Below are 103,527 nucleotides of genomic sequence, written 5' to 3'. Positions count from 1 at the left end.
CTGGCGATCCTGCCCCAGGTCCTGGTCACGCCCGAGTCGATCTCGGTCGAAGACCTGGTCTGGTTCGGCCGCCACCCCCACCGCACCTCCCTCAAGGTCCCCAGCCAGGCCGACAAAGACACCGTCGAATGGGCCATGGACGTCACCAGCACCACCGAACTGCGCCACCAACACGTCGACCAACTGTCCGGCGGACAGCGCCAACGCGTCTGGATCGCGCTCTGCCTCGCCCAAGGCACCGACCTCATCCTGCTCGACGAACCCACCACCTACCTCGACGTCGCCTACCAGCTCGAAGTACTCGACCTGCTGCACCAGCTCAACCAGGAACAAGGCAAAACCGTCGCGATGGTGCTGCACGACTTCAACATGGCCGCCGAATACGCCGACCACGTCTTCGTCATGAAATCCGGCACCCTCGTCACCCAAGGCACCCCCGAAGACGTCTTCACCTGCGACACCATCCGCGACGTGTTCGGAGTCGAATCCAAAGTCGTGCCGCACCCGGTCAGTGGTAAACCGATGTGTATCCCACTGCGCGCCGGCCTGCGAAACCAAGCCCAGGTAGCGGTTGCGAACTGCTGAGGCTCGAGAGCAGCCTTCAAGGTCGCCCGGGGCTCGGAGGACAGGTTCGTTACGGGTTCGCGTCTGTGACGGGATGGTCCGGCCACGCGACTGCATAGCCGCCGAAGCCGCCCTCGTTCAGTCGTGCGTAGCGCAGCAACTCACGAACGATGCCTGCGTTGCCCATGGCCCATCCGGGGCGCGGTTCAGGGTCTGGTGGGTCTGCGCGGTGCTCATGATTCGACCAGCGAACGCCGGCTTCATCGACGATTGCGTGAGTCACCAGGTCATCGACCAGGACGTCGGCGAACTCGAAGTCGTCACCACGTTCCACGATTCGGTCGCAGGCCAGGGCCAGCACGCCTGCGGTCCCGCAGCACCGCCCGTGGTTGTCCCAGAAACCCGGACGGATCCGATGCGGCAACCCGGACTGTGTGACCGTTTGCCAGCATCTGTCACCGAGTCGAATCCAGGCCGAGTCTCCAGTGACCTGCGCGAGCAGGCGAAAGACTTGTGCGTCGCCCGCCGGACCATTGCACCAACCAAGGCTGAACCGCTCGACCACATCAGGCCGGTGCGGTGGGTCGGAGTGCGGTACAAGGAAGCCGTCGGGACCAGCCTCATTGCGGCCCACGACGTCTGCCGCTCCGGTGAGAGCAAGGTCGACCAGATCCTCCCGGTCAGCGGCTCGACCGACGGCGGCCAGCGCATAGACGATGCCCAGGGTGCCGTGCGCAATGTGATGGGACCGAGGCGGAGAGGGCCGGACCGGCCAGTTCACGCCACATGCCGTCCGATCCGCCGTAGTGAGGTAGGGCGTCACCGCCGCAACGGCCAGGTCCACATCACCCGCAGACAGTGCACCAAGCCCTATGCCGGCGTTGCCGGCGAAGAGCTCGAACATCGGGCTCCAGCGCTGCCCATCGAAGCGATCCCGAATCCGGCCCAGCGCCCGGTCTGCCGCATCGGGACTGCCAAGTGCCCGCAGCCCAGCAGCGACGCCGGCCAAGCCGAAGTACAGCGACGAGTCCTCAAGACTGTCGACGCTCGCCGTCAGAGCATCCACGCCCGCTGCCACTGCATGGTGATAGCGATCGTCGCCGAAGTGCTGCGCCGCTTCCTGCAGCGCGAGCACGATCCCGGCCATGCCGTGGTAGAGCGACGGGTCCTTGCAGTCGGCAACTTTGCCGACCAACCAGTCAGCCGCCCCTCGCGCAAGCCACGTCACCTCTTCGGCCCTTGCCGCACGATCTGGCGTCCCCACGGCGGCCAGTTTACGTTGCGGACACTCGCCGACGTCGGCACCCGTTCGGGTTGATCCCGATCACGGGTCGGTAGCTGGCTTCGTGACGGTGAGTCGGCGATCCGTTCGAAGGCGACTACTAGTTCCTCATCGTGCACAACGTCTGCGAAATCGCGGACACGGCGGCGTACACGGCTGCTGTTGCACTTGATCCCGGCACCACCGGCCGACCGGTTCGGGTCGCCGGCGACGTACTGACCATGAAGGAGTTCCACGCGGCACTTGAGCGTGGATCCGGCCGAAGCCTCGAACTGCGGCGGCGAGGCACCGCCGACGAGCTGGCTGCGGAGATCGAGCGCCGCAGGGCCAGCGCGTCCGGCCCGGAGGACTTCGTTGCCTTGCAGTACCTCTGGGCGATGATCACGGGCAAAGCCAAGCTCGATCCACTCGACAACGAGCGCTACCCCGGTGTCCGGCCGACCACCATCGTCGAGTTCGCCCGACGCTTCGCCTTGTGACCAAGGAACGCCGAGCCGGCGACGTGTGACGTGTGAGCCAAGCACTGCGGGTCGCCGTGGAGCGGTCACCCTCGGGTTACCCCGGTCCCACATCAAGCTCCAGCAAGGAGCGTGTGTGAGCTGGCGGCCTCAAACCGCGCCGAGGACAGGATCTGGGGGCCGCGGACACGGAACAACCTGTTCACGGTCATCATAACGTGTGCACGGTCGCGTCTCGACCGTGCTGCCCCAGTCAAACAGACAGGGCTGCGGCGAAGTCGTGGATGTCTCGGGCGAGTGATTCCGGCTCCTCATGCGGTGCGAAGTGTCCGCCGTGGTCGAAGCGGGTGTAGCGCACGACGTGGTAGGTGCGCTCGGCGTATTCGCGCGGCGGCACCGAGATGTCGTACGGGAATGCCGCGACTGCGGTCGGAAGGTCGCCCATCACGGGCCGCGGCATCGGATGCGCCACGTAGTCGAAGTAGGGCCGGAACGACGTACCGATCGTGTTGGTGAACCAGTAGAGCGAGGCCTGCACCAGGATCTCGTCCTCGGTCCATCGAGTGCTGATGTCTCCGCCGCAGTCACTCCAGGCTCGGTACTTCTCAAGGATCCAGGCCAGCAGACCAGCCGGCGAGTCGCTCAGGCCGTATGCCAGCGTCAGGGGCCGAGTCTGCTGCTGATGTTGGTAGGCGCCGCCGTCGCTGGTCCAGGATTCGATCCCCGACAGGTAGGCCTCCTCTGCTGCCGTGAGGTCGCTGTGGTCGACGGCCGCCATCACAGCCATCAGATGGATGCCTGCGACTGCTTCCGAATGGGCGGCCCCGAGACGCGAGGTGATCCCGGCTCCGAGGTCACCCCCGTGCGCTAGGTAGCGGTCGTAGCCGAGACCCAACATGAGGCGATGCCAGAGCTCGTACGTCGGAACCGCGGCCGGAGCCTCGGCTGCCTGATCGGAGAAGGTGAACCCGGGCAGAGACGGTACGACGACGTCGTGTCCGAGGCCGGCGAGGCGGTGCGCCAGTGGGATCATCTCGGCGAAGGTGCTCGGCCACCCGTTGGTGAGGATCATCGGAAGGCCCGTCGGCTCGTCCGCGCGGACGTGGAGGAGGTGAACCCGTTGTCCGCTGACGGTTGCGATTCGCTGCGGCTCAGCGTTCAGGCGTCGTTCGTGACTGCGCCAGTCGAATCCGTCGGCCCAGTAGGCGACCAGGTGAGCGAGGACGTCGCGGTCGGTTCCCGCCAACCAGGCAGGCTCGGGCCAAGATCTGGGCCGGCGCGTCGACGACAGGCGACGGCGTAGGTCTGCGACGTCGTCGTCCGGCACCGCGATGGCAAAGTCAGCAACCTCGAACGTGCTCACGTTTCCTCCTCTGGATGCTCCAACGATGATCCCGCGCAAACGCAGCTAGCGACCGTCGCTCCTGGGATCGCCAGCACCAGGGGCCGAGTCACCCGGTGCCGTGGGCGGCGAAGAGCACGGCGTGGTCGGCGGCGAACTCGGTCATGTCGCGGGAGGGGCGCCCAGTCGTCGCCGGATCCGTGAGCATCCCCGGCTCAGGCAAGGTCCTGACCGGATGTCACATCTAGTCCGCCTCCGGTGACTCATGGGGTGACCGACCGATGGTCCAACCAACGCAACCAGGAGACGAGATGTCCGAGACCAGGATCCCCAAGACCGAGATCACCGGAGTTCTCGGCGCGGTAGCCAAGAGAGTCAGCCGGAAGATGTTGGGCGAGGTACCGGAGCAGCTGGAAGTGATGTGGCACAACAAGCCGGTTCTGATGACCATGATGGGCCTGTCGAAGAAGGCGAAGAAGTGGAACGAGTGCGACGAGAACCTCAAGGCCTTCGCCCATATGGCGACCATGGCTCTGATCGGCTGCAGGTTCTGCCTCGACCTCGGCTATTTCATGGCGAACCACGACGGCCTCGATGTGAAGAAGGCCCGCGAGGTGCCGGGCTGGCGCGAGTCCGACGTCTTCACCCCGCTCGAGCGTGACGTGATGGAGTACGCCGAAGCGATGAGCCAGACGCCGCCGACGGTGACAGATGAACTCTCGGCGAGGTTGTTGAACAGTCTCGGGGCACCGGCTCTGCTGGAGCTGACCGCCTACATCACGCTGGCGAACATGGCTGCCCGAATGAACATCGCGATCGGGCCCTTCGAGTCTCAGGGCTTCGCGGCGGCGTGCGGCCTCCGTCCACTGACCGAGCCCTCGAGGTCTGCGACCGGCGTAGCGTCGCAGTCATGAGCACACCGAATGGCACCGAGGAGTTCGAGGCTCATCGCAGCCTGCTCTTCACCGTCGCCTACGAGATGCTCTCCTCGGCGGCCGACGCCGAGGACGTCGTCCAGGAGAGCTGGCTGCAGTGGGCCGACGTCGACCAACGGGAGGTACACAGCCCCCGCGCGTTCCTGATCCGCATCGTCACCCGGCAGGCGCTCAACCGGATGCGGACGCTCTCGCGCCTTCGCGAGAAGTATGTCGGCCAGTGGCTGCCCGAGCCGCTGCTGACCACCCCTGACGTTGCCAATGATGTCGCGCTCGCGGACAGCGTCTCGATTGCCATGCTCACCGTGCTGGAGACGCTGGGCCCGACCGAGCGGGCCGTGTTCGTGCTGCGCGAGGTCTTCGCGGTGCCGTACGACGAGATCGCAGAGGCGCTCGACAAGACTCCGGCGACCGTCCGACAGATCGCCCACCGGGCGCGCCGTCACGTGGCGGCCCGACGCCCGCGGACCCGGGTCACCCGCGCGGAGCAGGAGGAGGTCGTCGAGCGGTTCCTCGTCGCGATCCGGACCGGGGACGTCGATGCACTCCTGACTGTGCTGGCCCCGGACGTGGTGGCAGTGGGCGACGGCGGTGGGCTAGCTCCTGCGGCCCGACGGCCGCTCGAGGGAGCCAAGCGCGTGGCGGATGCCTTGGCCGCGGTGGGCAGGTACGACGGCCTCGTCGTACACGCCACGTGGGTCAACGGCGCGCCGGCGGTCAGGATCGACCTCGACGGCCAACCCGTCGGTGTGGCCAGCGTGCAAGTCGCGGGCGGCCGCATCACAGGGATCTACGGGATCGCCAACCCGGAGAAGCTGACCCGTCTCGATCGGGAAACGCTGCTGGCCACATGACGAGGTCGCGGTGGGCTGGAAGGCTGCTGGTCAAGGTTGGGCGCTGACCAGGCCTGTTTGATAGGCGATGACAACGAGTTGCGCGCGGTCGCGGGCACGGAGTTTCACCATGGCGTGGCTGACGTGGGTGCGTGCGGTGGCTGGGCTGAGGAACAGCTCGGCGCCGATCTCCTGATTGCTCATGCCCTGACCAACCAGGGACAGAACTTCGCGTTCTCGTTCGGTGAGCACCGCGAGCCGTTCGTCGGCTGCCTGGCTGACTGTTCGTTGAGCGGTGAACTGTGAGATGAGGCGTCGGGTGATTCGCGGTGCGAGCAGCGAGTCTCCGGCGGCGACGACACGGATGCCGTGGAGGAGCTCGGCGGGACCGGCGTCTTTGAGCAGGAACCCGCTGGCACCGGCCTGGAGTCCCTCGAAGACGTACGCGTCGGTGTCGTAGGTGGTCAGGATGAGGACGCGAACGTGCTGGAGTCCGGGTGTCGCGGCGATCTGTTGAGTGGCCTGGATGCCGTCCATCTTCGGCATCCGGATGTCCATGAGTACGACGTGGGGCCGGGTGGCGCGGGCTTGTTCGACGGCCTGAACTCCGTTGGTGGCTTCACCTACCACTTCGATGCCGTCCTCGGCTTCGAGGAGCGCCCTGAAGCCGGAACGCACGAGACCCTCGTCGTCGACGACCAGCACCTTGATCGGCGTGTCGTCGAGGGACGTCTTCAACGGCATGTCGCTCCCGCCGGCGCAAAGGGCAGTCGTGCAACAACCGCGAACCCGCCATCGGCTATCGGCCCGGCGTCGAGATCGCCGCCCAGGAGTTGACACCGCTCGCGCATGCCAATGATCCCACGCCCTGGTACAGCGGATCTTGCGCCATTGCTCTGGGCGTGGCCACGTTCGTTGGTCACGCTCAACTCGAGGGAGTCGACTCCGTAGCCGAGCCCGACCGTCACCCGGGTCGGACCTACGTGGCGGATCACGTTCGTGATCGACTCTTGGAGGATTCGGAAAGCAGCGCTGTCCACCGCGGTCGGCAATGCCGGGGTGGACGGCGCACTCTCGAGCATCATCTCGAGTCCGGCGTGGCGCGCGTTGGCGAACAACTCGTCGATCTGTCCGAGGCCAGGGTGCAGCGCTCGCCCGTCGTCGGCATCTCGGAGTACGCCGAGGATGGACCGCATCTCGTGCAGTGCTTTGGAGCTGGTCTGCTCGATGGCCTCCAGCGCCTCGCGTGTCCGTTCGGGCCGTTTGTCGAGGAGGTGGGCGGTGACACCGGACTGGACATTGATGATGGCGATGGCATGAGCGACGGTGTCGTGCACCTCGCGAGCGATCCTGAGTCGTTCTTCGTCGACCCGGGCCCGTGCTTCCTCCTCGCGGGTTCGTTCGGCCAGCTCGGCCCGCTCCAGCGCGTCGGCAGCGATGACACGTCGAGTCCGGACCGACTCGCCGAGGGCGACGCTCATCACCGAGGCCCCGATCCGGAAGAACACCCACCCGATGGCGGCGGGCGGCTCGATATCTGTGGCGGCGACCAGCCAGCCGGCGGTCAGCACCGTGATCCCGACGGCGGCGATCGCCAGCGACCGGCGCCCGTCGCCACACGCAGCGAGGCTGTAGAGGGCGACGAAGAGCCCGAGCCAGCCAGGTCCGTCCGGGAAGTCCAGGGTGTAGTAGATCAGGCTGGCGACCGCGGTGATCGCGAAGACCGCCACCGGGAACTGGCGCCGCAGAGCGACGACGGCGCCACTGACGATGAGCAAGACGTATCCGAGGTAGCCGAGGTCCGAGAGGGGACGTAACACCGAATCGGGGTCGGCTGCCACTTTGGCCAGGCTGCCTTGGACCTGCATCACCGTGATGAAGAGGGCGAGACACAGGTCCAACGCAAGCGCAGGCAGGCGGTACGAGACGGCGCGGGCTTGCATGTCGCGATCATAGGTCTTCGGCCGCGGCAGGGACTCCCGTCCGGTGCGCGGGCCAGTACGACGAAGAGCGCGATCCGGCCCGTGACGTCTACGTCGAAAGGCGTAGACAGTGCCGTCCTCGAACGGACGTACCGGCGTCGTCACCGGCGAGACGATCAACTCCGTTACATCACTGACGGAGGCCTTCATGACCGACACGTACCTGCCCGACGACCGCCACTACGGTGCCGATCCCGTACGCCCGGGCCCGTTGGGACGGCTGGCACGCCTGTCCTTCCGCCGGCGCGGGATGGTGTTGCTGGCTTGGCTGCTGGCACTAGGGCTGGCCATCGGCCTGTCGGCCGCGTTCGGAGGAGAGAAGGTCAACGGCACGACCCTGCCGGGGTCGGACTCGGAGCAAGCACAGACGCTGCTGACAGAGCGATTCCCGGCTCAGGCGGGCGATCGCGTCGATTTGGTGGCCCGCGCCGACAACGTGGCCGGCAGCGAGGTCCAAGGCCGGGTCGAGGCACTCCTCGGGAAGCTGCGCGGCATGCCACATGTCGCGGACGTGGAGGATCCGTACGCCACCGGTACTGCTCCCTCACCGGATGGCCGGACCCTGGTCGCACGCGTCTATCTCGACGTCGCCAACCCCAACGACATGCCGGTCGAGGACACCGAGAGGTTGCTGGCTGCGACCGACCATGCCGAGGGCGAAGGCCTGGAGATCGCCCTCACTGGCCAGGCGGTTCAGCGGGCAGAAGCGCCGCAGGGCGGCACCACCGAGATGCTCGGGCTGATGGCGGCCGCCGTGATCCTGCTGATCACGTTCGGATCACTGGTGGCAGCCGGCCTGCCTCTAGCCTTGGCTGTCGGCGGGCTGCTGGTGAGCTCCAGCCTGGTCGGCCTGATGGCGGCGGTGGTGGACGTGCCCGACTTCGCGCCGCTCATCGGGGCGATGCTCGGCATCGCCGTGGGCATCGACTATGCGCTGCTGATGGTCACCCGGTTCCGGGAGTGGCGGGCCGTGGGGCTCGATCCTGAACTGGCAACGGTGGCGACACTCGACACCGCCGGCCGGGCCGTCCTCGTCGCCGGTGGAACGGTGATCGTGAGCATGGGCGGGCTCTTCGCGATGGGACTGTCCATCATGGACGGCACCGCCGTCGTCACGATGGTGGCGCTACTGATCGTGATGCTCGCCGCTCTGACGCTGTTCCCCGCGCTGTTGGGCTACCTGGGCAGGTGGATCGACCGGTTGCGACTGCCACTCGGACGCCGCCGTGTCGCGCGGGTCTCGGCTGACGGCCACGTGGTCCCAGCAGCCGGCTGGGTGCGGTGGAGCCGGCTGGTGCAGCGACACAGCGTGCTCGCCGCTGCCGGAGCCATCGCCGTACTGGTCTTGCTTGCCGTCCCCTTCCTCGGCGTCCGGTTCGCCATGCCCGACGCGGGCAACGATCCTGAAGACACCTCCAACCGGCAGGGCTACGACATGCTGGCCGAAGGCTTCGGTCCGGGCACCAGCGGTCCTCTGCTGGTGGTCGCGGATCTCGGCCAGGCCCAGGGCGACACGGTCATCAAGCAGCTGCACGCGGGACTCCAGGCGACAGCCGGTGTCGCCGCAGTGTCACCGCCACAGGTCAACTCGACCGGCGACACCGCGCTCATCACAGTCGTGCCCGCCACAGGACCGCAAGACAGCGCCACCGTGGACCTGGTGCGCTCGGTCCGGGACAACGTGATCCCGGCCGCCGTCAAGGGCACCGATACGCACGCACATGTCGGCGGGAGGACCGCCACGACGATCGACCTCAACTCATCAGTCGTCGACCGGCTCCCGTACCTCATCGGCGGAGTCGTCCTCGTGTCCATGCTCCTTCTGCTCGTGGCATTCCGCAGTATCGTCATCGCCGCCACCGCGGCAGTGATGAACCTCCTGTCCGTGGCGGCGGCGTACGGCGTACTGGCGTTCTTCCTCGAGGGAGGCTGGGCCGGCCGGCTGATCGGCATCGACTCGGCGGCACCGCTGGCGGGGTACGTTCCAGTGATCATGTTCGCCCTGCTGTTCGGGCTCTCGATGGACTACGAGGTCTTCCTGGTCAGCCGGATGAGCGAGACGTGGGTACGCACCCGCGACAACAGTCAGGCCATCCTCTCCGGGCTGGCCGGGACCGGCCGCGTGATCACCGCCGCCGCGTCCATCATGATCGTGGTCTTCGCGGCGATGATCGCGCTCGACGACGTGACCCTGAAGTCCTTCGGGGTGGGCATGGCGGCCGCGATTCTGGTGGACGCGACGATCGTCCGCATGTTGCTGGTCCCGGCGGTGATGCGGCTGCTCGGTCACCGCAACTGGTGGCTGCCCCGTCCGCTGGAGCGCTGGATGCCCCACCTGCACGTCGAAGGGCGGTCCGACGCGTACTTGTCTGCGCGCGACTCCGAGACCCCGACCGCGACCCCCGCGCCGACGCCGGTCGGATCGTGACGCCGCCAACCTCGAAGGAATCGAGGCCTCACACGTCCGAGCTACTGGCGGCACAGATCACCCAGCCTCATGACCACAACCCGCGGAACCGCTTCGCGGTGGCCGGGGCCACGGTGTCGGGATCTCGGACCGGCCTGCCCCGAACTTTATTTGACCTTCAGGTAAAGAATCAGCTAGCGTCTCCGCGTGGGCAGACCGAAGCAGTTCGAGCCGGACGCCGCGATCGACAAGGCTGTAGACGTGTTCTGGCGCAAGGGATATGCCTTGACGACGCCGCAAGACCTGGTCCACGAACTCGGCATAGGCAAAGGCAGTCTCTACAACACGTTCACCAGCAAGCACGCCTTGTTCGAACAGGCCCTGCGACGGTACGGCGAGAACCGCGTCGCGGGACTGGTTGAGGTGTTAGAAGGGCCGGGATCCGTGCGGGCGCGGCTTCGCACCGCGCTGGAGAGATTGGTGGACGCCTATCTCGCCGACCCGCGTCGCCGTGGATGCCTGGCCGTGAACACCGCGGCCGAACTTGCCGGCGTCGACGACATCGCCGCCAAGATCGTGAGAGGTGTCTTCGATCGCATGGAGAGCGCGTTTCAGGCGGCCATCGAGGAGGGCCAGCGTGGCGGGGAGATCGATGCCGATCGCGATTCCCGCGAGGTGGCGAGTTTGTTGCTCAACGCCAGCATCGGCATGAGTGTGGTTGCGAAGACCGCCGACAGCCCGGACCGGCTGCGCAGGGTCGTCGACGCAGTGCTCACCACCCTCTAAGTCCGATCTTTTCGGAAAACGTTACGGCTACCCAAATTCTGTACCTATAAGTCAAGAAAGGAACGGAATGAGCATTCAGCACACCGAGGCGAGTGACGCCGTCGTCACCCTGGGGTTCTTCATCCGGGTCGAGGCCAAGCCGGGGAGGGAAGCGGAGGTGGAAGCACGCCTCAAGGCAGCTGTCGAGGTGGTTCGGCAGGAGCCTGACACCATCGTCTGGCTTGCTCTCCGGCTCGGGCCGTCAACCTTCGCGATCGTCGACGCCTTCCCGCACGAGTCCGGCCGGCAGGCACATCTGGAAGCAGGCAGAGACAGGCTCATGGAGGGATCGGATGTGTTCGCCGAACCGCCCGCGCTCGTCCCCACCGACATCCTCGCGGCCAAGCTCCCTTAGCCGAGTAGGCCACTGGCGTGGGACTGCTCATCCGCATCGAGGCCAAGTCCGACAGGGTGCGGGAGGTCGAGGCCATGCTGAGGTCGGCGCTGGGCCACGTACGGGCGGAGACGGCGACGGTCGTCTGGTTCGCGCTGCGCCTCGGGCCTACGACGTTCGGAGTCTTCGACGCCTCCGTCGACGAGGCCAACCGTCAGGCTCACCTCGAGGCCGACGGCGAAACACTGCAGGGACCTGCAGCCGCGGAGCTGTTTGCTGGACAGCCCTCCATCGAGCGCGTCGACCTCATCGCCGCCCAGCTCCCCGGCGAGTGACCGGACGCGAGGATCGGCTGATCGCCGCCGCGGTTGCCGACTTCCTCCAGCAGCGCTCGCCGTCGCCTCGTACGTCGAGCGGCCCGACCTCGTGACCTCCTCCGCGGTACCAGTCCTGTCCGGTAGTGGCTCTCGGCACCAAACTCAGTGGGAGATGTACTCGATGATGTGTGCTCCAACTCCGACTGAGCGATTCCATCCGCCCGCAGAGGCGTGATCACCCGAGCCTGCCAGGCTGGCCTGGATCGGGTAGTTCCTGTGGCGTCAGTCGGATTGGATGAGCAGCGCGCCAGTGAGCTGCTGGAGATTCCCGCCGGGACCGTGCGGTCCCGGCTGTTCCGTGGCCGGCGAAGCTTTCGGAAGGCTTGGCTGGACGAGAGGAGTAGACCGTGAACTGGCCGATCAGCGAGCTCGACGACGTACGTCGGCTCCGCGCCCTGCACGCCGCCCTCCCTGGCACGCTGCTCAGCGAGACAGTGGTCCCCGCCGATTTCGACCGCATCTGGGCCGAGCTCAGCGACCTCGAACACAGCTTCCTGAACTACACACCGAGCATCACCTCGATCCAGATCACAGAGCGAAACGGCGAACGAATGCGCGCTCAGGTGCGCGACCGGATCGGTCTCCGCGCACTGTTCGAGGTGGTGCTGCGCTCTGGATGGTGTCTGATGCAGAGCCGGTACGTGGTCTTCGGAATGGCCGCGGCCCGCACCGGCGAAGGTACCCGCGTGGGATACCTGCTTGGACTACGGCTGCCCGGCATGCGACTGTACGGCCGCCTCCTGACACCGCTCCTCCAGCCCATCGGCGGCTCGATCATGCGCGGCTTCAGCCGCCGCTGGACAGAGCACCACGAATGACGACAATCCCGCACACAGCCACAGTGCTGCGCTAGATGCCCGGGGACTTATTCAATGGCGCACTCCTGTGGTGTGCTGCTCGCAATGATCGGTTCGTCAGCCTTGTCGAGTGGCCTGAAACTCCTCATCGGACGCGCACGTCCGGATGTCACTCTCGTCCTGGGTCCCGTCTCGAACACGTTCGCGTTCCCGTCCGGTCACGCACTGAACTCGACGGTCTTCCTCACGGTGGCCGCCTTGGTGATGGCCAGAATCAGATCACTCCGGAACCGGACCGCGATTCTCGCGGTCGCGGTCGTGATGAGCATCGGCATCGGGCTGAGCCGCGTCTACCTCGGCTACCACTGGGCTACCGACGTACTCGCCGGCTGGACGGTCGCGATCGTGTGGCTGGTGATCGTCTTGAACGTCGCCCGCTTCGTCCGGGACCGACGTACCCGCTCCCATGACGTTGCTGCAGGCAATGGCCAGTAGGACCATGCTGAAGGATCGTGTCTCAGGCGGCGGATGCGAGTACTCCGTAGATAGGGGATGTTCGCGATGTCGCTCGGGCGCTTGCGACACGTGCCGATCCAGCCGGGGGGCCAGGTCATGGGTATCCGCAAGAACGCCAAGTTCCTCACCGCGACCGAGCGAGAGAACTTCGTCAAGGCGTGCGTCCTGATGAAGGCCGACATCGTCAATCCGGCCGCAGTTCCGGCCGCCCAGTACAGCCGGTGGGACGAGTACGTCGCCATGCATCAGATGATCCAACGGGGCCGGGCGCCAGGTTCGGCCCTGACGGTCAACTTTGGGCACGGTGGCACCGGCTCCTACAGCTTCCTCAGCTGGCATCGCTACTTCCTGCACCGGTTCGAACTCCAGCTTCAAAGCTATGTGGCCGGAGTGATGCTGCCGTACTGGGACTGGACAGACCCCGCGCCGTTACTCGTTGACACGTTCCTCGGGCCGAACGGCTCGGCTGGGTCCCAGCTCGTCAGCAGTGGCTATTTCGCCCCGAACAGGCCGGGAACCGCAGGCAATCCGACGCCCCTGCCGCCCTGGTACCCGGCCGGGCTCAACGGCTGGAACCTGCATCCCGATTTCGGGACCTCGGCCGGTGGACTCAAGCGCACCGTGGGCGGTTTCGGCGGCCTGCCGTCGGCCGCAGACCTTCGGACTGTGCTCGGCCAGACCGGCTACCGCAACTTCCAGGTCATCCTTGAAACCGGCCGCAACGAGTTCGGGACCTCGGTTCCCTCCGGTAGTCAACTCCACAACGGCATGCACGGCTACATCGGCGGCCACATGGGCAAACCGGCGATCTCGCCGTTCGATCCGATGTTCTACCTCCACCACTGCAACATCGACCGGCTGTGGGCGATGTGGCAGTCCGACGGCCATGCGACCGACTATCCGTTGGTCGGCGCCAAGCCCGAACACGGCCCGGCCGACCCGATGTACCCATGGGTCGGCACCATCGCCGGTTACTCCTCGACCGTGTCGTTTCCGACGATCGTCATGCCTGACACCTCCGCGATCGGCACAGCCCGGAATCAGGACACGCTGAACTATCGCGCCGCGTACGGCTACACCTATGACTCGCTGGCAGTGATCGGCATCGGCCTCGACCGCACCGGCAGCATGACAGCGCTGACTCCGGACCCGATGACGGGCAGCGGCACGATCACCAAGTGGGAAGCGGCGAAACGCGGCGTGTCGGCCTTCCTGCAGGACGCCGAGACGGTCCAGCAAAGTGGCGCGATCTACGTCACCGCGGGGATCAAGACGTTCCGCTCGCTGGTCTCGAACGACTTCAGCCCGGTCTTTCCCGGCACGCCGTACGGCTTGATCAAGCCGGGCACGTCCTACAGCAAGGCGACGTTCGACGGCGTGGTCGCCGGCATGACGCCAAGCGGAGGGACGCCGCTGGCCGACGCGCTTCAGGACGTGGAGGACACGCTCGTCGAGCCGCCGGACAGTTGGATCCCGGCGGACGAGCCTCGCTACCTGGCCATGCTGACCGACGGGATGCTGACCTCCGGATCGCCGATGACGTCCATCCCCGACGGCTCGTTCGCCAATACGGCAATCTTCGCGATGGGTTTCGGGACTGCGGCGGACGTCGACTACCCGACGCTGGCCGCCATGGTGGCGAAAGGCCGGACGCTGGGCTTCAGCCAGGTCTTCCACGGCGAGAACGCGGGCACGATCGACAAGTTCTACTCGAACGCGCTCGCCCGCGCAATCGGCTTCAGCACCGTCTTCGACCCGGTCATCGAGCTCTACGCAGGCGAGCACACCCACCTGGAATTCTGGGCGACGAGCGGCGAAGACGCGTTCCTGATCACCACCCAGGGCATGGACTTCAGCGACCCGAACTGGTCGTTCCATCTCCAGGCACCGGACGGCACCACCGTCTACGCCGATGGATCCGGCCACACTGGGGCGGCGCAGCGACCGGACGGGACGGCCGGCCAACACAGCGGCCATGCGGGCCATGGCGGCGGCAGTTGCGGCTGCGGCCGAACACCCGACGTGACGGTCAACCGATCGAACGGCCGCCTGACTCTCGTCCTCCAACGCGACAGCGCGGACGCTTCCTGCTGGGTCGGGCAATGGCGGCTGATGGTGTCATATCGCGCTCGCGACGACACCGCGATGACGATGTTCCTGCCGGGCGACCTCATGATCCCCGTCAGCGCAGGACCAGTCCGCGGACCGCGTCATGCCCGGCTCCTCGACCAGAAACTCCGAATGAGCGCAGTACGAGGAGTTCCCTCGCCGGCACGGCATCGCCTCGACGTCGGCGCGACCGGCACGAACAACGACAGCGCCGATGCCTGCGCGATCGTCGTCAACATCTACGCCCGGACCCGGCTGCAGGTGGAACTGGCACCCGAGCGAGAGCTCGTCGAGCGCACGGACGGGTTCAAGGTCTCGGTAGCCGCGAATGCGCTCGCGGGCGGCATCGTCGACACCTCGGTCTTCGGACGGCTCGTCGGTCCGGCGATCGACATCGCCGACACCGTCCGACGGATCGAGCCGACGGACATTCCACGCCGTGCGACGTACCGCGTTCCGGGCGACAAGCGGTCCAGCCGTCGGATCGACACCGCGATCCTGCTGGGGCTTCTCGAGCGAGAGCGGCCAGAGCTGGCAGCAGTGATCGACGAGGAGGTCGCCGTCTCCGAACATGGCGACGGTCCGGCACACTTCCATGTCGACGAGAGACCTACCCCCGGCAGCTGGCACCTCGGCGTCTACCTCGAGGGTTCGTACTGCCCGGAGCACGACGCGATCAGCGGCCGGCATGAGCACAGGGAGGCCGGCCACGATCACGACCATGCTGATCCGGGCGAAGACGCCGACCCGCATGCCGACTGCATGCTGGAGACGTTCACTCGGTTCCTGAACACGTCGATCGCGACGGTCGATCCACCGAAGTAGCAATGCCACTACAGGAATCCGGCCCATGGTTACCGACCGCTACCGTGGGGCGAGATGAAGGCTGAGCGACCGGCACCCTCCTGGTCTGCCCAGTAAATGGTTGGCTGGTGCGGTGGACCGGTTGGTACCGTGCCGTGGTCCGTGACATCACGCCTGGAGGTGAGACCCCATGAACGCTGTAACGCAGTGGGTGCTCCCCGTCTCGTGGTCACGGGCGGACGACTGACATAGGTGTCGCCGGGAGCGCCTCGAGAACTTCGGCACTCCCGAAAGGAAACACCTATGAACTCTGTACCTAACAGTGCGGGCCTCGGTGCCTACGCGGTGACGATCTCGCGCGTCGCGGACAATCAATGGCACGCGATCGAGAACGACCTGGTGGTCGGCCGTGGTCACGCTTCGCGGCGGCTCGACGGCCGGACCTTCCTCAGCATCGACACCTGGCGCAGCACTGTCTTCGACCGGCTCGCCGCCGCGATGCTGGCCGGCCAGTCGAGACCGCAATACACGGTGGTCGACGAGACCGACCGCGACCTCAGAGCCAGCTGGGAACGCGCCGGGTTCACGCAGTGGCGCCGCGAGTCGGAGTTCGTCGTACCCGCGAGTCTTCCCACGGCGGCTGCGCCTGCTGGGGTGGTGATCGCGACCGCCGATGCAGTGGCGGAGGCTCCGTTGCGCGAGTTGGACCGGGCGATTCGCACCGAGGTCGAGTCCGCCGTCGGCTGGCAGACAATGCCCGCGGAGGTGCTGCCCTGGCAAGGCGGGACGAGACCGATCGACCCATCGAAGTACACCGTCGCGGTGCGAGACGATCGGTACGTCGGGCTGGTCCGGGTAGCGACGATGACCCGGCGCCCGCGCATCGGACTGGTCGCGGTGCTGGCGACCGAGCAACGGCACGGCATCGCCCGGGCGTTGCTGAGTCAAGTGCTAGGTGGGCTGCACCTCTCCGGTTTCGAAGCAGCCACGGCCGAGGTCGACGAGACCAACACAGCCGCGATGGCGCTGTTCGAGGGGCTCGGCGCGCGCCGTACGGGCGGCAGCCTGGAACTGATTCACCAGCCGGGAAAGGCCTGACGATGCCCAGAACAGCAGGCGGCATCGAAGTCGAGGGCACCGTCGTCGAGTGCCTGCGCAACGCCAACTTCCGGGTCGAGCTCACCAACGGCCACCAGGTCCTCGCCCACATCAGCGGAAAGATCCGGAAGAACTACATCAAGATCCTCCCCGAAGACCGCGTCCTGGTGGAGCTCAGCCCGTACGACCTGACCCGAGGCCGAATCATCTTCCGGTACCGAACCTGACCTCACCGCCACCGGCCCAGGATCTGGTCGAGGTTCTGCGAACCTCCCGGGACCTGACGCCGGTGGCCCCGTGGGCTCTACCAAGGCGATGACAACGTTTGTGGCGAGTCGATGTCTGCCTAGAACGTGACCTCCGTGAACGCCCGTACCTGCTCGGTCAAGGCTCGTTCGACCGGGAGCCGCTCCATTGAGGACGCGCCATAGAAGCCGTGGACGCCGGTGGACTTGCGCAGTAGGTATTCTGCGTCACCAGGCTCGGCGATCGGGCCGCCATGTGCGAGCACGATGACGTCGTCCCGGACTCCGCGAGCAGCCTCGGACCACTCGTTGCTCAGTTGCACGCAGTCGTCGAGGCTGCGGGCGGTCTCGGCTCCGATCTGCCCGCCGGTGGTCAGGCCCATGTGGCACACGATGACGTCGGCGCCGGCCGCGGTCATCGCGATCGCGTCCTCGGCGGAGAAGACGTACGGCGTCGTCAGCAGGTCTCGCTCGGCCGCGAGCCTGATCAGCTCGACCTCATGGCGGTAGCCCATTCCGGTCTCCTCGAGGTTGGCCCGGAAGCTGCCGTCGATCAGTCCAACGGTCGGGAAGTTCTGTACCCCGGAGTATCCGGCGGTCACGAGTTCCGCCAGGAACGCCGCCGGCTGGAGGAACGGATCGGTGGCGTTGACGCCGGCCAGCACCGGCGTGCGGTCGACGACCGTGACGATCTCGGCCGCCATCTCGAGCACGATGTCGTTCGCGTTGCCATAGGCCAGGAGGCCGGCCAGCGATCCGCGGCCGGCCATCCGGAACCGTCCGGAGTTGTAGACGATGATCAGGTCGATGCCCCCGGCCTCTTCGCACTTGGCGGACAGGCCGGTGCCTGCTCCGCCGCCGACGATCGGCTCGTGCCGCTCCACCTTGCTGCGCAGCCGCTGCAGGATGTCGTGGCGCTCGATTCGACCCATGCTCAATCTCCCTCGTGAACTCGTGGTCGCGGCCCGCTAGTGGCGGCGGCGGATATGGCTGCGTGCAGTCGCTGCACCATCGCGTCGGCGAACTCCACGGCGTTGATGTCGCAGCTCAGCTCGATCAACTCGACCTGGCTGTCGCGCAACCCCGACCGGACGCTCTCGAACAACTCCTGATCGGCCTCCGGGTCGTAGAACGCGCCGTCCTTCACGGCGATCGCCGAGATGCCGTTCAACGGAATGAAGACCGTGGCCGGTCCGACCGACTGCCCAACCTTCGCGGCCAGTTGGGTCCCGAGTTCCCGGCACTCCTCGGGCGTCGTACGCATCAGGGTCGTCGTGGCGTTGTGGCGATAGGTCAGGCGTCCGGCGAAGCGTTCGGGCACACTCTCGTGCGGCCCGAAGTTGACCATGTCCAACGCGCCGAGGGAGATCACCGCGGGAGTCCCGGTGCGGGCCGCGGCGCAGAGCCGGTCCGGGCCGGCGTCGAAGATCCCGCCGACGAGGTGATCGGCGAGCTCGGTCGTCGTGACATCGAGGACTCCGGCGAGTACGCCGTTCGACACCAGCGACTCCAGTGTCCGCCCGCCCGCTCCAGTCATGTGGAACACGAGCACCTCGTACCCCAGCGCTTCCAGCTGCTCCCGGGCCCGGGTGACGCACGGGGTCGTGACACCGAACATGCTCGCCGCCACCAACGGCTTCTCGTCACTCGAAGGCCTGACTGGCGGCGCGGTCACCATGCCGGCCATCGCCGCGGCCGCGTTACCGAGGACGCGGGTCGAGATACGGTTCAGCCCGGCGACGTCGACCACGCTCGGTGCCAGGATCAGATCCGTCTCGCCGACGTAGGGCGCGTTGTCGCCGGCAGCCGCTGTCGAAACGATCAACTTCGGCACCCCGAGCGGCAGTGGCCGGAAGGCCGCGGCGGCCAGCGACGTTCCGCCGGTCCCGCCCAACGCGAGCGCCCCCTGTAGCCTGCCCTCACCGTACAGCTGCTCGACAACCCTGGCCGCGCCGCGCGACATCGCCTGCACGGCGGCTCCGCGATCCCCCGCGGAGGCCAGTCGATCGAGATCCTCGCCGGCAACCCTGGCGACGTGGTAACGATCGATCTGCGGGACAAAGCCAGGCTCCCCCAGCACTCCGCAGTCGATCATGATCACCTCGACTCCGAGATCCCGGAGTCGTTCGGCGACGAAGAGATATTCGGAGCTCTTGGTGTCGAGCGTGCCGACGAGTGCGACGGTGGCCATGGTCTCCTCCCGAAGTTCTGTCCCATGATGGAGGACCGGAATGAAGCCAACGAGAGCCAATTCCTCGCGAATGGTTACTCCGCTGAACGTTCACCAGATGGTCCGCCTGATGGGCGACTGGGGACTAGGCGAGGGAGCGCTCCACACGCAGCTCGCCAGTCATCTCCGGATGCTCGTGGTTTCCGGCAAGCTCGCCGCCGGGGTCCGGCTGCCGTCCGAACGCTCCCTCGCCGAAGCACTCGATGTCAGCCGCAACACCGTCGGCGCGGCGTTCGACGAGTTGCGCGGTGACGGCATCCTGACAAGCCGGCGCGGGGACGGCACGTACGTCAGCTCGGCCCGCCAGTTCCTCGGTGTCCGTGGCGACGACCGGTTCGAGTCCTTCCTGGCAACGACGGCGGGCATCGCGTCGCGCATCGATCTCCGCAGCGCCGCGCTGCCCGGGCTTCGCCTGGTGGTGGACGCGGCGTCGGTCGTCGGACCCGAGCTCGCGCCACTCGTCGACTCACACGGCTACCTGCCCGAGGGCCTGCCCGCGCTCCGTGACGAGGTCGCCCGCTACTACACCGCGGTCGGCCTGCCGACCACACCGGATCAGATCCTCATCACCTCAGGCGCCCAGCAGGCCATGCGGATGGCCGCGGTCTCGATGCTCGAGCCGGGCTCGGTCGCACTGGTGGAGGAGCCGTCCTTCCGCGGCGCGATCGAGGTACTGCGCGCAGCCGGCGCTCGACTCGAGCCGATCCGGCGAGGTCCGCACGGCATCGAGACAGCCGAGTTGGTGGCAGCGGTACGACGTACCAAGCCGAGACTCCTCGTGATGCAGTCCACCGTCCACAACCCGACCGGGTCGGTGATGAACCCCGGCCGGCGCCGCCAACTCGCCATCACCGCGGCATCACTCGGACTGATTGTTCTCGACGACACGACCTTGGCCGACGCCATGATCGACGGACCGCCGGCCACACCGATGGCCGCGTGGGGCTCGACCGTCATCACCGTCGGTTCGGTCAGCAAGTCCTTCTGGGGCGGCCTGCGCGTCGGATGGCTCCGGGCCGATCCGGCCACTGTCGCGTCACTCGCGCCGATCAAGGCAGGCGAAGATCTCGGCACCTCGTTGCTCGCGCAAGTGACCACAGCTCGGCTTCTCCCCCGCATCGGCGAGGCCAGGGCCGAGCGCCGCCGAGTCCTGGGTGCGGCTCGTGACCTCGTTCTCACCGTCCTCCAAGAGCTTCTACCTGACTGCGAACCGGTCGTTCCAGCCGGTGGGGCTTCCCTGTGGGTCCGGCTCCCGGCACCATGCGCGACCAGCCTGGTGCAACGCGCCGAGCGCCTCGGCGTCCAACTGCTGCCCGGCCCGACCTTCAGCTGCATCGACGCGTACGACGACTATCTGCGCATCGGCTTCGCGGCCGATCACGATCAACTGCTGGCCGGTGTGCACGCCCTGGCCGAGGCCTGGCGGATCGTCGGCGACCGTACCTGACCAGCTCGGGTGGCCCACCCACGAGTGCCGAATTGGCACTGTCCCCTTTGGTCTCCTGTATCCAGGATGGCACCAGACCGAAACGGACAGTCAACGACAGGAGAACATCGTGGGCCGTGGTGGACTGACCCCCGCCGGCAAAGTCGTCGTCGAACCGCAGGACTGGGGCCGGCTCGATTGGATGGTGTCCGGGGCCATCGGAAACTCCGACACCATGACCGTCGGTCGCTGCACAATCGAGCCGGGCCAGCAGAATCCCCCGCACCATCACCCGAACTGCGACGAGGTGCTGCACGTCGTCAGTGGAACGATCGACCACCGGCTCGGCGACGAGCAGCTGCCGATGTCCGCGGGTGACACCATCTCGATCCCGGCCGGGACGGTTCACAACGCGCGCAACGTCGGCTCCGAACCCGCGGTCCTGATGATCGCGTTCTCCACACCTGACCGAGAAGTCGTCGGCGAGTAGCCATGACCCAAGACACTTTGGTACGTCGCTCTGCCGAGCCACCGACGACACAGAGACGCCGGTTCGGAGTCAGCGGACAGGCCAGGCTGGAGCGCCGGTGGGGTCTGTTGCTCGCGGCGCCGGCGATCATCGGCTTCGTCGTCTTCACCCTGGTGCCGATGGCGGCCTCGGCAATCCTGAGCCTCACCGACTGGACGATCGGCTCAGCGCCCTCCTTCGTCGGCATCGAGAACTACACCAAGATGTTCACGAACGATCCGCTCTTTCTCAAGTCGCTCGGCGTCACGACGTACTACACGCTGGGAGCGGTGCCGCTCACGCTGATCGTCGCCTTCGCGATCGCGATGTTGCTCAACGCGAAGGTCCGCGGGCTCGGGGTCTATCGAACCGTCTACTACCTGCCGACCTTGGTGCCGAGCGTTGCGAACGCCGTGTTGTGGCTGTGGATCTTCAATCCCGATTTCGGTCTGCTCAACTCCACGCTGCGCCAACTGGGGTTGCCCACGTCCAACTGGGTCTTCAGCGAGGAGGCCGTCGTACCGTCGCTGATCCTGATGAGCACGTGGGGCTTCGGGAACATCATGGTGATCTTCCTGGCCGGGTTGCAGGGGGTGCCCCGGCATCTCTACGAGGCCGTCGCGATCGACGGTGGCGGATCGTGGCGGCAGTTCCGGCACGTGACGCTGCCGATGATGACGCCGGTGCTGTTCTACAACCTCGTCACCAGCATCATCGGGACGTTCCAGGTCTTCAACCAGGCGTACATCATGACCCAGGGCGGTCCGAACAACGCCTCGACCTTCTACGTGTACTACCTCTACACGACGGCGTTCACGAAGAGCGAGATGGGCTACGCCAGCGCGCTGGCGTGGGCTCTGTTCGTGCTCGTCATGGTGATCACCGTCGCGCTGTTCCGCTCCTCCAGCCGCTGGGTCTATTACGAGATGGGAGCTGCGCGATGACCGTCCTGACAGCAGTCTCCGCGAAGACCGGAGAGAAGCCCTCTGCGCCTGGAAATACCACTGCGCCGGACTATCAGCGTCGCCGCCGAATGCGCAGGGTCGTCCTCTACATCGTGCTCATCGCCGGAGTGATCCCGACCGTCCTGCCCTTCGTCTGGCTCGTCCGCAGCGCGCTGATGGACAACAACCAGATGTTCATCGCTCCGCCCGAGTGGATTCCGAAGCCCTTCGAGTGGTCCAACTTCAGCGGAGCGCTGACCGCACAGCCGTTCGCCCGGTACTTCGTGAACACGATGATCATCGAGATCTTCACCGTGGTCGGGACCCTGCTCACCTGTTCGATCGCCGCCTTCAGCTTCTCCCGGCTGCGGTGGCGCGGGCGCAACATCGTGTTCGGCATTCTGCTCAGCGGGCTGATGCTGCCCCAGGCGGTCCTGCTGGTGCCGACCTTCCTGATGTGGGACACGGTCCAGGCGATCAACACGTACTACCCGTTGATCGTGCCGGCCTGGCTCGGGGGCGCCGGCGGCGGGATCTTCAACGTCTTCCTGCTCAGGCAGTTCTTCCTGACCATTCCGTACGAACTCGACGAAGCGGCGTACATCGACGGCGCCTCTCCCTGGCGGGTCTTCTGGCAGGTGATCGTCCCGCTGTCGAAGCCGGCATTGATGGTCGTCGGGATCTTCACCTTCATCCGGACCTGGAACGAGTTCCTCGATCCGCTGATCTACCTCAACGACAGCAGCAAGTTCACCCTCGCCCTCGGCCTCGCCTCCTTCCAGGGCGTCTACAACGCCCAGTGGGGCTACCTCATGGCGGCCGCAACCACGACCATCCTGCCGATCATCATCCTGTTCTTCTTCGCCCAGCGTTACCTCATCGAGGGCGTCACGCTGACCGGGGTCAAGGGCTGACCACACTCTTCCGCCGACTGCACGGGAAGGCACATGACCGCACACAAGATCGCTCTCGTCGGCGCGGGAAACATCTCCCGCACCCACCTCACCAGCTACGCCAAGCATCCCGACAGGGTCGAAGTCGTCACCGCCTGCGACCCGCTCCCCGAACGACGTGACTGGGTACGCGACACCTTCGGGGTCACTCGCACCTACGAGTCTGTCGACCAAATGATCGAAGCCGGCGGCTGGGACGTCGCAGTCGTCTGTACGCCGAGCCACGTCCGGACGTCCGCCGTACTGGAACTCGCGGCCGCTGGAAAGCACATCTTCGTCGAGAAGCCGCTGTCGTTCGACCTGGCCGATGCCCGCGCCATCGTCGACGCCTGCGCCGCCGCCGGCGTCCAACTCGCCGTCAACCAGAACTTCCGCGACAGCTACGCCATCGGCCTCGGTCGTGAACTGATCGACCAGGGCGAGATCGGCGATGTCCTCGCCATCTCCCAGCAGGAGTTGACTTTCAGGCAGGACAAAGGCTGGCGCCTGTCCCAGGAACACCACGCGCTGTCGGTCATGGGCATCCACTGGTTCGACGGCTTCCGTGTGCTGCTCGGACGCGAAGCGACCTGGTTGTCGGCGCGCACCTTCTCCTCCCCTGCCGTCGACAGCGCCGGTGAAACCGACGCCAGCGTCCAGATCTTCTTCGGCGACACCCCCGTCACCTACCTGCAGAGCTTCTCGAGCCGCGTCGAACGCACCGAAACACTGGTCTTCGGTACGACGGGCACGCTCCAACTCGGGTACGCCGAAGCCCACCTGCACCGCGATGGCGAGACCAAGACGCTTCCCAACCCGCTCGTCGGTCCCGAACGGTCGGAGGCAATGTTCCTCGGGCTCGATCGCCTCCTGACCGCCGTGGAGACCGGAGTCGAGCCCGCCAACAGCGGCCGCGACAACCTGCGAACAGTAGCCCTGCTGGATGCGGCGTACCGCTCCGCCGACACCGGCGCCCCGATCGAGTTGAAGGATGGTCTGCCGTGGTGACGATGGCGTTCTCCAAGCCCACCCGCGGAGCCGAGCAGCAGCGGCTGCTGTTCGACCGCTACCCCGCGTTCGGGTTCGCCGGCCTTCAACTGAAGGGCAACCAGTACGGCGACTACCTCGACGACCCAGTCGTCGGCGCCGAGCGCTTCCGCGAGGACTGGGGCACCGAGCCCGGACACGTCTCGTCCCTGATCACCATGAACCCGCTCGACGAAGCGGGAACAGAACGGCTCCGCAGAATGATCCAGTTCGCCGGCGCGGTCGGTTCTCCGCGGGTCGTATTGTGCCACGACGTTCCCCGGGACGGGTTGGAGGACGCTGACCTGATCCGCTTCGCGGGTGAGCTCTCCGATCACGCCGAGGAAGCCGCCGTACATGGCGTGGCACTCTCACTGCACCACCACACCGGCGAGCCCGTGATGCATCGTCGCGATTTCGAGGTGTTCTTCGGCGCGGTGCGCGAGAACACACTGCGGCTCACGGTTGACACGGGGCACCTGTTGAGGTCCGGGGTCACCGACATCCCCGCCATACTGACCGATTTCGCGTCCGTGCTCGACAACATCCACCTGAAAGACTACAAGGACGACGAGTTCCGCCTGCTGGGGCAGGGATCCGTGGATCTGCAGAGTGTCCTGGACACCATTGCCGGCCTCGACGACGGGGTCACCTTGTGCGTCGACGAGGAGAGCCGTGCCGAGATCGTCGAGGGCCTGCAAGTGTCACAGGACTATCTGACCCAGCACCTGCCGACGACTGTCTCTCGAGCCTGACACGTCGCCTCCCATCAGCTTTCCATCGCGTTCGAAGGAGACAGCGATGCCACCCGATCCACGTTCCATCCCGTCCGGCCTGTCCCGGCGAGCCTTCCTCGGCGCCCTCGGCGCCGCCGGGCTCGGCCTCTATGGTTGCGGCGGGCAATCAACCACCAAGAGCAGCAGCGGCGGGACGGCGAACCTGCAGTTCATGTACTGGGGTTCCGCCAACGAGAAGGCTGCGATCGAGCAGATGATGCAGGCCTTCCAGAAGTCGCACTCTGGCGTCAAGGTGCAGCCGGTGCACGTGCCCGGCGACTACGAGACGAAGGTCAACACTCTCGTTGCCAGCGGCAATCTTCCCGACGTGGCGTACATGGCGGCGCCGACGGCGTACCGGCTGGCCGAGCAGGGCAAGATCGCCAACATCTACCCCTACATCGAGAAGTACGCGCAGCTGTCCGGCCGCAAGGCCCAGAACTTCTTCTGGTACGGGGACAAGAAGGTCGCCGGGACTCCGGCGGCCAGCGAGATCAGCCTGCTCTGGTACAACAAGGACCTGATACCCGACGCGTCGATGACCCCGCCGGCGACGGCCGACCAAGCGTGGTCCTGGGACAAGCTGCTCGAGGCGGCGACCGCCCTGACCCTCGACCAGAACGGCAAGAAGCCGAGCGACTCCGGTTTCAAGCCCGACAGCATCCGCCAGTTCGGCATCTCGGCTCCGTTGACGACCCAGTGGACGTGGTATCCGCTGATCCGCAGCAACGGCGGTGATGTCGCCGACGAGACCGGCACCAAGTACATGCTCAACAGTCCCGAGTGCGTCAAAGTGTTCCAGGACCTGCAGGACCTGGTCTACAAGCACCGGGTCGCCCCCAGCCCGGCGCAGCTCGGTGGCGGCGACGGCGGGAACGCTCCGACCACCACTGTGCAGTTGCAGACCAAGCGGGTTGCGATGGCGATCGACGGTCAGTGGACTCTGCTCGACATGGGAGAGAGCAATCTCAAGTACGGCATCGGCGTACTGCCGTCGTACCAGGAACCGATCACCCAGGAGGCCGGGAGCTGCCGGGTCATGTCGGCCACCACCAAACACCCGGAGCAAGCGATGGAGCTCTACGCCTACAGCGTCGACGGCAGCAACAGCGACCTCTTCAAGAAGGGGCTCTGGATGCCGGTCGAGACCAAGTACTACTCCGACGACGCCTCGATCGAATCCTGGACCAAGAACGATGTACACCCGCCCGAGTACCGCACCGCGGCCGTCGACTACCGGCTCAACCACTCGGTCCGCGACTTCACCCAGGTACTCAAGAACGTTCCCGCTATCCAGGAGGTACTGACGCCTGCGATCGAGCAGATCGCCACCGGCAAGGCATCAGCCAAAGCAGTGCTCGACGGCCTGGAAGCGAAGATCCAGCCGCTCCTGCAGGGGAGGTACCCGATCCCGAACTCGATCTGATTCCGGGCGGCTCGGCGTCCCCAGCGCGCCGAGCCCTCGCCAAAGAACGGGTGGTAGCGCGAGGCCGGGAACAGTTCGCCGGCTTTTGGCCTGTCGCGGTCCCGGCGCCCCGGCCACTGATCATCACAGGTCGCATCGGTGGATCGTTCCGTTGGCGATCACCGCCCGGAGGTTCCTGGCCGGATCGGCGAGCAGGCCGACGTCATCGAGTGGGTTGCCGTCGATGATCAACAGGTCGGCGACGGCGCCGGGTACCAGCACACCGACCTCGCCGGCCATGCCGATCAACTCCGCCGCGACCGTCGTCGCGGACCGGATGATCGACTCGGCGCTCTGGACGTCCTTGCGGATCTCGAATTCGCGATTCTGTTGACACTGCAGTTCGCCCAGCAGGTCGGTACCGAAGACGATCTTGAGCCCGGCGCGGTCGGCGGCCTCCAGGGTGGCCACACCACGCTCGACGACCTGGGCGTTCTTCCGTACGTTGTCCCGCGTCAGCCCGATCGACGTTCCCGCCCGGCCCATGGCGTCGTAGGCGACCAGCGTCGGGACGTAGAAGGCATCGCGTTCGCCGAAGAGCCCGAAGACAGATTCGTCCATCAGGTTACCGTGCTCGATCGAGCGGACCCCGTTCTCGAGACCCTGGCGGACGGCAGCGTTCGTATAGGCGTGACCGGCGACGTACATTCCGGCGTTGGTCGCGGCCAGAACGGCTGCCCGGATCTCCTCTGGCGAGTACTGCACATCGGAGATCTTGTCGGTCGGTGACGCGACGCCGCCACCCAACATGATCTTGATGTGCTGGGCTCCGCGACGGAGCTCGTTCCGGGCGGCACGGAGCACCTCGTCCACGCCGTCGGCGATGGTGCTCAAGGACTCACAACAATCCTCATGGTGATCACGGCCCGGCAGTCGGCCGTCGCCGTGACCGCCGGACTGGGAGAGCGCGCGACCACCGAAGATCAGCCGTGGACCGGGGATCCGGCCCTCGCCGACTGCCCGCGCCAGCCCGAAGTCCGCGCCGCCGACATCGCGGACCGTGGTGAACCCGCGATCCAGCATCCCGCGCATCAGCTCCGCTGCCCGGAAGGCCCGGTAGCTCGCCGGAACGTCCTCCAGCGCGCCCAGGTCCACCTGGTATGCGGTGACGTGGACATGACCGTCGATCAGCCCGGGCAGCACCACCCGGCCGCCCGCATCGATGGTGATCAGCTCACGATCATGCAGCTGCTGCGCGCCACCGACCGACCGGATTCGATCATCCTCGATGACGAGCTGCTGGTCGGGGACCAAGGTCGCCTCGGTTCCGGTGAGGTCGAGGACCGTGGCGTTGTTGATGCTGGTGATCATCGCGTCTCCGGGTCGGTGAACGGCGACGATCCGCCCCGGGCGATGAAGCTGTCGATCGCGTGGTCGATCACCGGCAGCGGCACGCTGCCCAGCGACAGGATCTGATCATGGAAGTTCCGGACGTCGAAGTCGGCGCCGAGTGAGTGTTCGGCCCGGCGACGGGCCTCGGTGATCTTGAGCATTCCGAGGTAGTACGCCGTCGCCTGCCCTGGCCAGGCGATGTAGCGGTCGACCTCTGTGACGATTTCATGCTCACTGATCGCGGTGTTGTCTCGGAGATAGTCCTGCGCCCGCTCACGGCTCCAGCCGAGCGCATGCATCCCGGGATCGATCACCAGCCGGACAGCGCGCCACATCTGGTAGCTGAGCATGCCCATCAGCTCGAACGGCGTCTCGTACATGCCCATCTCGACGCCGAGCCGTTCGCTGTACAGTCCCCAGCCCTCGCCGTACGCCGAGATGTAGACCTTCTGCCGGAACTCCGGGTGCTGGGTCTGTTCGTGGGCGAACGGGATCTGGAACGCGTGCCCGGGGGCAGCCTCGTGCAGGGTGAGTGCCGGGATCGAATAGAGCGGCCGGGCGGCCAGGTTGTAGGTGTTGAGGATGTAGCGGTGCGGTCCGCCGCGGCCGAAGGTGTAGAACGGCGCCAGGTCTGGCGGCGGCTCCTCGATGCCGAATCGCATGCGCGGCAGCCGGCCGAAGTAGTGGTGCGCCACGGCGTCGAACTTCTTGGCCTGCCAGGCCGCGAACCGCAGCAATTCCGTCGTCGTGGTCGCGTAGAACTTCGGGTCGGTACGCATGAACGCCAGCATCGCGTCGGCATCGGCGAACCCCACCGTGGCGGCGACCTCGGCCATCTCGGCGCGGAGGGAGGCCACCTGTTCCAGGCCGATCTCGTGGATCTGCCGGGCGGTCAGCTCGGTCGTCGCGTACTCGTGCAGCTGATAGGCGTAGAACTCCTCGCCACCCGGTCCATCGACCGCCGCGATGTCGACCGGTAGTCCCGGAAAGTACTCACTTGTGAAGAAATCCAGGAGCCTGCGGAACGCCGGCAGGACCTCGCTGGCGATGACTTCGTGACCGGCGGTGATCAACTGCTCGCGACCGGCGAGTGTCTCGGGCAGCGTCCCGAACGGCTCGACGAAGCTCACGTCCTCGGGCCGGGATTCCGCCACCGACCGGATCGTCGCCTCCCTCCCGATCATGGAGACCTGGGCCGGAGCGAAGCCACGCTTGACGCCCGCGCGCATGTTCTCGATGTTCTGATCGATGTAACCAGGGACCTGCCGCAGCCACTCGACGTAGGTCCCGGCGTCGTCGGCCGAGCCGAGCCTGCGACGGGATTGGCTGGTCAGGTCCATCCAGAAGGCGGAGTCCGCATTGGCCGGCCGTTCGAACATCCGGTACGCCTGCCGGCCGATCAGGGTCTTGATCTGGAAGCGGTAGACGTCGAAATCCTCGGCCTGCTCGGGCGTCAGCCGGGATCGGTCGATCTTCTCGAGTTGATCATCGACCTCCCGCCAGCGGACGGCCCGGTACTCCTGCCGCTCCGGTCCGACGTCGGGCAGCCGTGGCTCGAGCGGCTCGTCGAGCGACCGGTCCGGGATCTCCTTCCGGCGCCAGGCCCATTCGTCCTCGGCGATCTTGCTGAAGCTGTCGTACTGATCACTCATTGCTCTCCCCGAGCACGAAGGCAGCGATGTCGGCGGACTGCGCGACCCGGACTTCCTCGTGTACGTAGGTCATATGGCCGGCCGGATAGTACTTCCGGACGATCTTGTCGGTGATCTCGGACGGCACGTCGAGATGATCAAGGACGTACTCGCTGGCCGAGAACGGCGTTGCGCCGTCGTAGTAACCGAACCCGACGTACACCCGCAGGTCGGGCTGAGCCCGCAGGGCGGCGGACAACTCGTCCGTGGTCGTCACCGCTCGCCCCTCGAATTCCTTGTAGGACCAGGGCTGTACGCGTCCGGTCAGGATCTCGTACTCGAGATCACTGTGGAACCCCAGCTCGGCGCGGACGTACTGATTGAACGCCGCGGTGTACGGGAAGAAGATGAACATGTGCGACGGGTCGGTCTCCTGCACCTCGTTGTTGAGGTTGGCCGGCACAGAAGTGAACCTGGTGTCCAACCGGCCGGTGTCCAGACCACGGTCACGCAACAGTTCGGCGAAGAAGTGCATGTGCTCGATCCGGAACCGGGCTCGTTCGATGTAGCCGGGATCCAAGCCGATCAGGTCCGACAGGCCATTCGCCAGCGCGGCCCGCTCGTCGGCCGACAGCCGCGATCCCCTTGCCAGCGCTGGGGCGAAGATCTCGGTGGCAAACGTCCGCGCCCGTTCGATCCGCTCCTCCACCTCACCCGTGCTGAGGCCCCGGTGGTAGGCGGCGGTCGCCGCGTAGGTCGGCAGGAAGTGCACGTACGGAAGATCATTTCCGTGGGTGAAGCGGATGGTGCCGAAGTCCAGCACCGCACTGATCAGGATGATCCCGTTCAGGGCGATGCCGTGCCGGGTGACCAGGTGGCCGGCCAGCGAGGCGGCCCGGGTGGTGCCGTACGACTCGCCGGCCAGGAACTTCGGTGACAGCCAGCGCTGGTGCCGGCCGAGCCAGATCCTGATCACCTCGCCGACAAGATCACGATCCCGGGTATAGCCGTGGTATTCGGCCGGCTTGCCGCCCACCACCGCGCGCGTGTAGCCGGTCGTCATCGGATCGATGAACACCAGATCCGCGTACCGGAGCAGCGTTTCGGCGTTGTCGGCGAGCCCGTACGGCGCGGTCCGTGGATCGTCGACATCGCCCGCCAGCACCCGGCGCGGCCCGAAGAGCCCGAGGTGCAGCCAGACCGAGCTGGAGCCCGGCCCGCCGTTGAACGCGAACACCACCGGCCGTTCGCCGTCACCGCCCTTGGCGACATAGGACGTGACGAAGACCTCGGCCTTCGGCTTGTGACCGGCGAACTTCTCGTCCTCGACAAGTTCCTCGTTGATCACCATCGTGCCGGTGATCGTCTCGTACTCGAGCTCCCAGCCGGGACCGCTGATGGTGTGCGTCGTGGTGACCAGGTTGTCGGTCGGTTCCTCGGTCTCACCGACGTCCTCGGTCTTGTCGTCGTTGACCTTCTCGGTCGTCACCTGGTTCGGTCCTCCCAGCTGTAGGTCGTTCTTGTAGTCAGGAACCTGACATCTTGTCGTTGGCATCGCGGGCACGTGGACCCGCCCAATCGGAGCGGACGTGGGCGATGTGGCGGTGCATCAGGGCCTCGGCGGCGGCACCATCGCGCGCCTCGATCAGATCCAGGAGGTCGTGGTGCTCGGCAGCCGAGGCTCGCAACCGCCCGGACTCCAGGAGTGGCCTCAGGCCGAGAAGCCGGGTCCGGGTCCGAAGCTCGGAGACGATGCTGCTCAGGACCGGATTCTGCGCGTGCCCGAGCAACGACAGATGGAACACCCGATCGGCCTCGATGTAGCCGACCAGATCCTCCCGGTCGACCGCCTCCACGATCGCCTCAGCCAGGTCCCGCAGCGGTGGTAGCTCTTCGACCGGAATCGTGGTCGCGAGCTCACCCACGACCGGCGGTTCGAGCAGTTGCCGCACCGCCGCGATCGCGTCGAGATCGGCGTCGCTGATCTCCGTTACCCGATAGCCCTTGTTGGGCAGTGCCTCGACCATGCCCTCGCGTACAAGGTCCAGCATGGCCTCTCGCACCGGTGTCGGCGACACGCCGAGCATGTTGCCGATCGCCGGCGCTGAATGCACCTCCCCCGGCCGCATCGCGCCGGAGACAATCGCGGCTCGGACGGCATTGCCCACCGAATCGCGAAGCGACTCCCGCTTCTGAAGCCGCGCGAAACCGGTAATCGTCTGGGCAGCCATTCATCCACTCCTTACCATTCTTTGTCGAGCCTCTCGCGCGTCCACACCTCCAGCCCATCGGCGTCGATCGGGAGCGCGTCGCTCAGGACTTCCGACCCCTCGGAAGTCACGAGGACATCATCCTCCAGCCGGACACCGATCCCCCGAAGCTCCGGCGGCACCGTCAGATCGTGAGCATGGAAGTACAGGCCGGGCTCAACGGTCAGCACCATATCCGGCTCGAGCGGAGCGCCCTGATAGGTCTCCCAGCTCGACTGCGAGCAATCGTGGACGTCCAGCCCCAGATGGTGACCAATGCCGCAGACCAACCAACGGCGATGCTGTTGCCCTGCGGGCGACAGGGCCTCGTCGACCGAGACCGGCAGCAGTCCCCAGTCCTCCAGGCCACGAGCAATCGTTTCCATGGCCGCGAAGTGGAAGTCGCTGTAGGTGTTGCCAGGACGGACCTGGGCCAGTCCCGCGCGATGCGCCTGCTCGACCAGATCGTGAACTCTCCGTTGGTCGGCGCTGAAGGTTCCCGAGGCCGGCAACGTCCGGGTGACATCAGCGGTGTAGCCGCTGTCCGCCTCCACGCCCATGTCCAGCAACAACGCCTGGTCTTCGTGGATCGGGCCGTCGCACCGCACCCAGTGCAGGATCGGGGCGTGCGAACCGGAACCGACGATGGTCGAGTAACCCGGCCCCTTGCCGACCGCCCGAGCGTACCGATCGAAGGTGCCCTGCAGCCAGCGCTCGCCACGCACCGGCCCACGTGCTCCGATCGCCGCCGGGATCTCCCGGGCCACCGCAGCGAAGCCCTCAACGGTCTGATCGATGGCGTACCGGAGTTGGCCGATCTCCCAGTCGTCCTTGATCCGGCGAAGATCGGAACAGACTCGATCCAGGACTTCGGAGCGTTCCACCGCCAACTCCGTGGCCGGCACCCGGCGGCCGGCCAGAACCGTGCCGGCTCCGGAGATTGCCGATTCCAGCTCCGTGCCCGGACGGACGGTGATGCCCAGTGCCTGGGACCACTCAGTGATCCCGGCTGACGGCCCGACCCAGAGTTCCCCGTGCGAGGCATCGGAGAAGAAGCCGGTCTCGCCAGGCCGGAACGGCGGTGGCATGAACAGCGTGTCCGCTGACGCATCCGAGCCGACGAGCAGGTACGCGTCCTCGATGCCGACGCCGGTCAGCCAGAGGAAATCGCTGTCGGCCCGGAAGTCGTAGGAAGTGTCATTGACGCGGACCGGCGCGCGGCCCGCTGCCACCAGCACCAGCTTGCCCGGCAGGGCTGCGCGCAGACGGTCGCGATGTGCGGCCGCCGACGCGGCAGCACCGTCGATGGCCGGTGCCGGGATCGTCCGGCCCTCCCAGCCGCGGCCAATGTTGTCGACGAACGCCGGCACCGTGGTCAGCCGCGGCGGCCGGGTTCCCAGATACGGAATCTTGTGATCATTGGTTGTGGATGTACTCATCGTCGCTCGCCTCCGTCATCGTCGATCCGCTCGAGCAGGCCACGCAGGACGCGTACGTCGCCGACCCCGTCGTGTTCCCATTCGTTGCTGACCCAGGCCCGGCTGTTACCGACTCCGGTCAGGGTCTGGAGCTGCAGTCCGGAGTCGACGAACATGTCGTCGTGGTAGACCGCGCACGCCACCGGTACCTCGTTGGCGGCCAGCCGATCGGTGTCGTAGAGCCGCGACCAGCTGGTACGCCGGGCCAGTTGATCGACTGCGGCAGCAAAGGGACGAAGAGCCGCAATCTCGTCGAACATCCACCGATAGGTCATCTCCCCGGTGAAGTGCAGCGGCCTGGCATCTGGGGAGCACTCCGGATGATTGGCGGCCTCGGTCTCCGCGGCCCAGCCGATCGGACCGTTGTCGCCTTCGCCGTAGATCGACTCCTGCAGCGTCCAGAACAGTGGCCCGCCACGTTGCGCGGTCCGCACCTGCACCTGTTGCAGGAAGTCATCAGACAGCCGATCCGGCTCGGCGAACGCCTCGGTGATCAGCCAGTGCAGGCGCTCTGCTCCGGGACCGAACCCAAGATCACCGCCGATCGACTGGAATCGTTGCACGCTGAGCCGATCGCCGTCCGGCAGCACGACGTCACCGGCGGCGAGGCGATCAGCGATGGCCGAGACGGTGGCGACATCGTGGGGGTAACGCTTGTAGTAGGCACTGGTCTTGGCGATCACCCTCGGGAAAGTGCGCCGGTATACCTCGGCTGCGACCGGCGGCACTCCCGGGATGCCACCGGTCACATAGCAGGCGGCCAAGCCGTCCGGGGCGAAGGACAGATAGGTCAACGTGATGAAGCCGCCGAAACTCTGCCCAAGCGTCGCCCACCGCCGCCCGCCGTAGATCTTGGTGCGTACGGCCTCGGCGTCCCGGACGATCGAATCAGCCCGGAACCGGGTCAGGAACTCCGCCTGCTCGGCCGGGGTTCCCCGCCGCTGGATCGACACGGCATCGATCGGTGTACTACGCCCAGTTCCTCGCTGGTCGAGCAGTACGACCCGGTACCGCTCCAGCGCCACACCGAGCCAGCCGGACTTTCCGACCGGCCGGGGTGACTTTCCGCCCGGTCCGCCCTGCAGATATACCAGCAGCGGGAGATCATCCCGGCGGCGAGGCGGATCGACCAACTCTCGTACGAAAACGGTGATCTGTTCGCCGTTCGGTTGGTCCCAGTCCAGCGGGACGCTGATCGTGCGCTCGGTGACGTGGACACCCGGGTGCGTGTACTCAGCGATGACGTCAGGCATGTGATCCTTCCGGGTTGGCAGGTCAGGAGAGGCGGAGCCAGACCCTCATCGGGTGTGCGCCCCGGTTGCCCCACAGGAAGTAGGGCGTGAAGATCGCCCGGGTCCGGGCCGTCGGCGGATCGGTGGCGGGGCTCTCGTCGGCTATCCGGAACTCGGTGTACAGCTCCCGTCCGGCCGTCGGCGCGGAAGTCACCGGAACGGCGATCCCGGCATCGACCGGGTCCTCCGGCTGCCCATTGACCTGAGGATGATGATCACCGGGGACTGCGGCCGGGTCGAGGACGACGTCATCAACTCCGAATCCGACGTCGCACTGCTCGAGGCAGTAGACCAGCGGTCCGCAGGTCACGGCGACCGTGCCCCGGACCGCGTCCAGGTGTGGATGCGGTTCCATGATCCGGACCGGCAGCTGCATGGTCAGTTGCAGCACGTCGCCGGCCAGCCAAGTGCGGTTCACGACAAGCCAGCCGTCGACGATGGGGGTGGACTGCTCGACACCGTTCAGCGTGATCTTGACGGCGCCACTCCAGGCCGGAACCCGGACCCTGACCAGTGCAGGGCCGTCGCCGGCACGATCGACGGTGACAGTCACGGTCCCGTCCCAGGGATAGGCCGTCTGCACCGTGACATCCAGTGCGGGCGAAGATATGGTCGCCGAGGCCAGCACCGCCAGGGTCAGCGAATGATCATCGGCCAGGGCGAGATGATCTTGGAGTTCGGCCATCCAGCGGATCACGTTGGGCGGGCAGCAGGGGCAGCCGAACCAACTGCGACGGAGGACTTCGCCGCCGGACTCGGCGCCACTGCGCTGGGAGTGATCAGGGCGTCGTTGCAGTGGATTGTCGTAGAAGAAGGCGGCACCGTCTGCGGAGATCCCGACTGCGTAAGCGTTGTAGAGCACACGTTCGAAGACGTCCAGAACGTCCGACCGCCCGGTGGCCAGGAACAGCCGCCAGGCCCACTGCATGGCACCGATCGCCGCGCAGGTCTCGGCGTACGCCCGATCGCTGGGCAGCTCGAAACGATCACCGATCGCCTCGTCGGTGTGCCGGGACCCCAGCCCACCGGTGAGATAGAGCTTGCCGGCAACCATGTCGTCGAAGAGCCGTTCGAGTTCGGCCAGAATGCCGGCGTCGCCCCGCTCGAGGGCGACATCGGTGGCGCCCGCCGCCAGATACATCATCCGAACCGCGTGACCGGTCACCGACTCCATCTCGCGCAGCGGTACGTGGTCAGCGAAGTACTCCGCGGGAAAGATCGAATGCACCAGCCCGCCGCTGCCACGACGCTCGACGAAGAGCTCCGCCTGACACAGCCAGCGTTCGTCGCCGGTCTCGCGGAAGAGCTCGACAAGCGCCATCTCGATCTCGGGATGCCCGCAGTACCTGGGCTCCCCGTCCTCGCCATAGCGCTGCCAGACCAGGTCGGCGAACCGTACTGCGACCTCCAGCAGCGTGTCATCCCCGGACTGGCGCCGCAGAGCGACGGCAGCCTGGATGAGATGACCGAGGTTGTACAACTCGTGTCCCCAGGTCAGGTCGGACCAGGGCTCCTTGGTCCGGTCGGTCGCCTGGTAGAAGGTTCCGATGTATCCGTCCTGCGCCTGCACTGCGCCGATCAGCCGGATGGATTCAGTGATGAACTCCTGGACACCCGGCTGTCGCTGGTCATCGGCCAGGTAGGCCAGCCCTTCCAGTGTCTTGTAGATATCGGTATCCAGGAACGCATAGCGACCGCGGTACGGCCCATCGGCCTCGCCGATCAACCGCCGGAAGTTGTGCAGGTTTCCCGCCCTACTGAGTTGCTCCAGCGTGTGCGGGACTGTTACCTCGGCATTGCGCAACTGCCAGTCACTGAGCAGCCCGTCCCCGAGCGTGACGTGCTGCCGACCGAGTCCGCGGCCGTATCGGCCCGTTGCGGCCACCGCCGGCCCTCGCCGTGTCCCGGCATCATTGGTTGACGTGATCGTCACTGATCTGCTCCTTGATCGCTAGCGTCCGACCGCGTATCCCTGCATGCCGCGCGGGTTCGCGGCGGCCTTGAGCCAGTCACCCTCTCGCGCCACCGCGCTGACGTACCCCATGGCCCAGTCGCCGCGGACCGTCACGCCGTGCCCACGACGCTCCAGCTCCTTGATCACGGCCGGATCGAACCTGCCTTCGATCAGCAACTGGCCCAGGTGCGTGTCCCGGGGATAGAACGAATTCGGCATATGGATCGAGTGGAACTCCGGCTGATCGATCGCCTCCTGCAGATTCAGTCCTCCGTGCACGACGTTGAGGAAGAAGTGCAGCGTCCACTGATCCTGGAAATCACCACCGGGCGTACCGAAGGCGAGCCAGGGCTTGCCATCCCGGAGGGCGAGCGACGGCGTCAAGGTCGTCCGCGGACGCTTCCCCGGTGCGATCGAATTCGGCAGGCCCTGCTCGACCCAGAACATCTGGCCGCGGGTGCTCAAGCAGAAACCCAGGTCCGGGACCGTCGGCGACGCCTGGAACCAGCCACCACTCGGGGTCGCGGCGATCATCATCCCGGAGCTGTCTACGACGTCGAGATGGCAGGTGTCACCACGCACCTCTCCGGCAGCGCTGATCGTCGGCTCACCCGCACCCGCGGCGTCGATCTGCGGCGAGTCCGGGTAGGCAGGCATCATCGGCCTACGCCCGCCAGGGTTGCCCGGACGAAGGCTGAACGACGCCTTGTCGCTGATCAACGTCCGGCGGTCGTCGTTGTAACCGGGGCTCAGCAGGTCGGCCAGTGGTACGTCGACGAAGGCAGGGTCTCCGTACCAGGCCTCGCGGTCGGCGTACGCAAGCTTTCCCGCCTCGATGATGCTGTGCACCCAGTCCGCACTGCCCGGCTTCATCGACTCGAGATCAAATCCCTGCAACAGCGCCAACTGCTGAAGGAACACCGGGCCCTGACCCCACGGCCCGGTCTTGCACACCGTGTAGTTGTGGTAGTCGAACGTCACCGGTTCCTCGACCGCCGCATCCCACCGGGCAAGATCATCTGCGGTCATCAGACCGACATGTGCCTCGCCGGTGGTATCCATCACCGGCGTCCTGGTGCAGTAGCGTTCGATCGCCTCGGCAACGAAACCTCTGTACCAGGCGTTCTTCGCGGCATCGATCTGCTGGTTCCGGGTGCCGCCCGCGGCAGCCGATTCGGCGATGATCCGTTCGTACGTGGCCGCGAGCGCCGGCCGCTTGAAGCGTGAATTGGCCATCGGGACCGAGCCTCCGGGCAACCAGGTCTCCGCCGACGTCGGCCAGTGCTCGGTGAACAGCTGCTGGACGGTGCCGATCGCGTCGCTCACCCGTCGCAGCAGCGGGTGGCCGTCGCGCGCGTAGTGGATGGCTGGTTCGAGCACATCGCGTACCGACCAGGTGCCCCACTGCTGCAACAACGTCATCCACGCACCGAACGCGCCCGGTACGACAGTGGGCAGGTGACCGGTCCCGGGCATGATGTCCAGCCCGAGATCGCGTAGCCGTTCGCCCGTAGCGGCGTCGGGAGCGACGCCCTGTCCGCAGACGACAGACACCTTCTGATCGACTTCGGACCACAACAGGATCGGCACGTCGCCACCCGGCCCGTTCAGGTGCGGCTCGACCACCTGCAACACGAACCCGGCAGCCACTGCCGCGTCGGCGGCATTGCCACCGCGCTCCAGCACGGACATCCCGGTCTGAGAGGCCAGCCAGTGCGTACTGGCCACCATCCCAACATCGCCGACCAGCTCAGGACGCGTTGTGAACAAGGGGATTCCTTCGATTGATCTTGCAGTGATGCACATGGACACCTGAAACAGGATCACTTCTCCCAGCCGAAGTCCTCCACCGGAACCGAGCCGTAGGCGGCCAGCCCGAAGAACGGAACCGGTGCGAGGTTGGCCAATCCCTTCTTGGTCGTGACCACCGCGGGGCCGTTGACGGTCGGCAGCTCACCCCAGGTCTGCTGGTACCAATCGGACTCGAGTTTCATCGCCGCCTGGGTCTGCTTGTCCGGGTCCGGGATCTTGGCCAGTGCCCGCATCTGCGTGTCCAGTGCCTTGGTACCGGCGGCACTGTTGTTGCCGGCCGCTGCCTGGCCGGCGGCCGGGGAGCAGTAGAAGTAGCACATGTAGTTTGCTCCGTACGGGTCACTCATGGAGAAGCCGGACATGAATGCGTCCCAGTCGTGGCCGGTGAGCGTCTTGATGAAGTCCGCGCTGGCAATCTGCTTGATGTTGACCTGGACGCCGATCTCCTTCTCCATGGAGATGATCGCCTTGCCCTGGGCGACGGTGCTCGGATCGTCTCCGGACAACGGGAACTGGATCGTGAGCTTCTGTCCGTCCTTTTCGCGGACGCCGTCGGCGCCCATCTTCCAGCCGGCCGCGTCGAGCAGTTTGTTCGCCTCATCGGTGCTGAACTTGTAGCCGGCGTTGCCGGCCGAATCGGAATAGCCGTTCTGGAAGGGCAGCAAGATCAACGATCCGCCGACCGCGCCGGTGTACCCGAGGCCGTTGTACTGGATCTTGGCCAAGGTCGTGCGGTCAATCCCTTCCAAGATCGCCTTCCGCACATTGACATCCTTCAACTGCGGACGAGACGCGTTGAGAATCAACAGGCTGATGCCGTTCGACGTCGACCGGTGGACGGTGACATCCGACATTCCCTGGACCTGGGTCAGCCGGTCTTTGGTAGCCGTCGTCGCCAGATCAACCTCGCCGTTCTTGAACGCGTTGATCTCGGCGGTCTCCTCCATCTGCTGATAGACGACCTGATCCAGCTTGCCCTTGTTTCCCCACCACCTCGGGTTGCGCTTGAACACGATCCGGCCGGCCTTGAAGTTCGCACTGGCCACCGTGTACGGCCCGGCACCCCAGGCCTCCTGCAACTTGTTCTGGTAGGCATTGTTGAAGATGTCAGAGTTGGTGACGTGCGGATTCAGAATCGCCCCGAACCCGCTCTGCCACCAGGCGTACGGGCCGTCATAGGTGACCACGGCCTGCCGGTCATTCACGCCCTGCTTCACCGATGTGACGTTCGAGCAGTCGCTGGTCGTCTGGTATTTCGAATCCGACCCGTTGCAGGACTTCCAGGTCAGCTCGAAACTCTTCCACGTCATCGGAGTGCCGTCATTCCAGACGGCCTTGGGATTGAGGGTGTACGTGACGACCGTGCTGCCGCCCTTTTCCGAGCGGCTGACGTCGGACAGATAGTCCTTGTTGTACGACCACTTGCCCTCCGGCGTCAAGAACGTCAATTGCGGGTTGTACCAGTTCCAGATCGCCGCGCTCGCTGTCGTCGTACCGACAGCCATCGTGTTCTCCTGGGAGGGAATCTCCGTGACTGGGATCGTCACGGTGCCACCATCTTTGATCTTGTCCCGCGGCTGCGGATTCCAGTCCACGCTGAACGTGTTGGCAAGCTTCTTCGTGTCGTCATCGCCGTTGCCGGCGCCGTTGCCTTTGCTGGCCGAGCACGCCGACATCGTCAGCACAACAGCCAGCGCACCGGCTGCCACACCGAAGGCCCCATTACGAAGTTCCATCTCTTGTCTCCTTCCTTCCGGCGGGCCGGGGTCTACGGGTGACCACCCGGCTCCTCTTTCGGTCGTGAATCCCAGCATCGGCGTGACAGCACAAAGACACTCGTCACCGCCAGTGGCATGCATTGACATGCGCACCGTCAACACCAGTGAGTGCAGGTGTCTCGTCCCGACAGCGCGCCTGACGATCCGGTTCGAGACTTTGGTGGAGCTGGCAGCGGCTGACGAACCGGCACCCCGGCGAATTGTCGATCGGGCTCGGCAGGTCACCGGTCAGCAGGATCCGTTCCCGGGTGCGTTCCTTCACCGGGTCTGGCAGTGGGATCGCCGACAGCAGCGCCGCCGTGTACGGGTGCTGTGGATCCTCAAAGACTGCGTCAACCTCGCCGTACTCGACGAACTTGCCCAGATACATCACACCGATCCGGTCGGCGATGTGCCGCACCACCGACAGGTCGTGCGCCACGAACAGGAATGAGATGCCGAGCTTTGCCTTCAGCTCTTCCAGAAGGTTGATGACCCCGGCTTGAATGGAGACGTCCAGGGCCGATACCGGTTCGTCCAGCACGATCAGCTTCGGATTGGTCGCCAGAGCTCGCGCGATGCCGATCCGCTGCCGCTGCCCGCCGGAGAACGCAGCCGGAAACCGGTCGCTGTGCTCCGGATTGAGGCCAACCAGATCCATCAGTTCCTCGACCCGCTTCTCGACCTCGCCGGAGGAGTAGCGGAATGCCCGCATCGGCTCCGCGATCAGGTCGAATACGGTCGATCGCGGATTGAGTGAACCCATGGGATCCTGGAAGACGATCTGCAGGTCGCGGCGGACAGTCCTGATCTCACGCTTGTTCAGGCCCGTGACGCTGCGACCGTCGATCTGGATGTCGCTCCCGTGCTGGGGTGCCAACTCCATGATCTCCAACAGGGTGGTCGTCTTGCCACAGCCAGACTCCCCGACGATCGCCATCGTCTCCCCTTCGCGAATGTCGAAGGAGATGCCGTTGACCGCATAGACCGTCCCGATCCGTCGCTTGAGAACTGCGCCCTTCAACAGCGGGAACTCTTTGACCAGGTTGTCAACAGCCAGCACCGGCTTCCGCTCACCACGGGGAACCTGCGCGAGATCACTTGCGGCGATCTCCGGGACCGGGAAGATCGGCCGACCCTTGATCGTGCCACCGTCTCCGATCTCAGCGGCACGGACACAGGCAACCTGGTGCTCGGAGTCGCGATCATGCCCGAGGCCGTTGTCATCGTTCGAGCCGTTCAGGACCGCCTCGAGTTGCGGAACCTCGTCTCGGCAGGCATCAATCGCGATCGGGCAGCGGTCTGCGAACTGGCACTGGTCGGGCAGGTTGATCAGGATCGGAGGGTTACCTTGGATCGGCACCAGAGACTGCGCGTCACGACGATCGGCTCGCGGAATCGCGGCCAGCAGCCCGATCGTGTAGGGCATCCTCGGCTTGGCGAAGACCTCATAGACCGAGGCATGCTCGACCGGTCGGCCGGCGTACATCACGACGACGTCATCCGCGACGCTGGCCACCACGCCCATGTCGTGCGTGATCATGATTACTGCAGCACCCGTCTCGTCCTGGGCGCGCTTGAGCACCTGCAGGATCTGGGCCTGAATGGTTACGTCCAGCGCCGTCGTCGGCTCGTCGGCGATGATCACCTGCGGGTTGTTCGCGATCGCGATCGCGATCACGACTCGCTGCCGCATGCCGCCGGAGAACTCGTGGGGGAAGGACTTCAACCGGCTCTCCGGTTGCGGGATCCCGACCAGCCGAAGCAACTCGACGGCCCGTTCGGCTGCCTGACGTCTCCCCATGGTGCCGTGGATCGTCAGAGCCTCGACCAGCTGGTCACCAATGGTGAAGACCGGGGTCAATGTGGACAGCGGATCCTGGAAGACCATCGAGATGTCCTTGCCACGGATCCTCGACATGGCGCGGTCGTCCAGCCCGAGCAGCTCCCGGCCGCCGAGCGTGATCGATCCGTGCACCGAAGCGGCATCGTTCAGCAGCCCCATGATCGCCAGCGAGGTCACCGACTTACCCGAACCGGACTCGCCGACGATGCCCAGCGTACGACCGGGTTGCAGGTCGAACGAGACTCCGGCAACGGCGTCCACCCGGCCGGCTTCGGACGGGAAACTCACCCGCAGGTCCCGAACTGCGAGCAGCGCATCGGACTGACTGGACTGCGGCAGGTCGACAATCTTCGTCACGGTCATGCGCGGCCCCCCGCCGCGGAGGTGGGATCGAAGGCATCCCGCAGGCCGTCAGAGACCAATGCCATCGACACCGTCAACAAGGTCAGAGCGGCTGCTGGGAAGTAGAACAGCCAGGGCGCGCTCGACACCGTGTCCGCGCCGCCGCCGATCAGGGCTCCCAGCGAGACATCGGGCGGCTTGACACCGAATCCGATGAACGACAGTCCGGTCTCCGACAGCACCGCGCCAACAACTCCCAGAGTGAATTGAATAATGAGCAGCGAGCCGATATTTGGGATTATATGCCGAACGACGATGCGCAATCCGGACACCCCCATATAGCGCGACGCGCTGACATAATCGCGTTCGCGAACAGACAATGACAATGTCCAGACGACGCGGGCAGGCCAGAACCAATTGACCAATAACATGATGACGGCGATCACGATCCAACTGCCACCGGACCGGTTCGAGAAAAGAGCCAGGATCAAGAAGGTCGGAACAACCATGAGGAAGTGGATGACGCCCAGCACCACACGCTCAAGAGAACCCCCGAAGTACGCTGCCGCGGCCCCAACGACCGCAGAAATCACAGTCGTACCGGTCGAGACAATCAGCGCGATGATCAACGAGCGCTGCAGACCGTGAACCGTTTCTGCATACAGGTCGTTTCCAGCATTATTCGTGCCGAACCAATGATCGGCGGATGGCGGCGCCGAGAGATTCAGGAAGTCGGTCTCCAAATAGCTGTGCTGGGCAGCCAATCCTCCAAAGATCGAGAACAGGACGATCACGGCGAAGATGATCAGGCCCGCCACCGCCGGACGGTTCCGCAGAAACCGGCGGGTATAGAGCTCCCTCCGCGACAACCGCTTCCGTGTACTCGTCGCCGTCGCGCCGGTCGAGTCCTCTCGCTCCAGCGCGCCCGCCGCCAGCTGGTCTTGGACGTCATTGACGCTCATCTCAATGCACCCGCACTCTCGGATCCAGGACGACAACGGCGATATCGGCGAGGACTGCTCCGATGGCCGTCATCATGGCGCCGAAGGCCGCGACCGCGACCACTCCGTTGATGTTCATCTTGTTCAGCGTGTCGATGAAGTACTGGCCCATGCCCTGCCAGTTGAAGATCGTCTCGGTCAGCACCGCCCCGGTGAACAGTCCAGGAATCGAGAAGGCCACTTGAGTGGCGACCGGAATCAACGATGTCCGTAACGCGTGCTTGCGGATCGCTTGCGCCTTGGTCAATCCCTTGGCGCGTGCCATTCGCACATAGTCGGCGGATATGGTGTCCAACAGCAACGATCGTTGCAGCATCTGAGTACCTGCGTAACTGATGATCACCAGTGAGATCGTCGGCAGCGTCAGATGTTGTAGCAGGTCGATGATCTTGCCGAACCCGTGGGCATCAGCCGACGACGACCCGGTCACGTAGAACATTCGGATGCCGACCTTCTGGTTGACCCAGATTGCGGCCAGCACGATCGCCAGCGACATCACCACGACCGGTATGTTCAAGGTGATGATCGAGGTCGCCTGGACGATGCGGTCCGGCACCTTGTACTGCCGGGATGCGCTGTAGATGCCCAGGCTGATGCCGATGACCGTGTACAGCACGAAGGCACCCAGCAGCAACTCGGCGCTCACACCGATGCGGAAGGCGATTTCGCCGTTCACCGGATCGCCAGTAGGGCTGTTTCCCCAGTCCCAGTGCAGAACGATGTCCTTCGCCCACGTCCACCACCGCAGGAAGATGCTCTCATGACTATTCAGGTTGTTCGCCTGCAGCAAGGTGTCGACTTGCTTCTCCGTCAGCGGTGGCCGCCGACCGACGAACAGTGTGCGCGGATCAAGAAACGCATTGGCCAAGAAGTAGGTGATGTTGGTTGCCACGATAACCATCAGCAACCAACCGCCGATGCGGCGAGCCAAGTATTTAACCACTTAGGCAACTCCCATGGGGCATCGCTGTCTGCCTTCACTTCCGAACACCGATCGATCGCCAGCGGCAGCTGAATTATTCGCTTGCGAACTGGACCAGTGACCCAGCGCCGCCGGCTCCGGTCAGGACTTACGGATGCTGTAGTTCGGTGGCTCCTGCCCGGCCAAGTGCCGGACGAAGTAGTCCCACCGTCGCCTGATCACGTACGGCTCTGAACCACAGGCGTGCGACCGGTTCGGCAGGATCAGCAGGTCGAAGTCCTTGTCCGCGGCGATCAACGCGTCGGCCAGCGACAGCGTCGAGGCGACCGGCACGTTCTCATCGGCCTCACCGTGAATCAGCAGCAACTTGCCCTGCAACCTGCCGGCGAGCGTCCGATTGGCCTGCTCGATGTAATGATCACCGACAGGCCAACCCTGGTAGCGCTCGATCCACCACGCCTTGTCGGTCCGATGATCATGGTTGCCGGCACCCGACACACAGACCTTGTAGAACTCCGGATGTGCCAGGATCGCGCGCGTCGAAGCGTATCCACCAGCCGAGTGCCCGAAGATGCCGACCCGATCGAGATCAAGATTCGGGTACCGGACCTTCAGGTCCCGCATCGCGCTGATGTGATCCGGCAGGCCGGCATCGCCGAGATTGCGATAGGCGACGTCACGGAATTCCTTCGACCGGTACGGCATGCCCAACCCGTCGATCAGCACGACGACGAAACCGAGTTCAGCGATCGCCTGTGCCGCCCAGATCCGCGCCGCTTCGGTCAGACCAACCGGAGCCTGGTTCATCTGCGGCCCGCCGTAGATCGAATCGATCACCGGATAACTCTTGTCCGGGTCGAAGTTGGTCGGTCGGACGATCACGCCGTACACCCGGGTCCTGCCGTCCCGGGAGGGAGCCGAGAAGCGTTCCGGGAACTGCCAACCGGACTCGGTCAGCGCAGAAAGGTCCACTTCAGCGATGACGCCGACGCTCTCCCCCGAGGAACGGGCCAGCTCCGCCACCGGGGCCCTGTCGACCTTCGACCACGTGCTGATGAAATAGCCGCCGTCCGGCGCGAAGCTGACCTCGTGGCTGCCATCCTGCGGGGTCAGCAACTCCGGTTCAGACGAACCGTCCAGCCGCACCCGATACAGCCGACGGAGGTACGGATCCTCACTCACGTCTTTGCCCACTGCCGTGAAGTAGACGTACCCGTCGCCGACGTGCAGTACATCCGCGACCGCCCACTCGCCCGAGGTCAGTTGATTGAGCAGCGTCCCGGTTGAGGTGCGGTATGTGTACAGATGGCCCCAGCCGTCACGCTGCGAATACCAGAGCGTCAGATCCTGATCTTCAATGGTCCGGTGATTCACCGGACCCGACGTCGACAGATTGGAGTCGACCGGCGTCTCCGCCTCCTCGTCCACGATGACACGACTTGAACCGTCGGCACCGATCTCATACAGGGTCGCGTGCCGATCGCCGCGGAACAGCCGCAACAGGTAAAGCGATGACCCGTCCTGTCGCCACCACATAGTGCGCGAACTGCTGTCGGGACCGGGGATCGGGCTGCCGTAGTAGTAGAGCTCCAGCGGTGCTATATCAACCGGAGTACTGTCGCCGGATGCGAGGTCGATGATGACCAAAGTCACCGTCGGCAGCGGATCATCGCCCGGCAAGGGATAGAAGTACTCCACCGCCTCCGGTCGAATGCTGCCAGACCGCGGCGTCGACAGGCTCATGGTGATGGTCCCGGCACCAGCGGTGTCGACCCGATGGGTCAGTAGTCGGCTGCTGTCGGGCGACCAAAGGACTTTGGTGTCCTTCCACGGCTGTCCGGCCCCGGGCAGTCCGGCGGCGCGCAGCGGGGACGGCAGAACTGCGCCGTAGAACGACCCTTCCTTGCCGCCGCAGGTCAAACGGCGCTCGATGCCTGTCGCCACCTCGCGGACCCACAAGTCGTGATCACGATTGAAAGCGATCTTGGTGCCGTCCGGGGAACGTACCCCGAATTGATCTTCCTCACTGAACTGCCGTAGCTCGATGCCGTCCCAACGCCACCGGGCATCGTTGAAATCGAACTCGAGATCATCGGCGCCCCGGTAGTCGATCCGCGTCGGCTTGAGGCGACTGGGGTCAACCTTCTCGTCGGTTGCTTCGACCAGCGCAGCAGCCAGGCCTTCATGGTCGAACGCATCCTGGTGTTCGGTGCCGGCCGACGCATCGGCGATGCGGTAACGCCAGCCCTCCTGCGTACTCAGCTTGAACCGATACCGGGGTGAGCCCGGCAGCCATGCGATCTCGGTGACCTCTCCGGGTACCCGAGTCTCCATCTGCCAGGGAAGGAACGATTCCGCCCGAGCGTAGTCCTCAACGCTGTAGATGACTTCCTCCTGGTGCAACTCAGGCGGTCTTGGCCATGGCTTCCGTTGGACCTGTGGTGCGGCGTGAAGTCGACCTGTCGATCGCCATTCCGGCACCGCACGGCTTGGAACTACCGGTGAAGTGTAATGTGATATGTCACCGGTGACAACGGATTTTGGCTTCGGCCCACCACCGTGACCACAGACCTAGCCGCTCAGCTGGTGGAGGCCGCCTTCGAGGACCCGGCTATGACGAGGCGCTGGATTTCGGAGGTGCCTTCGAAGGTGGAGTAGATCTCCACCGCGCTCGCGGCAGCTCCTCGGGTCGTCAGTACTGACTAGCGCTTGCCAAACGTCCCACGGAGCTGACATGTACCCGGTTATCGCAGGAACTGCAGGAGGACGCTGGTGAGCTCGGCGGGGTGCACTTGGTACAGCCAGTGCCCGGAGTTCGGGATGACCACTCCGGTCACGTTGGTGGCGTACTCGCGGACCCAGGTGGCCTCACGGGTGCCGTGATCGGCGTACTCGACCCAGCGACCCATCGCTCGCCGTCGACGCGCCCTCGCCAACCACTGCCCGACGTTGCGGCGAGTCACTCGCGGTGCCGGAAGTGTTCGTGGTCACGGGACCGGTTTGGCGATGACGACGGTGTTGCTGAGGTAGGCCGTGCCGTTCCAGTCCTCGCAGGTGACGAGTACGAGCCGGCCTTGGGTGTTGTGGTCGAAGAGCTCCGCGGCGTGCTTCGCGAGCGATCGTTTGGGGTAGTTCGTCACTGATGTCACGACGTAGGTGATCCGGCCAGTGCTGGTGATGACGGTCGCGATCGCGCCCGGCCGAAGTTGGTCGAGATCGTCGAAGGCGCCGCCGCCGGTGTGTACGGTGTGCGCGGTCATGACGGCCGAGCCGAGCAGGTCCCCGGGCCGGGCACCGCCCGACCACCAGCCCACGACGCGCGGGTTCGACGGCGGCGTGAGTACGCCGGCTTCGGCGGCTATCGGGATCACCCGCGCCGACAGGGCGAGCTGTGGGAGCAGGATTCGGCTCGGCACGCTCTGCACGGCATTCTCGGACCGGGCAACAGCAGAGCTCGTGGCCGGTTTGGCCAGCCTGGACGTCGGCGACGCCTCGTCGCGGGTCGACCGGTCGAACACCACCGATCCGGCCAGCAACGCGAGCAGAACGCCGACCACCACGACCACCTGGCCTCGACGTGATGAGGCCAGCCGGTCGCGGCGGGTACGTCGGTTTCTACCCATGCGGGACGATCCCGGTCAGAGCTGGTGCAGTCCGCGGCGACGCCGTACCAGGAGCACGGCCAGGCCGATCATGATGCCGACGGCAACCAACAGGCCGGCGCCGACGATCGTCCGGGTTTGGTCGGAGTCATTCTGCGCGACCGGTCCAGCAAGACCAGCCTCCACCGCAGTTGGCACGGCCACCGGCGTCGTCGGGGACGACGTACCGGTCGTCGGCGTCTGCGACGGTGGTGCGGTCGGCGTACCCGTGGGCGTGCCGGTTGGTGTTCCAGTGGGCGTGCCGGTTGGTGTTCCAGTGGGCGGCGTGACGTCGCACTGCACACGCCCCCGGACTTCGGCGACGAAGTCCCCGTCGGCATTCTGAGCCTGGAGCAAGTACGTACCGTTGGGCAGACCACCGAACTCGACGAACTCAGTGCCACGCGCGGCCGGCGAGACGACGTAGGTGTCCTGCACATCGCCCGCCGTGATCCCGACCATGTAGTGCTGGAGCGTCGCGTTCGGGTTGTACAGCTTGGCGGCGACGACGGCGCCTTCGTCGTGGCACGTCAACCGCGCCTTGCCGAATACCGGCGGCAGAACCGTGGTGGTCTGGCTCTCGAGTGCTGTGCTTCCGGTAGCCGTGGCGTGCTCGGTGTTCTTCGCTGACGCCGACGTACTCCCCAAGAAGAGCAGGCCTGTCACCAGGGTTGTTGCGGTCAACAGACCGCGGACGAACGAATGACGTTTCATCGCGCGACCGCAGGCCGCGTGCAGAGATGCCGGACGCGACGTGAAGAAGCCGGCCGGCGCAGAGTCGGCGGCGAGTTCGAACACCTGACATGGATAGGTAGACGGACGTTGACAGAACGAATGGTGTGAAGAGATTTCACGATGCCCCCCTTGGACACTCATTTGACGCGCCAAGGGCGAACAAAGTTTTCACCACCACCTACGAGTCACCGGCCTCCAACTCAACGCAAAGGCCGGTGTCGCAGGGAAGCGAGTCCGTACGTCAGATCGGCAGCGGATCGTAGTTGGCGCCGAACGGGGCGTCCGGCCTTGCGAACTCCCCCAGCAACGCGCGCCTCAGCGGCGTGGTGCGCTCAAGGAACTCGGGGTCGTTGCTGAAACGGTCGGCCGGGCGGACCCACGGTGGGCTGTAGACGTAGTGCGTTGTGAAACGGTCGTAATCGCCATCATGGCGGAAGGTTCGATGCCAGACACCGTTGTGGAACACCAGAGCAGCCCCGGCCTCGGCGCACACCACATGCCCGATCGCGATGTCGTCGTTGGGCTCACGGACTGCATCGGGTAGACCGACCCGCGAGCGGTGGCTGCCGGGAATCAGCTCCATGTTGCCCATGCCGGGCACAGTCTGATCGGTGAGCAGATACGAAACGCGGAGCTGAAGCAACGGAACCGGGTATCCCAGGTCCTTGAAGTCGAAGGCGGCCGATCCGTCCTGGTGCCAACGGCCGTTCCCCGCGTGCGCCGGCTGCATGGTGTTCCAGCCTGCTTGCAGCACGAATCGGTCGCCGAGCAGTCCCTGCACTTTCGGAAGGACGTCAGGATGATCGATCAGCCGCTCGAGAACCGGCTCGCTCTCGTAGCTCCGGCCGATCTGCCCGAACGCGCGGTCGCGGTTCTGGTGCAGACGCCGCGAAACATCGTAAGCCTCGGCGGCCTCGTCCTTCGTCAAGACGTTGGGAATCATGAAGTAGCCCCACGACTCGAAGATGAAGCGGTCAGTCTCGGTCAGCTGACCTTTGCCGACGACGGGATCGAGCATCAGTCTGTCCCTTCTTCATGGTGTTGAGACGGCTTCCCGGATCTGGCATCACAGCGACCAGGGAGTCGGACGGATCACCAGATCGGCTGGTGGTCAGCGCACAGCGACCATCTCCAGGCAACCCACGGATGGTGGCTGTCAGTGTTCGCGAGGTGCTCAGATCCTCAGGGCACGCGACCATCGCCGGAAACGGGGCAAGGCGATGGGATCCTGAGGCTCCGCAAGAACCTCGTGCAGATGCGAGCGGAGCTCGTGGCAGTCCGCCGGCATACGGCTCGCCGGGCCGTGCACGAGGTGGATGGTTGCGGTCACGATCCAATTCTGACGCCAGTCGTATACCGATAAACATCCAACTCACCCAGAACTCGTCGGCGACTCTCCCGAACGGCGGCCAGCCACAAGTCCATGACCGTGGCGACCTCGATGTTGCTGCTGATCGGCACGAGCGGGACAACACTCAGCGGGCAACAGGCGACGCTCAGGTGGGCCGGGTCACCTCAGCGAGGTGGGGGTGGTAGGCCCTGGGGGCCGTGTACTTCTCGGGTCCATAGCCAGTCGATGATGCGGTCGACGCCTCGGGCGAGGTGGCGGCGGTAGGTGGTGAAAGGCAGGCCGAGCACCTCCGCGGCCCGTTCCTGAGTGCCGGCGGGCCGTAGGAAAGTACGGTCTATCGCCCGGAACGGTCTGTCGTCACGGGGGTCGACCCGGAGTGACTCAGCGGCCTCCAGGACGAGGGCACGCAGCGTGTCGGCGGAGGGGTCACCGCGGTCGCGGATCAGCCTGGAGCGCAGGAGTGGATTGCCGGCGAGCCGGTCCGGCCGGTGCAGACAGCGCAGGGCGGCACGGACCGAGTGGGCGAAGTCGGGCTGGGAGAGCAACAGTTCCGGGTCGGCGCCGGTTGGCGGTCCGGCGGGGGCGCCGATCTCGCGGTCGGACATCAGCTCCAGCCAGGCCGCGGGGTCCAGCCGCCGGAAGTCGTGCGCGAACACCGCGTAGTGATGGGTGCCGATGTCGTACTCCGCCTCGTGGGCTCGGTGGTAGTCGATGTAGGCGAAGAAAGGCTCCCAGAAGGCTCCGTCCTCGTAACACGCGATGAAGTCCCACGACAGGCGCGGGGTAGTGAGGATGTGCTGGATGTGCCACGCGGTGATCACGTTGTTCGATGCAGACGGCCTCTGGTAGGCATGGCGGTCGATGAGGAACCTGGCCGCATGAACGCTCTCGCCTGGTCGCGGCGGACCGTGTCTCTGCGCGTACTGCCAGATCGCCGCGGTGCCGGGGTCGGCGGCGAGATCGGACTCGCCGGCTTGATCGAGGGTGATCGCCCCGCCGTAGCCGATCGGCTCGCCGGTTCCGGCCCGGATGGGAATGAACCTCGCAGCAGGGTGCTCCATCCAGTGCCTCACCAGCTCGGCCTGCTCGGCCGTCTGGTACCGCTCGGTCATCGCGAGGATGGGAGCGCGGTCCTCCTCGCGGAGCTCGTCGGGGAACGCGTGACCAAAGGTCTCCCAGTCCCAGAAGCTCCGCATCACCGGGTTGTTGCGGTGCAGGAAGATGATGTCGGCAGCCCACCGGTGCTGTTCCAGTCCCCTGGTACGGCGTGCCTGCTCCACGAGGTGCCGACGTACCCGCCGGTGCAGATCGGCGTACGACGCGCGGTCCCGCCAGCGCAGATCCGCGTCGAGGACATCCCGCGCCACGTCGTGCGGGAACACGCCGTACGGGTCCTCCTCGACGAATGACAGCCCGCGCAGCCAGCCGAACAGCTCATGCGTGTCGTCTCCGCCGAGCGCCGTACGCAGCAGGTCCTCCGTGGTGAACCGGGCGTGCGCGCAGGCCTCCAACGCTTCGCGGTGCCGTGGGCTGGGAACCCACTCGACGAAGTGTTCGAGCAGTACCCGCACCACGTCCGGCGTCTCGTGCAGAGACAGGCCCGGCGCGAGGGCACCTCGGTGCTGCTCGACGACATCGGCCAGCAGGGACAGAGCGAGCGGATGACCGTGCGTCATCTCCAGCACTCGTCCATGCAGATCCTCGGGCACATCCGCGGCGTGCAGGTAGGCGCGTGCGTCGTCGGGTTGCAGGTTGCGCAGGGCAACTACTTGCAGCAGCTCGCCCCAGCCAGGATCGCTCGCCCAGTGCGGCGAAGGCGGCGTACGCCCGGCCACCACGACCAGCGCGGCCGCGGGAAGCTCCGGCAGGAACTCCTCACGCAGCCAGTTGTCCAGCGGCACCAACTGCTCGTAGGTGTCGATGAAGAGAATCGGGCGACTGTGCGCAGCGAGGCTCTCCAGCGGTGCTGCTCGTTCTGGCAGGCCGAGAGCCGCGCCGAGTGCAGCGTAGAACGCGGGCGGCGACGGCTCGACCGTCCGGGCGTCCAGCCGCACCGCCGTAGCACCCGCCTCCTCGGCGGCCTCGGCGAGAGCGCCGAGCAAAGCGGTCTTCCCGATCCCTCCCGGCCCGTAAACGAACAGCACGGTGAAGCCGGATCCGCCCGACGTCAACGCAGTTCGGAACAACTCGAGCTCACCGGTCCGCCCGACGAACCGCCGGCGCCGCGCCTGCCGGAGCCGATCCGCAACAGTGAACGCACCGAGCTGTGCCGTCTGCGTCGCTTTGCCACGGCTCGTCATGCGCCACCCCCTTCGGCACTCCGAGCATCCTCGCGCGCCGCGCCTCAGTCCAACCTGCCCCCCGCCTGGTCAGCGGTCAAGACGGATGGACAGCTCGTACGGCGTCCGGACAGTGATTGGACAGCGAATGGTCTGGCAAATGAGCAGCGGGCGGCCGCACGCTTCCGGCACTGATACAGCTCCGGAGGTGTGAGATGGCGGAAATCCTCGTACTGGGCGCAGGCCTGAACGGTCTGGTCACCGCGACGCTCCTGGCCCACGACGGCCACAGCGTGACGATCCTGGAACGCGACCAGGCCGCCCCCGGCAACGATGCCCAGAACGTTTGGCAGAGGTGGCAACGGCCGGGAGTCAACCAGTTCCGTCAGTTGCACTTCATGCTGCCCCGCTGGCGGGCGCTGATGCAGCACGAACTTCGGGCCGTACTCGACCAGGTGATCGCCCTCGGCGGCGCCCGCGTGAACGTGTTCGACGAACTGCCACGCGACCTGACCGGCGGCCGGCGCGACGGCGACGACAGATTCGACACAGTGACGGCCCGGCGTCCGATCCTCGAGGCAGCAGCCGCTGCTGTCGCGCAAAGGACCCACGGTGTCTCGATCCGCCGCGGCGTCACGGTCACCGGATTGCTCACCGGACGCTCTTTGGTCGGGGCAGCACCACACGTGACCGGTGTGGTGATCGACGGCGGCGCCGTACTGCGTGCCGATCTCGTCGTCGACGCGACCGGGCGACGCTCACCGATCGCCGCGATGGTCGAGTCCGCCGGGGGCCGCCGCCCGCACGAGGAGCGCGAGGACTCAGGATTCGTGTACTACGCCCGCCACTTCCGTTCGACAGATGGATCCCGCCCCGCGGCCCTGGGCACACTGCTCCAGCACTTCGACAGCCTGTCGATCCTGACCCTTCCCTGCGACAACGACACCTGGGGCGTCGGGTTCATCACCTCCGCGCGAGACAAGCAGCTGCGCGGACTGCGCGACACCTCCGCCTGGATGGCGGCGCTGAGGCTCTACCCGACCGCCGCCCACTGGGGCGAGGGCGAACCGATCACCGACGTACAGGTGATCGCCGGCATCGAAGACCGGTACCGCCGGTTCGTCGTCGACGGCGAACCGGTCGTGACCGGGCTCGTCGCGGTCGGCGACGCGTGGGCGTGCACCAACCCCTCGCTCGGACGCGGCGCGTCGATCGGGATGCTGCACGCCTGCGCACTCCGCGACCTGCTCCGCGACGTCAGCCCCGACCAGCCGGAGAAATTGGTACGGCGCTTCGACGAGATCACCGAGAGCACGGTCACCCCGCTGTACAGGATGACGCTGGCCTTCGACCGGCACCGGCTGAACGAGATCGCTGCCGATGTCACCGGCCAGACCTACCGCACATCAGACGCCGGCTGGGCGATGACCAAAGCGCTGTACGCAGCCGCACAACACGATCCCGACGTACTGCGTGCCTACATGTCCGTCGTGTCGATGCTCAGTACTCCGCAGGAGGCGCTGGCAGCGCCCGGCCTGGTCGGCAAGGTCCTGACACTCGGCGCCAACGCGCCCCAATACCCGGTACCTGGCCCCAACCGCGCGGAACTCCTGTCCGCGATCGTCGCTGCGGGCTGACGCCGACGACCACCCCTACGAGCAAGGAGCTCGCCATGCGCCTGGACGTCAACGGAACAGTCCTCGAGGTAGAGGACAACGGCAACGGTCAACCCGTCCTCCTGCTCCACGGCTGGCCCGACAGCCATCAGGTCTGGCGCCACCAGATCACCGCGCTCGGCGAGGCCGGCTACCGAACCATCGCACCCGACCTCCGCGGATTCGGTCACTCCGACAAACCCGACACTGTCGCCAGCTACGGAATCATCCAGCAGGTCAGCGACCTCATCGGACTCCTCGACCTGCTCGGGGTACCCCAGGCGAATGTCGTGGGACACGACTGGGGCGGTGCGATTGGCGCAGTGCTCGCGGCCCTGGCGCCCGAACGGGTCGCCAGCCTGACCTGCGTGTCGGTCGGCCACCCGGCGGCGTTCGCCGCCGCAGGCTGGGAACAACGCCAGAAATCCTGGTACATGCTGCTGTTCCAGTTTCCCGGCATCGCCGAACGCTGGCTCGCTGCCGACGACTTCGCCAACCTGCGCAACTGGATCCGGCACCCAGACATCGACTCCGTCATCAGACACCTCCGCGACCCCGCGGCTCTCACCGCGAGTCTCGGTGTGTACCGGGCGATCCTGCCGCCCGAATCGCTGATCCGGCCGCCGACGGAGCTCCCGCCCATTCAGGCACCGACCATGGGAATCTGGAGCACCGAAGATCTCGCTGTCACCGAACAGGCACTGACCGGCACCGCAGCTTTCGTCGACGCCCCGTGGCGGTACGAGCGGATCAACGGCATCGGCCACTGGCCACAACTCGACGCACCCGACCACGTGAACAACTTGCTGCTCGACTTCCTGACCAGGCTCCCCACTGCCACCTCGGCGTACTCCTGATCTACGCCACCCGGCCGTTGCGCTACTTGACCGCGATGACGTCGATCGTGCGGATGTCCGGGTCGGCGGCCAGTAGATCGGGACCGAACTGGCCTAGGGCGGCCGGGATCTCGCCGTTGAGGTGGGCCTGCCGGCCGTCCTCGTCGGCGAACGTGTCGAAGATCCCGAACGTCGTCGGCCCGAGCCGGAACGCGTACCAGGTGACTGTCCCCTCTTCGGCGGCCGCGAGCTCCCGCCCCTTCTCGAGGAACGCGCGCAGTTCTTCCTCCTTGCCCGGCTTGGCCTCCAACGTCGCCAGCAGCCCCCGGTCGATGCTCATGTCTGTGGTCCTCTCGTGAGTTGCCCTCCTTCGACCGTACTGCGCGTCGCCAGTGACACGCACAGCACGGCGCTAGGAGATCATGGCTCGATCAGGCCGGCGCGGATGGCGTAGCGGGTGAGTTCGGTGCGGTCGCGCATGCCCAGTTTCTGGAGGATGTTGGCGCGATGGCGTTCGACGGTCTTGGGGCTGATCGTCAAGACGGCGGCGATCTCCTTGGAGGAGTGGCCTTCGGCGATCAGCTTGACCACCTCGTCCTCGCGCTCGGTCAGCACCTGCCCCGGCACTCGTTCGCCGCGGCGAACTCGCTCGAGGTAGTCGCGGACCAACGTGCTCACCACGCCGGGATAGAGAAAGGACTCACCCCGAGCGGCCGCGCGGCAGGCGTCGACGAGGTCACGGTCGGCGACCGACTTCAGCACGTAGCCGCAGGCGCCGGCCTTGAGCGCCGCGAAGAAGTACTGCTCGTTGTCGTACATCGACAACATCAGCATCCGCGGCGGGTCCCGCCGGCGTGACAGCTCGCGGGCCGCCTGCAATCCCGTCATCCGCGGCATCGCCACATCGAGTACCGCCAGATCGATGGGAGTCCGGCGGAACGCCTCCACGGCCTCGGCACCGTCGCTTGCCTCGGCCACCACTTGCAGGTCCGGCTCACTGTCGAGGATCAGTCGTACGCCGCGACGTACCAGGGTGTGGTCGTCAGCCAGCAGGATCCGGATCATCGCACCGGGTCCAACGGGACGGTCAGGCGGACCGACGTACCACCGAGCTCTCCCACCCCCACGACCAGTTGCGCGCCGATCAGGAACGCACGCTCCCGCATTCCGTTGATCCCGGTGCCTTCGGCAGCTCCTCGCAGGCCCTGTCCGTCGTCGTCCACCGCGAGGACCACCGCAGATCCCTGGCGCTGCAGGGCGAGCCGCACGGTCCGGGCCTGGGCATGGCGGGCAACGTTCGTCAGCGCCTCCTGTGCTACCCGGTAGACGACCAGTTCTCGTTCCGTGCCGAGATCAGGCAGGCCGGGTGTGGATGTGCGCTGGACCTTCAGCAGGTCATGCCGAACCTCGGCCGGCACTCTCGTCGACAGTTGCCTCAGGCCCAGAAGCATGGCTGTGAGCCCCTGGCCGATCTCGTCGTGCAACTCCCGGGCGATGCGATGCCGCTCCGCCTCCTGCGCGGCCAGAGCCTTCGCGTTGCTTGTCCCCCGCTCGGTCTCGAGGCGCTCGATCATGGCATTGAACCCTCGTACCAGCTGACCGACCGCGCCACTGCCCGACTCCGGTAGCCGACGGCCTGGCCGCTGCAGGTCCACGGTCTCCATCAGCCGGCTCAAGCGGTCCAGCGGCGCGAGACTCGTCCGCAACAGCGCCGCGTTCAGCACGACGATGCCGACCAAGCCAAGCAGAAGCACCACCGCCTCCGAGACCAGAACCGTCGCGGACACAGTGATCGGCGCCAGGGCCAAGGCCAACGTGCCGACAACGAACACCAGCCCGTTGATCAGGCAAACCCGCCAGTACAACGGCAATCCCGCTCCCGATCTCACCACCCCAGCGTCCCCCACCGCCTCGAACACTGTCCATGAACCGGGGCAGAAGTGGGTGGTAGCACTCATTCCGCGGCGGGCTGTCACCTCCGAGACTGGAGGGGCGGCGGGACGCGCCCGGTGAGCCGAGGGGGTCGTCGGCAGGCGTCCTGCCGCACCAGTACTTCGGGAGTTGACATGCCGGCAGCACTCGCACTGTGGACTCCGGCGCCGACCGGGGCCGCGCCTTGGGTCGTGTTCGCGATCCTCCTGAGCGCTGCGGTCATCGCGGGCTCGGCACGACTCGTACCGACCGGACACTGGCTGGTCGTCGTCCGTTCCGGACGCGTCGTCCGGGTTGCCGCGTCCGGCCTGACCTTCCACATCGTTGGACTGGAGCGCCAGGTCCTCCTCGCGCGCGGTCCCATCCGGATGCCCCTGGTGGTGTGCGGGCGATCCACAGAGGGCGCGGAGGTCCGGCTCCTCGCCGAGGCCACCTTCTGCATCGTCGATCCAGCGCTTGCCGCGCGAAGCTCGCTGGAGCCTCTGCAACTCGCGGCGGACGAGGCGGAGCGCACGCTCGGTGGGCTCATCCATCGGTCCGGCCTGGCATCGCTGGCGGTCCTGCCGACGTACGATCACGACCTCGAGCAGACCCTGATCACAGTTCGCGGCGTGCGGCTGACCGCGCTGCGGATCGACCGCATCGATGTCGAGTTGACGGCCTGTGTACTGCGCGCCGCCGGACATCAGGTGAAGTAGCGCAGCCACACGTACACCCAGGCCAATCCGATACTCAGTGCGGTCACCACGATGCCGTACCGGGTGAACTGCCAGAACGTGATGTGGTGGCCACTGCGCGATGCGATGCCGAGGGCAACCACATTCGCGCTCGCGGCGACCGCCGTACCGTTGCCGCCGAAGTCCGCACCCAGAGCGAACGCCCACCACAGCGACTGTCCGGTGCGGTGATCCGGCGCCTGCTCGACCACGCCTTCGACCACAGGCGTCATCGTGGCGACGTACGGAATGTTGTCGAAGAACGCCCCGAGTACGCCGGAACCGAACAGCAAGGCTGTCGCAGCCACCAAGTAGTTGTCGCCGATTGCCGCCACCGCCCAGTCACCGATCGCTCCGATCACGCCGGTGTTGACCAGGCCCGAAACCATGATGAACAAGCCCATGAAGAAGACCAGCGTCGACCACTCGACCTCACGCAGGACCTCAGGCACATCAGACCGGGACACGAGCAACATCGCGCCGGCGCCGAGCAGCGCCACCAGCGACGGCTCGAGGTGAAGCACCGAATGCAGAGCGAACCCGACGATCATGACCGCCAGCACTGCCAGGCATCGCACCAGCAACCCCGCGTCGCGGATCGCACGCCGCTCCTGCAGCGCCATCACCGCGGCGACCTGCTCCGGGTTGTACCGGAAGCTCTTGCGGAACAGGAATCTCGTCAGTACGACGAACAATGCGAACACGATCACCACGATCGGCGTCATGTGCACCACGAAGTCGTTGAACGACAACCCCGCCCGGCTTCCGATGATGATGTTCGGCGGATCACCGATCAGCGTCGCCGCGCCGCCGATGTTCGAGGCGAGCACCTCGGCGATCAGGTAGGGCTGCGGCGGGATCCGCAGTCGTTCGCACACCACAATGGTGACCGGGGCAACCAACATGATCGTGGTCACGTTGTCCAGGAACGGCGACGCGACCGCGGTGATGATCATCAACAGCACCATCAGCCGGTACGGCTCACCCCGCGATCGCTTCGCCGCCCAGATCCCCAGATAGTCGAAGACGCCGGTCTGCTTGATGATGCCGATCACGATCATCATTCCGAGCAGCAGGAAGATGACGTTCCAGTCGATCCCCTCATGCTCGGAGAAGAACACCTCCGTACCCGGCGCCAGCCCGAGCAACAGCATGCCGGCGGCACCGATCAGGACGACCCGTACTTTGTTCGCCTTCTCCGTCGCGATGTAGAAGAACGCCAATCCGAAGATCCCGAGCGCGACGAGAGGCCTCACGACTCATCCCGACGACTGGTCACCGAGCCCGGTCACCGCCAGACTCGTCAGCAACCGTTCCAACGTGATCACACCGGTCAGGACTCCGTCGCTGCCGACCACTGCGACCAGCGGGCTGCGGGCACGCGCCATCAACGCCGCAATCTCCAGCAGGGTCGCCTCCGCGGTCACCGTCGCCGGCCTGGCCGGCGTTCCCGGCAGGCAGTCACCAACCGTCAGACCACCCAGTTCACGCCAGAAGGCATCCGCCGACGACTCGTCGACAGCCCGCACGAGCATCGGATCATCCTGAAACGCCGCGGGAATGCTCAACCTCAGCACCTGGGATCCAGGCAGAACCGCCAGCGGCCGCCCACCGACGTCCACGACGACCAGGCCCGGCATCCGCCCGACCGCCATCAACCGCACGGCCTTCACCACAGGATCGAACACCGTGACAGTGGGCAGACCAACGGCTATGTCCGCGGCGCGCATCGCTGCGCCTCGCCCGATCTGACCGAACGCCTCGACACTGTTCACCCTGACCTCCCTGGCCGCCTCTTTCTCGGCGACCGCTCTGGCAAGTCAGTCTTGTCGCGACAGCACCCCCCAACCATGGGGTCCCGACCCCAACTTTGGTTGTTACGCGCGGGCCTGGGGGTGTTCGGCCGATGCGGTTACGGTTTGTGGGCGAGGACTGCGCCGTTGGCGCCGGGGGCGTCGAAGGACACCGTGTGGACGTCCACGAACCCGGTGGCGTGCAGCCATTGCTCGTACTCAGCCGCGGTGTAGTTGCGACCAACCGTTTCCACCAACATGTTCAGGCTCATCAAGGCGGCTGCCGGTGGCCCGGTCTTCTCGTCGTTGACCAGCAACTCGCTGATCACGATCCGACCGCCGGAAGGCAAGGCCGCAAAGCACTTGCGCAAGACCGCCAGGTCCTGCTCCGGCGTCCAGTCGTGCATGATCATGGACAGCAGTACGACGTCATGGCCTGCTGGGAGTTCGGGATCGGCGAGGAAGTCGCCGGGGGTGACCGCGATGCGGTCCTCGTAGCCTGCTGCCACGAGCTTCGTCGAGGCGATCTCGCAGACCGGCGGCAGATCGAACACCGTTGCCCGCAGGTTGGGGAAGCGCCGGCACAGTTCGATGTCGTAGGCCCCGGAGCCGCCGCCGATGTCGAGCAGGGCGGTGGAGGCAGACAGGTCGACGTGTGCGCCGAGTTCGCGCGCGGTGAACGTCGACAGTGAGTGCATCGCCTCCCAGAACACGGCCAGTAACTGGGGGTCCTCACCGACGAACAAGTGCTCCTGCTCGTCGGGGTTCCAGCTCGTCGGCCGATTGGTTCGCACCGCCTCGGTCAGTCTGCCCCACGCCGGGTAGAGCCTGCGGTCGAGCATCTCCACCCAGCCGCCGAAGTCGAAAGCCTTGCCGGGAACGAGGAACTCGTCAGCCAGCGCGCTGTTGGCGTAGCGCCCGTCCCGGCGCTCGAGCAACCCGATGGATGCGCACGCGGTTACCAGCAACTCGACCGGCCGTTGGGCGACGCCCAGCAGCTCGGCAAGTTCGTCGACGGTGTGACCGTCGGTGTCGGACAAACGGGCGAAGAGGTCCAGCTCGTGTGCGGTCGCCAGCGCCTTGAATGACCAGAAGCCGATGGAGAGCTGCATCAGCGGCACAGGCGAGACCGTGGGGAGGTCGTGGTCGGCAACGCGCGGCCCGACGGCTGCGTTCGTCCCGGTCGGAGTGGTCGGAGCCTGATCACGGGTGTTGCGCATGGATTCTCCTGCCACGTCGTACGAAGCTCGGACTCCTTCACCCTCGTCGGAGCCGCTCTGTCGATCAACGCGAACCTGTGCAACGCTCGTGAAGTGTGCCTTAACGAAGGAGACCGGGAATGCTGGAGCGCTACGAGCTGGAGACATTCCTGACGCTCGCCGAGGAACTTCATTTCGGTCGAACTGCCGAGCGGATGCACGTTTCCACAGCCCGGGTCAGCCAGACGATCAAGGGACTGGAACGGCGCGTCGGCGCGCCGCTGTTCAACCGCACCAGTCGCCGCGTGGAGCTGACCCCCATCGGGCAGAGGCTGTCCGAGGACCTGCGGCCCGCGCGGGAGCTGATCGTGGCCGGGTTCGAACGGGCAGTTCAGTCGGCCCGCGGCATCACAGGCACCCTGCGCGTCGGCTTCGTCGGTGCGGCCGGAGGTCAACTGCTCCTTGAGGCCGCCGAGCTGCTGCATGCTCGCGAGCCCGGCTGCGAGGTCCTGGTTCGCGAGGTGCAGCTCGACGACGCCGTACCGAGGCTGCTCGACGGCGAGGTGGAGGTGCTGCTGACCTGCTTCCTCAGCGAGCGGGACGATCTCGTCACGGGACCCGCGCTCGTGACCGAGGCACGGATGCTCGCAGTGCCGTCCGGACACCCCTTTGCCGATCGGCGGTCCGTCTCGGTCGAGGACCTCGCCGGGGTCACCGTACTGCGGACGCCCGATGATCTGCCCAGCTCCGATCCGCCGGGCCAGACCCCGGCCGAACCACCGATGGAGTCCGGTCCGGCGGCCGGGTCGTTCCAGGAGATCCTGACCCTCGTCGGTGCCGGCCGGGGAGTCTTCCCGATCGGCGCCCACGCCAGGCGCTACTACCTGCGCCCCGATGTCGCCTACGTCCCCTTCCCGGATGCACCGCCGGTGCACTGGCGCCTGATGTGGCGTACGGACGGTGCCACCGCCCGGGTCCACGCCTTCGCCGCGGCCGCACACGACCTGGTGAGCCCCGCTGCGTGAGCACGGTCGATGAGTTCCTTCGGGGTCGTTAGTCGGCGTGTTGGTCGGCGGCTGCGGCGTAGGCAGCGTCGAGGCGTTCGAAGGGGCCTGGACCGTCGTGCGGTTTTGGCGGGGCGCCGAGGTGGCGGGTGCGGAGTTCGTCCATGAGCTCCTCGATGAACGCCGGACCCTCGTCGCGCATGAGTTGCTGCCGGCTGCGGAGCTCGGCGGTGCCGGAGCGCCAGTCGAGGCCCCAGTTACCGAGGGCGTAGATGATCGGGAGCGTCTGGATGCCGGCTTCCGTGAGGCTGTACTGAGCGCGCTGTCCCCGCGCGGCCGTGCCACGCTTGAGGATCCCTGCTTCGACGAGGCGCACGAGGCGGTCGGCGAGGATGTTCGAGGCGATGCCCTCGATCGATCCGGTGAGCAGCGCCCGGAAGTAGCGGCGGTCGCCGAAGATGACGTCGCGCAGTACGAGCAACGACCAGCGATCTCCGAGCACCTCGACGGCGGCGTTGATCGGACATCCGGACCGTGGTTCCACGACTCCTCCTTGACAGCTGTTTGCATCCCAATATAGTGATTGCAGAACGCAAGCACTATTCGGAAGAGGGGGATGATGGGCCGCTTCGTGTATTCGATGAACGTGTCCCTCGACCTGCGGATCGAGCAAGTCCCTGGGGACGACGGCGCGGGCGAGTGGCTGCGCATCGACGAGGAACTGCACCGCGCGTTCAACGCGCACGCTCAGGCCCTCGCGCTGATGGTCCACGGCCGGGTCATCTACGAGACGATGGAGGAGTACTGGCCACGGGGACGCGAGGACGCGTCGCTGCCGGACTTCATGCGTGAGTTCGCCGAGATCTGGACGGCCAAACCCAAGGTGCTCGTCTCCCGCACCCGCGACAGCGCCGATCACAACACCCGGATCATCGGCGGAGACGACGCGATCGGGCAGCTTGCCGTGCTCCGGGCCGAGACCGACGGCATCATCGGGGTCGGCGGCGCGGCGCTCGCGACGCAGCTGCTCCGGGCAGGGCTGCTTGATGAGTTGCTGCTCGCCACCCATCCCGCGATCCTCGGCTTCGGCCGGCCGCTGTTCGACGACTACGACCTGCCGATCGACCTCGAGCTGCTCGAGCAGCGATCGTTCAAGCAGGGCGTCACGATGCACCGCTACGCGATCCGCGACGTCAAGGAGGCCGGAGCATGCTGACGCAGGTTGCGGAAGGTGTACTGATCCACCAGAGCGAGTTGATCCAGAACAACGCCGTTGTCGTGCAGGGCAGCGCCGGCGTGCTGCTCATCGACCCCGGAATAACAGGCGACGAAATGGCCTGTCTCGCGGAAGACCTCCGCGCAGGCGGCCGGCCCGTTGTGGCAGGCTTCGCGACGCATCCTGATTGGGATCACGTGCTCTGGTACGCCGAGTTCGGCGATGCGCCCAGGTACGGCACGGCCCGCTGCGCGGCAGCTCTGGAAGATCTGCTGTCGAACGCGGATTGGAAGGCCCGCGTCGCCGAGGGGCTGCCGCCGGAAGTCGCGGACGAGATTCCGCTGGACTTGTTCGGCCTCATCACCGGTCTACCCGCCGGAACGACCCATCTTCCTTGGGACGGCCCGAAGGTCAGGCTTATCGAGCATCAGGGACATGCCCCGGGCCATGCGGCACTGTTGATCGAGGAACGCGGTGTTCTCGTCGCCGGCGACATGCTTTCCGATGTCCTGGTTCCGATGCTCGACCTGTACGGCACCGCCGCTGACCCGCTCGAGGACTACCTCGCCGGGCTGCGGCTGTTCGCGGGCGTCGCGGACGACGTCACTGTCGTCGTCCCGGGCCATGGGGCCGTCGGCGGAGCGGATGAGCTGCGCGCACGGATCGACCAGGATCAGGCCTACGTGCGAGCCTTGCGCGACGGCCAGGACCCCGGCGACCCGCGAGTCGGCTCATCGGCCAAGCCGGGCTGGGAATGGGTGAGCGACGTACACACAGGGCAACTCCAACGCCTCGCCGAAAGAAGCGGGCGCGACGGCTAGCGCCGGTCAGCTCGCGGGGGTGAATCGGCTGGATCGCGGAGCGGATCAATCGTTCAGCCAGCAGCGCGACCAATGCCCGTTGACGGTGCTGGTCGTGGGCGGCGGCTGCTCGCTGCACACCGGCATCGCGTGCGGGCACCGGGCCGCGAACGGACAACCGGCGAGCTCCTGCTCCCGATCGAGCGGCTCGTTCGACGCGTCGACGATCGGCAGGGTACGGCGTTCACCGTCACGATCCGGATCCGGCGAGGACTCCAGCAGCAGCTGCGTGTACGGATGCCGCGGCCGTTGCGTCACCTCCTCCGCCGGACCGCCCTCGACCATCCGGGCCGCGTAGATCACGGTGATCTCGTCGGCGAAGTACCGCGCACTCGCGATGTCGTGCGTGATGTACAGCATCGCCAGCCCGTCCCGAGCGCACAGGTCCGCGAACAACCGCAGTACGTCGAGGCGGATCGACACGTCCAGCATCGACACCGGCTCGTCGCCGATCAGCACCACCGGGTCGGCCGCCAGCGCCCGCGCGATCGCGACTCGTTGCCGTTGGCCACCAGACAGCTCGTGCGGGTACTTGTCGATGTACTGCTCCCCCGGCGTCAGATTCACCCGCTCGAGCAGCCCGATGATCCGCTCGGTCAGATCATCGTCCTTGCCGAAGTTCCGCAGCGGCCGGCTGAGGATGTAGCGCACGCGGTGCAACTGGTTCAGGGAGGCGAACGGGTCCTGCATGATCAGCTGCACCTGACCGAAGTGCGCCTGCCGATCCGCCCGTCGGCGCGTACTGACCTCCTTGCCGGCCAGGCGGATCGTGCCCGCGGTGGGCTCGTCCCCGAGCGTGAGGATCCGGGCCAGCGTGCTCTTGCCCGAACCACTCTCACCAACGAGCGCGACCACCTTCCCGGTCTCCAGCTTCAACGAAGCCGAGTCGACCGCGGTGAACCACTGCCCGTGCCGCCGGCCGTGCAGCGGCATCCGCTTCGTGACGTCAACGGCCTCCAGCATGGCGCACCTCCTGAAGGTCGAGCAGCAGACAGGCTGCCTGCGTGTGGTCACGTTCGATCAAGGCCGGCGATGTCTCGCGGCAGTCGTCGACGCGTTGCGGGCAACGGGGTTCGAACGCGCACCCGGCCGGCAGCTGCCGCAGGTCGGGCGGGGCGCCGCCGATCCCGCGCAGTTCGCGACGGGGTCCGTGCAGCGACGGGAACGAGTCCCGCAATCCCTGGGTGTACGGGTGTTTCGGGTCGCGGTAGATGTCGGCCGCCGGCGCGATCTCGACCGCGCGTCCCGCGTACATCACCATGATCCGGTCGGCGAGCTCGACGAGCAGGGACAGGTCGTGGGTGACGAACAGGACCGAGAAGCCGAAGCTGTCCTGCAGTTGCTTGAGGTTGTCGAGGATCTGGCGCTGCATCACCACGTCGACCGCCGTGGTCGGCTCGTCCATCACGACCAGGTCCGGCTCACAGGCGAGTGACAACGCGATTGCGGCCCGCTGCCGCATTCCGCCGGAGAGCTCGTGCGGGTAGCCGCGCACTCGGTCGCGTGGAATGCCGACAAGGTCAAGCAGGTCCGCGGCTCGGTCCCACGCCGCAGCGCGCTTTATCGACCGGTGCGCCCGGATCGCGTCGGCGAACTGCGTGCCGATCCGCATCACCGGATTCAGCGAGCTCATCGCGCTCTGGAACACCACGGCGACCCGCTCCCAGCGCAGGTCGCGCAGCTGCTGCGGAGAGCAGCCGACCAGCTCGGCCGGCGGCCCGTCCGACGGCCGATACGTCACCGTGCCGCCGGCGATCCGGGCCGGCGGGCGTTGCAACCGGGTGATCGCGGTCATCAGCGTCGTCTTCCCGCTGCCGCTCTCGCCGAGTACGCCGAAGATCTCGCCACGCCCGACGTCGAACGACACCCGGTCGACCGCCCGCACCGCCTGATCCGTCCCGTACTCGACGACCAGGTCACGGACTTCGAGCAGCGTCATGCCGCCACCACCTTCCGCCGCTTGGGACGCGCAGAGGTTCGCAAGGTACGGCGACGTGGATCCGACAACTCGTCGATGCCGAAGTTCACCAGGCCCGCCGCCGTACCGACCAGGGCGATGCCGAGGCCCGGCGGCAGGAACCACCACCAGGCACCGCCCTGCAACGCCCCTTGCGACTGCGCCCAGTAGAGCATCGTGCCCCAGCTGACCGTGTTCGTGTTTCCGGCACCGATGAAGTCCAGGCCCGCCTCCGCCGCGATCGACCCGACGACCGCGAACAGGAACGTCGACGCGATCACGGGAGCCAGATGTGGCACGACCTCCATGAACAGCACGCGGGACTGCTTGTCACCGCTGTACCGGGCCGCTGCGACGAAATCGCGATTGCGCAGCGACAGCGTCTGCGCTCGTTTCACCCGAGCACCACCGGCCCAACTGGTCAGACCGATGATCAGCGCAACCGCCGGCCACCCGCCACGACCCCTGGTGTAGCTGGCGATCAGGAGCAGCAACGGCAGTCCCGGGATGACCAGGAAGATGTTGACGAACCCCGTCAGCGCGGCACCCGCCTTCCCCGAGTGGTACCCGCTGACCAGCCCGAACAGTACGGCGAGGAACGTCGAGATCGTCCCACCGATCAGGCCGACGAACACCGAGACCCGCGTCCCGGTGATGAACTGCGCGAACACGTCCACGCCGGACGACGTCGTACCCAGCCAATGCGCCCCCGACGGGCCGGCCAGCGGCGGACCCGCGTGCAGCGTAGTCGGCGACTGACCGAGCACCGAACTGACGAAGACCGGTCCGAGGACCGCGACGAGCAGCATCACCACGAGCACCGTCAGGCCGACGGTCACCTTCCGGTCACCAACTGAGACCAGTCGTCGGATCACGACACCTCCCGGGTGCGCGGGTCGATCAGCACATACAGCGAGTCGACCACGAAGTTCGCCGCCAGCACGGTCAGCGAGATGATCAGGAACAGACCCTGCATCAGCGGATAGTCGACGTTCACGATCGCCTGGTTGAGCAGGCTGCCGAGACCGGGATAGTTGAACACCATCTCGGTGAGCAGCGACCCGCCGACCACCATGCCGATCGACACCGCGAAGCCACTGATGCTCGGCAGTACGGCGTTCCGCGCGGCGTACGAGAACACCACCCGGTGCCCTGGCAGGCCCTTCGCCTGCGCCAGTAACACGTAGTCCTCGTTCACCACCGAGGCCATCATGTTGCGCATGTGGATCATCCAGCCGCTCACCGACGTCAGCACGATGGTTGCGGCCGGCAACATCGCGTGCCGGACCGCACTGTTCAGGAAGTCCCGCGTGAACCCGGGCACCAGCCCGATGTCGGAGCCGCCGGACAGCGGGAACCAGCCGAGCGTGAACGAGAACAGGTACGCGAGGATCAGCGCCACCCAGAAGTACGGCAGCGAGTGCAGGAAGATCGACGTCAGGCTGCCGACCGAGTCGACCGCCCGGCCTGGCCGCCAGCCTGCCACGATGCCGAGGCAGGTGCCGAGCACGAACGCGATCATGGTCGCGCCGCCGACCAGCAGCAACGTCCACAGGAAGCCCGACTTCACCACCGACGAGACGGTCGCCGGGTAGAACGAGATCGACCGGCCGAAGTCCAGATGGATGATCCCGTTCAGATAGCTGACGTACTCGTGCCACCAGGACTGCCCGCGCGCGCCGCCGAACAGCCGGTGCACCAACTCCTCCTGCTGCTCCGACACCGGCCCGAGCTCGGACATCTTGAACAGGATCGCCGACGCCGGATCACCCGGCATCAACCGCGGCAGGACGAAGTTGATCGTGACAGCGGACCAGGCGGCCAGCAGATAGAACCCGATCCGCTGCACGAACGGCGTACCCAGAACTCGGGTCATGCCGGCTTCAGCGAGAGGAACAGCTTGGACGCGAACACCCCGCTGATCGCCCCCGGATCCGGCGTCGTGTACGGATCGTCGGCACTCGGCCAGCCGGTCCAGTGCTCGGTGTTGTACATGTACGGCGTACCCTTCACCGCCACCGGGATCACCGGCAGCTGGGTCAGCATGATCTGCTGCAACGGCTTGGACGCGGCCAGCTGTGCATCCGGTGCGGCCTGGGCGAGCGCTCCCAGCGCGGTCTCGGTGGCCGCGTCGTTCCAGCCGACCAGGTTGGTCTTCGACTTCACCGACAGCATCCGGTCGTAGAACGTGTACGGGTTCGTGCCGAACGTGAACGCGTCACCGTAGATCGCGTCGAAGTCACGCTTGTCCTCGTCACCGGTGTACGCCGCCGACGGTACGCCGTTCACCGCGGCATCGATGCCCAGCGCGGCGAGCTGACCGGCCAGCTCCTGCGAGTACGCCATCCCGTCCGCGAACGCGCTGACAGTGAGGATCCGCAGCGTCAACTGCTTGCCGTCGGCACCGATCAGCTTGCCGCCCTGCTGCTGGTACCCGGCCTGTGCGAACTCGGCCAGCGCGGCCGCCTTGTCCGGCTTCACCGGGTCGCGGTCGGCAGGCGCGATCCAGGACGACCAGTTGCCCTGGTAGAGACCGGTCGGACCCACCGGCTGGTAGACGCCCGGGTTGTACGCGTCGGTGACCGCCTGCCGGTCGATCGCCAGCGCGAGGCCCTTGCGGACGTGCACGTTGTCGAACGGCTTGCGCGTCAGGTTCAGCATCAGCGGCTTCATGCTGGCGTAGATCGGCCAGAGGTGGTTCTGCGCGGCGTCGCGCTGCACGAACTGGTTCTTCACGTCGGGGATTCCCGCGTACGCCAGATCGACCTCGTGCCGGACCAACTGCTGGGTCAGCAGGTTGGTGCTGCTGGTGGTCACGTAGGTGATCTGCGGCACCGGGACCTTCTGCTTCCAGTAGTCCGAGCGCGCTGTGAACGTCGCCTGCTGCCCGGTCACCTGGCCGAGCGAGTACGGACCGCTGCCCATCGGCTGCAGGTTCGTGTCGGTGTCCGGGTCCTTGCCCGCCCACACCTTCTTCGGAACGATCACGGTCCGGCCCAGATCCTGGATCGCGGCGTACTCCGGCTTGCTGAACGTCAGGTGCACGCCGTCGGCGGTCTTGATCACCGTGTCGACCGGCAGCGCGAGCAACTGGTGCTGCTTCAGGTAGTCGAAGGTGAAGATCACGTCGTCCGCGGTCAGCGCGCTGCCGTCGGACCACTTCGCCCGGTTGTCCAGGCTCAGGTCGATCGCCTTCCCGCCGGCGGCCCAGGTGTATTTCGTGACCAGACTCGGCATGAACTCGTTCTGGTGCGCGGTGTTGAAGTCGAACAGCTGCTCGTAGATCAGCCCGATGGTGCCGCGCAACGCGTTCACCGAGAACGGGTTGAAGTTCGGCTGCAGGGTCGGCTGCGAGTACGCCGCGACGGTCAACGGTGGCGCACTTCCGGCCGCGCCGGCCGCAGAACCGCCTCCCGAACAGGCCGTCAGCCCGGACAGCGCGGCCAGACCGGCCACGACCGCTGTCAGTTTCATCCTGGAGCGCACGGGATCTCCCTTCGATCCCCGGCCGGACCGGCCGGAGTGAGATGAGACTGCCAACGTTTGCAGCAAGAGTCAACTGTTTGCAGTGGAATCCCGACCAAGTGGTTACAATCAGGGTCAAGAGTCACGGCAATCGTTTGCGGTACGATGCGGCAACGAGCACTGATCTATCACGACAACCGGGGAGCTTGCATTGGCTGTCACGCTGGCGGAGGTGGCCGCGGCCTGCAACGTGTCGACCTCGACCGTGTCGCGGGCGCTGACCGATCCGGAGAAGGTCAACGCCGAGACCCGGACCCGGATCGAGCGGGTCGCCCGGCAGCTCGGGTACGCGCCGAGCCGGGCCGGCCGCTCGCTGGTGTCCGGCCGGACCGACACCGTCGGCCTGGTCGTGCCGGACATCGCGAACCCGTTCTTCCCGCCGATCATCAAGGCGGTCCAGGCCCGCGCCCGCGACAAGCGGTACGCCGTACTGATCGCGGATACCGACGAGCACGTCGCCGACGAGCTCGAGCTCGCCCGCGGGCTGAGCCGTCAGGTCGACGGCCTGATCCTCGCGTCGCCGCGGACCGCGCCCGCCGAGCTGACCAGGCTCGCCCAGCAGCTCCCGGTGGTCTTCGTGAACCGTGAGGTCGAGGGCGCCCGCAGTGTGGTGATCGACGAGGCCGAGGGAATGCAGGAGGCGGTCGAGCACCTGGTCTCGCTCGGACACCGCCGGATCTGCTACCTGGCCGGCCCGCGGCGGTCCTGGTCCAACCAGCAGCGCCGCGACGCACTCGCGACGGCGTGCGCGGCCAACGATGTGGAGCTGCGCGAGCTCGGCCCGTTCGAGCCGCAGATCCAGGCCGGTATGCGGGCCGCCGACCTGTTGCAGTCCGCCGAGGTCGCGGCCGCGATCGCCTACGACGACCTGATCGCGCTCGGCGTGATGTCCCGGCTCACCGAGCGGGGCATGCAGGTCGGCCGCGAGATCAGCGTGATCGGCATCGACGACAGCCCGCTCTCCACGGTGACGCACCCGATGCTGACCTCGATCCACGTCCCGGCCGCGGAGCTCGGCTCGGCGGCGGTGGACCTGCTGCTCGACCAACTGCGCGACGGCGAGGAGCTCGGCGCACCGACAACGGTCAAGCTCGAGACCCGCCTCGTGATCCGGGGGTCGACCGGCGTCGCGCCGGCCGACCCCCGGTGAACAACTAGCTCTTCTTCAGGACCAAACCGGTGTTGGCGGGTACGTCGATCCGGCCCGTGTACTGCACGCCGTGCAGGTCGGTGAACGTCCCGGAGGGGAGTCGCAGCTGCGCCGGCTGTGCCGACGACGGGTTCACCACGGTGATCCCGTCCCGGTACGACCGCGTCCACAACACCGGGCCACGTCGTACTGGCGGAGTGATCGCCGTACCGAGGTCGGCCGCCATCTCCGGGATCTCGTTGAAGCCCGCGTAGTCCTTGCTCCCGGTGCTCTCGAGCATCGCCGGGGCCTCGCGGTACAGCAGGTAGTTCGCCACGACCCACTGCCGCTGCTCAGGCGTTGCCTCGTACCAGAAGCTGGTGGGCAGCTTGTTCATCACGACGGACGGCGTGCAGCGGTGCCGGCGCAGCAGGTCGAACATCAGCTGCCACTCGTCGTCGGTCACGTTCTCCACCCGGTGCACCGTGAAGCCCTGCTCGTTCAGCCAGATGTCGGAGATGTCGATCATCTGGTCGAGCGCGGCCATGTACTCCGGCGACTTGTCCTGAAACTCGTCGTGCAGGCTTCCGTTGAACGTCAGGTTGAACGCGACCGCGACGCCGCGGGCGTGCGCGTAGTCCCGCAGGTATCGCAGCCAGTCCAGTACGTCGGCGACCCACGCCGGGTCCTTCGGGTCGGAGCCGAACTGCTGCACCCACTGACCATCGACGTCATAGTGACCACTGACGTGAAAGTCGTTGCGTACGCCGATGTTGTCGACGGCAATCACCTTGAAGCCGGCCGCGATCGCCGGGTCGAGCAGCGTGCTGGTGTACCACTGCCGGACCTCGGGGTTGCTGATGTCGATCGGCGTATAGACCTGGTTGTTGAACTCCCAGGCCGGCGTCGTCCGGTCGGGGGTGTACTCGATCCAGTCCGGATGGTTGGTCTTGAACCACTCCGGCGTGTACTGCCGGGCGGGCGCGTTGCGGAACGCGGTGACGTACGAACTGGCCAGCACACCTTGAGGTTGGGCCGACTGCAGCGCGGCCCAGACGAATCCGACCCGGCCCGCGTACACGGACGGATCGGCGACCTGGCGGTCGAACACCTGCGCCTGCAGTACGCCGTGATCCCGGGTCACCGGCAACGGGACGGACGACTGCGCAGGTGCGCAGGTGCCACCGGCCTGGTCGGGCACAGGTGGACTCGGTTCACTGGCCTGCGCGAACGGTGCGAGCAGTCCCAGGCCGGCTGCGAGAACCAGCGCGGCCAGGGACGTTCGGCGGAGTCTCATGGACATTCCTCTCGTAACTCAGTTCTCCCCAGTGGCGGAGGGGGTGCGCTGGACGATACGGACTGCAAACGTTTGTCGCAATAGCAGAGAATCTTGCTATCGTGTCTGCCATGTCGAACAGCACAGGGAGGCCGGCCCTGGCGGCCGCACTACAGTCGGACCGGCCGATCCGCTGGTCCACGATGGGCGACAGCATTGCCCAGGGCGCGCACTGGACCGGCGCCGAACGTGACTACGTCCAGTTGCTCGAGGAACGGATCCGCTACGAGCTCACCCGGCACGGCGACTCGTTCGTCCGCTGGGCCGTCTCCGGGGCGAACACCGAGGACACCCTCGCCCGGCTCCCCGCCGCACTCGACCTCGCGCCCGGCCTGGTCCTGATCGGCGTAGGCACCAACGATGCGAAGGCCGGGGCGGACGGCGTCGAGAAGTTCGCGCAGCGCTACGACACCCTGCTGACCACCATCCTCGAGACCGGCGCGATCGTGGTCGCTCAGACGCCGACCGCCGTACTGCGGACCTGCCGGTACAACCTCGGCGACCACCTCCCGGCGTACGCCGAAACGATCCGCACCGTCGCCACTCGGCGGAATGTGGTGCTGGTCGATCACTTCGCGCACTGGACCACCGCCGGGAACGGCTGGGCACCGGCCCGGTGGATGGCCGACCCGACCCACCCGAGCGGTCGCGGCCACCGGGTGATCGCGCGGACCTTGTTCGAGAGCCTTGGCCTGTACGCGGCCGACAGCGCCTGCTGCCGGTTGCTCGACTGATCTCAGCTGAAGGAGACCCATGTCCTCGATCCGCCGGTACGCCGTCTGCGGTCTGTCCGCCCGCGGTCTGGCCAGCTTCGTCCTGCCGATCCTCGGACTGACCGACCGCACCGCCGACGGGGGTTTCGGGTACGGCAGCGACGAGGACGACCTGTCCGGGTACGCCGAGGTGGTGGCGATCGTCGACACCGACGCGGACCGGGTCGCCGAGTTCAACCAGGCACTGCAGCGCCTCGGCCGCTCACCCATCCCGTTCTTCCCACCGACGCAGTACGACGAGATGCTCGCGATCGTCGTACCGGACGCGGTGATCGTCACCTCGCCCGATCACACGCACGAGGAGTACATCATCGGCGCGCTGCGGCACGACGTGGACGTGATCACCGAGAAGCCGATGGTCAGCACTGCCGCAGCCGCGCGGGCTGTGCTCGCGGCCGAACGTTCCTCGAACGGGACCGTCCAGATCACCCACAACTTCCGCTACCCGGCCGCGCATCGCGAGGTGAAGCAGCTGATCCTGGCCGGCACGATCGGGCGGATCACGCGCGTCGTGATGGACTACCACGTCGACCTGCGGCACGGAGCGAGCTACTTCCTGCGCTGGAACCGCCGGCGCTCGCTCTCCGGCGGATTGCAGGTCCACAAGTCGTCGCACCACTTCGACCTGCTCAACTGGTGGATCGGCTCCGCGCCGGACGAGATCTTCGGCTACGGCGCTATGAACTACTACGGCCCGGCGAGCCCACATCGCCCCGGCGGCGAACTGTCCGTCGGCGAACTGCGCGCGAAGGACCCGTACTTCCTTGCCCAGCAGGAGTCCGGGGTCTTCCCCACCGACGACAACACCGCCCGAGCGGGCCTGTTCGGGCTGCACTATCCCGGGCAGTATCCGGGATCGCGGCCGCTGTACCTGTACGACGCCGAGATCGACATCGAGGACACGTACAGCGCGATCGCGCGCTACCCGAGCGGCGCGAGTCTGACGTACTCAATCGACTTCTCCAGCACGTGGGAAGGATTCCGGGTCAGCATTGCCGGCACCCACGGCTCGATCTCGTTGCTGCACGGCCGCACCGTGGACGGCGCCGCGCTACCGACCTCCGACCACATCACCGTCTCCGAACTCTTCGGCCCGACCCGCGTCGTCGAGGTACACCCGGAAGCCGGCGGCCACGGCGGCGCGGACCCGCTGATGCGGCGTGACCTCTTCACCGGCCCGAGCCCCGAGTCCGTCGAGCTGGGCCTGATGGCGACCAGCACAGAAGCGGCGTACGCCGTGGCCATGGGCGACGCTCTGACCCAGTCGATCGCCACCCGCCGCCCCATCAACCTCGCCGCGCTGCTCGACCTGAGCTGACCGCCCATCCCAACTCGCGAGGGGACAACCCCGCGAGTCGGGAATGGGATGTCAGGCGGTGGCGGGGAGGAGATCGAGGGAGGCGGCGGCGGAGGCGGCGTCGAGGTAGAGCTTGGCGTGCGGAGTACGGCGGAGGATCGTCGACGGGCAGGCGGCGTCGATCGGCAGCGTCAGGGTGTTGCGGACCGCGGCGGCCTTGCGCTGCTCGGGGGCGACGACCTGCACCACCCGGGCGCTGAGCAGTGCCGGAACCGTCAGCGAGATCGCCGTCGGCGGCACCGACGCGACGTCCGGGAAGTGCCCCTCACCGACCTGCTGGTGCAGCGATTCCGGCGTCAGCGTGATCGGCTTGACCCAGCGCGGGTCGTCGAACTCTGCCTGCCCCGGCTCGTTGAACGCAAGGTGCCCGTTCTCCCCGATCCCCATACAGGTCAGGTCGATCGGAGACTCCCGCAGCAGTGCCTCGTACCGCGCACACTCGGCGTCGACATCGGGCGTCTCGCCGTCGATGTACTCGACCCGCGCCGGCCCGAACGGCTCCGCGATCCGTTCGGCGATCCAGCGCCGGAACGACGCCGGATGGTTGGCGTCGATGCCGACGTACTCGTCCATGTGGAAGACGGTGACCTGCGACCACGGCACGTCGTACCCGGCGAGGGCGGTGACGAACGCGAGTTGCGAGTTGCCGGTGGCGATCACGACGCGGGCCGCGCCGCGCTCGGCGACCGCGCGACTGAGCACCTCGGCGGTGCCGGCGGCGGCCGCAGCAGCCATGTCCGCGGTGTCGGCGAAGACTTCGAGGCGGAGATCCTCGATCTGGGTCCGGGTGTCGAGCACGTGCACTCCTCGGGACGGATTGACGGTGTAGGCTACAAACGTTTGCAGCAAACTAGCAGGTTTTGCCGTGAGTCCCAAGATGCTGTTGTGTTGTCCCCGAACCGGACGCCTGAGGAGGCCCACTGTGTCGAGCGAGGTCCTGGAAGGTCACACGGCCGGCGGCCGGGGCGTGCGGGTGCGGTTCTGCGCCGCCGGCATCGAGGAGATCGCCGACCACCCGTCCGCGCCGGATCTGCTGCTGATCCCCGGCCTGGTCGACCTCCAGCTCAACGGGTACGGCGGCCTCGACGTCAACGACCCGTCCCGCCCGGCGAGCGAACTGCCCGACCTGGTCCGCGCACTCTGGGGACAGGGCGTGACGACGGTCTTCCCGACGATCATCTCCGCCGACGCCCCGACCACGACCACCCTGGTCAAGCGAGCTGCCGCGGCGCGCGTATCCGATGCCCACACGGCGTACGGCGTACCGGGGCTGCATCTGGAGGGGCCGTACATCTCGTCGGCGGACGGTGCCCGCGGCGCCCACGACCCGGCCGTCATCCGCGATCCCGACGCCGGCGAGTTCGATCGCTGGCAGGCCGCGGCCGACGGCGCGATCGCGATCATGACCGTCGCCCCCGAACGCACCGGCGCCATCGGGTTCACCCGCCACCTCGCAGCACACGGCGTACTCCCGTCGGTCGGGCACTCGCTGGCGACGGCCGCCGACGTGCACGCCTTCGCGGCCGCGGGCGGGCGACTCTCCACGCATCTCGGCAACGGTCTTCCCGCCCAGATCCACCGCCACCAGAACCCGATCTGGGCGCAACTGACCGAGGACGCCCTCACAGCGGGCTTGATTGCCGACGGCCACCATCTGCCCGCCGACACCTTCGCCGCCCTCGTCCGCGCCAAGGGGCCTTCCCGGTGCGTCCTCACCAGCGACGCGGCCGCCCTTGCCGGTTGCGCGCCCGGCGACTATCGGACGGCGGTCGGCGGCGCAGTCACCGTCACCGGCGACGGCAGCCTCCGTCTCCACGGCACGCCGTACCTCGCCGGCAGTGGCGCCTCTCTCCTCGACTGCCTCCGCTGGTCCACCAGCCCCGGCGGCCTCCCCCTCGAAACTGCCGTCACCATGGCCACGACCACCCCCGCCGACCTGCTCGGCCTGCGCGACCGTGGCCGCCTGGAGGTCGGCACCCGCGCCGACCTCCTCCAATTGACCCGCACCCCCACCGGCGGCATCGGCGACCTCGCCACGGTTGTCGTCAACGGCGAGCTGATTGCTTGCAGCAACAGTTAGGTGTCAGTTCCAGGTGTCGGAACCGCGGAACGGCAGATGCCGATCGGAGACGTAACGAGGGCGCGGGTTGTAGACGTTGACGCCCGGCCGGCCGCGCAGCAGGAACGCACTCGGGAACGGTTGCTCGTCTCCGGTGATCTTGGTTGAGGTCGGGATGTAGCGGATGGTGAGACCACAGCGCCGATTCGGCGAGGTGTTCGCGTTGCTGCCGTGAATGATGTTCGGATGGTGGACTTCGACGTCGCCGGGGGCCAGCACCATGTCGACGGCACGGGACTCGTCGACGTCCTTGGACGCGATCTCCAGGCCGAGGACATTGTCGACCCGATCGTTGAGCAGCACCTCGCTGAACTCGTTCTTGTGACTGCCGGGGATGAGTCGTACGCAGCCGTTCGCCGGCGTCGAGTGGTCGACGGCCAGCCACAACGTCACCACCTCGATCGGATCGAGCGGCCACAGAGATCCGTCCTGGTGCCACAGCACCGCCTTGCCGGAGTACGGCGGCTTGCTGATGTAGTGCGATGCGAACAGAGCGATGTCGGGGCCGACGAACAACTCGGCGATGTCGAGCAGCCGGTGGTCGCCGATCAGCCGGACCCAGAACGGATCGTCCTTGACGTACAAGTGCCCGAGATCTTCGGGCCGTACGTCGGGGTGGCGTTCCTGCAGCCACGCCACATGGTGGTTGGCCTCGGCAACGAGCTCGGGGTCGACGACGTCCCTGAAGATCATGTATCCGTCGCGTTCGTACTGCGCCAGCGCCGATGTGCGCTGCTGTGCCGACACGGTCATCGGCGGCTCCTTTCTCTCGAAGTACGGCGTTCAGTCCGCCGACAGACGTACCTCGGTCCAGCGCCCGGCGTCGCCGTACACCAGCCGGGCGTGGTGCGGCCGGCAGCCGAGCTCGTCGAAGACGACCAGCCGGTTGTCGTCGCTCATCCAGCTTCGCGGCAGGTAATACGACTGCTGGGCACCACCGGACCGCCAGTACCGGCCGGCATTGCGACCGTTCAGGAAGATCTGGCCTTTGTCGAGCGCACCGATGTCGAGGTAGACCGGCTGATTGCCCGCCGGCATCGGGAACCGCGTCTCGAACCACGACGGCGACAGCACCCGATTCTTCGGCGCGAGCCGCGCCCCTGCGGGCAGCAGGACCAGCACACTGCTGTCGACGGCTCCCGTCGTCACGGCCGTCCCGGCCGCGCCGGGGTCTGCTTCCCAGCGCCGCCACTGCCAGTTCACGCATCGACCCCGCGCCGGAACGGCGTACACGGCGAGGTTGTCCAGGACGTCCTGCGCCGAGCACCCGGTGTACTGGACCCGGACCGTCACGACCAGCTCGTCCAGGACGGCCCCCACCGAGCAGCCGGCGTACTGCACCCGGACCTTGCCGGCACTGTGCGGGATCTGCCAGCTGAGCCAGCGCTTGATCGCGGAGAACATCGTCCATGGCGATTCCGGGAACGACATCGGCGGCACCTCGACGCCGCCGGCGTGTACCCACGCGTGCACGCCGTGGATCACCACCAACGCCTCCTCGTCCGGCCCGAGCGTCAGGTCGAACTCGACCGCCGGCAGTGGCTCCGGCGTGCGGTGGAAGGTGTCGTAGAGGAAGCCGAACGCCTCGGCGGACACCGGTTGCGGCTCGATCTCCTGGACACCGGCGATCTCGATGCGGCGAGACCCTGCGAACACCGGGCCCTGGATGCCGACCGGAACCGGTACGTCGTAGTTGTGCCCGAGGTCGTCGGAGAGGAAGACCAGCCGGTTCGTCCCCGCGGCCAGCGTCACCGGCAGTTGCTCGAAGGCCCAGTCGGCCGGATGCGCGTACTCGTCCCGCATCCGCACCGAGCGCCGAGCGGCATGGGTGCCGTTGTACGTCCCGTTCACCCAGACCGAGACCCGGTTCGGGGCCTGAGTGAGCAGCAGATTCCGTACGCCGGCTTCCGCGGACTCCACCTCGGCCGCGTACCACACGTATCCCTGAGTGACGCCGAGGCGCTCGTGGGACACCGGTTCGGCCAGCGTGAGCCACCCGGACGAGGGGTCCAGGCCGGCCGGAGACTCGCGCCATCCGGACAGCTCGGGCGGACTCGTGTCGTGCTCCATCGGCTCACACGGATGCGGCACCGGCCGCCCGGTCCGGTCCAGGCTGACGACCGGTGGCGAGCCGGCGCTGACCATGACGTCGAGCGAGTCGCCGTCCCCCACGTAGTCCGGGCCGAAGACGACCTGGCCGCCCGCGAGCCAGCAACGCCGAGCCATCTCCTCGTCGACGACGACCAGTACGACGTCGCCCGCAGACCGGTGCTCGACGGCGCGATGCTCGACGGCGCGGCGGCGCACCGGGATCACGAGCTCCTCGCCGTTGACGCTGAGGACACCGTCGGTGCCGGCCGGGCCGTACAGCACCACCGTCCGCCGGGCCTCGTCGCGTACCAGCAGCGACAGGTTCCCATAGTCGATGGTGACGCCGTCGAACACGGCGAGGTTCGCCGGTAGCACGGCCGCCCGCACCTCACCCAGCGATACCGGTAGCGACCGTCCGTTGGCGAGTGTCAGGACAACCTCGGCCCGTCCGTCAGCGGTGGAGACGAACAGCAGGTCTCCCCTACTGGACCGTCGTGCGACCACGCGCGCACCTTCGACGCCCCACTCGTCGGCGACCTCGTTGCTATCGGCAAGGAACTCGGCGAACTGGTTCGCGAACAGGTTCGGCGGACGGATGGCGTAGTACTTCTCGGTCAGCAGTCCGCCCGCGCCGACCGGGTAGCCGGACGCGTACGAGGTGACGATGTTGTTGCCGGCCCAGAATCCGAAGTTCGTGCCGCCCTCGAACATGTAGTAGACGAGTTGTGTTCCGGCCGACGTGTACTCGTTCGCTGCCCGGGCCAGCGACGCCGCGTCCGGCCAGTCGGTGACCGGTTCACCCCAGTAGTGCGGCGCGCCCGACCAGAACTCGGAGACGATCAGCGGAGCGTCCGGCTGCTTGGCCCGGAAGTCTTCGACCTGATCGACCTCGGTGTGGTGGTTGTAGGTGAGAATCAGGTCCGGGTCGAGGATCTGGTCGGCCGGGTCGGTGGAGTTGTTGATCTTCACGGTCGTCGGTCCGGCCGCATGCACGTTGCAGGCGAGGATGGGTACGTCGATGCTGTGCTTGCGGAACAGGTCCGTCAGCTTGTGCACGTAGCGGCGCATCGAGTCGTCCCAGCCGCCGGGATACTCGTTCTCGTTCTGGACTGTGAGGACCGGACCGCCGTTGGTGGCCTGGCGCGCGCTGACAATCGGCAACAGCCGGCCGAACCAGCTTTCCACCGCGGCCAGGTAGACCGGGTCGTCCTCCCGGAACCGCCGGACCGGCCGTGCGGACAGCCAAGCCGGCAGTCCGCCCCCGTCCCACTCGCTGCAGATGTACGGACCCGGACGCACCATCGCCCACATCCCCAGCTCCGCGATCAGGTCGAGGTAGTGGGCGAGGTCCTTGTCGCCCTCGAAGTCGACCGTGCCTTCCACCTGCTCGTGGAAGTTCCAGGGCACGTACGTCGCGATCGTGTTGAGCCCGGCGTTCCTGGCCCGCACCAGCACGTCGCGCCATTCGGCCCGGGGATGCCGAAAGTAGTGCACCTCACCGCCGACGATCCAGATCCGCTCGCCGTCGTGGCTGAACGACTGTGCGTCGTACGTCAACCTGCTCAAGAGTCGCTCCGTTCAGTGGTGGCGTTCCCCGGGGCCGGCCCGGCCCCGGGGAACCTCGAGTCAGGTCGTGATGTCGACGCGATCCGCGACCGACCAGGTGCCGGCCGCGTTGTCGTTCTTCGTCCCGGTGATCCGTACCTTCAGGAGGTGGTCACCGGCCGGCAGCACCGGGCTGGTGTAGCGCAGTACCTGACCGGCCGAGGTCGCCGAGTAGTTGTCCACCAGCGTCTCCGCGCCACCGTCGACCGTGACCCCGACGATCCCCATCACGCTGCCCAACTCGGAGTAGAGCTTGACCTGCGTGCCGCTGAACCGCACCTGGTAGTAGTCGCCGCTCACGTTCGAGAACGTCACGTCGTTCTGGTACGCGGACGGGTTGGTGTTCACGCCCCATCCCCCGACGAACTCGAACTGGTTGAGCCCGGTCCCGGTCGTGTGATCGTTGACCCGGACGACCCCGTCCGGCGGCGGCTCGTCGTTGGACACGGTGACGAAGGCCGAACCGTCGTGGATCGCCGCTCCGCCGGTCGCGTTGGACAGGTTCACGAAGAATCGCTCGTCCGGTTCGTCGGTGGTGTCGCCTGTGATCGTGACCGGGATGTCCTTGGTGGTCTCACCCGGTGCGAACGTCAGCGTCCCGCTGGCGGACAGGTAGTCCTGTCCCGCGACCGCTGTGTCGTCGGCCGTGGCGTAGTGGACCGTCACGGGGCCGGCGCTGGCCGGAGTCAGCGTCACGCGGACAGTGGCCGTCGACGTACCGGAATTGCCTTCGGGAACGGCCGCGTCGCTGATGTCCAGCGACATCGGCGGCGCGTACATGTAGATGTCGTCCACCCACGCGTAGCCGCCGGTCGTCGGCTTGTAGCCGTAGATCGTCGCACTGGTGCTGTTCGGACCCGTCGCGAACGTGATGGTCTTGTCGGTCCATGACGTCGCGCTCTGCTCCTCGTAGACCTCGGGTCCGCCGTAGTCCTTCACGCCGAGCCGGACCGTCTGTCCGTCGGAGTTCGCCCGCAGGAAGCCCCTGATCCTGTACGTCGTGTTGGGCGTCAAGCCGGTGACCGTCTGCTCGATGCCGTCCTCCCCGGTACCGAGCGCGATCCCGGTCTTGAAGTGATACCGGGCCGTCACCGCGCCGTCGGCATGGTCGTACGTCGGCTGCGCGGTCTTGTCATGGGTCCGGGTCCAGCCGAACAGGCTGTTGATCGTCGGCTGTCCGATCCGGTTCAGGTCGAGGCTGCCGTTGACCATCAGATCCGTGTAGTCGGTGTCGAGGAACCCGAACTGCGGGTCCGGTGGGTCGGTGGGGTCGTGCCCGGCCGTCCACGTCGCGCCGCCGGCCTCGAACGCGCCGATGTCGGGGGCGCTACCGGTGAAGCCGTCGGTGATGCCCCGAATCGGCGTGCCCCGGTCCCGGGCGGGTGAGCCGGGCGCCAGCTGGAAGTCGTGCGCGGCCGGGTCGGCGAACCCCGGGTCGCCCTGGTCCAGGTTGTTGCTGAACACCGCGCCGATGTTCGAGGCGCCGGTGCCGATCCCGTCGACCACGATGTTGTTCACGATCCGGTCGCCGTACGCGTCCAGGCCGTACGTCGGCTCCGAGACCTGGATGCCGCTGTGGTTGTACGTCGTGTTGTTGTACACCTGGACGAAGTTCGACAGCCGGTTCACGACGATGCCCTGCCAACTGATGTTCCAGGTCACGTTGTCGTAAACCAGTGCGTTGGCCGAGGACTCGTCCAGATAGATGCCGCAGGTGTAGTCACCCTCGCCGTTGCTGCGGTGAGCGTTGTCGTGGAAGTAGTTGTGATGGATCTCGGAGTGACCCAGGTCATTGTGTGCGACGTACAGCAGACCGGTGTCGTGGGCGAAGTAGTCGCCCTTGGAGAAGTCGTTGTACTGGATGATCGACGAATGGAACTCACCGCCGATCAGGGACCGACCGGAGTTGTAGACGGTGTTGTTGCTGATCAGGTGGCCGAGTCCGGTCACCTCGATCGCGGAGTTGAACACGATCCCGCCGTAGGTGCCGTCGTGGATCAGGTTGTTGACCAGCTTGTTGTGCTGACCCCCCACTGTCACCAGCGAGCCGGAGGCGTAGGCGATCTCGCTGTTCTTCAGGGTGTCTCGGGTACCGCACACACAGATGCCGCCACCACGCCCCGCGCCCCACTGGAGGTTGTAGTCGTTGGGGTACTTGGCGTCGATGCCGTCGATGACGTTGTCCGAGCCGCGCGCGGTGTCGATCGTGGCCGCGAACAGATTGATGCCCTTGACAAGCATGTTCGACCGCTCGGTCAGGTCGAAGGCCAGGTCGCGCGCCTTGTACTCGATCCTGTGCCGCTTCGGGCTGTCGCTCCCCGTGGTGCGCAGGTAGAGCTGGCCCGCGGTCTTGTCGTAGAACCACTCACCCGGGTAATCCAGCGCGGCCAGCTTGCCCATGATGAAGTACTCCGACCCGCCGAGTCCCCAGTCGGCCAGGTCGATCACGTAGCCCTTCGACAACTCCTTGCGGAAACTCAGCGACACCACACCTTCGGTGGTCGGCTTCAGGTCAGCCGAGTAGACGAAGTCCTTGGCAGGCTTACCGGTCTCGTACTGCGCGATGGTCCCTTTGGACTGCGGTTGCGTGAAGCCGTGCATGCTGGTGCCGTCGGACTCCCACCAGCCGGTCTCCTCCCCCTTGACCCACCCGTTGATGTTGCTCGCGAAGGTCGGAGCGACCAGTCCCGTCGGCTCGTGGGCCGGGTTGGTGCTGAGGATCTCGGCGTCAACGTTCGTGAAGTCGGCCCGCGCGGGCACGTCGGCGCTGTCCGACTCGACAGCGAACCCGAACGTGCCTTCGGCGATCGTGGCCCCCGAGACCGAGATGACTTTGTCGCCGTCGACCGACACCACGATGTTGCCGCCGATCGCACTGACCTCGACGTGGTACGTCGTGTCCGGAGAGATCGGCATGCTGTCCGAACCCAGCACGCCACCCGGGCCGTACAGGGTCACGGTGTCGTCGTACGTGGAGAGCTTCACCTGGTACTTGTCCTGCGACCTGTCGAGGTGCAGGTCACCGGGAGTCGAGTTCTTGACCAGCACGCTGCTGAAGTTCCAGGCGCCGGCGTCCTCGACGAACAACGCCGCCCCGTCCCAGGTCCCGGCCGGCTGGTTCAGGTTCACGGGATCGTGCAGCAGACTGCCGGTCGATCCCGCTGCGTCGCGGTCCCACAGGTTCGGGTCGTACAGGTTCCCGACGGGGGTGTTCGGCGACCGGGCGAGGTTGTTCGCCACTCCGTCGACGTACACCTGGTCGAGGAAATCGCCCATCGGCAGCGAGGCCGGCGAGCGGTAGATGCTGTCATGGGTCGCCGACCATGATCCAGTCAGCAGATCGGCTCCGCTGACGGTGACCTTCGCACCGTTGTCGGGCTCGAAGGTGATCGGCCGGCCGGACGTGCCGGAGTTCTTCGGCCGGACGGTCTCGCGATACGTGCCGGACCGGATCTTGACGGTGTCGCCGGCCCCAGCCTGCGCCGCGGCCTTGCTGATCGTCTTCCACGGCTTCTGCGCGCTGCCGTTGCCCTTGGTGTCGTTGCCCCTGGCCGCGTCGACATAGTACGCAGTGCCCACTGCCGCGGCCGGTGCGGCCTCGGCGACGACTGCGGATCCCGATACCAGCGCGAGCGCGGCCAGAGCGGCCACGACAGAGCCTGTTCGCTTCCTTCGCATCAGTCCACCCCTTGTTGTCCGGGAGCCATGCTCCTGCCTCACGAGAACACCTCGACACGGTCCGCGACGTGCCACGTCCAGCTCGCGCCGGCGTTCTTCGTCCCGGTGACGCGGACCTTCACGATGTGCTGACCGGGCGTCAGCGGCGGGCTCGAGTAGACCAAGACGTTGCCGGCGTGGGTCGTCGCGTAGTTGTCGATCAGCGTCTCGGCCCCGCCGTCGACGGAGATCGCGGCGATCCCCATGGTCGTGTCCCGCTCCGAGTAGACGTTGACCTGCGTGCCGGCGAAGCGGACCTGGTAGTAGTCGTCGGCCCGGTCCGAGAACGTCACATCGCTCTGGTAGGCCGTGGCGTTGGTGTTGGTCGCCCAGTTCCCGGCGAACTCGAACTGGTTGAGCCCGGTGCCGACCGTGTGGTCGTTCACCGAGGTGGTGGTGACCGGCGCGTTGATGACGTCGACCCGGTCCGCAGTCGTCCAGGTCCAGCTCGCACCGGCGTTCTTGGTGCCGGTGATCCGGACCTTCAGCACGTGTTGTCCGGAACCGAGGAGCGGACTGGTGTACACGAGTTGCTGGCCGGCGTGCGCCGAAGCGTAGAGGTCGACCATCGTCTCCGGCCCACTGTCGACCGAGACGGCCGCGATCCCCATCACCGTGTCCTTCTCGGTGATCAGCTTGACCTGGGTGCCGATGAACCGGACCAGGTAGTAGTCGTCGGTGCGGTCCGCGAACGTCACGTCGTTCTGGTACGCCGTGCTGTTCGTGTTGGTCGGCCAGTTCCCGCGGAAGTCGAACTGGTTGAGCCCGGTTCCGGCGGTGTGGTCGTTGATGCTGACGGTGCCGATCGATGCGTCGTCCGCCACGATCGTGCCGACTCCGATACCGTCGGCGATGGTCGCGCCTGCCGGGGTGGAGAGCTTGAGGACGAACGACTGCTCCGGTTCCACCAAGGTGTCGCCGACGACCGGTACGGTCACCAATGTGCTCACCTCGCCCGGAGCGAAGGTCAGCGTCCCGCTCGTCGCCGCGTAGTCGTCCGGTGCGGTCGCAGTGCCGTCGGCGGTGGAGTACGGGACTGTCACCGTGCCCGTGCTCGCCGGACTCAGGGTGACCTTGAAGGACGCGGACGTGGTCCCCGAGTCGCCCTCGGCGACCGAGACATCGCTCACGCGCAGCATCGGCTTGGGGGTCGGCGCCGTCGCGTGCACCATGATGTCGTCGACGAACGCATAGCCACCAGTCGTCGACTTACTCGCGTAGACCGTCGCGCTGGTGGCGGCCGCGCCGGTGGTGAAGGTGAAGGTCTTCTCGCCCCACGCCGTCCCGCTCTCGTCCAGGCCGGTGTCGGTGCCGCCGTAGTTCTTCACCCCGAGCCGGACCGTCTGGCCGGCCGCCTCCGCACGCAGATATCCCCGGACCTCGTACGTCGTGTTCGGCGACAGGCCGGTGATGGTCTGTTCGATGCCGTCGGCTCCGGTGCCGAGCGCGACACCGGTCTCGGACTTGAACCGGCTCGACAGTGTGCCGCCGTTGACGTCCAGCACCGGCTGCGCGGTGCCCGATCCGGTCCGGGTCCAGCCGTACAGGCTGTTCAGCTGTGGGTGCTGCATCCGGTTGAGGTCGAGGCTGCCGTTGACCGCGAGGTTCTCGTAGTCTGTGTCGACCGGCTGGTAGGAAACGATCGGTGGGTTCTCGAGGTTCTGTCCGGCGGTCCAGTCCGCGCCGCCGACCTCGTACGCCCCGATGTCGGGAGCGGATCCCTCGAATCCTTCGGTGATCCCTCGGATCGGGGTTGCGGCGTTACGTGCGGCCGACGCCGACTGCAGATGCAGGTCGTTGCGCAGGGCATCGACGTACTGCGGGTCGCCGCCGAGCGGGAAGTTGTTGCCGAAGACCGCCCCGATCGCCGTCGCGCCGGTCCCGAGCTCGTTGGTCGCGATGTTGTTCTGGATCCGGTCGCCGTACGCGTCGATGCCGTACGTCGGCTCGGAGACCCGGATGCCGGAGTTGTTGTACGTCGTGTTGTTGTAGATCTGGACGAAGTTCGACAGATGGTTCGCGACGATGCCTTCCCAGGTGAGGTTCCAGGTCACGTTGTCGTAGATCAGCGCGTTCGCCGACGACTCGTCCAGATAGATCCCTCCGGTCCAGTCGCCTTCCCCGTTGCTGCGATGGACGTTGTCGTGCCAGTAGTTGTGGTGGATCTCGGAGTTGCCCAGATCGTTGTGCGCGGTGTAGAGCATCCCGGTGTCATGGGCGAAGTAGTTGCCGTGATGGAAGTCGTTGTACTGGATGATGTTGGCGAAGAACTCACCGCCGATCAGCGACCGCCCGGAATGGTAGACGTTGTTGTTGCTGACCAGATGGCCCTTGCCGAGCAACTCGATCGCGGAGTTGAAGACGAACCCGCCGTACGTCGCGTCGTGGATCGAGTTGTTGACGAGTTTGTTGTCGTCCTTCTGCAGCGTCACCAGCGATCCGGACGAGTAGGCGATCTCGCTGTTCTTGAGCGTGCCGTTCGTACCGCACAGGCAGATGCCTGACGTCCAGCCGTTCTGCAGATAGTAGTCGGTGACGTACTTGGCATTGATGCCGTCGATCACGTCGTTCGAACCGTCGGTCGTGTCGATCGAGGCGGCGAACAACTTGACACCCTTGACCACCACGTTCGAGCGGCTGTACAGGTCGAAGGCCAGGTTGCGTGCCTTGTACTCGATCGTGTGGCCGGCGGGATTGTCGCTACCGGTGGTCCGCAGGGACAGCTGGCCCGCGGCCTTGTCGAAGTACCACTCCCCCGGGTAGTCGAGCGCCGCGAGCCTGCCCATGACGAAGTACTCCGTGCCGTCCTCGCCGCCGCCGTACCCCCAGTTGGCCAGGTCGACGATCCAGCCCGGCTGCATCTCCTTGCGGAAGGTCATCGTCGCGATCCCGGCCGAGGTCAGCTTGACGTCGGCCGAGTAGCTGAAGTTCTTGGCCGTCGTCGGTGTCTCGTACCGAGCCGTGGTCGCGCCCACCTGGGGCTGTGTCGTGCCCTTGAGCACGGACCCGTCGGTCTCCCACCAGCCGGTGTCGACCGGCATCGACCAGCCGCGGATGTTGCTGGCGAAGGTCGCGGTGTGCCGGCCCGACGCCTGGTTGGTGTCCTGGCTGGTGATGGTGGCGTTGACGTTGGTGAACTCACCCTTGGCCGCGGCCGACCCGCTGTTCGACTCCAGCCCGAGCCCGAAGCTGCCCTCGGCAAGATCGGAGTTCGTCACCGCGATCACCGGGGTCGCGCCGTTGTTCACGAAGACCTGGATCGAGCTGCCGGCCGTCACGACCTTGAGGTTGTACGTCGTGTTCGGCGCGACCGTCAGTCCGTACGTGCCGAGGACCCCGCCCGGGCCGACGAGCTGCAGCGTGTTGTTGTAGCCGGACAGCTTGAGCTGATACGACTTCTGGTCGCGTTTCAGGTTCAGGTTGCCGGGGGTGGAGTGGTCGACCAGCACGCTGCTGAAGTTCCAGGATCCGGAGTCCTCGGCGAACACCGCGGCGCCGTCCCACGTGCCGGCCGGCTGGTCGAGGTTCACCGGGTCGTTGAGCAGGTTCTGGTTCGACGCCGACGGGTTCCGGTTCCACAAGGCCGGGTCGTAGCTGTTGCCGACCGGGGTGTTCGGGGATCGGGCCAGGTTGTTCGCGACCCCGTCGACGTACACCTGGTCGAGGAAGTGCCCCATCGGCAGATTCGCGGTGGCGCGGAAGATGTCGTTGCCCTGCGCGGACCAGGAGCTGGTCAGCAGGTCGGCGCCGCTCACCGTCACGTCGGCGCCGGAATCGGGCTCGAACGTGATCGGCGCGGCCGACGTACCGCTGTTCGCCGGCCGCACCGTCTCGCGGTAGGTGCCGGACCGGATCTTGACGGTGTCGCCCGCCCCGGCCACCGACGCCGCCTTGCCGATGGTCTTCCAGGGGCTGGCCGAGTTGCCGGATCCGGTGCTGTCGCTGCCGGCCGCGGAGTCGACGTAGTACACCGAGGCCGCGTACGCCGGTGCGCCGGTCACGGCCATTAGTGACATCGATGTCAGAGCGAAGACGGATGCAGACGTGATGAGCTTTCTGAGCATGACAACCTCACGAAGAATGGGCGGACTTCGGTGAGTACTGGACCTACCGGCAGGCGTGCGTCACCACAGGCTCCAGCCTGACGTCCTCCGGGCGATCTTGTTGGCCGACAGCATGAGCACGAGGGCGAGGATGGATTTGAACAGCCCGATCGCCGTCGCATAGGAGTACTGCGGGATGTCGGACGCCAGACCCACCTTGTAGACATACGTGTCGATGACCTCTGACACGCCGAAGTTCAACGGGTTCTGCAGCAACAGGACCTTCTCGAACCCGAGCGTGAACATCGACCCCATGGTGAGGACGAACAGGATGACCGCCACCGGCGCGATGCCGGGGAGGTCGATGTGCCAGATCCGGCGCAGCTTCGACGCGCCGTCGATGACGGCCGCCTCGTACAACTGCGGATCGATCCCGCTCAGCGCGGCGAGGTAGACCACCGCCGAGAACCCCACGCTCTGCCACGCGCCGGACCACACGTACACGTGCCGGAACCAGCCCGGCGACGTCACATCGATCGGGCCCAGGCCGACCAGGTGCAGGAGGCCGTTGAGCAGTCCGGTGTTCGGGTCCGCGAGCACGAACACCATCCCGACGACGATCACGGTGGAGATGAAGTGCGGGGCGTAGGTGACCATCTGCACGGTTCGGCCGAACCACCGCCGCCGTACGTAGTTCAGCCCGATCGCGAGCACGATGGGCAACGGGAACGTGGCCACCAACTCGTAGAGGTTGAGCACGATCGTGTTCTTCACCACTGGCCAGAACTGGTACGACTCCACGAACCGCTGGAAGTACTTGAGGCCGGCCCACGGACTGCCGGTGATCCCGTCGACGACGTTGTAGTCGCGGAACGCGATCTGGACGCCGTACATCGGCCAGTAGTTGTAGATGGCAAGCAACAGCATCGGCACCGCGAGCATGACGTACAGCTGCCAGCAGCGCTTGAGCTCGCGCAGCACGCGGACCCGCCGGCGCGGCCGGGGCGGGGCCGCGGCGCTGTCCGCCTTCTGGTCGCGACGCGACGACAGCACAGTGGTCATCAGTCAGCCCTTCAGCGACCCGATCATCAGGCCCTTGACGAAGTACTTCTGCACGAACGGATACGCGAGCAACGGCGGCAGGCTGCTGACCACGATCAGGCTGTACTTCACCAGGTCGCGCAGATGCTCCTGACGAGCGAGCGCCGTCGGGTCACTCAGCTGGCTCGGATCGACGGTGTTCTGGACCAGGATCTGCCGCAGTACCAGTTGGAGCGGGAACAACTGGTCGTCGGTCAGGTAGATCAGTGCGTTGAAGAACTGGTTCCACTGGCCGACGGCGTACAGCAGTGCGTTGACCGCGATGATCGGCTTGGACAACGGCAGGACGACCCGGAGGAAGAACCTGAAATCGTCGCAGCCGTCGACCCGCGCCGCCTCGAGCAGCTCGTCCGGGATCGTCATCTGGAAGTACGTGCGGGTGATGATGACGTTCCAGATCCCCAGCGCGGTCGGCACGATCAGGGCCCACCGGGTGTTCAGCAGGTGAGTCTGCTGAACGACCAGGTACGTCGGGATCATGCCGCCACTGAACAGCATCGGGAACACGAAGTACGCCGTGATCAGGCCGCGACCGTACAGGTCGCGGCGCGACAACGGGTACGCCGCGAGCAGTGTGACGACGACACTGAACACCGCCCCGGCGACCGCGTAGAAGATCGAGTTCGCGAATCCCCGCGCGATCGACTTGTACTCGAAGATCACCTTGTAACCGTCGAGGTCGAAGTTCACCGGCCACAGCCAGACCTTGCCGGCGGCCACCGCCTGCGGATCGCTCAGGGACGCGCTGACGATGTACGTCAACGGGTACAGAACCATCAGCAGAAAGACACCGAGGACCAGGTAGTTCGCCACTGTGAAGAGCCGGTCCGGCCCGCTGTCGCGCTCCGCCGCTGCTGCCATCGAGTCGCCCCCAGTTCCGCCGATTACTTGTACTTCTTCTGGTACGCGTCCTGCTGGATGGCCAGGTAGTTCTTCAGGCCCATCTTGTCCAGCGTCGCGAGGTAGCCGTCCCACTGCTTGTCGTCGTTGACATCGACGTCGCCGAGGCTGAACTTGGCCACCATCTGCGAGACATAGTTGTTGATCGTGGTGGACATCTCACCAGCCTGCGCTGCCTGGTCCTCGGACAGACCGAGCGGCGGCAACTGGAGCCCCTTGTCCTGCTTGTAGGCGTAGTAGTCGCGTGCGGTGAACTCGTGCAGCGGCTTCTCGAACGGCGGATTCTTCTGGTCCACCGTCTGCGCCATCCGGAAGTCGGTCGAGCGGTACTGGACGCTCTTCTGGTTCCAGGTCTTGCCGTCGAGCTTGGACGAGCCGTAGTCGCTCGTCGACGTCCAGATCGCCTGCTTGCCACTCAGCCCGATCTCGCCCTTCTTCGCCCAGTTCCAGTCCTGGCCGAGCACCCCGGAGGTCGACCGCAGGACGGCCTCGAGCTCGTACTGGGCGTCGGCCCACATGAACGCGATCTCCGGGTGTTTGCAGGCTTTCGTGATCACCATGGTCCCGGTGGTGACCGCACCGTAGTAGTTCCATGCCGCCACCCGGGTGCCGTCCGGTCCGGCCAGCTGCGGGACCGTCTCGTAGGAGCGCCAACGGGCGTTCGCGCCCTTGTCCTCGATGTTGACGAACGAGCCCTGGTAGAAGGCCCGCACCGAGCCCAGCACCGGTGCGCCGGCCTTGTTGCCGAGCCGCTTCAGCGCGTCCTCGTCCTGGGTGAAGCTCACCTTCGGCAGCAGGCCCTGCTTGGCCAGCTTGTTCATGTACTTCAGACCCTCGCGCCACTGCGGCTTGTCGAAGGTCACGTCGACATTGCCGTCGTTCAGCACCAGCCACGGGGTGCCCGGGTTGTACATGAACGCGCCCATGAAATAGGTGTCCATGCCCTCCCACGAGTAGCCCATGAACGGGACCTCGTCGCCCGTCTTGCCGTCGCCGTTCGGGTCCCCGGACTTGAATGCCTGCAGGACCTGCTCGAACTCGTCGAGCGTCTGCGGCATCTTCAGCCCGAGTTTGTCCAGCCAGGGCTTGAAGATCCAGGTCCGGTCGGCGCCGGCGGAGCAGTGGAAGCAGTCGTTCAGGTTCGGCAGCGAGTAGATGTTCTTGTCGGTCGAGGTGATCAGCGACTTGGCGTCGGGATATTCCTTCAGCACTCGCTGCAGCTCGACGCCGTAGTCGTCGATGTAGTTGTTCAGCGGCTGGAACAGACCCTGCGATCCGTAGAGCAGCTCCTGGGCCGGCGTGAAGCCGATGGACATGAAGATGTCCGGGAGCTCGTTGGCCGCGATCATCGCGTTGACCTTGGTGATCGTGTCCTCGGCGGTGACCGTCTGCCACTCGATGTGGACACCCGTGCGCTGTTCGAGCCAGGTGGTGAACGGGTTCTTGCTCCAGTCACCGACCAGCGGGTCGGCCGGCACGACCACCTTCAGCGTCACCGGATCGGTCGTGACCTTGCTCTTGGTCGAGGCGATCGGCCCGACGTACCCGTCGGGATAGAGCACGTCGGCGCGTGGTGTCGTCGCCGGGCCCTTCACCGCACCGGACAACGACGAGCCCGTGGCGTCGTCACCACCGCTACAGGCCGCCAGCACCGATGCGATGCCGGTGGCCGACAATCCGAGCGCGACGGCGCGCGTCACGAAGGCTCGCCGGGACATCTCACCCCGTGCGACCCGGCGGACCAGATCGTTCGTCTCACGGTCGGTCGGCATGACTGTCTCCTCATGGTTCTGTGCGTCCTCAGGGGGACTTGGTAGGCGGCTCAGGGACAGCTACGGATCGATCCGGCAAGACGTCGCGGGGCGTCGACGTACTTGTCTGGGAGTTCTAGTCAACCGGTTGATCAATTCGTGCGTGAGGCCAGACGCTAGTGACCGGCATCTACACTGTCAATACGTCAAATGCAAGCAAATCAGCCGGGTTTGGACGCCTTGTCGGCCGCCGTTCGGCTCGTCTACAGTGCTCGTCAACCGATTGACCGATGTTTCGCCGACGGACGCGGGACGCGGTCACCGCCACGCGATGGGATGGCTGGTAGGCATGGTTCGCAACCTCGAGGGACGGCGGATCCTCGTCACCGGCGCGGCCGGGGGGATCGGCTCGGCGGTCGCACGGCTGCTGAGCGAGGGCGGGGCGCAGCTCGCTCTCAGCGATATCGGCACCGATGACCTGGACCAGCTGGCCGGTGGACTGGCCGGCAGTGGGAAGGTCACCGCCCTGCCGGCAGATCTGTCCAACACCGCCGAGGCGAGTGCGCTGGCCGGACATGCGGCTGCCACGCTCGGCGGACTCGACGGCCTGGTGAACTGCGCGGGCATCATGCGGACGACGCCGTTCGCGGAGGTCGTCGCAGCGGATTGGGAGCGCATCCTCGCGGTCAACCTCACCTCGACGTTCCTGGTCACCCAGGCAGCGGCAACCGCGATGCGCGAGACCGGTGGTGCGATCGTCACGATCGCTTCGGTGGCGGCCCGGTCCGGCCGTCCGGACGCGCCTCACTACGCCGCGTCGAAGGCCGGCCTGTTGTCGATGACCAAGTCGGCAGCGCTGGCGTACGCACCCCGGGTGCGCTGCAACGCGGTCTGCCCGGGCGTCGTCCGCACCGCGATGTGGGACGCGATCATGCGCGATCGGGATGCCCACTTCGGCGTCGGGGCCGGAGAGCGCTGGCTGGACGAAGTGCGACGCAGCACACCGTTGGCCCGCACGGGCACACCCAAGGAAGTCGCGAACGTGGTCGCCTTTCTGCTGAGTGACCTGGCCTCGTTCGTGACCGGCCAGGCGCTCAACGTCGACGGCGGCTTGGAGATGGACTGATGAACGAGACATCCGGAAGCCGCGTCGGCTGGTTCAACCTGCTCGACACGCTGCACGCCGACACCGTCACGGCCGGGATCTGGAGCGAGGACGCGGCGGTGCAGGCTTGGCTCGACGTCGAGGCCGCACTGGCACAGTCGCAGGCCGACGCCGGAGTCATCGCGCGGTCCGACGCCGATCAGATCGCCGGCGTGTGCACGCTGGACAACATCGACCTGGACAGCCTGTGGATCCAGGCCCGCATAGTCGGCTATCCGATTCACCCACTGGTCCGGATGATCGCCGCGAACCTGCCGGCCGGGCCCGCCGGCCGGGTCCACTACGGCGCCACCACCCAGGACATCATGGACACCGGCCTGTCCCTGCAACTGGACCGCACCGCGCGCCGCCTGCTCGGGCTGCTGACGGATCTCGGCGATGCGCTCGCCCGGCAGACCGAGGAGCATGCGGGGACAGTGATGGCCGCACGAACCCACGGCCAGCAAGCCGTCCCGACCACCTTCGGCGCGAAGCTCGCGGTGTTTCTGGCCGAGGTCACCCGGCACACGCGCGACATCGACCAGGCTCGGCGCGAGGCCGTCGCGGTCTCTCTGTTCGGAGCCGGCGGCACGAATGCCGCACTCGGCGAGCAGGCCGCCCAGGTCCGGCACGCCCTGGCGGGCCGGCTCGGCCTGACTCCGGTCGACGTGCCGTGGCACGTGAGCCGGGATCGGCTGGCACGCTTCTGCTTGACGTGTTCCGCGGCCGCGGCGACCTGCGTGCGCTTCGCGCGCGAGATCGTCGACCTGTCCCGGTCCGAGATCGCCGAAGTGCGTGAGCGCGACGGGCACCACCGGGGCGCCTCCTCCACCATGCCGCAGAAGGCCAACCCGATCATCTGCGAGGCCATCATCGGCTTCGGGATCACCGCGGGATCGACCGCGACCAGCATGCTCCGCGCGATGGAGGCCGGTCACGAGCGCAGCGCAGGCGAGTGGCAGGTGGAGTGGCATGCCGTGCCACTCACGCTGGCAAGTTGCGCCTCCGCCGTACGGCTCACGGCTGACACCGCGGCAACCATCCAGGTCTTCCCGGAGGCTATGGCCGGCAACCTCGCCCGCGACGGCGGCTTGCTGATGAGTGAGGCTGTGATGATGCAGCTGACCGACGTCCTCGGCCGCGCGGGCGCGTTCGACCTGGCCTACCAGGCTGCCAAGCAGGCCCGCGCCGGCGGCACGGACCTCGCCACCGAGTTCCAGGCTCTGCTGACACCCGAGCAGCGCGCCGGCGTCGGTCCCCTCGACATTGCACCCGAGTCGTATCTGGGTGAAGCTGCCGCGATCTGCGTGGCCGCGGTCACCGACTGGCAGCAGACCCGCAAGGAACTGATCACAAGGGAGGGCGTATGAGCGACCCGGAGCTGGTGGTGCGGCTCGCGGATCTGCGGGCGATGTGGCGGATCCGGGCCTTCGAGGAGAAGGTGCGTGAACTTCGGCTCGCGGACGCGATCGTCGGCTCGGTGCACCTGTGCATCGGTCAGGAGGCGGGGCCGGTCGGGACCTGCACCGAGCTCAGGCCTGATGACGCGCTGTTCGCCACCTACCGTGGGCATGGCTGGGCCATGGCCCGCGGAGTGCCGGCTGAGGAGATGTTCGCAGAGCTGCTCGGCCGCAGCACTGGCGTGAACGGGGGCCGCGGCGGCTCTGCGTACTTCACTGCGCCCGAGTACGGGTTCCACGGCGAGAACTCGATCGTCGGCGCCGGCGTGCCGATCGCTGTCGGCGCCGCCCTCGCGGCTCGGGTCCGCGGTGACGATCGCCTGGCTGTCGCCGTGTTCGGTGACGGCGCGATGAACCAGGGCGCAGTGCACGAGGGGATGAACATGGCGGCGGCGTTGCGATTGCCGGTCCTGTTCGTCTGCGAGAACAACGGCTACTCCGAGCTGACGCCGATCGCCGCGATGGTCGGCGAGCCGGAACTGTGGCGGCGCGCGGCGGCGTACGGATTCACCGGACACCGTGTCGACGGCAACGATCCGGCGGCCGTCCGGACGGCCGTCGCCGACGCGGCCGAGCGGGCCCGCGCCGGCGAAGGTCCGGCATTGCTCGAGTTGATGACGCAACGACTCGTCGGCCACTACATCGGCGACGCCCAGGAGTACCGTCCACCCGGCGAGATCGAGGCGGCCCGCCGTACAGAGCCGATCGTCCGGTTGGGAGCGGCAACAGGCCTGACCGTCGCGGAGCTGGACGACATCAGGGACCAGGCGTACGCCGAGATGGCCGCAGCGGCCGACGCGGCGCTCGCCGCACCACCAGCCGATGCTTCGACCGCACGGGAGCACCTCTATGCCTGAGATCGCACAGCTCACGTACGGCGGGGCCGTCAATGCCGCACTCCGGCATCTCCTCGACAGCGATCCACGCGTGCTCGTGTACGGCGAGGACGTCGCCGAGCCCGGTGGTGTGTTCGGTGTGACCCGCGGGTTGCGACAGTCCTTCGGTCCTGGCCGGGTCTTCGACACGCCGATCAGCGAGTCGGCGATCCTCGGCAGTGCGGTGGGATCCGCGCTCATGGGCTGCCGGCCGATCGTGGAGATCATGTGGGCCGACTTCGCGCTCGTCGCCCTGGACCAGCTGGTGAATCAGGCCGCGAACGCGCGGTACGTGTCCCGCGGCTCCGCGCCGGCGCCGATCGTCGTACGCACCCAGCAGGGCAACGCGCCGGGTGCTTGCGCACAACACTCCCAATGCCTGGAAGCGTTCTTCCTGCACACGCCTGGCCTGCGGGTCGCGATGCCGAGCACGCCACAGGACGCGTACGACGCACTCATCGCCGCCGCCACGGCCGACGACCCGGTGATCGTCGTCGAGAACCGCACTCTGTACGCAGGGCGTAAGGAACCGGTCGAGCTACGCACCAGCCCGCGACGGATGGGGTGGTCGGCCCAGCGACGTACCGGCACCGGCATGACCGTCGTGACCTGGGGCGCGATGACGCACCGAGTTCTCAGAGCCGCCGAGGCGCTCGATGCCGACGGCATCGACACCGACGTTCTGGAGATGGTCTGGCTGAATCCGCTCGACATCGAGGCGGTCCTGGACAGCGTGTCCCGGACCGGACGCCTGGCCGTCGTCCACGAGGCCAACCGGACCGGAGGGTTCGGTGCGGAGATCGTCGCGCGGGTGGCAGAGGCCGGCGTACCGCTGCTGGCGCCACCGGTACGGATCGCCACTCCGGACACCCGGCTGCCGGCCGCGCCCTCGCTGGCCACCGCGCTCGTCCCGTCCGCCGACAGCATCGCCTCCGACCTACGAGCCGCCGTCTCGTCGCCGGTCGCCGGCACTCGCTGAGGTCATTCATGATGCAAGGGATCTGGCACGCCGGACTGCACGTCGCCGACATCGAGCGGTCGATCGTGTTCTACCGCGACCTGCTCGGGTTGCGGCTGGTGCACCGGCAGGAGAGCCGCAGTCCGTACATCTCCCAGCTCGTAGGCTTCGACGACGCGCACCTCCTCGTCGCGCAACTGGCCCTGCCGAACCGGCCACAACCGGCGGCGAGCAGCCATGACATCGAGCTCGTGCAGTACCTCAGCCCCCGCGGCTCCGCCAGTCCGGCCCGGCGCTGCGACCCCGGTACGGCGCACTTGGCCTTCACGGTCGGCGACATCGACGCGACCTACACCCGGCTCTGCGTGCACGGAGTCAGATTCGTCGGGCCGCCCGCCCGGATCACCGCGGGAGTCAACACCGGCGGCGCCACCTGCTACTTCCTCGATCCCGACGACCATACGCTGGAACTGGTCCAGCCGCCGGAGCGGCAACCGCTCCGGACCGGCCGACAGGAGAACGCAGGCCCATGACCGTCATCGACGCACACCAGCACTTCTGGAATCTCGACCGGGTCGACTACCCGTGGCTCACCCCCGATCACGGCGTGATCCACCGGACCTGGGAGGAGCCGGATCTCGAGGACCGACTCGACCAAGCCGGTGTCGATCACACGGTGATCGTGCAATCGATGGATTCGTTCGCCGACACGGAGTACATGATCGAGGTCGCGGACCGCTGGCCTGTCATCGCGGCGATCGTGGGGTGGGTACCACTCGACCGTCCTGACGAGGCGGCCGCGGCACTCGACCTCTACGCGGGCGATCCGCGCATCGTCGGCATCCGTCACCTGATCCACGAGGATCCCGACCCGGATTGGCTGCAGCGTGCCGAGGTCCAGGAGGGCCTGGCGCTGTTGACGCAGCGCGATATGACGTTCGACGTCGTTGCGGTCCTGCCTCGCCATCTCGAGCACGTGCCGTATGTGTCCGAGCGGCATCCAGGACTGCGGATGGTCATCGATCATCTGGCCAAGCCGCCGATCGCCGATCAGGGCTGGGAGCCGTGGGCCGGTCTGCTGCGTGCGGCCGCCGAGAACCCGAACGTCTACGTCAAGCTGTCCGGCCTCAATACCGCGGCCGACTGGTCGACCTGGACCGCCGACGACCTCCGCCCGTACGTCGAGTACAGCCTTGACCTGTTCGGCCCGGACCGAATGATGTACGGCGGCGACTGGCCGGTCAGCGTGCTCGCCGGGGGCTACCCGAAGGTGTGGGCCGAGACTCAGCGGCTGCTGGAGACACTGGCTCCGGCCGAGCGTGCGCGGATCCTCGGCGGCACCGCGACCGAGTTCTACCGCATCCGGGGTCTGGGTGATTCCGATGCTTGAGCAGCTGGCGGGGATCGCCGATCAGGTACGAATCCGGATCCCCGACGCCCACCGCCGCCCGATCGCGGTCGTCGGCGCCGGCGAGATCGTCGACGTCGCGCACCTACCGGCGTACCGGGCGCACGGCCTGGACATCCGCGGCATCTACGACCTTGACGCGGCGCAGGCCCGCGAGGTCGCGACCCGCCACGAACTGCCGCACGTCTACGCCTGTCTCGACGACCTGCTCGCCGACCCGGACGTCGAGGTGGTCGACATCGCCGTCGTTCCCACCGCACAGCCGTCCGTCGCCACCGCCGCAGTTGCCGCTGGCAAGCATCTGCTGTGCCAGAAGCCCCTCGCCCCCGACCTGGCCACCGCCCGGCGGCTCGCTGGTGACGCCGAGGCTGCCGGCGTGCGGATGGCGGTCAACCAGCAGTTGCGCTGGGACGAGGGCATCGCGGTCGCCCGCGAGATCGTCGCCGCCGGCTGGATCGGCGAGGTCACCACGATCGCGTTCACCGTCGACGTGGCGACCGACTTCTCCGGCTGGGGATGGTTGGTCGACTCCGACCGGCTGGAGATCACCTATCACTCGATCCACTACCTGGACGCGGTGCGCTCCATCCTCGGCGACCCGCTCAGGGTCTTCGCCACCGCTTCACGAGTGCCTGAGCAGAAGACGCGCGGTGAGACTCACACCATCAGCACGCTGGTCTTCACCGGCGAGCGGCGCGCCGTGGTGCATGCCAACCACAACAATCTCAGCGCCGACCAGCGGGCCGAGTTTCGGATCAACGGAACCCGTGGCGCCGTACACGGCACCCTCGGCCTGATGTACGACTATCCGCACGGGCGGCCGGACACCCTGCGGCTGCACAGCGCCGTGCTGCCAACTGACGGCTGGCTGCACTACCCGGTATCCACCCGGTGGGTGCCCGACGCGTTCGCCGGCCCGATGGCGGGTCTGCTCGCATGGATCGCCACCGGACAGCAGGCACCGACCGCCGCCCAGGACAACCTGCGCACACTCGCGCTCGTCGAGGCCTTGTACCGGTCGATCGACACCGGCCAGGCACAGCACCTGGACCCGGTATGAGTACCTCAGGGCCCAAACGACGCCGAAGCACCATCGCGGACGTCGCCGCGCTGGCGAAGGTCGACCGGTCGGTGGTGTCCCGGCTGGTGAACGACGACCCACGGTTGACCATCCGCGACAGCACCCGGCAGCGCGTCCTCGACGCCATCGCCATGCTCGAGTACCGGCCGCACGCTGCCGCTCGGAGCCTGCGCACGGCGCGCACCCAGACCCTCGGCCTGCTCATCCCGGACTTCGCCAACCCGGTGTACGCCGAGATCATCATGGGAGCCGAACAGGCCGCTGCGAAGGTCGGTGGCGTCCTGGTCACCGGTTCGGTGCGCGGCGCAGGGATGACGCCGGACAGCTATCTCGAACTGCTCGGCCACGGCCGTGTCGACGGCCTGGCGCTGGTGACCGATGCGATGTCCACCCAGACCCAGACCGAGCTCGACCGGGTCGGGTTGCCGTGGCTGCTGCTCAACCAGGCCGGTGCCGGCAAGCGCCGCTATGTCGCGTTGGACGACCAGAAGGCGGCGGCGCTGGCGGTCACCCATCTGGTCGGACTGGGCCACGAGCGGATCGCGCACATCGCCGGCCCTCGCGGCGTCGACACCGCGCGCCGCCGCCGCAACGGTTACGTCGCCGCGCTGCGCCGGGCCGGGCTGAGTCCCGACCAGGACCTCGTCGTCGCGGCGGAGTACAGCGTGGCGGGCGGGGCCGAGGCGATGCGGCAACTGCTCCGCTCTCCGTCACCGCCGACCGCGGTGTTCGTCGGCACGGTGGCATCGGCGGTCGGTGCTCTGCACGCGGCGTACCAGATGTCGGTCGCCGTACCCGACCAGGTATCGGTGATCGCTGTCCACGACCTCGACCTCGCGGCCAGCCTGGTGCCGCCGCTCACGACCGTGCGGATGCCGTTGCAGCTCTTGGGTGCCCGCGCGGTCGAACTGCTGCTGAACGAGAGCCCGTCCGCGGAGATCCGTGAGGTCGTGAGCGATCCCATCGAGCTGATCGTCCGCGAGTCCACCGCCCCACCGAGGAGCAGACGATGACCCGACGCCGACCGATCGACCAGGGCTGGTCCCTTGCCGTAGGCAATGGCTCCGCCGTGCCCACGAACGTCGCCGGCCGGCGAGTCCCGGCCACCGTGCCCGGCTGCGTCCACACCGACCTGCTGGCCGCGGGCCTGATCCCGGACCCGTACCACGGCGACAACGAGGCAAAGCTCGGCTGGATCGGCGAGAGCGATTGGTCGTACCGCACGACGTTCAGCTGGACCGACGAGGGCGACGACCGTGTCGACCTGGTCTGCGACGGCCTGGACACCGTCGCGACGGTGATCCTGAACGATGTCGAGATCGGCCAGGCGGCGAACATGCACCGCAGTCACCGCTTCGACGTCCGCGACTTCCTGCGTTCCGGCGACAACAGCCTGACCGTCGATTTCGCGTCGCCGCTGCGCTACGCCCACGGCTTCCCGGACCTTCCGCACGGGTACGACAAGCCGTACAACCAGATTCGCAAGATGGCCTGCAACTTCGGCTGGGACTGGGGACCGGCGCTGGTCACGAGTGGCATCTGGCGCCCGATCGCGCTGCATTCGTGGTCGGTGGCCCGGCTGGACACCGTGCGTCCGCTGGTCAGTCGCAACGGGCAGGTCGAGGTCCGGGCGGACGTCGCCTGGGCCGGCCACGAGCCGCTGCTGCTCACCGCCACGGTGGGCGGCGTTGCGGTGCAGGTTGCGGTCGCGCCGGGTACCCCGCACGTAGAGGCCGGTTTGACCGTGCCGGATCCCGCCATCTGGTGGCCGCGGGGATACGGCGACCAACCGTTGTACGACCTCGAGGTGACGCTGGCGACGAGCGACGGCCGAACGCTGGACCGGTGGCAACGCCGGATCGGATTCCGGTCGGTGGTGCTCGACACGACACCAGATGAGGACGGGTCGGCGTACACGCTTGTGGTGAACGACCTCCCGGTGTTCGTCAAGGGTGTGAACTGGATCCCCGACGACTGTTTCCCGTCCCGACTGACCCGCGAGCGGTACGAGCACCGACTGCGCCAGGCCTGTGAGGCCGGCGTGAACTACCTGCGCGTGTGGGGTGGCGGGATCTACGAGTCCGACGATTTCTACGACGTCGCAGACGAGCTCGGGCTCCTGGTCGGCCAGGACTTCCTCTTCGCCTGCGCGGCGTACTCCGAGGAAGAGCCGTTGCACGGGGAGGTCGCCGCCGAGGCACGCGAGCAGGTGGTCCGGCTGGCGTCGCATCCGAGCCTGGTCACCTGGACAGGGAACAACGAGTGCGTGTGGGGATTTCACGAATGGGGCTGGCGCGAGCAGCTGGCCGACCGGACCTGGGGCGCCGGCTACTACTTCGATCTGCTGCCGAAAACAGTCGCCGAGCTGGACCCGACGAGGCCGTACTGGCCGGGCAGCCCGTACGCCGGTGACCCGGACATCTACCCCAACGAGCCCGGCCACGGGAGCACGCACCAGTGGGACGTCTGGTGGAAGGACCCGGACTACGCCGGATACCGCGCCTCGGTGCCGCGGTTCGTTGCGGAATTCGGGTTCCAGGGTCCGGCGAACTGGTCCACCATGCAGCACGGTTACCACCAGAAGGCGGCCGACGGAGACGCCAAGATCGCGGCCGCGCTGGAGGCCTACCTGCCGCCGCACCGCGACGAGGACGACTGGCACTACCTCGCGCAGCTCAACCAGGCCAGAGCGATCAGCCTGGGCCTCGAGCACTTCCGATCGCACCGCGGCCGCTGCATGGGCACCGTCGTCTGGCAGCTCAACGACTGCTGGCCGGTGGTGTCGTGGGCCGCCATCGACGGCGAAGGCCGGCACAAGCTGCTGTGGTACGCGCTGCGCCATTCCTATGCACCCCGGCTCCTCACCTTCCAGCCACGAGGCGACACAGTGGCGCTGATCGCCGTCAATGACGGCATCGACACGTGGCAGGAGGAGATCGTCGTACGGCGTATCGCGCTCGACGGCACCGAGCTCGCGGCCGTCCGGCTCGAGATCGACGCTCCAGCGACTTCAGCGCTGACGCTGGAACTGCCGGCCGATGTCGCCACCCCCGGTGACGAGCGCACCGAGCTGCTGGTGGCCGGCCGGGTGTGGTGGACGTACGTCTCCGACCGGGACATCGCCTATCCGAAGGCCGGTTACGACGCCGTGGTGGAATCGGCACCGGACGGCACCCGGGTCGTCGTCACCGCCCGCACCGTGCTGCGCGACCTCACGCTGTTCCCGGACCGGCTCGACCCGTCGGCCTCGGTGGACACCGCGATGGTCAACCTGCTCCCGGGTGAGACGGCCTCGTTCACGATCCGCAGCGACCGGCCGCTGGAAGCCGCGGAGCTGACCACCCGACCTGTGCTGAGATGCCTGAACGATCTCAGGTGAACACCGTTCCGCCGGTGTCGCGGAAGGCGCCTGGCGTCAGGCCCGCCCAGAATCTGAAAGCCGTCGTGAAGTAGCGGACATCCGGGTAGCCGCAAAGGTGGGCCACCTCCTTGATGCTGTGCGCGCGGCCGGCCAGCAGCTCGGCCGCCCGCTCCAGCCGTCGCTCTCGTACGTACGCACGAATCGGCCGTCCGTGCGCGGCAAGGAACAACCTGGCGGCATGCCGCTCGGACAGATGAACCTCGGCCGCGACGTCGCCGACGCCGATCGGCCGGCCGAGGTTGTCGTCGATGAACCGAGCCATCCGCTGCGCGCTGTGGTGACCACCTCGGCCGTCCAGTGCGACCGGTCGGCCTCCGCTGTGGACCAGCCTCCGCGCCGATGCCACCAGCAGTGCCTCGGTGAGAATCCGCAGGAGCTCGTACGTCGCCGGTTGCGGCGTACCGGCCTCGGCCGCCAGCAGGTCCAGCAACCGCGGAACGTCCGGTGTCGCCGGCGCGATCCGGACGTCCGACTCGCGGAACTCCGTGAACAAGTCCCGATGGGCGCTGCCATCGACACTGAACCCCCAGAACCGCAGGCCGAGCGGCTGCCGTGTCGACGACACGATCTGGTGCGGCTCCCCCGGCCGTGCGACGAACAACTCGCCCTCCGAGACGGTCAGCTGCTCGTCGGCCACGGTGAACACACCTTCGCCGGCGTAGGCGTAGCAGACCTCGAAGTAGGAATGCACGTGCGGCTCGTTGCGCCACGGGACCGGCGGGACGTCGCCCCAGGCGAGCATCTCCGCCGGCTGGCCGGCCGGCGCCACGCTGAGCGCCAGCCGGTCGAGCTCTGTGAACGGGTCCGCCGTGGCCAAATCTCCTCCAGCAAAGCCGAGGCGCGGTCAGGCTCGCGCGTCCGGGTCGATCCCCCGCAACATCATCCCCTGTCCCCGCGACGGATGCAGGTCCTCGGTCGGCTTGTCCTGTGGATCGCGCATCTGCACCAGCAGCGTCGTCCGTGCTTCGGAGCTGACGTTGACCCCCGACCCGTGCACCGTCAGGTACCCGAAGAAGAGCACGTCGCCGGCCTCGGCCTCGACCGGAACCGCCGCCTCGATCGGGAACCGATCCGCCGCCAGGTGCGGCAGACCGTCCTGGAGATGTTCGAGCGGGCCGAGCTTGTGACTGCCAGGCACCACCCGCACGCAGCCCCTTTCCTCCGGCGCGTCGTCGAGGTGCACGATCGCGGCGAGCACGGAGTGCTTGCTGTGCGGGAAGAACGGGTGATCCTGGTGCATCGGGAACGGCGACCCGTTCTCGGGAGGCTTGATGAACACCTTGGTGTGATGCAGCTGGACATTCGGCGTACCCATCAGGGCCGCTGCCACGCCCGTCAACCGGTCGTCGGTGATCAGCCGGCTGAAGGCCGCCGAGTAGAACTGCACGTCATGCCAGCCCGACAGCGTGGTCGGTGCGTCGGTGAGCTCCCGGGCCGACCCCCAGGTCGGATCAGCCGTATCCGGCGACGCCAGCCGCCGCGCCAAGGCGTGCTGCTCAGCGCGGTACATCGCGGCCTCTTCCGGCTCGAGCAGACCCTTGACCAGCAAGTACCCGTCCTCGTGATAGCTGGTGAGCTGGTCCTCGGTGACATAGCGCACGGTCGTGTCCAGCATCTCGTCCGGCCTCCTCAGTCATCGGAGCAGGTACGCCGGGCAGACACACCCGGCCTTCGTCGCATCGAAGGTAGGCCGACTGTTCGAGCGCCTCAAAGCGCCTGCCCGGACAGCGATGTTCGATGGACAGACATCCCTGACTGCGCACTGCGGCGCCGCCACTTCCGGCTCTGCCTACCGGTTCAGGACCTGACGGCGTCGGTAGATCAGGACTGCACCGAGCGCGAGGCCGGCACCGCCGAGGGCGGAGGCACCGACCTGGACAGCTTCAGAGGTGGTGTCGTCGACCGAAACCTCGACGGTCTTGGGTGGCGGAGGGTCGTGGAAAGTGACTGTGCCATTTTCGGCGGGGTGAGTTGCGGCCGCGGTGGACGCACCGAGTGCGATGGCGCTGACAGCGAGCGCTGCGACTGAGATTGCTGTGCGTGCGTAGTTCATGACCATCCTCCTCATGAAGGGTGCCCGGTTCGGATCCCGGACTCGTTTCGACGCTAGGTATGGCGGCCGGCGGCCCGGAATACGCGCTGTCGCGTATGGCACCCGGCACGGCGGCGGCGTAGCGTCGCAGGTGGGAGGGAGTCATGGCGGACGGCATCAGCGGGCGGGACCTGGATGCGATGCGCGACCTGCTCGCCTTGAAGGTGGACGATCCCGGCCCCGGGTTGCCGTGGGAGTTGATGGAGTGCATGCGCGACCTGTTCCACAGCGACTCCATGAAGCTGTGCCGTGACCGGCCCGCTCAGGAAGAGTTCGTACTCGAGCAGGTCCTCGGCGAGTCCCGGTTCGTAGCGATCGGCAACGACCCTCCGGACCCGCACTACTGGGAGCTCGACAAGACGTCGGACGCTTGTAACTACGCGCAGCGCACTGGCGACATCATCAACGTGACCAAGTTGAGCGACTTCGTCTCCGACCGCCAGTGGCGGGCGAGCCCGATGGGCATCGACTACGGCTTCGGGCGCATGCGGGCGCTGATGGTCTACCTACCCGACGTACCCGGACACTCCACCCGGCTGTATCTGTGGCGCGGTCCGGGCCGCGACTACGACGAGCGGGACCGGCTGGTGCTCACGCTGCTGCGGCCGCACCTGATCGCGGCGTACCGAAGCGCCG

88 protein-coding genes (1 of these 88 only partly in view) are annotated in these 103,527 nt (G+C 66.7%); 40 read left to right on the top strand and 48 right to left on the bottom strand.

Annotated features, from left to right (window positions below; translation table 11 throughout):
- Positions 1-585: ABC transporter ATP-binding protein (locus ACIBG5_RS32680; protein ID WP_396395373.1), on the top strand; the 585-nt coding region annotated here is incomplete at its 5' end.
- 49 nt (positions 586-634) lie between these two features.
- Here the strand turns inward: ACIBG5_RS32680 and ACIBG5_RS32675 are convergent.
- Positions 635-1,792 (bottom strand): lanthionine synthetase LanC family protein, encoded by a 1,158-nt coding sequence (locus tag ACIBG5_RS32675; RefSeq protein WP_396395375.1) that lies wholly within the window; start codon positions 1,790-1,792, stop codon positions 635-637.
- 167 nt (positions 1,793-1,959) lie between these two features.
- Between ACIBG5_RS32675 and ACIBG5_RS32670 the strand changes: the two genes are divergently transcribed.
- Positions 1,960-2,325: a hypothetical protein gene (locus tag ACIBG5_RS32670; protein ID WP_396395371.1), complete on the top strand. Its 366-nt coding sequence runs from the start codon at positions 1,960-1,962 to the stop codon at positions 2,323-2,325.
- Between the two features lie 232 nt (positions 2,326-2,557).
- Here ACIBG5_RS32670 and ACIBG5_RS32665 read toward each other — a convergent pair whose 3' ends face one another.
- Positions 2,558-3,667 (bottom strand): epoxide hydrolase family protein, encoded by a 1,110-nt coding sequence (locus ACIBG5_RS32665; RefSeq protein ID WP_396395370.1) that lies wholly within the window; start codon positions 3,665-3,667, stop codon positions 2,558-2,560.
- A gap of 290 nt (positions 3,668-3,957) precedes the next feature.
- On the opposite strand from ACIBG5_RS32665, the gene ACIBG5_RS32660 reads away from it, so the two are divergent.
- Positions 3,958-4,560 carry a carboxymuconolactone decarboxylase family protein gene (locus ACIBG5_RS32660; RefSeq protein ID WP_396395369.1) on the top strand — a complete coding sequence of 201 codons (603 nt, stop codon included), beginning with the start codon at positions 3,958-3,960 and terminating at the stop codon, positions 4,558-4,560.
- Positions 4,557-5,435 carry an RNA polymerase sigma-70 factor gene (locus tag ACIBG5_RS32655; RefSeq protein WP_396395368.1) on the top strand — a complete coding sequence of 293 codons (879 nt, stop codon included), beginning with the start codon at positions 4,557-4,559 and terminating at the stop codon, positions 5,433-5,435. Before ACIBG5_RS32660 ends, ACIBG5_RS32655 begins: the two co-directional genes overlap by 4 nt.
- A 30-nt stretch (positions 5,436-5,465) precedes the next feature.
- Here the strand turns inward: ACIBG5_RS32655 and ACIBG5_RS32650 are convergent, their stop codons facing one another.
- Both ACIBG5_RS32650 and ACIBG5_RS32645 read right to left on the bottom strand, forming a co-directional pair.
- Positions 5,466-6,158: a response regulator gene (locus tag ACIBG5_RS32650; protein ID WP_396395367.1), complete on the bottom strand. Its 693-nt coding sequence runs from the start codon at positions 6,156-6,158 to the stop codon at positions 5,466-5,468.
- On the bottom strand, positions 6,149-7,357 hold the full coding sequence (locus ACIBG5_RS32645; protein ID WP_396395366.1) for a sensor histidine kinase: 1,209 nt from the start codon (positions 7,355-7,357) through the stop codon (positions 6,149-6,151). The genes ACIBG5_RS32650 and ACIBG5_RS32645 overlap by 10 nt, the downstream gene beginning before the upstream one ends.
- Before the next feature lie 109 nt (positions 7,358-7,466).
- Here ACIBG5_RS32645 and ACIBG5_RS32640 point away from each other — a divergent pair, with 109 nt between their 5' ends.
- The 9 genes from ACIBG5_RS32640 to infA all read left to right on the top strand — a co-directional run bounded on the left by ACIBG5_RS32640 (position 7,467) and on the right by infA (position 16,890).
- Positions 7,467-9,824: an MMPL family transporter gene (locus ACIBG5_RS32640; protein WP_396395365.1), complete on the top strand. Its 2,358-nt coding sequence runs from the start codon at positions 7,467-7,469 to the stop codon at positions 9,822-9,824.
- 186 nt (positions 9,825-10,010) lie between these two features.
- Complete coding sequence (locus ACIBG5_RS32635) at positions 10,011-10,589, top strand: TetR/AcrR family transcriptional regulator (RefSeq protein WP_396395364.1); 579 nt, start codon at positions 10,011-10,013, stop codon at positions 10,587-10,589.
- Positions 10,590-10,656: 67 nt separating this feature from the next.
- On the top strand, positions 10,657-10,983 hold the full coding sequence (locus tag ACIBG5_RS32630; protein WP_396395363.1) for a putative quinol monooxygenase: 327 nt from the start codon (positions 10,657-10,659) through the stop codon (positions 10,981-10,983).
- Positions 10,984-11,000: 17 nt separating this feature from the next.
- Positions 11,001-11,297, top strand: coding sequence for a putative quinol monooxygenase (locus tag ACIBG5_RS32625; protein ID WP_396395362.1), 297 nt, complete (start codon positions 11,001-11,003; stop codon positions 11,295-11,297).
- Positions 11,298-11,686: 389 nt separating this feature from the next.
- Complete coding sequence (locus tag ACIBG5_RS32620) at positions 11,687-12,157, top strand: hypothetical protein (RefSeq protein ID WP_396395360.1); 471 nt, start codon at positions 11,687-11,689, stop codon at positions 12,155-12,157.
- 54 nt (positions 12,158-12,211) lie between these two features.
- Entirely contained in the window at positions 12,212-12,631 is a 420-nt protein-coding gene (locus ACIBG5_RS32615) for a phosphatase PAP2 family protein (RefSeq protein ID WP_396395359.1), read from the top strand.
- A gap of 117 nt (positions 12,632-12,748) precedes the next feature.
- Complete coding sequence (locus tag ACIBG5_RS32610) at positions 12,749-15,586, top strand: tyrosinase family protein (RefSeq protein ID WP_396395358.1); 2,838 nt, start codon at positions 12,749-12,751, stop codon at positions 15,584-15,586.
- A gap of 282 nt (positions 15,587-15,868) precedes the next feature.
- On the top strand, positions 15,869-16,663 hold the full coding sequence (locus tag ACIBG5_RS32605) for a GNAT family N-acetyltransferase (protein ID WP_396395357.1): 795 nt from the start codon (positions 15,869-15,871) through the stop codon (positions 16,661-16,663).
- Positions 16,664-16,665: 2 nt separating this feature from the next.
- On the top strand, positions 16,666-16,890 hold the full coding sequence (gene infA, locus ACIBG5_RS32600; RefSeq protein ID WP_328519767.1) for a translation initiation factor IF-1: 225 nt from the start codon (positions 16,666-16,668) through the stop codon (positions 16,888-16,890).
- 119 nt (positions 16,891-17,009) lie between these two features.
- On the opposite strand, the gene ACIBG5_RS32595 is transcribed toward infA, so the two are convergent.
- Both ACIBG5_RS32595 and ACIBG5_RS32590 read right to left on the bottom strand, forming a co-directional pair.
- Positions 17,010-17,840, bottom strand: a complete 831-nt coding sequence (locus ACIBG5_RS32595; protein WP_396395356.1) for a phosphoenolpyruvate hydrolase family protein — start codon at positions 17,838-17,840, stop codon at positions 17,010-17,012.
- A gap of 2 nt (positions 17,841-17,842) precedes the next feature.
- The gene (locus ACIBG5_RS32590; RefSeq protein ID WP_396395355.1) at positions 17,843-19,099 is read right to left on the bottom strand and encodes a Tm-1-like ATP-binding domain-containing protein; all 1,257 of its coding nucleotides are present in this window, start codon (positions 19,097-19,099) and stop codon (positions 17,843-17,845) included.
- A 97-nt stretch (positions 19,100-19,196) separates the two neighbouring features.
- Here ACIBG5_RS32590 and ACIBG5_RS32585 point away from each other — a divergent pair, with 97 nt between their 5' ends.
- The 7 genes from ACIBG5_RS32585 to ACIBG5_RS32555 all read left to right on the top strand — a co-directional run bounded on the left by ACIBG5_RS32585 (position 19,197) and on the right by ACIBG5_RS32555 (position 26,176).
- Positions 19,197-20,585: a PLP-dependent aminotransferase family protein gene (locus ACIBG5_RS32585; protein WP_396395354.1), complete on the top strand. Its 1,389-nt coding sequence runs from the start codon at positions 19,197-19,199 to the stop codon at positions 20,583-20,585.
- A 109-nt stretch (positions 20,586-20,694) separates the two neighbouring features.
- Positions 20,695-21,054, top strand: coding sequence for a cupin domain-containing protein (locus ACIBG5_RS32580; protein WP_396395353.1), 360 nt, complete (start codon positions 20,695-20,697; stop codon positions 21,052-21,054).
- Positions 21,055-21,056: 2 nt separating this feature from the next.
- Positions 21,057-22,016 (top strand): carbohydrate ABC transporter permease, encoded by a 960-nt coding sequence (locus tag ACIBG5_RS32575; protein ID WP_396395352.1) that lies wholly within the window; start codon positions 21,057-21,059, stop codon positions 22,014-22,016.
- On the top strand, positions 22,013-22,930 hold the full coding sequence (locus ACIBG5_RS32570; protein ID WP_396395351.1) for a carbohydrate ABC transporter permease: 918 nt from the start codon (positions 22,013-22,015) through the stop codon (positions 22,928-22,930). The genes ACIBG5_RS32575 and ACIBG5_RS32570 overlap by 4 nt, the downstream gene beginning before the upstream one ends.
- 33 nt (positions 22,931-22,963) lie before the next feature.
- Positions 22,964-23,956 carry a Gfo/Idh/MocA family protein gene (locus ACIBG5_RS32565; protein WP_396395350.1) on the top strand — a complete coding sequence of 331 codons (993 nt, stop codon included), beginning with the start codon at positions 22,964-22,966 and terminating at the stop codon, positions 23,954-23,956.
- A gap of 2 nt (positions 23,957-23,958) precedes the next feature.
- Complete coding sequence (locus ACIBG5_RS32560) at positions 23,959-24,729, top strand: sugar phosphate isomerase/epimerase family protein (RefSeq protein ID WP_396395374.1); 771 nt, start codon at positions 23,959-23,961, stop codon at positions 24,727-24,729.
- A 46-nt stretch (positions 24,730-24,775) separates the two neighbouring features.
- Complete coding sequence (locus ACIBG5_RS32555; protein WP_396395349.1) at positions 24,776-26,176, top strand: ABC transporter substrate-binding protein; 1,401 nt, start codon at positions 24,776-24,778, stop codon at positions 26,174-26,176.
- A gap of 123 nt (positions 26,177-26,299) precedes the next feature.
- Here ACIBG5_RS32555 and ACIBG5_RS32550 read toward each other — a convergent pair whose 3' ends face one another.
- The 18 genes from ACIBG5_RS32550 to ACIBG5_RS32465 form a co-directional block, all read right to left on the bottom strand.
- Positions 26,300-27,526 carry an amidohydrolase family protein gene (locus tag ACIBG5_RS32550; protein WP_396395348.1) on the bottom strand — a complete coding sequence of 409 codons (1,227 nt, stop codon included), beginning with the start codon at positions 27,524-27,526 and terminating at the stop codon, positions 26,300-26,302.
- Positions 27,523-29,199: a DUF885 domain-containing protein gene (locus ACIBG5_RS32545; RefSeq protein ID WP_396395347.1), complete on the bottom strand. Its 1,677-nt coding sequence runs from the start codon at positions 29,197-29,199 to the stop codon at positions 27,523-27,525. Before ACIBG5_RS32545 ends, ACIBG5_RS32550 begins: the two co-directional genes overlap by 4 nt.
- Entirely contained in the window at positions 29,192-30,667 is a 1,476-nt protein-coding gene (locus ACIBG5_RS32540) for a S10 family peptidase (RefSeq protein WP_396395346.1), read from the bottom strand. Before ACIBG5_RS32540 ends, ACIBG5_RS32545 begins: the two co-directional genes overlap by 8 nt.
- A gap of 37 nt (positions 30,668-30,704) precedes the next feature.
- Complete coding sequence (locus tag ACIBG5_RS32535) at positions 30,705-31,409, bottom strand: GntR family transcriptional regulator (protein ID WP_396395345.1); 705 nt, start codon at positions 31,407-31,409, stop codon at positions 30,705-30,707.
- 11 nt (positions 31,410-31,420) lie between these two features.
- On the bottom strand, positions 31,421-32,866 hold the full coding sequence (locus tag ACIBG5_RS32530) for an aminopeptidase P family protein (RefSeq protein WP_396395344.1): 1,446 nt from the start codon (positions 32,864-32,866) through the stop codon (positions 31,421-31,423).
- Positions 32,863-34,158, bottom strand: a complete 1,296-nt coding sequence (locus ACIBG5_RS32525; RefSeq protein WP_396395343.1) for an alpha/beta fold hydrolase — start codon at positions 34,156-34,158, stop codon at positions 32,863-32,865. The genes ACIBG5_RS32530 and ACIBG5_RS32525 overlap by 4 nt, the downstream gene beginning before the upstream one ends.
- Positions 34,159-34,180: 22 nt before the next feature.
- Positions 34,181-36,130, bottom strand: a complete 1,950-nt coding sequence (locus tag ACIBG5_RS32520; RefSeq protein WP_396395342.1) for a glycoside hydrolase family 127 protein — start codon at positions 36,128-36,130, stop codon at positions 34,181-34,183.
- A gap of 18 nt (positions 36,131-36,148) precedes the next feature.
- Positions 36,149-37,921: a gamma-glutamyltransferase family protein gene (locus tag ACIBG5_RS32515; protein ID WP_396395341.1), complete on the bottom strand. Its 1,773-nt coding sequence runs from the start codon at positions 37,919-37,921 to the stop codon at positions 36,149-36,151.
- Between the two features lie 53 nt (positions 37,922-37,974).
- Positions 37,975-39,699, bottom strand: a complete 1,725-nt coding sequence (locus tag ACIBG5_RS32510; protein ID WP_396395340.1) for an ABC transporter family substrate-binding protein — start codon at positions 39,697-39,699, stop codon at positions 37,975-37,977.
- 103 nt (positions 39,700-39,802) lie between these two features.
- Complete coding sequence (locus ACIBG5_RS32505; RefSeq protein ID WP_396395339.1) at positions 39,803-41,929, bottom strand: dipeptide ABC transporter ATP-binding protein; 2,127 nt, start codon at positions 41,927-41,929, stop codon at positions 39,803-39,805.
- The gene (locus ACIBG5_RS32500; protein ID WP_396395338.1) at positions 41,926-42,870 is read right to left on the bottom strand and encodes an ABC transporter permease; all 945 of its coding nucleotides are present in this window, start codon (positions 42,868-42,870) and stop codon (positions 41,926-41,928) included. Before ACIBG5_RS32500 ends, ACIBG5_RS32505 begins: the two co-directional genes overlap by 4 nt.
- 1 nt (position 42,871) lies before the next feature.
- Positions 42,872-43,852 (bottom strand): ABC transporter permease, encoded by a 981-nt coding sequence (locus ACIBG5_RS32495; protein WP_396395337.1) that lies wholly within the window; start codon positions 43,850-43,852, stop codon positions 42,872-42,874.
- A gap of 120 nt (positions 43,853-43,972) precedes the next feature.
- Positions 43,973-46,165 (bottom strand): DPP IV N-terminal domain-containing protein, encoded by a 2,193-nt coding sequence (locus ACIBG5_RS32490; RefSeq protein ID WP_396395336.1) that lies wholly within the window; start codon positions 46,163-46,165, stop codon positions 43,973-43,975.
- Positions 46,166-46,575: 410 nt separating this feature from the next.
- Complete coding sequence (locus ACIBG5_RS32485) at positions 46,576-46,740, bottom strand: alpha/beta fold hydrolase (protein WP_396395335.1); 165 nt, start codon at positions 46,738-46,740, stop codon at positions 46,576-46,578.
- 78 nt (positions 46,741-46,818) lie between these two features.
- Entirely contained in the window at positions 46,819-47,454 is a 636-nt protein-coding gene (locus tag ACIBG5_RS32480; protein ID WP_396395334.1) for a class F sortase, read from the bottom strand.
- 15 nt (positions 47,455-47,469) lie between these two features.
- The gene (locus ACIBG5_RS32475; RefSeq protein ID WP_396395333.1) at positions 47,470-48,270 is read right to left on the bottom strand and encodes a hypothetical protein; all 801 of its coding nucleotides are present in this window, start codon (positions 48,268-48,270) and stop codon (positions 47,470-47,472) included.
- 178 nt (positions 48,271-48,448) lie between these two features.
- Positions 48,449-49,225, bottom strand: a complete 777-nt coding sequence (locus ACIBG5_RS32470) for a phytanoyl-CoA dioxygenase family protein (RefSeq protein ID WP_396395332.1) — start codon at positions 49,223-49,225, stop codon at positions 48,449-48,451.
- Positions 49,226-49,722: 497 nt separating this feature from the next.
- A complete protein-coding gene (locus tag ACIBG5_RS32465; protein WP_396395331.1) occupies positions 49,723-51,858 on the bottom strand; it encodes an AAA family ATPase in 2,136 nt (711 codons plus the stop codon).
- Positions 51,859-52,052: 194 nt separating this feature from the next.
- On the opposite strand from ACIBG5_RS32465, the gene ACIBG5_RS32460 reads away from it, so the two are divergent.
- Complete coding sequence (locus ACIBG5_RS32460) at positions 52,053-53,474, top strand: FAD-dependent oxidoreductase (protein WP_396395330.1); 1,422 nt, start codon at positions 52,053-52,055, stop codon at positions 53,472-53,474.
- Positions 53,475-53,509: 35 nt separating this feature from the next.
- Positions 53,510-54,349 carry an alpha/beta fold hydrolase gene (locus tag ACIBG5_RS32455; RefSeq protein WP_396395328.1) on the top strand — a complete coding sequence of 280 codons (840 nt, stop codon included), beginning with the start codon at positions 53,510-53,512 and terminating at the stop codon, positions 54,347-54,349.
- Positions 54,350-54,371: 22 nt separating this feature from the next.
- Here the strand turns inward: ACIBG5_RS32455 and ACIBG5_RS32450 are convergent, their stop codons facing one another.
- The 3 genes from ACIBG5_RS32450 to ACIBG5_RS32440 all read right to left on the bottom strand — a co-directional run bounded on the left by ACIBG5_RS32450 (position 54,372) and on the right by ACIBG5_RS32440 (position 56,217).
- Positions 54,372-54,668 (bottom strand): antibiotic biosynthesis monooxygenase, encoded by a 297-nt coding sequence (locus tag ACIBG5_RS32450; RefSeq protein ID WP_360441323.1) that lies wholly within the window; start codon positions 54,666-54,668, stop codon positions 54,372-54,374.
- A gap of 80 nt (positions 54,669-54,748) precedes the next feature.
- Positions 54,749-55,393: a response regulator gene (locus ACIBG5_RS32445; protein ID WP_396395327.1), complete on the bottom strand. Its 645-nt coding sequence runs from the start codon at positions 55,391-55,393 to the stop codon at positions 54,749-54,751.
- Entirely contained in the window at positions 55,390-56,217 is an 828-nt protein-coding gene (locus ACIBG5_RS32440) for a histidine kinase (RefSeq protein WP_396395326.1), read from the bottom strand. The genes ACIBG5_RS32445 and ACIBG5_RS32440 overlap by 4 nt, the downstream gene beginning before the upstream one ends.
- 177 nt (positions 56,218-56,394) lie before the next feature.
- Here ACIBG5_RS32440 and ACIBG5_RS32435 point away from each other — a divergent pair, with 177 nt between their 5' ends.
- Positions 56,395-56,958: a hypothetical protein gene (locus ACIBG5_RS32435; protein WP_396395325.1), complete on the top strand. Its 564-nt coding sequence runs from the start codon at positions 56,395-56,397 to the stop codon at positions 56,956-56,958.
- Here the strand turns inward: ACIBG5_RS32435 and ACIBG5_RS32430 are convergent.
- From ACIBG5_RS32430 to ACIBG5_RS32420, 3 genes are all read right to left on the bottom strand, one after another.
- Positions 56,946-58,232: an ArsB/NhaD family transporter gene (locus ACIBG5_RS32430; protein ID WP_396395324.1), complete on the bottom strand. Its 1,287-nt coding sequence runs from the start codon at positions 58,230-58,232 to the stop codon at positions 56,946-56,948. The two genes, ACIBG5_RS32435 and ACIBG5_RS32430, sit on opposite strands and share 13 nt — an antisense overlap.
- A 3-nt stretch (positions 58,233-58,235) precedes the next feature.
- Entirely contained in the window at positions 58,236-58,751 is a 516-nt protein-coding gene (locus ACIBG5_RS32425) for a CBS domain-containing protein (protein ID WP_396395323.1), read from the bottom strand.
- A 137-nt stretch (positions 58,752-58,888) separates the two neighbouring features.
- On the bottom strand, positions 58,889-59,989 hold the full coding sequence (locus tag ACIBG5_RS32420; protein ID WP_396395322.1) for a methyltransferase: 1,101 nt from the start codon (positions 59,987-59,989) through the stop codon (positions 58,889-58,891).
- A gap of 119 nt (positions 59,990-60,108) precedes the next feature.
- Between ACIBG5_RS32420 and ACIBG5_RS32415 the strand changes: the two genes are divergently transcribed.
- Entirely contained in the window at positions 60,109-60,993 is an 885-nt protein-coding gene (locus tag ACIBG5_RS32415; RefSeq protein WP_396395320.1) for a LysR family transcriptional regulator, read from the top strand.
- A 28-nt stretch (positions 60,994-61,021) separates the two neighbouring features.
- On the opposite strand, the gene ACIBG5_RS32410 is transcribed toward ACIBG5_RS32415, so the two are convergent.
- Complete coding sequence (locus ACIBG5_RS32410; RefSeq protein WP_396395319.1) at positions 61,022-61,516, bottom strand: winged helix-turn-helix transcriptional regulator; 495 nt, start codon at positions 61,514-61,516, stop codon at positions 61,022-61,024.
- A 75-nt stretch (positions 61,517-61,591) separates the two neighbouring features.
- Here ACIBG5_RS32410 and ACIBG5_RS32405 point away from each other — a divergent pair, with 75 nt between their 5' ends.
- Entirely contained in the window at positions 61,592-62,188 is a 597-nt protein-coding gene (locus tag ACIBG5_RS32405) for a dihydrofolate reductase family protein (protein ID WP_396395318.1), read from the top strand.
- A complete protein-coding gene (locus ACIBG5_RS32400; RefSeq protein ID WP_396395317.1) occupies positions 62,182-63,009 on the top strand; it encodes an MBL fold metallo-hydrolase in 828 nt (275 codons plus the stop codon). The genes ACIBG5_RS32405 and ACIBG5_RS32400 overlap by 7 nt, the downstream gene beginning before the upstream one ends.
- Positions 63,010-63,054: 45 nt before the next feature.
- Here ACIBG5_RS32400 and ACIBG5_RS32395 read toward each other — a convergent pair whose 3' ends face one another.
- Genes ACIBG5_RS32395 through ACIBG5_RS32375 form a run of 5 tightly spaced genes read right to left on the bottom strand, consistent with a single transcriptional unit; the run spans position 63,055 to position 68,479 of the window.
- Entirely contained in the window at positions 63,055-64,011 is a 957-nt protein-coding gene (locus ACIBG5_RS32395; protein WP_396395316.1) for an ABC transporter ATP-binding protein, read from the bottom strand.
- Positions 63,995-64,987: an ABC transporter ATP-binding protein gene (locus tag ACIBG5_RS32390; RefSeq protein ID WP_396395315.1), complete on the bottom strand. Its 993-nt coding sequence runs from the start codon at positions 64,985-64,987 to the stop codon at positions 63,995-63,997. The genes ACIBG5_RS32395 and ACIBG5_RS32390 overlap by 17 nt, the downstream gene beginning before the upstream one ends.
- Positions 64,984-65,880 (bottom strand): ABC transporter permease, encoded by an 897-nt coding sequence (locus ACIBG5_RS32385; protein WP_396395314.1) that lies wholly within the window; start codon positions 65,878-65,880, stop codon positions 64,984-64,986. Before ACIBG5_RS32385 ends, ACIBG5_RS32390 begins: the two co-directional genes overlap by 4 nt.
- Positions 65,877-66,881, bottom strand: a complete 1,005-nt coding sequence (locus ACIBG5_RS32380; RefSeq protein ID WP_396395313.1) for an ABC transporter permease — start codon at positions 66,879-66,881, stop codon at positions 65,877-65,879. The genes ACIBG5_RS32385 and ACIBG5_RS32380 overlap by 4 nt, the downstream gene beginning before the upstream one ends.
- Positions 66,878-68,479 (bottom strand): ABC transporter substrate-binding protein, encoded by a 1,602-nt coding sequence (locus ACIBG5_RS32375; protein WP_396395312.1) that lies wholly within the window; start codon positions 68,477-68,479, stop codon positions 66,878-66,880. The genes ACIBG5_RS32380 and ACIBG5_RS32375 overlap by 4 nt, the downstream gene beginning before the upstream one ends.
- 202 nt (positions 68,480-68,681) lie before the next feature.
- Here ACIBG5_RS32375 and ACIBG5_RS32370 point away from each other — a divergent pair, with 202 nt between their 5' ends.
- Entirely contained in the window at positions 68,682-69,680 is a 999-nt protein-coding gene (locus ACIBG5_RS32370) for a LacI family DNA-binding transcriptional regulator (RefSeq protein WP_396395311.1), read from the top strand.
- Between the two features lie 4 nt (positions 69,681-69,684).
- Here ACIBG5_RS32370 and ACIBG5_RS32365 read toward each other — a convergent pair whose 3' ends face one another.
- A complete protein-coding gene (locus ACIBG5_RS32365) occupies positions 69,685-70,956 on the bottom strand; it encodes a putative glycoside hydrolase (RefSeq protein ID WP_396395310.1) in 1,272 nt (423 codons plus the stop codon).
- Positions 70,957-71,066: 110 nt separating this feature from the next.
- On the opposite strand from ACIBG5_RS32365, the gene ACIBG5_RS32360 reads away from it, so the two are divergent.
- Both ACIBG5_RS32360 and ACIBG5_RS32355 read left to right on the top strand, forming a co-directional pair.
- A complete protein-coding gene (locus ACIBG5_RS32360; RefSeq protein WP_396395309.1) occupies positions 71,067-71,729 on the top strand; it encodes an SGNH/GDSL hydrolase family protein in 663 nt (220 codons plus the stop codon).
- A 19-nt stretch (positions 71,730-71,748) separates the two neighbouring features.
- Complete coding sequence (locus tag ACIBG5_RS32355; protein WP_396395308.1) at positions 71,749-73,086, top strand: Gfo/Idh/MocA family protein; 1,338 nt, start codon at positions 71,749-71,751, stop codon at positions 73,084-73,086.
- A gap of 51 nt (positions 73,087-73,137) precedes the next feature.
- Here the strand turns inward: ACIBG5_RS32355 and ACIBG5_RS32350 are convergent, their stop codons facing one another.
- The gene (locus tag ACIBG5_RS32350; RefSeq protein WP_396395307.1) at positions 73,138-73,923 is read right to left on the bottom strand and encodes a 6-phosphogluconolactonase; all 786 of its coding nucleotides are present in this window, start codon (positions 73,921-73,923) and stop codon (positions 73,138-73,140) included.
- Positions 73,924-74,047: 124 nt separating this feature from the next.
- On the opposite strand from ACIBG5_RS32350, the gene ACIBG5_RS32345 reads away from it, so the two are divergent.
- The gene (locus tag ACIBG5_RS32345) at positions 74,048-75,205 is read left to right on the top strand and encodes an N-acetylglucosamine-6-phosphate deacetylase (protein WP_396395306.1); all 1,158 of its coding nucleotides are present in this window, start codon (positions 74,048-74,050) and stop codon (positions 75,203-75,205) included.
- A gap of 3 nt (positions 75,206-75,208) precedes the next feature.
- Here ACIBG5_RS32345 and ACIBG5_RS32340 read toward each other — a convergent pair whose 3' ends face one another.
- The 7 genes from ACIBG5_RS32340 to ACIBG5_RS32310 all read right to left on the bottom strand — a co-directional run bounded on the left by ACIBG5_RS32340 (position 75,209) and on the right by ACIBG5_RS32310 (position 90,473).
- Positions 75,209-75,997 carry a phytanoyl-CoA dioxygenase family protein gene (locus tag ACIBG5_RS32340; RefSeq protein ID WP_396395305.1) on the bottom strand — a complete coding sequence of 263 codons (789 nt, stop codon included), beginning with the start codon at positions 75,995-75,997 and terminating at the stop codon, positions 75,209-75,211.
- 30 nt (positions 75,998-76,027) lie between these two features.
- Positions 76,028-78,901 carry a beta-galactosidase gene (locus ACIBG5_RS32335; protein ID WP_396395304.1) on the bottom strand — a complete coding sequence of 958 codons (2,874 nt, stop codon included), beginning with the start codon at positions 78,899-78,901 and terminating at the stop codon, positions 76,028-76,030.
- A gap of 60 nt (positions 78,902-78,961) precedes the next feature.
- Positions 78,962-82,618: a Calx-beta domain-containing protein gene (locus ACIBG5_RS32330; protein WP_396395303.1), complete on the bottom strand. Its 3,657-nt coding sequence runs from the start codon at positions 82,616-82,618 to the stop codon at positions 78,962-78,964.
- Positions 82,619-82,656: 38 nt separating this feature from the next.
- Entirely contained in the window at positions 82,657-86,673 is a 4,017-nt protein-coding gene (locus tag ACIBG5_RS32325) for a Calx-beta domain-containing protein (RefSeq protein ID WP_396395302.1), read from the bottom strand.
- A gap of 108 nt (positions 86,674-86,781) precedes the next feature.
- Entirely contained in the window at positions 86,782-87,762 is a 981-nt protein-coding gene (locus tag ACIBG5_RS32320) for an ABC transporter permease (protein ID WP_396395301.1), read from the bottom strand.
- A 3-nt stretch (positions 87,763-87,765) separates the two neighbouring features.
- Complete coding sequence (locus ACIBG5_RS32315; RefSeq protein ID WP_396395300.1) at positions 87,766-88,662, bottom strand: carbohydrate ABC transporter permease; 897 nt, start codon at positions 88,660-88,662, stop codon at positions 87,766-87,768.
- Between the two features lie 23 nt (positions 88,663-88,685).
- Positions 88,686-90,473 (bottom strand): extracellular solute-binding protein, encoded by a 1,788-nt coding sequence (locus ACIBG5_RS32310; protein ID WP_396395299.1) that lies wholly within the window; start codon positions 90,471-90,473, stop codon positions 88,686-88,688.
- A 310-nt stretch (positions 90,474-90,783) separates the two neighbouring features.
- Between ACIBG5_RS32310 and ACIBG5_RS32305 the strand changes: the two genes are divergently transcribed.
- Genes ACIBG5_RS32305 through ACIBG5_RS32265 form a run of 9 tightly spaced genes read left to right on the top strand, consistent with a single transcriptional unit; the run spans position 90,784 to position 100,757 of the window.
- The gene (locus ACIBG5_RS32305; protein WP_396395298.1) at positions 90,784-91,578 is read left to right on the top strand and encodes an SDR family NAD(P)-dependent oxidoreductase; all 795 of its coding nucleotides are present in this window, start codon (positions 90,784-90,786) and stop codon (positions 91,576-91,578) included.
- Entirely contained in the window at positions 91,578-92,966 is a 1,389-nt protein-coding gene (locus ACIBG5_RS32300) for a lyase family protein (RefSeq protein WP_396395297.1), read from the top strand. Before ACIBG5_RS32305 ends, ACIBG5_RS32300 begins: the two co-directional genes overlap by 1 nt.
- Positions 92,963-93,913 carry a thiamine pyrophosphate-dependent dehydrogenase E1 component subunit alpha gene (locus ACIBG5_RS32295; protein WP_396395296.1) on the top strand — a complete coding sequence of 317 codons (951 nt, stop codon included), beginning with the start codon at positions 92,963-92,965 and terminating at the stop codon, positions 93,911-93,913. Before ACIBG5_RS32300 ends, ACIBG5_RS32295 begins: the two co-directional genes overlap by 4 nt.
- Complete coding sequence (locus ACIBG5_RS32290; protein WP_396395295.1) at positions 93,906-94,910, top strand: alpha-ketoacid dehydrogenase subunit beta; 1,005 nt, start codon at positions 93,906-93,908, stop codon at positions 94,908-94,910. The genes ACIBG5_RS32295 and ACIBG5_RS32290 overlap by 8 nt, the downstream gene beginning before the upstream one ends.
- An 8-nt stretch (positions 94,911-94,918) precedes the next feature.
- On the top strand, positions 94,919-95,422 hold the full coding sequence (locus tag ACIBG5_RS32285) for a VOC family protein (protein ID WP_396395294.1): 504 nt from the start codon (positions 94,919-94,921) through the stop codon (positions 95,420-95,422).
- A complete protein-coding gene (locus tag ACIBG5_RS32280; protein ID WP_396395293.1) occupies positions 95,419-96,279 on the top strand; it encodes an amidohydrolase family protein in 861 nt (286 codons plus the stop codon). The genes ACIBG5_RS32285 and ACIBG5_RS32280 overlap by 4 nt, the downstream gene beginning before the upstream one ends.
- Complete coding sequence (locus ACIBG5_RS32275; RefSeq protein WP_396395292.1) at positions 96,272-97,357, top strand: Gfo/Idh/MocA family protein; 1,086 nt, start codon at positions 96,272-96,274, stop codon at positions 97,355-97,357. The genes ACIBG5_RS32280 and ACIBG5_RS32275 overlap by 8 nt, the downstream gene beginning before the upstream one ends.
- A complete protein-coding gene (locus ACIBG5_RS32270; RefSeq protein ID WP_396395291.1) occupies positions 97,354-98,391 on the top strand; it encodes a LacI family DNA-binding transcriptional regulator in 1,038 nt (345 codons plus the stop codon). Before ACIBG5_RS32275 ends, ACIBG5_RS32270 begins: the two co-directional genes overlap by 4 nt.
- Entirely contained in the window at positions 98,388-100,757 is a 2,370-nt protein-coding gene (locus ACIBG5_RS32265; protein ID WP_396395290.1) for a glycoside hydrolase family 2 protein, read from the top strand. Before ACIBG5_RS32270 ends, ACIBG5_RS32265 begins: the two co-directional genes overlap by 4 nt.
- Here the strand turns inward: ACIBG5_RS32265 and ACIBG5_RS32260 are convergent.
- The 3 genes from ACIBG5_RS32260 to ACIBG5_RS32250 form a co-directional block, all read right to left on the bottom strand.
- Positions 100,750-101,616 carry an AraC family transcriptional regulator gene (locus tag ACIBG5_RS32260; protein WP_396395289.1) on the bottom strand — a complete coding sequence of 289 codons (867 nt, stop codon included), beginning with the start codon at positions 101,614-101,616 and terminating at the stop codon, positions 100,750-100,752. The genes ACIBG5_RS32265 and ACIBG5_RS32260 overlap by 8 nt on opposite strands.
- Positions 101,617-101,643: 27 nt before the next feature.
- A complete protein-coding gene (locus ACIBG5_RS32255) occupies positions 101,644-102,414 on the bottom strand; it encodes a phytanoyl-CoA dioxygenase family protein (protein ID WP_396395288.1) in 771 nt (256 codons plus the stop codon).
- A 174-nt stretch (positions 102,415-102,588) separates the two neighbouring features.
- Complete coding sequence (locus ACIBG5_RS32250) at positions 102,589-102,852, bottom strand: hypothetical protein (protein ID WP_396395286.1); 264 nt, start codon at positions 102,850-102,852, stop codon at positions 102,589-102,591.
- A gap of 143 nt (positions 102,853-102,995) precedes the next feature.
- Between ACIBG5_RS32250 and ACIBG5_RS32245 the strand changes: the two genes are divergently transcribed.
- Positions 102,996-103,527 carry the 5' portion of a response regulator transcription factor gene (locus ACIBG5_RS32245; protein ID WP_396395285.1) on the top strand. Its footprint extends 212 nt past the window's final position, so only the first 532 of its 744 coding nucleotides appear in the window; the start codon lies at positions 102,996-102,998; its stop codon lies off the right edge, out of view.

This window comes from Kribbella sp. NPDC050241 (assembly GCF_044459685.1).
Lineage (GTDB): Bacteria > Actinomycetota > Actinomycetes > Propionibacteriales > Kribbellaceae > Kribbella.
The sequence above is the reverse complement of the archived record's forward strand: the minus strand, read 5'-3'. Positions and strand labels throughout refer to the sequence as shown.

Coding starts and splice junctions, on each gene's coding strand:
- ACIBG5_RS32660 (WP_396395369.1), top strand. CDS start 3,958: ATGTCCGAGACCAGGATCCCCAAGACCGAGATCACCGGAGTTCTCGGC.
- ACIBG5_RS32655 (WP_396395368.1), top strand. CDS start 4,557: ATGAGCACACCGAATGGCACCGAGGAGTTCGAGGCTCATCGCAGCCTG.
- ACIBG5_RS32650 (WP_396395367.1), bottom strand. CDS start 6,158: ATGCCGTTGAAGACGTCCCTCGACGACACGCCGATCAAGGTGCTGGTC.
- ACIBG5_RS32645 (WP_396395366.1), bottom strand. CDS start 7,357: ATGCAAGCCCGCGCCGTCTCGTACCGCCTGCCTGCGCTTGCGTTGGAC.
- ACIBG5_RS32630 (WP_396395363.1), top strand. CDS start 10,657: ATGAGCATTCAGCACACCGAGGCGAGTGACGCCGTCGTCACCCTGGGG.
- ACIBG5_RS32615 (WP_396395359.1), top strand. CDS start 12,212: ATGGCGCACTCCTGTGGTGTGCTGCTCGCAATGATCGGTTCGTCAGCC.
- ACIBG5_RS32610 (WP_396395358.1), top strand. CDS start 12,749: ATGGGTATCCGCAAGAACGCCAAGTTCCTCACCGCGACCGAGCGAGAG.
- ACIBG5_RS32605 (WP_396395357.1), top strand. CDS start 15,869: ATGAACTCTGTACCTAACAGTGCGGGCCTCGGTGCCTACGCGGTGACG.
- infA (WP_328519767.1), top strand. CDS start 16,666: ATGCCCAGAACAGCAGGCGGCATCGAAGTCGAGGGCACCGTCGTCGAG.
- ACIBG5_RS32595 (WP_396395356.1), bottom strand. CDS start 17,840: ATGGGTCGAATCGAGCGCCACGACATCCTGCAGCGGCTGCGCAGCAAG.
- ACIBG5_RS32590 (WP_396395355.1), bottom strand. CDS start 19,099: ATGGCCACCGTCGCACTCGTCGGCACGCTCGACACCAAGAGCTCCGAA.
- ACIBG5_RS32585 (WP_396395354.1), top strand. CDS start 19,197: ATGGTCCGCCTGATGGGCGACTGGGGACTAGGCGAGGGAGCGCTCCAC.
- ACIBG5_RS32575 (WP_396395352.1), top strand. CDS start 21,057: ATGACCCAAGACACTTTGGTACGTCGCTCTGCCGAGCCACCGACGACA.
- ACIBG5_RS32570 (WP_396395351.1), top strand. CDS start 22,013: ATGACCGTCCTGACAGCAGTCTCCGCGAAGACCGGAGAGAAGCCCTCT.
- ACIBG5_RS32565 (WP_396395350.1), top strand. CDS start 22,964: ATGACCGCACACAAGATCGCTCTCGTCGGCGCGGGAAACATCTCCCGC.
- ACIBG5_RS32560 (WP_396395374.1), top strand. CDS start 23,959: ATGGCGTTCTCCAAGCCCACCCGCGGAGCCGAGCAGCAGCGGCTGCTG.
- ACIBG5_RS32555 (WP_396395349.1), top strand. CDS start 24,776: ATGCCACCCGATCCACGTTCCATCCCGTCCGGCCTGTCCCGGCGAGCC.
- ACIBG5_RS32550 (WP_396395348.1), bottom strand. CDS start 27,526: ATGATCACCAGCATCAACAACGCCACGGTCCTCGACCTCACCGGAACC.
- ACIBG5_RS32545 (WP_396395347.1), bottom strand. CDS start 29,199: ATGAGTGATCAGTACGACAGCTTCAGCAAGATCGCCGAGGACGAATGG.
- ACIBG5_RS32535 (WP_396395345.1), bottom strand. CDS start 31,409: ATGGCTGCCCAGACGATTACCGGTTTCGCGCGGCTTCAGAAGCGGGAG.
- ACIBG5_RS32530 (WP_396395344.1), bottom strand. CDS start 32,866: ATGAGTACATCCACAACCAATGATCACAAGATTCCGTATCTGGGAACC.
- ACIBG5_RS32525 (WP_396395343.1), bottom strand. CDS start 34,158: ATGCCTGACGTCATCGCTGAGTACACGCACCCGGGTGTCCACGTCACC.
- ACIBG5_RS32510 (WP_396395340.1), bottom strand. CDS start 39,699: ATGGAACTTCGTAATGGGGCCTTCGGTGTGGCAGCCGGTGCGCTGGCT.
- ACIBG5_RS32505 (WP_396395339.1), bottom strand. CDS start 41,929: ATGACCGTGACGAAGATTGTCGACCTGCCGCAGTCCAGTCAGTCCGAT.
- ACIBG5_RS32500 (WP_396395338.1), bottom strand. CDS start 42,870: ATGAGCGTCAATGACGTCCAAGACCAGCTGGCGGCGGGCGCGCTGGAG.
- ACIBG5_RS32490 (WP_396395336.1), bottom strand. CDS start 46,165: ATGGAGACTCGGGTACCCGGAGAGGTCACCGAGATCGCATGGCTGCCG.
- ACIBG5_RS32485 (WP_396395335.1), bottom strand. CDS start 46,740: ATGGGTCGCTGGGTCGAGTACGCCGATCACGGCACCCGTGAGGCCACC.
- ACIBG5_RS32480 (WP_396395334.1), bottom strand. CDS start 47,454: ATGGGTAGAAACCGACGTACCCGCCGCGACCGGCTGGCCTCATCACGT.
- ACIBG5_RS32470 (WP_396395332.1), bottom strand. CDS start 49,225: ATGCTCGATCCCGTCGTCGGCAAAGGTCAGCTGACCGAGACTGACCGC.
- ACIBG5_RS32465 (WP_396395331.1), bottom strand. CDS start 51,858: ATGACGAGCCGTGGCAAAGCGACGCAGACGGCACAGCTCGGTGCGTTC.
- ACIBG5_RS32460 (WP_396395330.1), top strand. CDS start 52,053: ATGGCGGAAATCCTCGTACTGGGCGCAGGCCTGAACGGTCTGGTCACC.
- ACIBG5_RS32455 (WP_396395328.1), top strand. CDS start 53,510: ATGCGCCTGGACGTCAACGGAACAGTCCTCGAGGTAGAGGACAACGGC.
- ACIBG5_RS32450 (WP_360441323.1), bottom strand. CDS start 54,668: ATGAGCATCGACCGGGGGCTGCTGGCGACGTTGGAGGCCAAGCCGGGC.
- ACIBG5_RS32445 (WP_396395327.1), bottom strand. CDS start 55,393: ATGATCCGGATCCTGCTGGCTGACGACCACACCCTGGTACGTCGCGGC.
- ACIBG5_RS32435 (WP_396395325.1), top strand. CDS start 56,395: ATGCCGGCAGCACTCGCACTGTGGACTCCGGCGCCGACCGGGGCCGCG.
- ACIBG5_RS32420 (WP_396395322.1), bottom strand. CDS start 59,989: ATGCGCAACACCCGTGATCAGGCTCCGACCACTCCGACCGGGACGAAC.
- ACIBG5_RS32415 (WP_396395320.1), top strand. CDS start 60,109: ATGCTGGAGCGCTACGAGCTGGAGACATTCCTGACGCTCGCCGAGGAA.
- ACIBG5_RS32405 (WP_396395318.1), top strand. CDS start 61,592: ATGGGCCGCTTCGTGTATTCGATGAACGTGTCCCTCGACCTGCGGATC.
- ACIBG5_RS32400 (WP_396395317.1), top strand. CDS start 62,182: ATGCTGACGCAGGTTGCGGAAGGTGTACTGATCCACCAGAGCGAGTTG.
- ACIBG5_RS32395 (WP_396395316.1), bottom strand. CDS start 64,011: ATGCTGGAGGCCGTTGACGTCACGAAGCGGATGCCGCTGCACGGCCGG.
- ACIBG5_RS32390 (WP_396395315.1), bottom strand. CDS start 64,987: ATGACGCTGCTCGAAGTCCGTGACCTGGTCGTCGAGTACGGGACGGAT.
- ACIBG5_RS32380 (WP_396395313.1), bottom strand. CDS start 66,881: ATGACCCGAGTTCTGGGTACGCCGTTCGTGCAGCGGATCGGGTTCTAT.
- ACIBG5_RS32375 (WP_396395312.1), bottom strand. CDS start 68,479: ATGAAACTGACAGCGGTCGTGGCCGGTCTGGCCGCGCTGTCCGGGCTG.
- ACIBG5_RS32365 (WP_396395310.1), bottom strand. CDS start 70,956: ATGAGACTCCGCCGAACGTCCCTGGCCGCGCTGGTTCTCGCAGCCGGC.
- ACIBG5_RS32360 (WP_396395309.1), top strand. CDS start 71,067: ATGTCGAACAGCACAGGGAGGCCGGCCCTGGCGGCCGCACTACAGTCG.
- ACIBG5_RS32355 (WP_396395308.1), top strand. CDS start 71,749: ATGTCCTCGATCCGCCGGTACGCCGTCTGCGGTCTGTCCGCCCGCGGT.
- ACIBG5_RS32340 (WP_396395305.1), bottom strand. CDS start 75,997: ATGACCGTGTCGGCACAGCAGCGCACATCGGCGCTGGCGCAGTACGAA.
- ACIBG5_RS32330 (WP_396395303.1), bottom strand. CDS start 82,618: ATGCGAAGGAAGCGAACAGGCTCTGTCGTGGCCGCTCTGGCCGCGCTC.
- ACIBG5_RS32325 (WP_396395302.1), bottom strand. CDS start 86,673: ATGTCACTAATGGCCGTGACCGGCGCACCGGCGTACGCGGCCTCGGTG.
- ACIBG5_RS32320 (WP_396395301.1), bottom strand. CDS start 87,762: ATGACCACTGTGCTGTCGTCGCGTCGCGACCAGAAGGCGGACAGCGCC.
- ACIBG5_RS32315 (WP_396395300.1), bottom strand. CDS start 88,662: ATGGCAGCAGCGGCGGAGCGCGACAGCGGGCCGGACCGGCTCTTCACA.
- ACIBG5_RS32310 (WP_396395299.1), bottom strand. CDS start 90,473: ATGCCGACCGACCGTGAGACGAACGATCTGGTCCGCCGGGTCGCACGG.
- ACIBG5_RS32305 (WP_396395298.1), top strand. CDS start 90,784: ATGGGATGGCTGGTAGGCATGGTTCGCAACCTCGAGGGACGGCGGATC.
- ACIBG5_RS32300 (WP_396395297.1), top strand. CDS start 91,578: ATGAACGAGACATCCGGAAGCCGCGTCGGCTGGTTCAACCTGCTCGAC.
- ACIBG5_RS32295 (WP_396395296.1), top strand. CDS start 92,963: ATGAGCGACCCGGAGCTGGTGGTGCGGCTCGCGGATCTGCGGGCGATG.
- ACIBG5_RS32290 (WP_396395295.1), top strand. CDS start 93,906: ATGCCTGAGATCGCACAGCTCACGTACGGCGGGGCCGTCAATGCCGCA.
- ACIBG5_RS32285 (WP_396395294.1), top strand. CDS start 94,919: ATGATGCAAGGGATCTGGCACGCCGGACTGCACGTCGCCGACATCGAG.
- ACIBG5_RS32280 (WP_396395293.1), top strand. CDS start 95,419: ATGACCGTCATCGACGCACACCAGCACTTCTGGAATCTCGACCGGGTC.
- ACIBG5_RS32275 (WP_396395292.1), top strand. CDS start 96,272: ATGCTTGAGCAGCTGGCGGGGATCGCCGATCAGGTACGAATCCGGATC.
- ACIBG5_RS32270 (WP_396395291.1), top strand. CDS start 97,354: ATGAGTACCTCAGGGCCCAAACGACGCCGAAGCACCATCGCGGACGTC.
- ACIBG5_RS32265 (WP_396395290.1), top strand. CDS start 98,388: ATGACCCGACGCCGACCGATCGACCAGGGCTGGTCCCTTGCCGTAGGC.
- ACIBG5_RS32255 (WP_396395288.1), bottom strand. CDS start 102,414: ATGCTGGACACGACCGTGCGCTATGTCACCGAGGACCAGCTCACCAGC.
- ACIBG5_RS32250 (WP_396395286.1), bottom strand. CDS start 102,852: ATGAACTACGCACGCACAGCAATCTCAGTCGCAGCGCTCGCTGTCAGC.